General features: G+C 67.0%; 118 protein-coding genes and 2 pseudogenes (2 of these 120 cut by a window edge). 59 read left to right on the top strand and 61 right to left on the bottom strand.

The features are described 5' to 3' along the window. From ileS to BSG17_RS12620, 3 genes are all read left to right on the top strand, one after another. Positions 1–1,231, top strand: partial view of an isoleucine--tRNA ligase gene (gene ileS, locus BSG17_RS12630; protein WP_089824590.1) — the final stretch only. The gene continues 1,907 nt to the left of window position 1, outside the view; only the last 1,231 of its 3,138 coding nucleotides appear in the window; its start codon lies off the left edge, out of view; the stop codon is at positions 1,229–1,231. A 261-nt stretch (positions 1,232–1,492) separates the two neighbouring features. After that, the gene (locus BSG17_RS12625) at positions 1,493–2,713 is read left to right on the top strand and encodes an FAD-dependent oxidoreductase (RefSeq protein ID WP_089824588.1); all 1,221 of its coding nucleotides are present in this window, start codon (positions 1,493–1,495) and stop codon (positions 2,711–2,713) included. 64 nt (positions 2,714–2,777) lie between these two features. Continuing rightward, positions 2,778–3,170, top strand: a complete 393-nt coding sequence (locus BSG17_RS12620) for a DUF2267 domain-containing protein (RefSeq protein WP_089824586.1) — start codon at positions 2,778–2,780, stop codon at positions 3,168–3,170. Positions 3,171–3,199: 29 nt separating this feature from the next. Here BSG17_RS12620 and BSG17_RS12615 read toward each other — a convergent pair whose 3' ends face one another. The 3 genes from BSG17_RS12615 to glpA are packed head-to-tail and all read right to left on the bottom strand — an operon-like array spanning position 3,200 to position 7,492. Beyond that, positions 3,200–4,477, bottom strand: coding sequence for an anaerobic glycerol-3-phosphate dehydrogenase subunit C (locus BSG17_RS12615; RefSeq protein ID WP_089824584.1), 1,278 nt, complete (start codon positions 4,475–4,477; stop codon positions 3,200–3,202). Further along, entirely contained in the window at positions 4,474–5,739 is a 1,266-nt protein-coding gene (gene glpB / locus BSG17_RS12610) for a glycerol-3-phosphate dehydrogenase subunit GlpB (RefSeq protein WP_089824581.1), read from the bottom strand. Before glpB ends, BSG17_RS12615 begins: the two co-directional genes overlap by 4 nt. Continuing rightward, positions 5,726–7,492: an anaerobic glycerol-3-phosphate dehydrogenase subunit GlpA gene (glpA, locus tag BSG17_RS12605; protein ID WP_089824579.1), complete on the bottom strand. Its 1,767-nt coding sequence runs from the start codon at positions 7,490–7,492 to the stop codon at positions 5,726–5,728. Before glpA ends, glpB begins: the two co-directional genes overlap by 14 nt. Before the next feature lie 302 nt (positions 7,493–7,794). Between glpA and glpK the strand changes: the two genes are divergently transcribed. From glpK to BSG17_RS27025, 5 genes are all read left to right on the top strand, one after another. Next, positions 7,795–9,333 carry a glycerol kinase GlpK gene (gene glpK, locus BSG17_RS12600; protein WP_089824577.1) on the top strand — a complete coding sequence of 513 codons (1,539 nt, stop codon included), beginning with the start codon at positions 7,795–7,797 and terminating at the stop codon, positions 9,331–9,333. Between the two features lie 2 nt (positions 9,334–9,335). Continuing rightward, the gene (locus tag BSG17_RS12595) at positions 9,336–10,427 is read left to right on the top strand and encodes a DUF7973 family transport facilitator (RefSeq protein ID WP_089824576.1); all 1,092 of its coding nucleotides are present in this window, start codon (positions 9,336–9,338) and stop codon (positions 10,425–10,427) included. Positions 10,428–10,543: 116 nt separating this feature from the next. Beyond that, on the top strand, positions 10,544–11,713 hold the full coding sequence (locus BSG17_RS12590) for a Cdc6/Cdc18 family protein (RefSeq protein ID WP_089824574.1): 1,170 nt from the start codon (positions 10,544–10,546) through the stop codon (positions 11,711–11,713). Between the two features lie 57 nt (positions 11,714–11,770). After that, a complete protein-coding gene (gene ptsH1 / locus BSG17_RS12585) occupies positions 11,771–12,043 on the top strand; it encodes a phosphocarrier protein HPr (RefSeq protein WP_089824572.1) in 273 nt (90 codons plus the stop codon). Between the two features lie 63 nt (positions 12,044–12,106). Beyond that, entirely contained in the window at positions 12,107–12,277 is a 171-nt protein-coding gene (locus tag BSG17_RS27025; protein ID WP_170864795.1) for a hypothetical protein, read from the top strand. A gap of 59 nt (positions 12,278–12,336) precedes the next feature. Here BSG17_RS27025 and dhaM read toward each other — a convergent pair whose 3' ends face one another. From dhaM to dhaK, 3 genes are read right to left on the bottom strand one after another with little or no spacing between them, the layout of a single operon-like run. After that, complete coding sequence (gene dhaM / locus BSG17_RS12580) at positions 12,337–12,726, bottom strand: dihydroxyacetone kinase phosphoryl donor subunit DhaM (RefSeq protein WP_089824570.1); 390 nt, start codon at positions 12,724–12,726, stop codon at positions 12,337–12,339. Beyond that, the gene (dhaL, locus tag BSG17_RS12575; RefSeq protein WP_089824568.1) at positions 12,726–13,424 is read right to left on the bottom strand and encodes a dihydroxyacetone kinase subunit DhaL; all 699 of its coding nucleotides are present in this window, start codon (positions 13,422–13,424) and stop codon (positions 12,726–12,728) included. The genes dhaM and dhaL overlap by 1 nt, the downstream gene beginning before the upstream one ends. 57 nt (positions 13,425–13,481) lie before the next feature. Continuing rightward, complete coding sequence (gene dhaK / locus BSG17_RS12570) at positions 13,482–14,477, bottom strand: dihydroxyacetone kinase subunit DhaK (RefSeq protein ID WP_089824566.1); 996 nt, start codon at positions 14,475–14,477, stop codon at positions 13,482–13,484. A gap of 145 nt (positions 14,478–14,622) precedes the next feature. On the opposite strand from dhaK, the gene BSG17_RS12565 reads away from it, so the two are divergent. Then, on the top strand, positions 14,623–15,294 hold the full coding sequence (locus BSG17_RS12565) for a phosphoglycolate phosphatase (RefSeq protein WP_089824723.1): 672 nt from the start codon (positions 14,623–14,625) through the stop codon (positions 15,292–15,294). A gap of 13 nt (positions 15,295–15,307) precedes the next feature. Here BSG17_RS12565 and BSG17_RS12560 read toward each other — a convergent pair whose 3' ends face one another. The 4 genes from BSG17_RS12560 to BSG17_RS12545 form a co-directional block, all read right to left on the bottom strand. Further along, on the bottom strand, positions 15,308–15,850 hold the full coding sequence (locus BSG17_RS12560) for a hypothetical protein (protein WP_089824564.1): 543 nt from the start codon (positions 15,848–15,850) through the stop codon (positions 15,308–15,310). Positions 15,851–15,890: 40 nt separating this feature from the next. Beyond that, complete coding sequence (gene cutA / locus BSG17_RS12555; protein ID WP_089824563.1) at positions 15,891–16,196, bottom strand: divalent-cation tolerance protein CutA; 306 nt, start codon at positions 16,194–16,196, stop codon at positions 15,891–15,893. Between the two features lie 194 nt (positions 16,197–16,390). Then, the gene (locus BSG17_RS12550; RefSeq protein WP_089824561.1) at positions 16,391–16,597 is read right to left on the bottom strand and encodes an HEWD family protein; all 207 of its coding nucleotides are present in this window, start codon (positions 16,595–16,597) and stop codon (positions 16,391–16,393) included. Positions 16,598–16,647: 50 nt separating this feature from the next. Further along, positions 16,648–17,154 carry a GNAT family N-acetyltransferase gene (locus tag BSG17_RS12545; RefSeq protein ID WP_089824559.1) on the bottom strand — a complete coding sequence of 169 codons (507 nt, stop codon included), beginning with the start codon at positions 17,152–17,154 and terminating at the stop codon, positions 16,648–16,650. A 150-nt stretch (positions 17,155–17,304) separates the two neighbouring features. Between BSG17_RS12545 and BSG17_RS12540 the strand changes: the two genes are divergently transcribed. Continuing rightward, positions 17,305–17,865 (top strand): class I SAM-dependent methyltransferase, encoded by a 561-nt coding sequence (locus BSG17_RS12540; protein ID WP_089824557.1) that lies wholly within the window; start codon positions 17,305–17,307, stop codon positions 17,863–17,865. Positions 17,866–18,017: 152 nt separating this feature from the next. After that, the gene (locus BSG17_RS26000) at positions 18,018–18,173 is read left to right on the top strand and encodes a rubrerythrin-like domain-containing protein (RefSeq protein WP_139246601.1); all 156 of its coding nucleotides are present in this window, start codon (positions 18,018–18,020) and stop codon (positions 18,171–18,173) included. 35 nt (positions 18,174–18,208) lie between these two features. Here the strand turns inward: BSG17_RS26000 and BSG17_RS12535 are convergent, their stop codons facing one another. From BSG17_RS12535 to BSG17_RS12505, 7 genes are all read right to left on the bottom strand, one after another. Continuing rightward, positions 18,209–19,177, bottom strand: a complete 969-nt coding sequence (locus BSG17_RS12535; RefSeq protein WP_089824555.1) for a DUF368 domain-containing protein — start codon at positions 19,175–19,177, stop codon at positions 18,209–18,211. Then, positions 19,177–22,389 carry an oligosaccharyl transferase, archaeosortase A system-associated gene (locus tag BSG17_RS12530; RefSeq protein WP_089824553.1) on the bottom strand — a complete coding sequence of 1,071 codons (3,213 nt, stop codon included), beginning with the start codon at positions 22,387–22,389 and terminating at the stop codon, positions 19,177–19,179. Before BSG17_RS12530 ends, BSG17_RS12535 begins: the two co-directional genes overlap by 1 nt. Positions 22,390–22,512: 123 nt before the next feature. Next, positions 22,513–23,433 carry a glycosyltransferase family 2 protein gene (locus BSG17_RS12525; RefSeq protein ID WP_089824551.1) on the bottom strand — a complete coding sequence of 307 codons (921 nt, stop codon included), beginning with the start codon at positions 23,431–23,433 and terminating at the stop codon, positions 22,513–22,515. A 109-nt stretch (positions 23,434–23,542) separates the two neighbouring features. After that, the gene (locus BSG17_RS12520) at positions 23,543–24,220 is read right to left on the bottom strand and encodes a hypothetical protein (protein ID WP_089824549.1); all 678 of its coding nucleotides are present in this window, start codon (positions 24,218–24,220) and stop codon (positions 23,543–23,545) included. Positions 24,221–24,297: 77 nt separating this feature from the next. Next, a complete protein-coding gene (locus tag BSG17_RS12515; protein ID WP_089824547.1) occupies positions 24,298–25,794 on the bottom strand; it encodes a sulfatase in 1,497 nt (498 codons plus the stop codon). A 1-nt stretch (position 25,795) separates the two neighbouring features. Next, positions 25,796–26,782, bottom strand: coding sequence for a hypothetical protein (locus BSG17_RS12510; protein WP_089824546.1), 987 nt, complete (start codon positions 26,780–26,782; stop codon positions 25,796–25,798). 54 nt (positions 26,783–26,836) lie between these two features. Beyond that, positions 26,837–28,216, bottom strand: coding sequence for an arylsulfotransferase family protein (locus tag BSG17_RS12505; protein WP_089824544.1), 1,380 nt, complete (start codon positions 28,214–28,216; stop codon positions 26,837–26,839). A 156-nt stretch (positions 28,217–28,372) separates the two neighbouring features. Here BSG17_RS12505 and BSG17_RS12500 point away from each other — a divergent pair, with 156 nt between their 5' ends. Next, the gene (locus BSG17_RS12500; RefSeq protein ID WP_089824542.1) at positions 28,373–29,278 is read left to right on the top strand and encodes an alkaline phosphatase family protein; all 906 of its coding nucleotides are present in this window, start codon (positions 28,373–28,375) and stop codon (positions 29,276–29,278) included. Between the two features lie 9 nt (positions 29,279–29,287). Here BSG17_RS12500 and BSG17_RS12495 read toward each other — a convergent pair whose 3' ends face one another. Further along, complete coding sequence (locus tag BSG17_RS12495; protein ID WP_089824540.1) at positions 29,288–30,136, bottom strand: SDR family oxidoreductase; 849 nt, start codon at positions 30,134–30,136, stop codon at positions 29,288–29,290. Between the two features lie 87 nt (positions 30,137–30,223). Continuing rightward, positions 30,224–31,243 carry a phosphatase PAP2 family protein gene (locus BSG17_RS12490; protein ID WP_089824535.1) on the bottom strand — a complete coding sequence of 340 codons (1,020 nt, stop codon included), beginning with the start codon at positions 31,241–31,243 and terminating at the stop codon, positions 30,224–30,226. A 137-nt stretch (positions 31,244–31,380) separates the two neighbouring features. Between BSG17_RS12490 and BSG17_RS12485 the strand changes: the two genes are divergently transcribed. Both BSG17_RS12485 and BSG17_RS12480 read left to right on the top strand, forming a co-directional pair. Then, positions 31,381–32,814, top strand: a complete 1,434-nt coding sequence (locus BSG17_RS12485; RefSeq protein WP_089824534.1) for a sulfatase-like hydrolase/transferase — start codon at positions 31,381–31,383, stop codon at positions 32,812–32,814. Between the two features lie 3 nt (positions 32,815–32,817). After that, positions 32,818–34,263 carry a lipopolysaccharide biosynthesis protein gene (locus tag BSG17_RS12480; RefSeq protein WP_089824532.1) on the top strand — a complete coding sequence of 482 codons (1,446 nt, stop codon included), beginning with the start codon at positions 32,818–32,820 and terminating at the stop codon, positions 34,261–34,263. A gap of 13 nt (positions 34,264–34,276) precedes the next feature. On the opposite strand, the gene BSG17_RS12475 is transcribed toward BSG17_RS12480, so the two are convergent. Beyond that, entirely contained in the window at positions 34,277–35,374 is a 1,098-nt protein-coding gene (locus tag BSG17_RS12475; RefSeq protein ID WP_089824529.1) for a glycosyltransferase family 4 protein, read from the bottom strand. Next, positions 35,371–36,513 carry a glycosyltransferase gene (locus BSG17_RS12470; RefSeq protein ID WP_089824527.1) on the bottom strand — a complete coding sequence of 381 codons (1,143 nt, stop codon included), beginning with the start codon at positions 36,511–36,513 and terminating at the stop codon, positions 35,371–35,373. The genes BSG17_RS12475 and BSG17_RS12470 overlap by 4 nt, the downstream gene beginning before the upstream one ends. A 93-nt stretch (positions 36,514–36,606) precedes the next feature. Here BSG17_RS12470 and aglJ point away from each other — a divergent pair, with 93 nt between their 5' ends. Further along, a complete protein-coding gene (gene aglJ / locus BSG17_RS12465; protein ID WP_170864794.1) occupies positions 36,607–37,608 on the top strand; it encodes an S-layer glycoprotein N-glycosyltransferase AglJ in 1,002 nt (333 codons plus the stop codon). Here the strand turns inward: aglJ and BSG17_RS12460 are convergent. Next, entirely contained in the window at positions 37,605–37,934 is a 330-nt protein-coding gene (locus BSG17_RS12460) for a DUF5789 family protein (RefSeq protein WP_089824525.1), read from the bottom strand. The two genes, aglJ and BSG17_RS12460, sit on opposite strands and share 4 nt — an antisense overlap. An 86-nt stretch (positions 37,935–38,020) precedes the next feature. Here BSG17_RS12460 and BSG17_RS12455 point away from each other — a divergent pair, with 86 nt between their 5' ends. Then, positions 38,021–38,230 (top strand): ribbon-helix-helix domain-containing protein, encoded by a 210-nt coding sequence (locus BSG17_RS12455; RefSeq protein WP_009365655.1) that lies wholly within the window; start codon positions 38,021–38,023, stop codon positions 38,228–38,230. Positions 38,231–38,258: 28 nt separating this feature from the next. Here the strand turns inward: BSG17_RS12455 and BSG17_RS12450 are convergent. Beyond that, positions 38,259–38,669: pseudogene (locus BSG17_RS12450) on the bottom strand (hypothetical protein); the annotation flags it as partial. Positions 38,670–38,866: 197 nt separating this feature from the next. On the opposite strand from BSG17_RS12450, the gene BSG17_RS28260 reads away from it, so the two are divergent. Beyond that, complete coding sequence (locus BSG17_RS28260; protein ID WP_280141172.1) at positions 38,867–39,001, top strand: DUF7503 family protein; 135 nt, start codon at positions 38,867–38,869, stop codon at positions 38,999–39,001. A 2-nt stretch (positions 39,002–39,003) separates the two neighbouring features. Here BSG17_RS28260 and BSG17_RS12445 read toward each other — a convergent pair whose 3' ends face one another. Both BSG17_RS12445 and BSG17_RS12440 read right to left on the bottom strand, forming a co-directional pair. After that, positions 39,004–41,070, bottom strand: coding sequence for a hypothetical protein (locus tag BSG17_RS12445; RefSeq protein WP_089824520.1), 2,067 nt, complete (start codon positions 41,068–41,070; stop codon positions 39,004–39,006). Positions 41,071–41,166: 96 nt separating this feature from the next. Continuing rightward, positions 41,167–41,856 carry a hypothetical protein gene (locus BSG17_RS12440; RefSeq protein ID WP_170864793.1) on the bottom strand — a complete coding sequence of 230 codons (690 nt, stop codon included), beginning with the start codon at positions 41,854–41,856 and terminating at the stop codon, positions 41,167–41,169. Positions 41,857–41,985: 129 nt separating this feature from the next. On the opposite strand from BSG17_RS12440, the gene BSG17_RS12435 reads away from it, so the two are divergent. Next, positions 41,986–42,732 (top strand): VOC family protein, encoded by a 747-nt coding sequence (locus BSG17_RS12435; protein ID WP_089824518.1) that lies wholly within the window; start codon positions 41,986–41,988, stop codon positions 42,730–42,732. 34 nt (positions 42,733–42,766) lie between these two features. After that, positions 42,767–43,246 (top strand): cupin domain-containing protein, encoded by a 480-nt coding sequence (locus tag BSG17_RS12430; protein ID WP_089824516.1) that lies wholly within the window; start codon positions 42,767–42,769, stop codon positions 43,244–43,246. On the opposite strand, the gene BSG17_RS12425 is transcribed toward BSG17_RS12430, so the two are convergent. After that, positions 43,243–43,545: a DUF5779 family protein gene (locus BSG17_RS12425; RefSeq protein WP_089824514.1), complete on the bottom strand. Its 303-nt coding sequence runs from the start codon at positions 43,543–43,545 to the stop codon at positions 43,243–43,245. The two genes, BSG17_RS12430 and BSG17_RS12425, sit on opposite strands and share 4 nt — an antisense overlap. Positions 43,546–43,937: 392 nt before the next feature. Here BSG17_RS12425 and BSG17_RS12420 point away from each other — a divergent pair, with 392 nt between their 5' ends. The 10 genes from BSG17_RS12420 to BSG17_RS27020 all read left to right on the top strand — a co-directional run bounded on the left by BSG17_RS12420 (position 43,938) and on the right by BSG17_RS27020 (position 52,858). Continuing rightward, positions 43,938–45,098 (top strand): LeuA family protein, encoded by a 1,161-nt coding sequence (locus BSG17_RS12420; RefSeq protein ID WP_089824511.1) that lies wholly within the window; start codon positions 43,938–43,940, stop codon positions 45,096–45,098. A gap of 311 nt (positions 45,099–45,409) precedes the next feature. Next, complete coding sequence (gene ilvB / locus BSG17_RS12415) at positions 45,410–47,167, top strand: biosynthetic-type acetolactate synthase large subunit (protein ID WP_089824509.1); 1,758 nt, start codon at positions 45,410–45,412, stop codon at positions 47,165–47,167. Beyond that, entirely contained in the window at positions 47,164–47,832 is a 669-nt protein-coding gene (ilvN, locus tag BSG17_RS12410) for an acetolactate synthase small subunit (protein ID WP_089824507.1), read from the top strand. Before ilvB ends, ilvN begins: the two co-directional genes overlap by 4 nt. Further along, positions 47,825–48,874: a ketol-acid reductoisomerase gene (ilvC, locus tag BSG17_RS12405; protein WP_089824506.1), complete on the top strand. Its 1,050-nt coding sequence runs from the start codon at positions 47,825–47,827 to the stop codon at positions 48,872–48,874. Before ilvN ends, ilvC begins: the two co-directional genes overlap by 8 nt. Then, positions 48,867–49,109, top strand: coding sequence for a DUF7989 family protein (locus BSG17_RS12400; RefSeq protein WP_089824504.1), 243 nt, complete (start codon positions 48,867–48,869; stop codon positions 49,107–49,109). Before ilvC ends, BSG17_RS12400 begins: the two co-directional genes overlap by 8 nt. Next, on the top strand, positions 49,102–50,523 hold the full coding sequence (gene leuC, locus BSG17_RS12395) for a 3-isopropylmalate dehydratase large subunit (protein ID WP_089824502.1): 1,422 nt from the start codon (positions 49,102–49,104) through the stop codon (positions 50,521–50,523). Before BSG17_RS12400 ends, leuC begins: the two co-directional genes overlap by 8 nt. Continuing rightward, on the top strand, positions 50,520–51,140 hold the full coding sequence (leuD, locus tag BSG17_RS12390; RefSeq protein WP_089824500.1) for a 3-isopropylmalate dehydratase small subunit: 621 nt from the start codon (positions 50,520–50,522) through the stop codon (positions 51,138–51,140). The genes leuC and leuD overlap by 4 nt, the downstream gene beginning before the upstream one ends. Beyond that, entirely contained in the window at positions 51,133–52,104 is a 972-nt protein-coding gene (gene leuB / locus BSG17_RS12385) for a 3-isopropylmalate dehydrogenase (RefSeq protein ID WP_089824498.1), read from the top strand. The genes leuD and leuB overlap by 8 nt, the downstream gene beginning before the upstream one ends. A 211-nt stretch (positions 52,105–52,315) precedes the next feature. Then, positions 52,316–52,597, top strand: coding sequence for an HPr family phosphocarrier protein (locus tag BSG17_RS12380; protein ID WP_089824497.1), 282 nt, complete (start codon positions 52,316–52,318; stop codon positions 52,595–52,597). Positions 52,598–52,708: 111 nt separating this feature from the next. Beyond that, a complete protein-coding gene (locus BSG17_RS27020; protein WP_170864792.1) occupies positions 52,709–52,858 on the top strand; it encodes a DUF7557 family protein in 150 nt (49 codons plus the stop codon). A gap of 22 nt (positions 52,859–52,880) precedes the next feature. Here the strand turns inward: BSG17_RS27020 and BSG17_RS12375 are convergent, their stop codons facing one another. Together BSG17_RS12375 and BSG17_RS12370 are read right to left on the bottom strand one after the other, a co-directional pair. Continuing rightward, positions 52,881–53,351 carry a DUF5799 family protein gene (locus tag BSG17_RS12375; protein ID WP_089824495.1) on the bottom strand — a complete coding sequence of 157 codons (471 nt, stop codon included), beginning with the start codon at positions 53,349–53,351 and terminating at the stop codon, positions 52,881–52,883. Between the two features lie 160 nt (positions 53,352–53,511). Further along, positions 53,512–54,000 carry a YciE/YciF ferroxidase family protein gene (locus BSG17_RS12370; protein ID WP_089824493.1) on the bottom strand — a complete coding sequence of 163 codons (489 nt, stop codon included), beginning with the start codon at positions 53,998–54,000 and terminating at the stop codon, positions 53,512–53,514. A 122-nt stretch (positions 54,001–54,122) separates the two neighbouring features. On the opposite strand from BSG17_RS12370, the gene BSG17_RS12365 reads away from it, so the two are divergent. Beyond that, the gene (locus BSG17_RS12365; RefSeq protein ID WP_089824491.1) at positions 54,123–54,452 is read left to right on the top strand and encodes a 2Fe-2S iron-sulfur cluster-binding protein; all 330 of its coding nucleotides are present in this window, start codon (positions 54,123–54,125) and stop codon (positions 54,450–54,452) included. A gap of 84 nt (positions 54,453–54,536) precedes the next feature. Here the strand turns inward: BSG17_RS12365 and BSG17_RS12360 are convergent, their stop codons facing one another. Both BSG17_RS12360 and BSG17_RS12355 read right to left on the bottom strand, forming a co-directional pair. After that, complete coding sequence (locus BSG17_RS12360; protein ID WP_244531522.1) at positions 54,537–55,379, bottom strand: AAC(3) family N-acetyltransferase; 843 nt, start codon at positions 55,377–55,379, stop codon at positions 54,537–54,539. Positions 55,380–55,473: 94 nt separating this feature from the next. Then, positions 55,474–56,604 (bottom strand): MBL fold metallo-hydrolase, encoded by a 1,131-nt coding sequence (locus tag BSG17_RS12355; protein WP_089824714.1) that lies wholly within the window; start codon positions 56,602–56,604, stop codon positions 55,474–55,476. A 162-nt stretch (positions 56,605–56,766) separates the two neighbouring features. Between BSG17_RS12355 and BSG17_RS12350 the strand changes: the two genes are divergently transcribed. The 3 genes from BSG17_RS12350 (at position 56,767) to BSG17_RS12340 (ending at position 58,471) form a co-directional block, all read left to right on the top strand. Further along, on the top strand, positions 56,767–57,402 hold the full coding sequence (locus tag BSG17_RS12350; RefSeq protein WP_089824488.1) for a ferritin family protein: 636 nt from the start codon (positions 56,767–56,769) through the stop codon (positions 57,400–57,402). Positions 57,403–57,519: 117 nt separating this feature from the next. Then, positions 57,520–58,038, top strand: coding sequence for an MOSC domain-containing protein (locus tag BSG17_RS12345; protein ID WP_089824485.1), 519 nt, complete (start codon positions 57,520–57,522; stop codon positions 58,036–58,038). A gap of 184 nt (positions 58,039–58,222) precedes the next feature. Beyond that, on the top strand, positions 58,223–58,471 hold the full coding sequence (locus tag BSG17_RS12340; RefSeq protein WP_139246600.1) for a hypothetical protein: 249 nt from the start codon (positions 58,223–58,225) through the stop codon (positions 58,469–58,471). A gap of 12 nt (positions 58,472–58,483) precedes the next feature. Here the strand turns inward: BSG17_RS12340 and BSG17_RS12335 are convergent, their stop codons facing one another. The 3 genes from BSG17_RS12335 to BSG17_RS12325 form a co-directional block, all read right to left on the bottom strand. Further along, on the bottom strand, positions 58,484–59,440 hold the full coding sequence (locus BSG17_RS12335) for an acetamidase/formamidase family protein (protein ID WP_089824481.1): 957 nt from the start codon (positions 59,438–59,440) through the stop codon (positions 58,484–58,486). A gap of 202 nt (positions 59,441–59,642) precedes the next feature. Next, positions 59,643–60,884, bottom strand: a complete 1,242-nt coding sequence (locus BSG17_RS12330; protein ID WP_089824479.1) for a mandelate racemase/muconate lactonizing enzyme family protein — start codon at positions 60,882–60,884, stop codon at positions 59,643–59,645. 68 nt (positions 60,885–60,952) lie between these two features. Then, a complete protein-coding gene (locus tag BSG17_RS12325; protein WP_089824477.1) occupies positions 60,953–61,312 on the bottom strand; it encodes a DUF5658 family protein in 360 nt (119 codons plus the stop codon). Here BSG17_RS12325 and BSG17_RS25995 point away from each other — a divergent pair. Then, positions 61,306–62,100, top strand: a complete 795-nt coding sequence (locus BSG17_RS25995) for a hypothetical protein (RefSeq protein WP_139246599.1) — start codon at positions 61,306–61,308, stop codon at positions 62,098–62,100. The genes BSG17_RS12325 and BSG17_RS25995 overlap by 7 nt on opposite strands. A 9-nt stretch (positions 62,101–62,109) precedes the next feature. Here BSG17_RS25995 and BSG17_RS12315 read toward each other — a convergent pair whose 3' ends face one another. The 5 genes from BSG17_RS12315 to BSG17_RS12295 form a co-directional block, all read right to left on the bottom strand. After that, the gene (locus BSG17_RS12315; RefSeq protein WP_089824473.1) at positions 62,110–62,595 is read right to left on the bottom strand and encodes a luciferase domain-containing protein; all 486 of its coding nucleotides are present in this window, start codon (positions 62,593–62,595) and stop codon (positions 62,110–62,112) included. Positions 62,596–62,708: 113 nt separating this feature from the next. Further along, positions 62,709–63,035, bottom strand: a complete 327-nt coding sequence (locus tag BSG17_RS12310; protein WP_139246598.1) for a DUF5305 family protein — start codon at positions 63,033–63,035, stop codon at positions 62,709–62,711. 107 nt (positions 63,036–63,142) lie between these two features. Further along, the gene (locus BSG17_RS12305) at positions 63,143–64,399 is read right to left on the bottom strand and encodes an HAD family hydrolase (RefSeq protein WP_089824469.1); all 1,257 of its coding nucleotides are present in this window, start codon (positions 64,397–64,399) and stop codon (positions 63,143–63,145) included. A 57-nt stretch (positions 64,400–64,456) separates the two neighbouring features. After that, complete coding sequence (locus BSG17_RS12300) at positions 64,457–65,569, bottom strand: o-succinylbenzoate synthase (protein ID WP_089824467.1); 1,113 nt, start codon at positions 65,567–65,569, stop codon at positions 64,457–64,459. Next, on the bottom strand, positions 65,570–66,505 hold the full coding sequence (locus BSG17_RS12295; protein ID WP_089824465.1) for a 1,4-dihydroxy-2-naphthoate polyprenyltransferase: 936 nt from the start codon (positions 66,503–66,505) through the stop codon (positions 65,570–65,572). 151 nt (positions 66,506–66,656) lie between these two features. Between BSG17_RS12295 and BSG17_RS12290 the strand changes: the two genes are divergently transcribed. Continuing rightward, positions 66,657–66,860 (top strand): DUF4177 domain-containing protein, encoded by a 204-nt coding sequence (locus BSG17_RS12290; protein ID WP_089824463.1) that lies wholly within the window; start codon positions 66,657–66,659, stop codon positions 66,858–66,860. 144 nt (positions 66,861–67,004) lie between these two features. Here the strand turns inward: BSG17_RS12290 and BSG17_RS12285 are convergent, their stop codons facing one another. From BSG17_RS12285 to BSG17_RS12265, 5 genes are all read right to left on the bottom strand, one after another. Further along, complete coding sequence (locus BSG17_RS12285) at positions 67,005–67,919, bottom strand: 1,4-dihydroxy-2-naphthoyl-CoA synthase (RefSeq protein WP_089824462.1); 915 nt, start codon at positions 67,917–67,919, stop codon at positions 67,005–67,007. Between the two features lie 100 nt (positions 67,920–68,019). Further along, positions 68,020–68,502, bottom strand: coding sequence for a DUF8215 family protein (locus BSG17_RS12280; RefSeq protein WP_089824460.1), 483 nt, complete (start codon positions 68,500–68,502; stop codon positions 68,020–68,022). Positions 68,503–68,550: 48 nt separating this feature from the next. Next, the gene (locus tag BSG17_RS12275) at positions 68,551–69,045 is read right to left on the bottom strand and encodes a hypothetical protein (RefSeq protein WP_089824458.1); all 495 of its coding nucleotides are present in this window, start codon (positions 69,043–69,045) and stop codon (positions 68,551–68,553) included. A 57-nt stretch (positions 69,046–69,102) separates the two neighbouring features. Beyond that, positions 69,103–70,860, bottom strand: coding sequence for a 2-succinyl-5-enolpyruvyl-6-hydroxy-3-cyclohexene-1-carboxylic-acid synthase (gene menD / locus BSG17_RS12270; RefSeq protein WP_089824712.1), 1,758 nt, complete (start codon positions 70,858–70,860; stop codon positions 69,103–69,105). A gap of 123 nt (positions 70,861–70,983) precedes the next feature. Next, positions 70,984–71,937 carry an NAD(P)H-binding protein gene (locus tag BSG17_RS12265; protein WP_089824455.1) on the bottom strand — a complete coding sequence of 318 codons (954 nt, stop codon included), beginning with the start codon at positions 71,935–71,937 and terminating at the stop codon, positions 70,984–70,986. Between the two features lie 112 nt (positions 71,938–72,049). Here BSG17_RS12265 and mce point away from each other — a divergent pair, with 112 nt between their 5' ends. Next, positions 72,050–72,433 carry a methylmalonyl-CoA epimerase gene (gene mce, locus BSG17_RS12260; RefSeq protein WP_089824453.1) on the top strand — a complete coding sequence of 128 codons (384 nt, stop codon included), beginning with the start codon at positions 72,050–72,052 and terminating at the stop codon, positions 72,431–72,433. A gap of 34 nt (positions 72,434–72,467) precedes the next feature. Here mce and BSG17_RS12255 read toward each other — a convergent pair whose 3' ends face one another. After that, entirely contained in the window at positions 72,468–73,853 is a 1,386-nt protein-coding gene (locus BSG17_RS12255; RefSeq protein WP_089824451.1) for an aryl-sulfate sulfotransferase, read from the bottom strand. 102 nt (positions 73,854–73,955) lie between these two features. Here BSG17_RS12255 and menE point away from each other — a divergent pair, with 102 nt between their 5' ends. From menE to BSG17_RS12230, 5 genes are all read left to right on the top strand, one after another. Continuing rightward, positions 73,956–75,656 (top strand): o-succinylbenzoate--CoA ligase, encoded by a 1,701-nt coding sequence (gene menE, locus BSG17_RS12250; RefSeq protein ID WP_089824449.1) that lies wholly within the window; start codon positions 73,956–73,958, stop codon positions 75,654–75,656. A gap of 34 nt (positions 75,657–75,690) precedes the next feature. Next, complete coding sequence (locus BSG17_RS12245; protein WP_089824447.1) at positions 75,691–77,373, top strand: long-chain fatty acid--CoA ligase; 1,683 nt, start codon at positions 75,691–75,693, stop codon at positions 77,371–77,373. Between the two features lie 253 nt (positions 77,374–77,626). Continuing rightward, on the top strand, positions 77,627–78,532 hold the full coding sequence (locus BSG17_RS12240; protein WP_089824444.1) for a hypothetical protein: 906 nt from the start codon (positions 77,627–77,629) through the stop codon (positions 78,530–78,532). 106 nt (positions 78,533–78,638) lie between these two features. Continuing rightward, positions 78,639–79,787, top strand: a complete 1,149-nt coding sequence (locus BSG17_RS12235; RefSeq protein WP_089824442.1) for an acyl-CoA dehydrogenase family protein — start codon at positions 78,639–78,641, stop codon at positions 79,785–79,787. Between the two features lie 118 nt (positions 79,788–79,905). Then, positions 79,906–80,721 carry an SDR family NAD(P)-dependent oxidoreductase gene (locus BSG17_RS12230; protein ID WP_089824440.1) on the top strand — a complete coding sequence of 272 codons (816 nt, stop codon included), beginning with the start codon at positions 79,906–79,908 and terminating at the stop codon, positions 80,719–80,721. Between the two features lie 67 nt (positions 80,722–80,788). Here BSG17_RS12230 and BSG17_RS12225 read toward each other — a convergent pair whose 3' ends face one another. Beyond that, positions 80,789–81,151, bottom strand: coding sequence for a hypothetical protein (locus BSG17_RS12225; RefSeq protein ID WP_211609123.1), 363 nt, complete (start codon positions 81,149–81,151; stop codon positions 80,789–80,791). Positions 81,152–81,240: 89 nt separating this feature from the next. On the opposite strand from BSG17_RS12225, the gene BSG17_RS12220 reads away from it, so the two are divergent. The 3 genes from BSG17_RS12220 (at position 81,241) to BSG17_RS12210 (ending at position 84,248) form a co-directional block, all read left to right on the top strand. Further along, positions 81,241–82,041: an N-acyl homoserine lactonase family protein gene (locus BSG17_RS12220; RefSeq protein ID WP_089824436.1), complete on the top strand. Its 801-nt coding sequence runs from the start codon at positions 81,241–81,243 to the stop codon at positions 82,039–82,041. Positions 82,042–82,198: 157 nt separating this feature from the next. Further along, positions 82,199–82,429, top strand: coding sequence for a UPF0058 family protein (locus BSG17_RS12215; RefSeq protein WP_089824434.1), 231 nt, complete (start codon positions 82,199–82,201; stop codon positions 82,427–82,429). Positions 82,430–82,505: 76 nt separating this feature from the next. Continuing rightward, positions 82,506–84,248: a DNA mismatch repair protein gene (locus tag BSG17_RS12210; RefSeq protein WP_089824432.1), complete on the top strand. Its 1,743-nt coding sequence runs from the start codon at positions 82,506–82,508 to the stop codon at positions 84,246–84,248. A gap of 37 nt (positions 84,249–84,285) precedes the next feature. Here the strand turns inward: BSG17_RS12210 and BSG17_RS12205 are convergent, their stop codons facing one another. Beyond that, entirely contained in the window at positions 84,286–84,498 is a 213-nt protein-coding gene (locus BSG17_RS12205; protein WP_089824430.1) for a DUF7511 domain-containing protein, read from the bottom strand. A 151-nt stretch (positions 84,499–84,649) separates the two neighbouring features. On the opposite strand from BSG17_RS12205, the gene BSG17_RS12200 reads away from it, so the two are divergent. Further along, a complete protein-coding gene (locus BSG17_RS12200; RefSeq protein WP_089824427.1) occupies positions 84,650–84,835 on the top strand; it encodes a DUF7576 family protein in 186 nt (61 codons plus the stop codon). Between the two features lie 131 nt (positions 84,836–84,966). Continuing rightward, positions 84,967–86,004, top strand: a complete 1,038-nt coding sequence (locus tag BSG17_RS12195; RefSeq protein ID WP_089824425.1) for a calcium/sodium antiporter — start codon at positions 84,967–84,969, stop codon at positions 86,002–86,004. A gap of 21 nt (positions 86,005–86,025) precedes the next feature. Here the strand turns inward: BSG17_RS12195 and BSG17_RS28600 are convergent. The 6 genes and pseudogenes from BSG17_RS28600 to BSG17_RS12170 form a co-directional block, all read right to left on the bottom strand. After that, positions 86,026–86,145: pseudogene (locus BSG17_RS28600) on the bottom strand (sulfurtransferase); the annotation flags it as partial. A 13-nt stretch (positions 86,146–86,158) separates the two neighbouring features. After that, positions 86,159–88,531: an ATP-dependent DNA helicase gene (locus tag BSG17_RS12190; protein WP_089824422.1), complete on the bottom strand. Its 2,373-nt coding sequence runs from the start codon at positions 88,529–88,531 to the stop codon at positions 86,159–86,161. Between the two features lie 75 nt (positions 88,532–88,606). Continuing rightward, positions 88,607–89,017: a hypothetical protein gene (locus BSG17_RS12185; protein ID WP_089824710.1), complete on the bottom strand. Its 411-nt coding sequence runs from the start codon at positions 89,015–89,017 to the stop codon at positions 88,607–88,609. A 101-nt stretch (positions 89,018–89,118) separates the two neighbouring features. After that, positions 89,119–90,561, bottom strand: coding sequence for a S8 family serine peptidase (locus tag BSG17_RS12180; protein ID WP_089824420.1), 1,443 nt, complete (start codon positions 90,559–90,561; stop codon positions 89,119–89,121). Next, entirely contained in the window at positions 90,562–91,164 is a 603-nt protein-coding gene (locus tag BSG17_RS12175; RefSeq protein WP_089824418.1) for an ArsR/SmtB family transcription factor, read from the bottom strand. Between the two features lie 83 nt (positions 91,165–91,247). Further along, positions 91,248–92,438, bottom strand: coding sequence for an MFS transporter (locus BSG17_RS12170; protein ID WP_089824416.1), 1,191 nt, complete (start codon positions 92,436–92,438; stop codon positions 91,248–91,250). 136 nt (positions 92,439–92,574) lie between these two features. Between BSG17_RS12170 and BSG17_RS12165 the strand changes: the two genes are divergently transcribed. Then, the gene (locus BSG17_RS12165) at positions 92,575–94,020 is read left to right on the top strand and encodes an NAD(P)H-hydrate dehydratase (protein WP_089824414.1); all 1,446 of its coding nucleotides are present in this window, start codon (positions 92,575–92,577) and stop codon (positions 94,018–94,020) included. Next, positions 94,013–94,528 (top strand): cyclic pyranopterin monophosphate synthase MoaC, encoded by a 516-nt coding sequence (gene moaC, locus BSG17_RS12160; RefSeq protein WP_089824412.1) that lies wholly within the window; start codon positions 94,013–94,015, stop codon positions 94,526–94,528. The genes BSG17_RS12165 and moaC overlap by 8 nt, the downstream gene beginning before the upstream one ends. 6 nt (positions 94,529–94,534) lie before the next feature. On the opposite strand, the gene hflX is transcribed toward moaC, so the two are convergent. Beyond that, entirely contained in the window at positions 94,535–95,836 is a 1,302-nt protein-coding gene (gene hflX, locus BSG17_RS12155; RefSeq protein ID WP_089824410.1) for a GTPase HflX, read from the bottom strand. 4 nt (positions 95,837–95,840) lie between these two features. Continuing rightward, entirely contained in the window at positions 95,841–96,206 is a 366-nt protein-coding gene (locus BSG17_RS12150) for a DUF2209 family protein (protein WP_089824408.1), read from the bottom strand. Between the two features lie 227 nt (positions 96,207–96,433). Here BSG17_RS12150 and BSG17_RS12145 point away from each other — a divergent pair, with 227 nt between their 5' ends. Then, the gene (locus tag BSG17_RS12145; protein ID WP_089824406.1) at positions 96,434–96,769 is read left to right on the top strand and encodes an FUN14 domain-containing protein; all 336 of its coding nucleotides are present in this window, start codon (positions 96,434–96,436) and stop codon (positions 96,767–96,769) included. Between the two features lie 34 nt (positions 96,770–96,803). On the opposite strand, the gene BSG17_RS12140 is transcribed toward BSG17_RS12145, so the two are convergent. After that, positions 96,804–97,442: a helix-turn-helix domain-containing protein gene (locus BSG17_RS12140; protein ID WP_089824404.1), complete on the bottom strand. Its 639-nt coding sequence runs from the start codon at positions 97,440–97,442 to the stop codon at positions 96,804–96,806. A 242-nt stretch (positions 97,443–97,684) separates the two neighbouring features. On the opposite strand from BSG17_RS12140, the gene eif1A reads away from it, so the two are divergent. Continuing rightward, positions 97,685–97,969: a translation initiation factor eIF-1A gene (gene eif1A, locus BSG17_RS12135; protein WP_083850995.1), complete on the top strand. Its 285-nt coding sequence runs from the start codon at positions 97,685–97,687 to the stop codon at positions 97,967–97,969. Positions 97,970–98,129: 160 nt separating this feature from the next. Here the strand turns inward: eif1A and BSG17_RS12130 are convergent, their stop codons facing one another. Together BSG17_RS12130 and BSG17_RS12125 are read right to left on the bottom strand one after the other, a co-directional pair. Next, entirely contained in the window at positions 98,130–98,855 is a 726-nt protein-coding gene (locus BSG17_RS12130; protein ID WP_089824402.1) for a ribosome assembly factor SBDS, read from the bottom strand. A 74-nt stretch (positions 98,856–98,929) separates the two neighbouring features. Then, the gene (locus tag BSG17_RS12125; RefSeq protein ID WP_089824400.1) at positions 98,930–100,084 is read right to left on the bottom strand and encodes an acyl-CoA dehydrogenase family protein; all 1,155 of its coding nucleotides are present in this window, start codon (positions 100,082–100,084) and stop codon (positions 98,930–98,932) included. A 138-nt stretch (positions 100,085–100,222) separates the two neighbouring features. Here BSG17_RS12125 and BSG17_RS12120 point away from each other — a divergent pair, with 138 nt between their 5' ends. Together BSG17_RS12120 and BSG17_RS27015 are read left to right on the top strand one after the other, a co-directional pair. Beyond that, complete coding sequence (locus BSG17_RS12120) at positions 100,223–100,540, top strand: NifU family protein (RefSeq protein WP_089824398.1); 318 nt, start codon at positions 100,223–100,225, stop codon at positions 100,538–100,540. A 100-nt stretch (positions 100,541–100,640) separates the two neighbouring features. Next, positions 100,641–100,781, top strand: coding sequence for a hypothetical protein (locus BSG17_RS27015; RefSeq protein ID WP_170864791.1), 141 nt, complete (start codon positions 100,641–100,643; stop codon positions 100,779–100,781). 96 nt (positions 100,782–100,877) lie between these two features. Here the strand turns inward: BSG17_RS27015 and trxA are convergent, their stop codons facing one another. Beyond that, on the bottom strand, positions 100,878–101,213 hold the full coding sequence (gene trxA, locus BSG17_RS12115) for a thioredoxin (protein ID WP_089824396.1): 336 nt from the start codon (positions 101,211–101,213) through the stop codon (positions 100,878–100,880). A gap of 128 nt (positions 101,214–101,341) precedes the next feature. Then, a complete protein-coding gene (locus BSG17_RS12110; RefSeq protein WP_089824394.1) occupies positions 101,342–102,007 on the bottom strand; it encodes a 2,5-diamino-6-(ribosylamino)-4(3H)-pyrimidinone 5'-phosphate reductase in 666 nt (221 codons plus the stop codon). A gap of 212 nt (positions 102,008–102,219) precedes the next feature. Between BSG17_RS12110 and BSG17_RS12105 the strand changes: the two genes are divergently transcribed. Next, complete coding sequence (locus BSG17_RS12105; protein WP_089824392.1) at positions 102,220–103,275, top strand: glycosyltransferase family 4 protein; 1,056 nt, start codon at positions 102,220–102,222, stop codon at positions 103,273–103,275. A gap of 28 nt (positions 103,276–103,303) precedes the next feature. Here the strand turns inward: BSG17_RS12105 and BSG17_RS12100 are convergent, their stop codons facing one another. After that, the gene (locus tag BSG17_RS12100) at positions 103,304–103,645 is read right to left on the bottom strand and encodes a DUF7510 family protein (RefSeq protein WP_089824391.1); all 342 of its coding nucleotides are present in this window, start codon (positions 103,643–103,645) and stop codon (positions 103,304–103,306) included. A gap of 157 nt (positions 103,646–103,802) precedes the next feature. Here BSG17_RS12100 and BSG17_RS12095 point away from each other — a divergent pair, with 157 nt between their 5' ends. The 4 genes from BSG17_RS12095 to BSG17_RS12080 all read left to right on the top strand — a co-directional run bounded on the left by BSG17_RS12095 (position 103,803) and on the right by BSG17_RS12080 (position 109,024). Next, complete coding sequence (locus BSG17_RS12095) at positions 103,803–105,077, top strand: LVIVD repeat-containing protein (RefSeq protein WP_089824389.1); 1,275 nt, start codon at positions 103,803–103,805, stop codon at positions 105,075–105,077. Positions 105,078–105,185: 108 nt separating this feature from the next. Next, entirely contained in the window at positions 105,186–106,472 is a 1,287-nt protein-coding gene (locus BSG17_RS12090) for a Single-stranded DNA binding protein (RefSeq protein WP_089824388.1), read from the top strand. Next, positions 106,469–108,247: a hypothetical protein gene (locus BSG17_RS12085; RefSeq protein ID WP_089824385.1), complete on the top strand. Its 1,779-nt coding sequence runs from the start codon at positions 106,469–106,471 to the stop codon at positions 108,245–108,247. The genes BSG17_RS12090 and BSG17_RS12085 overlap by 4 nt, the downstream gene beginning before the upstream one ends. Before the next feature lie 12 nt (positions 108,248–108,259). Then, on the top strand, positions 108,260–109,024 hold the full coding sequence (locus tag BSG17_RS12080; protein WP_089824383.1) for a metallophosphoesterase: 765 nt from the start codon (positions 108,260–108,262) through the stop codon (positions 109,022–109,024). Positions 109,025–109,058: 34 nt separating this feature from the next. Here the strand turns inward: BSG17_RS12080 and BSG17_RS12075 are convergent, their stop codons facing one another. Then, positions 109,059–109,364, bottom strand: coding sequence for a hypothetical protein (locus BSG17_RS12075; protein WP_089824381.1), 306 nt, complete (start codon positions 109,362–109,364; stop codon positions 109,059–109,061). A 139-nt stretch (positions 109,365–109,503) separates the two neighbouring features. On the opposite strand from BSG17_RS12075, the gene BSG17_RS28255 reads away from it, so the two are divergent. Then, positions 109,504–109,635 (top strand): hypothetical protein, encoded by a 132-nt coding sequence (locus tag BSG17_RS28255; protein ID WP_280141171.1) that lies wholly within the window; start codon positions 109,504–109,506, stop codon positions 109,633–109,635. Positions 109,636–109,714: 79 nt separating this feature from the next. Next, a protein-coding gene (locus tag BSG17_RS12070) for a DEAD/DEAH box helicase (RefSeq protein WP_089824379.1) crosses the window boundary here: on the top strand, positions 109,715–110,896 show its beginning. Its footprint extends 1,659 nt past the window's final position; only the first 1,182 of its 2,841 coding nucleotides appear in the window; it begins with the start codon at positions 109,715–109,717; its stop codon lies off the right edge, out of view.

Genomic DNA, 110,896 nt, shown 5'->3' with positions numbered 1-110,896 from the left:
CGTCGACCTCTCGTTCGAGTGGGAGGGGCTCGCCGACATGCAGTCGGGGCTCAACATCTTCTGGAACGTCTTCCGCTTCCCGCTGCCGTACATGCGACTCGACGGCTACGAGCCGGCGGAGGCAGACCTCGACGACGGAGAGCTCACCGTCGTCGACGAGTGGGTGCTCTCGCGACTCCAGAGCGTCAAAAGCGAGATGGCAGACGCGTGGGACGACTACGAGATCCACGAGGCGCTCAACACGCTGCTCGACTTCGTGACCCAGGACGTCTCGCGTTTCTACGTGAAGGCGATCCGCGAGCGGATGTGGGAGGAGGAGGACTCCGCCTCGAAGCGCGGCGCGTACGCCACGCTGTCGACGGTGCTCCTCGAGTCCGTCAAACTCATCGCGCCGTTCACGCCGTATCTCGCCGAGGAGATGTACCAGCATCTCGACGGGGGGGAGACGACGGTCCACATGCTCGACTACCCCGAGGTCGACGCCGACTTCCACGACCCGGAGCTGGAGACGAACATGGCCGTCCTCCGGAAGGTCGAGGAGGCGGCCGCCAACGCCCGCCAACAGGGCGGTCGCAAGCTTCGCTGGCCCGTCACGCGCGTCGTCGTCGAGAGCGACGACGAGGCGGTGGCCGACGCGATGCGGTCGCTGGAGGAGCTCTTCCTCGACCGCGTCAACTCGCGGTCGCTCGACGTGGTCGAGCAGTTCGACGAACTCGTCGAGCACGCCGAGCCGAAGATGAGCGTCATCGGGCCGGAGTTCGGCGGCCAAGCGCAGCAGATCATGCAGGCCGTCGAGGGGAAGACCCGCGCCGAGGTCGAGGCCGGAATCGACGTCGACGGTGAGACGGTCGAACTCACCGACGAGATGGTCGAGTACCACGCCGAACCGCCGGAGGGCATCTCCGGTGCCGACTTCGAAGGTGGGAGCGTCTACGTCGACACGACGCTGACCGAGGAGATCGAAGCCGAGGGGTACGCCCGCGACATCGTCCGGCGCGTCCAGGAGATGCGCAAGCAACTCGACCTCGACGTCGAGGAGACCATCCGAACGCGGCTCGACGTCGCCGACGAGCGCGTCGCCGGCTTCGTCGACCGGCACCGGGAGTTCATCGCCGAGGAGACGCGGACCGACGAGTTCGTCGCCGGCGACGAAGCGGTGTTCGACCTCGTCGAGGAGTGGGACGTCGAGGGCGTCGAGGTGACCATCGGCGTCGCCCGGACCGACGAGTAGCCGTCGCTGACGACGCTATTTTTTGCGGACAGCCGACACTGGTCTCGGTAGCGCGAGCAGCGACTTCACGGAGCGGCGTGTCGGACTCTCGCGGACGCTCCGTGGCGACGCTCACAGCACGAGCAGTGGTGGCCGCCGCTTCCGTCAAAAGGCTCTGGACGGACGATATCTCGATAGGCCTCTACGCACTTGACACACGCGCTGTCGGAAGCCTCCACCGTGACCACGAAAGTTAGGTCCGTGTGGTTCACTGTCGTACCTATGGAGACCACAGTGCTGGTCGTCGGCGGCGGCGCGACCGGCGTCGGCGTCGCCCGCGACCTCGCGATGCGCGGGGTGGACGTCACGCTCGTCGAACGCGGCGGCCTCTCGTCGGGGACGTCCGGACGTTCTCATGGACTGTTGCACAGCGGCGCCCGCTACGCCGAGGCCGACGCGCTCGGCGCACAGGAGTGTATCCGCGAGAACGAGATCATCCGCGACATCGCTGGCGACGCCGTCCGCGACACCGGCGGCCTGTTCGTCTCGCTCGAGGACGACGACCCGGCGTACTTCGAGGAGAAACTGTCGGCGTGCCACGAACACGGCATCCCCGCCGAGGAGATCTCGGTCGCGGCGGCCCGCGAGCGGGTTCCGGACCTCGCCGCCGACGTCGACCGCGTGATGTCCGTCCCCGACGGCGTCATCTACCCGTCGCGACTCGTCGCTGCGAACGCCGCGAGCGCCGAGGAGCACGGCGCGGACGTGTTCACCCACGCGCCGCTCGAGGACCTCCACGTCGAGGACGGCGAGATCGTCGCCGCCGACGTCGGCGGGAGCGTCGACGACACCGTCGAAGCCGACTACGTCGTCAACGCGACGGGCGCGTGGGCCGGCGGGTGTGCCGCGCTCGCCGGCGTCGACGTCGAGATGCGTCCGAACAAGGGCGTGATGGTCGCCGTCGACTACGAAGGGTTAGGACCGGTGCTCAACCGCTGCCGCGACCCGGCCGACGGCGACATCGTCATCCCGCACGACCGGCAGGTCGTGTTGGGGACGACGAGCGTCGACGTCGACGACCCCGACGAGTACGACGAGGAGGCCTGGGAAGTCGAGAAGATGTTCGAGGAGTGTGGACGGATGCTCCCGCCGGTCGCGGATCTCGACGTGTCGCGTACCTACTGGGGCGTCCGGCCGCTCTACGGGCCGGACGAGGATTCCAGAGACGGGTCCCGTGGTATCTCTCGGGGGTTCTTCCTGCTCGACCACGCCGAGGACGGCGTCGACAACTTCGCCAGCGTCGTCGGCGGCAAACTCACCACCTATCGAATGATGGCGGCGGCGACGGCCGACCACGTCTGTGACGTCCTCGGCGTCGACGCCGAGTGCCGCACGGCCGACTCGACGCTCCCCGGTGCGGACGACCCGTCGGTTCTGAACCAGTTGGTCGAGCGGTACGACGCCCGGTCGCCCGCAGACGAGGACGTCGTCGACGCGGCGTAACCGCGGTGTCGTTCCAACTGGCCAGAACGCACACAAGCGAGACGCGAGTAGCCTCGCGGCACCCATGAAGCACGATACCTTCATCGGTAACGTCCAGGATCGTGGAGACTACGCGTCCCGAGGCGAGGCCGTGAGTGCGACACGAGCCGTGTTGACGACGTTCGGTGAGCGGATCACCGAAGACGAGGCGGAGAACTTCGCCTCCCAGCTGCCCCCCGAGATCGACCGGCATCTCACGGAGGCGACCCACGCCCAGCAGTTCGACGCCGAGGAGTTCCGCGAGCGAGTCGCCGACGCGGGCGAGTTCGGCGCTGTCTCCGACGACTCCGAGAACGCGACGCACGCCGTCGTGAGCGTGCTCGTGGAGACGGTCGGGACGGAGGAGTTCCAGAACGTCGTCTCGCAGTTGCCCAAAGGAGAGAAGTACGGCGACCTCCTGACGACGCCGGCGCAGTGACGTTCGACGCGAAAACGTAGCGCAGTCTCTCAGACGATCGCTTCTTCGAGCAGCTGTAACGGGTGTTTGATCTCGTAGCCCGTCCCGTGGTTCATCTGCATCGAGCAGGTCGGACACTCGGTCATGCCGACGTCGCCCTCGGCGTGGTGCATGTGGTCGAACATCTCCTCGCCGATGGCCATCGACGTCTCGTACTTCTCCTCTTTCCAGCCGTAGGTTCCTGAAATCCCGGAGCAGGAGTCGCCGACGTCCTCGATGGTGACGCCGTCGAGCTCCCGAAAGAGTTCGACCGCCTGTCGGTCGAGCCCCTGGTTCCGAGCGTGACACGGCGCGTGGTAGGCAAACGACTGATCGGACACCGTCGCGTCGGCGACGGCTCCACGGAGATCCTCGTGGATGCGGAGATACTCGACGGCCTCGTAGGTGTGATTCGAGACGTCCTCGATGCCGTCGATGTCGAACAGTTCGGGGTACTCCTGTCGAAGCGACATCGAACACGACGTACAGGAGGCGACGATGTCGTACCCCTCGGGGATGAGCCCCTTGAAGTTCTCGGCGTTGATGCCCGCCGCGCGCTTCGCGTCGTCGAGCATCCCGTTTGCGAACATCGGCGTCCCCGAACAGCGTTGTTTGGGGACGACGACCTCGTAGCCGAACGACTCGAAGACGCGGACCATCGCCTTCCCCACCTCGGGAGTGTTGTAGTTGGAGTAACAGCCGTGGAAGTAGGCGACGCGTTTCTCCTCAGAGCGCACCTGCGGGCCGCCGCGTTCCTCCCACCACTCGCGGAACGTCTGCTCGGCGAACTCCGGGAACTCGCGTTCGCCGGTGATGCCGAGTAGCTTCTCGTTGACCGTCTGGACGAGCGAGTTGCCCATCACCGCGTTCGTGAGTCGGGGCACCTTGCTGCCGAGCATCGCGAGCGTGTTGTAGTTCGCGAGGATCCGATTTCGAAGATACTCCCGCGACAGTTTGTCCATCTGTTCGTCGACGTACTCGCCGCGGGCCGTGTTGTGCATCTGCGACAGCGGCACCGACGACGGGCAGGCGTCGTCACACCGCATGCAGTTCGAACACGACATGATGGAGTCGTCGACCGCCTCGTCCTCCTTGCGCTTCAGTCGCCACTGCTCCGGCCCCTGGAACTTCGGCCCCGGGAAGCCGTCGTCGACCTCCGCGACCGGACACGCCGTATCGCAGGTCGTACACTTGTAGCAGTTGTCTGCACCCGGCCGGAGGTCCATCTCCTCCGTCTCCGGGAACACCTGTACCGGCTCGAACTCGCTTGGGTTCTCTGCGTCACTCATTGACTGGCCTCCGTTCCGGCGTTCCGCCCGGCCACGAGCCCCGTGGCGAGCGAGATGCCGCTACCGCTCTTCTCCGCCGCGAAGTCCGCGCCGCCGACGACGCCGCCCGCGGCCCGGAGGTTCTCGAACTCGACGTCGTCGTCCGACCCCGTCGGCCGGAGTTCCTCGTCCGGTACGACACCGAACCTCGCGAACGCGTGGTCGCCGAACGCGTCGGCGTCGGACCACTCGTAACGGTCTCCGGGGTGAGGGACGTGACAGTCGAAGATCGGCTCCTCGACGCGCTCTCGCGAGGAGTCGATCCCTTTCCCCACGAGACCGCCCGTCGCGAGGACGAACTGCCCGGCGTGGTACGGCACCCGCTGGCCCTTCCGGTCGACGAAGACGGCCTCGATTCGGTCGCCCGTCTCGTCGGTCTCGAAGTCCACGACCGGGTTGCCCGACGAGATGCGGACGCCCGCCTCGTCGAGCGCCGCGAAGAACCGGTCTTCCAGTCGGAGTCCCGCGAGACTCGGCGGCCCCATCGGCACCTCGAACACGTCGACGCCGAGTGTGGCCGAGAGGTCGGCGCGGACTTCCTCGCCGTGTTCGTCACCGAGCAGCGCGGGGAACCCGACGCGTTCGGCTCCGTCGAGGTGGGGTTCGACCGCGTCGGCGAGTCGCCGTCGCGCCCGGTTCTCGTCGGCGTCGAGCGCCTTCGCGAACCGCGTCACCTTCGCGTCCGCCCGGAGTTCGACCGGGAACTCGAGGGTGACGCCGCGAACCGAGAAGGGAACGCCAGCCGCGGCCATGTGGTCGGCCGCCAGCGGCGCGTCGAGGTCCGTCAGCGACTCGAAGCCGACCAACAGCGCGTCCCGACCGTCGCTGGCGAGCCCGTTCGCGGCCGACTTCGGGTAGCGTGCCGTCGGTTTCACCGTCCCGCCGTGGGTCGGGAGGAGCGCGTTTGCGTCGGTGTGGCCGCCAAGATAGCTGTCGCCGGCGACCTCGTCGAACAGGCCGAACGCCTCGCGGATCGCCTCTTCGCCGACGACGCTGTAAGGGTGAGCCTCGGGGAGTGAAGCTAGCGCGTCGTAGGGGTTCGAGATGGGGCCCTCTCCGTCCGGCGTGTAGCCGAGGATGTCGATCAGCCCACTGGCGAAGCGCATCGTGGACTTCTTGTAGGTGACGAGGCGGACCGACGCCCCCGTCTCGGCCGCGGCGAGAGCGGTCGTCGCGCCGGCGAGTCCGCCGCCGACGACGAGCACGTCCTCACTGATCGGCACGGCTTCCCCCCTCGTCGCGGTCGGTCGGGACCGACCCGCCGTCGGCCGCCGCCCGGTCGCCGACGGTTTCGGCGCCCGTGTCGTCGACGCCCGAGTCGAACGCACCGAAGTCGACGTCGCCCTCCAGTTCGGCGGGGTCGCCGTCTTGGTTCATCGTCGTCGCGTGCAGCGCGTACTTCAGCATCGCCTGCGACAACTGCGTCCCCCACAGCGCGTGGCGTTCGCCTTTCCAGCGTTCCTGGTAGAGTTCGTGGTACGCTTCGCGGGCGACGGCCTCGTCGTACTCGGGGGCGAGTTCGTTCGCCATCCGCTGACAGCAGAACGCCCCCTGACAGTTGCCCATGGAGGCGCGGGTGCGGATGCGGACCGCGTTGAGGTCCGACCCCGACCCCTCGATGCCGTCTTGAATCTCTGCGCGCGTGACGGCCTCGCACTCGCAGACGACGGGGTTCGGACCGTCGGTCTTCAGCACCTCGTCCGTCCGCGACCCGAGTCGCTGGGCGCTCCGACGACCGATGGGCGACCGCAGACCGAACTCCTCCATGTAGTCGCGGAGGACGGTGAAGTCCTCGCTGCCCGGCAGCGGGACGTCGGCGGTGCGACATTCGGCGTCGACGCCGAGTTTCTCGCAGACGTGGTCGGAGATCTGTTCGCCCATCATCCGGTAAGTGGTGAGCTTCCCGCCGACGATGCTGGTCATCCCCGGCAGGTCGTCGCGCTCGGCGTGGTCGAGCAGGAAGAACTCGCGGGTGATGTCAGTGGGGTCTTCCGTCCCGGTGCCCGGTGGTTCGTAGAGCGGGCGGACACCCCAAAAGGAGCGGATCGTCCGTGCGTCCGCGAGCATCGGGACGAGTTCGGAGAGCGTGTCGATCATCAGATCGACCTCCCACCCCTCCTCGGGGTAGTCCTCGGGGTCTTCGACCTCCTCGTCGGTCGTCCCGAGAATACAGGTCGTCTCGTGGGGGACGATGATGTCGGCGTCGCCCTTCGGCCGACAGCGGTTGACGACGGTGTCGACCTGTCGGGTGTTCATGATGGTCATCACGCCCTTCGAGGGGCGGACCTCGACGTCGACGCCCGCCATGTCGCCGAGTTGCCCGGCCCACGCGCCCGTCGCGTTGACGACGTAGTCGGCGTACAGCTTCTCGGTCGACCCCGGCGTCCTGTGCGTGCGTTTGCCCGGTCCGGAGTCGTGTTTCACTTCGACGCCGACGACCTCGCCGTCCTCGACGAGTACGTCGATCACCTCGGCGTGCGTCTCGATGCGTGCGCCGTGTTGTTCGGCGCTGGCGGCGTTGGCGACGCAGAGCCGGAACGGGTCGACCGCGCCGTCCGGCACACGGATCGCCCGCTTGACGTCTTTCGCGAGGTAGGGTTCCATCTCGCGGGCCTCCTCGGCCGAGAGCACCTCCGCGGGGATGCCGCACTCGCGACAGCCCTCCAGTTTCTGCTGGAAGTAGTCGTCGGAGTCCTCCGGCCGCTGGACGAACAGCCCCCCGGTCATCTCGACGCAGTGGCTGGCGATCTCCCGCAGCACTCGGTTCTCTTCGATACACTCCTTCGCGCTGGCTTGGTCGGAGACGGCGTAACGTCCACCGCTGTGAAGGAGTCCGTGCATGCGCCCGGTCGTTCCGTGCGTCAGGTTCCCCTTCTCGACGAGCGTGACGTCGACCCCGCGCATCGCGAGGTCACGGGCGATACCGCAGCCCGTGGAACCGCCGCCGACGACGAGCACTGACGGTGTCTCTGTCATCGGTCGTGTGGAACTCGGTCCGCGGACACTTTACTTTACCCCCTTCCGGGGTTCACAAGTAAACAATCCGCTTCGACGGGTATGCAAAATAGTAAATACTCTTATATTTCTTGCTATCCGTCCGGTTTGCCCCCGAATCCGGCGGTGTTCTCTCCGTCGACCGTGTTAATCTCACCCGCTGTATTTTTATACTGGGGTAAGTTTTATAATGATACTCCATTTTGTTTACGTGTGGTTCGCAATCACGGATAAAGAATGTCGACCGTCCGTGGCTGCACCATCTCTGGGAGTGGTTAGACTCTATGGCAGAACAATACGTCGGCGCGATTGATCAGGGTACAACCGGTACGCGATTCATGGTGTTCGACCACAGCGGTCAGGTGGTCGCGAACGCGTACGAGAAGCACGAACAGATCTATCCGGAACCGGGGTGGGTCGAACACGACGCGCTCGAGATCTGGCGCAAGACGAAGTTGGTCATCGAGGAGGCGCTCTCGAACGCCGACCTCGGCCCCGACCAACTGGCCGCAATCGGTATCACCAACCAACGCGAGACGACGGTGCTGTGGGACGCCGAGACGGGCAAACCGATCCACAACGCCATCGTCTGGCAGGACCGCCGGACGACCGACCGTGTCGAGACGCTTCGCGACGAGGACAAAGTCGAGATGATCCGCGGGAAGACCGGTCTCGAGGCCGACGCGTACTTCTCGGCGACGAAGGCCGAGTGGCTCCTCGACAACTCCGATCCGATCAAACTCCAGCGCTCGCGGCCCGAAGACATCCGTGACCGCGCCGCCGAAGGTGAGATCCTCTTCGGTACGATGGACACGTGGCTCATCTACAAACTGACGGGCAACCACATCACGGACGTCACCAACGCCTCGCGGACGATGCTGTACAACATCCACGAGAACGACTGGGACGACGAACTCCTCGACGAGTTCGACGTTCACCGCGAGATGCTCCCCGAGGTACGTCCCTCGAGCGACGACGACACCTACGGATCGACGAGCGCGAGCGGGTTCCTCAACGCGGAGGTCCCCGTCGCGGGCGCACTCGGCGACCAGCAGGCCGCGCTGTTCGGTCAGACCTGCTTCGACGAGGGCGACGCGAAGAACACCTACGGGACGGGGTCGTTCTTCCTGATGAACACGGGTGAGGAGGCCGTCGACTCCGAGCACGGACTGCTCACGACGATCGGCTTCCAGCGCTCGGGCGAACCCGTCCAGTACGCGCTGGAGGGGTCGATCTTCGTCACGGGCGCGGCCATCCAGTGGCTCGAGGACGTCGACCTCATCGACAACCCCGGCCAGACCGAGGAGCTCGCCCGGAGCGTCGACTCGACGGACGACGTCTACCTCGTGCCGGCGTTCACCGGACTCGGTGCGCCGCACTGGGACCAGCGCGCGCGCGGCACCATCGTCGGGATGACCCGCGGCACGCGGAAAGAACACATCGTCCGGGCGACCCTCGAGTCCATCGCGTTCCAGACGCGGGACGTCGCCGAGGCGATGGAGGCCGACTCCGGCATCGAGATGCAGAGTCTCCGCGTCGACGGTGGTGCGGTCAAGAACAACTTCCTCTGTCAGCTGCAGTCGAACATCATCGACTCGGATATCGTCCGACCGCAGGTCGACGAGACGACCGCACTCGGGTCGGCCTACGCCGCCGGCCTCGCCGTCGGCTACTGGGAGACGCTGGACGAACTCCGCGACAACTGGCAGGTCGACCGCGAGTTCACCCCCGACGACGACGCGACCGGCGTCGACGAACGGTACGGCCGCTGGACCGAGGCAGTCGAGCGGTCGAAAGACTGGGCGCGTGACAGTGGTGAGTAACGATGGCGCTTCCAGCAACCGAAGTCATCGTCATCAACGTCATCGCAGCGTTCGCAGGTGGAGCGTTCGGTGCGGCGCTCGGCGCGCTCCCGGCGTTCATCTTCACCGGGTTCATGGTGATCGCCGGTGAGTCGGCGAACTTAGTCAGTCGAGCGATCGGAGACGCCGGCGCAGCCGACGTCGCGATCCTCGGCTCGATCACCGGCTCCATCGGCTTCGGTGCCGTCTTCGGCCCACACATCAGCTTCGCCGGCGGTGCGGCGGCGGCCGCCTACGCCGCGAAGAAGGGCTACATGGACACCGGCTTCGACTACCACGAAGCGAAGAACATCACGCACGCACTGGGGACCAGACCGGACGTCCTCGCCGTCGGTGGTGCGTTCGGTATCCTCGGTTACTTCATCACGCTCACCTCGGGAACGCTGCTGGCTGCACCGTGGGACCCCATCGCGATGGGTGTCGTCCTCTCGGCGTTCGCCCACCGTCTGGCCTTCGGCTACGACATCATCGGTGACGCCAGAAAGGGACTCATGAACATGAAACCCTTCGAAGCAGAGGAGCGACGCGTCATGGGTGAGGCTGCCACCAACGGTGGTGAGACCGCCACCGACGGCGGTGAGACTGCCCGGTTCCTCGTCGAACCGTGGCTGCCTCACCAGTACAAGTGGCCCAACGTGACGATGATCGGCTTCGTCGTCGGCATCCTCGGTGGGTTCATCGCGCTTACCACCGGCAGCCCGTTCCTCGCGTTCGGTATCAGCGCGGCGACGCTGCTGTTCCTGAACCTCGGCGTCGCGAACATCCCGGTCACCCATCACATGTCGCTGCCGGCGAGTACGGCCGCACTGGCCGTCGTCGGCGGGAGCGCTCCCGAGTCGCTCGCGGCCGCAGGTGTCGCACCCCTGCTCGTCGGCGGTGTGTTCGGTATCGTCGGTGCACTCGCGGGTGAGGTCGTCCAGCGCATCTTCTACGCGCACGCGGACACCCACCTCGACCCGCCGGCGTTCGCCATCGTCATCGCGACGTTCATCATCGCGCTCCTGACGTTCGCGGGCGTGTTCTCGACGGCGGTGTGGATCCCGATGCCGTTCTGAGTCGCCTCCCCTTTCGGGGACGTTCGGACCGCGTCGGGTGTGGAGAGAGCCGACAGACGACTGACGACAGTCACCGTTATAGACCGACTGTCGAGAGAGTGACCCAACGACGACCGATGAACCTACGTGAGCGCATTGCGCGTCGACAACGGACGGAGCACGAGCCGCGGCTGGTCCACGACTACGACGCCGTGAACCCCGTCGTCCACCCGGACGAACCGACCGGCCGCGGGCCGGTGCTCGAGCAGTTGCTCGACCACATCGAACCCGTCTTCGAGGGCGTGCTCCCGCCGAACTTCTACGTCTGGGGACCGAAGGGGACCGGGAAGTCCGCCGTCGTCACCGCCCTGTTCTCTCACCTCGACGAACTGTCCGGCCGTCCGAAGTCGGTCATCCTCACCACGACGCGGGCGGAACCGCCGCGCCCGACGGAGTTCGTCTACCTCGACGCGCGCGACGCGTCGAGCGACTTTGCGCTCTCGCACGCCGTCCTCGACGCACTTGTCGAGGAGTCGGTTCCGAAACACGGCGTCGGCACCGCAGAGATCCGGACGCGACTCCAGCGCGAACTGGGGAACGCCGACCGTCGGGTGCTGGTCGCGGTCGACCACCTCGACGAACCCGAGACACACTCGTTCGGGGCGATCGCGGAGCTGTTCTCGCCCGTCGACGACGCGCTCTCGATCGTCGGCGTCGGCCGGAGACGCCCCGCCGAGATCGACACCGACGTCGCCGCCGTCCGGTTCCCGCCGTACCGTCACCACGCGCTCGTCGACATCCTGACCAGTCGGGTCTCGAACGGGCTCGCTCGGCACGCGCTGACCCACGAGCAGGTCCGCGAGGTCGCCGAGTGGGCCGACGGCGACGCCCACGACGCCCTCGCCGCACTGTTCGGTGCTGCCGACCAGGCGATGGTCGCCGGTCACAACAGCGTTCTGACCGCGGATCTCGACGCCGGGATGGACGCGGTCCCCCGGCCGTGTGTCTCGCTCGGTCGCGTCCTCGCGCTGCCGACGAACCGCCAGCGAGTGCTCCGCCGACTGCTCGAGCTGAACGTCGACGAACGCAGTTCGGTGCAGGCCGCGAGTGAACAGATCTCGCGGACGGTCGATCTCTCGGCGGCGACGGTCAAGCGCATCCTCTACGAACTCGCCGAGAGCGGCATCACCCGACGGGTCACCGTCGAGGAGGCCGAAGGGAAAGGTCGTCCGCCGAGTCGGCTCGAACCCCGGTTCCCGACGGCCGTGTTCGAGCGCCTGTTCTCACTGAACGGCGGCCGCGAGTGAGGCGTGCTCTCTCGCCGCGACCGGACGAGTGAAGTCGGCGTCTCTCCTTCCTCTCGCATGGAACGGATCGTCACCGTCGTCCCGGAGGCGGGCCTCCACGCCCGTCCGGCCGCGAAGTTCGTCGAGACCGCAGGCGAGTTCGACGCCGACGTCACCATCGCTCCCGCGGACGGGAGCCGGGACCCCGTCAACGCCGGCAGCATGCTCGCCGTCACGGCGCTCGGCGTCCCCTCGGGGACCGAAGTACGGTTGATCGCCGAGGGCGACGACGCCGAGGCCGCGCTCGGCGCGCTCGAAGAAGTGCTCTCGACGCCCGAAGACGGCGAGTAGTCACCCACGGAATACTTTTCGTCTCGCCGTCTGAACCCCGTCGCATGCGACTCGCCCTCCACCTTGCGGTCGTCGCGCTCGTCGTCCTCGCCGGCTGCGGCGGCTCGAACGGTCCCGGCCCAGCTCAGCCAACCGCCGCGGACGATGCGCGTCGACGGCGTCGGCGAGACGACCGTCCCGCGGCCCGAGTGGGTCGACGAGGCACTGGCGGAGACGGCGGACCGCCCTCGCTGACCGCTCGTCGACCCTGACCACCGACTCCTCTCGACGCTCACCTCGCTCGACTCCCACACTCAGTTCAGCTTTCGGTAGTCCCGTGCGTCCTCGGCCGCCTCGACGACGGAGTCCAGCGTCGCCTTCGACCCGGCGGCGGTGACGGCGGCGTTCAGCGTCCCCTCCAGGATCGGCGCGTCGGCGATGCGGACGTCGTCAGTGTCGAGCATCTCGATGGCCAGTTCGGCGTTCATCACGGCGCTGCCGAGATCGACGAGCACGACCGCTCCGTCGTCGTCTCTGGCCCGTTCGATCGCCTCGTTGATCCGCTGGGTGCTCGTGCCGATCCCGCCGTCGTCGTCGCCACCGGCGGGGACGATCTCGGCCTCCGCGCTGCCCATCTCGGCGGCCACCTCGCAGATCCCCTCGGCCGCCTTCGCGCTGTGGGAGACGACCACGAGTCCGACCATCAGTCGTCCCCTCGCTCGACCGACTCGGGGGCCGTGGCGTCGACGTCGGTGTCGCCCTCCAGATACTCGCCCGCGACGTCCAAGAGCTCCTCCATGATGAACAGCGTGCTCGTCGCGCCGGGGTCCTGATGGCCGACGGAACGCCAGTCGAGGTAGGAGGCGCGGCCCTTCCGCGCCTTCAGCGGGACGGTGAAGCGGACGCCGCGTTCGGCGGCGTCGACGGCCTTCGCCAGCGCGGTCAGCGGCGGGAGGTCGTCCTGCTCGATCGACTTCTTGTAGGTGTGGACGGCGGGCGTGAGCGCGTCGACCATCGTCTTCGCGCCGACCTCGGCGTTGCCGCGGTCCTGAACCTTCTCCAAGTACGCCTCGGCGAAGGCGACGCTGGACTCGGCGGTGATACCTCCCTCGAGCTCCTGGCTCGCGAACATGATCGAGCCGCCGTAGAGCGGTCCCGAGGCTCCGCCGACCTCCGCGATGAGCGTCGTCCCGACGGTCTTGACAATCTCGTCGATCTCGCCGTCCATCTCCCCGGCCTTCTCGGCGACCTTCCCGAACCCGCGGCTCATGTTCGATCCGTGGTCGGCGTCGCCGATGGCCGAGTCGAGGTCGGTGAGGTACTTCTTCTCGTCGGACAGACGCCCGGCGACGGCGTCGACGGCGGCCAGCACTGCCTCTCGCTGTGTGTCCTCGTCTACCATAGAGTACAGGTGACGCGACAACTGAAAGCGTTTGTGCCGCGGTCGACGCTCGACGCGTCAGCGCTTCAGTGCTGGCGTGTTCGCCGAGGCGTCGAGCAATTCCTTCAGCTCGTCGTCGACGGCACAGACGGTGACCGAACAGCCCATCATGTCCAGCGAGGTCATGTAGTCGCCGACCCACGCGTCGTGGACCTGCAGGTCGTGGTCGTCCATCAGCTCCTGCAGGCGTCTGTTGACGACGAACAGCTCCATCATCGGCGTCCCGCCCATCCCGTTGACGATGGTGACGACCTCCTGGCCGGCGTCGAGATCGAGATCGTCGAGCACTTTCCCGGTTAGGTGGTCGGTGATCTCGTCGGCGCTCATCATGTCGGCCCGCTCGGTGCCGGGTTCGCCGTGGATGCCGATACCGAGTTCGAGTTCGTCCTCGCCGAGGTCGAACGTCGGTTCGCCCTTCTCCGGAGTGACACAGGAGGTGAGCGCCATCCCCATCGTACCGACGTTGTCGACGACCTTCTCGGCGACGCGCGCGACCTCCGACAGCTCCGCACCTTCGGCCGCCTTGGCGCCAGCCACCTTGTGGACGAGGATGGTCCCGCAGACGCCGCGACGACCCGACGTGTACAGCGAGTCCTCGACGGCGACGTCGTCGTTGACGACGACCTGTTCGACTTCTACGTCCTCCATCGCGGCCATCTCGCCGGCCGTCTCGAAGTTCATCACGTCGCCCTCGTAGTTCTTGACGACACAGAGGACGCCCTCGCCGGCGTCGCAGGCCTGCACCATCTCGTTCAACTGGTCTGCCGTCGGCGAGGTGAACACCTCCCCCGCCGCCGCACCGTCGAGCATCCCGTCGCCAATGTAGCCGGCGTGTGTCGGTTCGTGGCCGCTACCGCCGCCGGAGACGACGCCCACTTTCCCGTCGACCGGTGCGTCCGCCCGGACGAGTACCTCGTTCCCGTCGAGTCGACGTAGACGCTCCGGATACGCCGCGACCATCCCGTCGAGCATCTCGTCGACCACGTCCGCCGGGTCGTTGATGAGTTTCTTCATGGTTCACTGTGACACTCGGTGTGATACCGCAAAAACGTTTGTAGCGAAACGTATCAGATCACCGGTAGACGCCGACCCCCACCTCGCGGATCGACCACGCGACCGTGGCCGGCCGATTTACGTGCTCCGCCGCGAACGGTCGACCATGACACCGCCGCTCGCGCTGGACATCGACGGGACGCTCACCACGCCGCAGGGAACGATCGACCCCCGCGCGTTCGACGTGTTACCGGCGTGGGACGCCCCCGTCGTCCTCGCCACCGGGAAGTCGTTTCCGTACCCGGTGACGCTCTGTCACTTCCTGGGAGTCCCGGAGACCGTCGTCGCCGAGAACGGCGGCGTCGTCCTCGCCGACCAGCAGGTCTCGTTCACCGGCGACCGCGAGCGGGCGGCCGCCGTCGCCGAGGAATTCGAGGCCCGCGGCGGCGACCTCGGGTGGGGAGCGGCCGACACGATCAACCGCTGGCGGGAGACCGAGATCGCCATCCACGTCGACAGCGACGAGGAACTGCTCCGCGAAGTCGCCCTCGAGTACGACATGGAGGTCGTCGACACCGGCTACGCCTACCACGTCAAGTCGCCCGGCGTCGAGAAAGGCGCGGGACTGCAGGAGGTCGCGGACATCCTCGGTCTCGACGCCGCCGACTTCGTCGCCGTCGGCGACAGCGAGAACGACGTCTCTACCTTCCACGTCGTCGACGAGTCCTACGCCGTCGCCAACGCCGACGACAGGGCACGGGCCGCCGCCGACGTCGTCCTCGAGGAGGGGTATATGGACGGAACGCTGTCGGTGCTGCACGAGATCGCCGACAGATAACTCCCGCTGCCGCTCAGCGCCGCTCGGTCGTCGCCATCGCCGTCGCCGTCGACGGCGGCGCTCGCCCGCCACCGGGGACGGTCCACACGCCCAGCGTCTCCCCGCTGTCGGCGTCGACGACGACGGTCGTCGGCGGATCGGCCCGCTTCGTCACTTTCCAGACGTACGCCGGCCGATCGGCCGCGGCGACGTCGATCCGCTCGTTGGCCGGGGTTCTCGACGGGTCGTCGACGACGATACCGGGGACGACGTCGCCGTCGGGGGCGACTGCGCTGACGGTGCCGTTCGGGTCGGCGCGATACCACGTCCCGTCGGCGTCGACGTAGAACAGACCGAACTCGTACGTCTCGGGGTCTTCGCCGCGCTCGGCGAGCCTATTCTGGACGTCCGAACGAGACAGCAGACGCACGTCGTCCGCTCCGCCCGCACTCGTCGTCGGCGACTCGACGGCGTGCGCCACGCTTGCCTCGCCCGTTTCCGGCTCTCCACCGCTCGGGACGCCGGTCAGACAGCCGGACAGAAACAACAGCGTGACGAACACTGCGGTCGGACGCATAGCGGTCCTACGCGCTACACCGGCAAGTAGCTTCGACCGGCTACTCGCCGACCGCCTCGTCGCGCCACGTCGCGAACGGTTCGTGGACGTCGCGCTCTTCGAACCGCTCGACGCAGGGGACGTCGTAGGGGTGGAGTTCGACGACGCGCCGCTTCAGGTCGTCGTACCGCTCGTCGGTCGTCTTCGCGAGCAACAGCGTCTCCTCGTCGTCGTGGATCTCTCCCTCCCAGCGATAGACCGACTCGCAGGCGACCCGGTTGACGCACGCGGCGAGTCGTTCCTCGACCAGCGTCCGTGCGATGCGCTCTGCCTCGTCCGGCGGTGCGGTGACGTACGCGGTGACCATGTCCGTCGCTCGCGCCGAGCGCGGTTGGCCGTTTCGGCGGTCTGGAGCGTTCGTCCCTGAATATATGGATAGCTATTTGGATATCTGTCTAGAGATAGCACGCACGACGTACCGGTCTGTGTTCGTCGCTCGGCTGGACGGTCAGCGAGAAGAGGAGGGTCGTCGGCGCACCCGACCGGAGCGGGACCCCGCGTTCAGGCGTCGGCCTCTCCGTTCTCGCCGGTCAGTTCGAACGGGAGGAACGCGCCGTCGATGTCCCACTCGTGGATACAGTGGGTGCTACCGGTGGCACGCTCGCCGTCGACTTCGGCGACGCGCCAACTGTCGTCCGTCCAAACCTCCTGTCGACCGCACCGTTCGCAGGTTCGCTCGGTCGGTTTGCGGATTCGTACGTCGGTCATACTCGTGTGGGTGCACCCGAGGGATTTAACGGTGACTCCACCGGCCGATTTCAGTCGACCGGGAACCGCTCGAGCGGAGCGCGGAGGATCAGCTCCTCGTGGTCGTTCCCTTCGAACTCCTCGGTCCGGCGACCGACCACCTCGAAGCCGTGTGACTCGTAGAACGCCCGCCCGACTGCGTTGTTCGCGAAGACGAGCACCGAGAGGTACTCGTGGTCGGGATCCGTCTCGAGTTCGGCGACCGCGCGGTTCAGCAACGCCGTCCCGACGCCGGTCCCCCAGTACGCCTCCCGGGCGTAGATGCGGGTGAGCGTCGGCCGAGTACCGTCGCCGGCCACGACGGCGTGCGCGAAGGCGACGAGTTCGTCGTCGTCGACGGCGACGACGAACGCCCCCTCGTTGATCTGTTCGCGGAGGTCGGCCGGGTCGTACCAGGCGTCGACCGTCTCGTCGACGGCGACTGTCGAGAGGAACTCGCCGTAGGCGGCGTGCCACGACTCGCGGGCGACGGCGGCGACGGCCTCGGCGTCGGCCGGGCGGGCGGGACGGAGATGCATAGCCGACCGTCGCCCGCGACGGACAAAACGATGGTGTCGTCGCGTCGGAGCGTGTCGGTCCAGCATCGAAGTGTGTCGGAACGTGCCGGAACCTCCGGTCGAACGTACCGAGAGGTGGACGCTTTTGTCTCGTGGGACCCAAGCGACCCTATGGGGTTTCACACGTTCGACGTCGACCGCGCCGCCGACCTCGAAGACCCGAGTCGCTACCGTTTCTGTTCCCGCGAGGAACTGCTCTCCCTCTTGGCTCTCGACTCCTCGACGGTCGTCGCCGACCTGGGGAGCGGGACGGGGTTCTATACCGACGACGTGGCTCCCTACGTCGACACCTGCTACGCGGTCGACGTCCAGTCGGAGATGCACGACCTGTACCGCGAGAAGGGGCTTCCGGAGAACGTCGAGACGGTGACGGCGAACGTCGACGACCTTCCGCTCGACGACGGAGCGCTCGACGCCGCCTTCTCGACGATGACCTACCACGAGTACGCCAGCGACGAGTCACTCGCCGAACTCCACCGCGTGCTCCGCCCCGGCGGCCGACTCGTGACGGTCGACTGGAGCGCCGACGGCGAGGGCGAAGACGGCCCGCCCCGCGCGGAGCGGTTCTCGCTCGGCGACGCCGTCTCGACGCTCGGCGACGCCGGGTTCACGGTCACGCACGCCGAGACGCGTCGCGAGACGTTCGTCTGCGTCGCTCGGCGGAGCGAGTGACAGAACGGTCGACTCGACGGCCGACCGACTCTAAGATTTAGACGCACGTTCAAAACTGTAGGCAGTCACGCCACTATCGGGTCTTATGTGCTAGTATCTCTGTAAGGTGTTCCAGCCGAACGCTTATCAGACCCGACTCGTCAAATTTCACCATGGTACTACACAACACGGCGCTCGACCCGTACACTCCGGAGCGGCGGTACTACGAGTGTCGGTCGTGCGGTCACCGAACCACGAGTCCGACTCACGTGGCGACCTGTCCGGAGTGCGACGGGGAAGTCCACAACATCGGCGTCGCCCGCGAGTGACGTCGAGAGAGAAGAAGTCGTCCGTCGCGTCGTCGTCAGTAGTTGATGTCGGCGGCAGTGTAGCGGTCGACGGCGAGGACGAACACGGCGCCGACGACGGCCGTGACGAGGAAGGCGCCGACGAGTTCGGTCGTCCACACGCCGTAGTCGACCGTCTCGCCGGTCCCGAGCTGTCGCGTCGCCTCGCCGACCGGCGCGCGGAGCGCGCCGAGGATGAGGCTGACGAGGAACGCGAGCGTCGCCTCGCGATAGTGTTCGAGCGCCCAGTTGACGGCGTGGGCGATGGTGAACAGGCCGACGAGCGCGCCGCCGACGAACGCGACGACGACGGTGCCGTCGGCGACGAGCGACGACGCCGACGCCTGACCGAGCGCGACGTCGAGCAGGCCGTCGGTGAACTCCTTGAGCGTCGTCACCATGAACTCGTACTTCCCGAGGATGAGGAGCAGTAGCGACCCCGAGATGCCCGGGAGGATCATCGCGCTCACGGCGACCGCGCCAGCGAGAACGACGAAGACGAGGCTGTCGTCCAACGCCGCCGAGGCCGACCCCGAGACGACGAAGGCGGCGACGAACCCGGCGACGGCCGCGGCGACGCGTCCCGGCGTGTCGAGTTCGACCTCGGTGTAGAGGACGATCGCCGACGCGAGGATGAGGCCGAAGAAGAACCCGAAGGTGAGGACGGGGATCTCTTCGATGGCCCACTCGAGGAGACGCGTCACCGCGACGACGGCCGACGCGATACCCGCTCCGAGGACGAGCAGGAACACGCCGTCCATCTCCATGAACGCGTCGTAGGCCTCGCGCTGGTGGCCCGGCCGGAGGCCGCCGAGGATGGTCAGGATGCGGTCGACGTCGATGCCGGTGACCGCACCGATGAGTCGCTCGTAGATACCCGTGATGAGGGCGATGGTGCCACCGGAGACACCGGGGACGGCGTCGGCAGAGCCCATACAGAGCCCCTTGAGGTAGACGGACAGCCACGAGCGGAGGTCGGTTGTCATCACTGGTGGATGGTGGCCGCAGGTTCGGCGATGGCTGTGGTGTCGGCACCGACGGCCGCCGGTGCTGACAGCGATTCGGTCGACTCGTTCGTCGTGTCGTCGGTCACGGTAGTGTTCTCTTCGCCGGTGGTGGTGGTGGCGTTGTCGGTTGCGGTTTCGTTGTCGGTTGCAGTTTCGTTGTCGGCCGTTGTCTCGCCGGCGCTCTGGTTACCGAACTCCTGAGAGTCGAGTTCGACCTGCGTCGGCGAGTCGTCCTCGCCGATCACCTGTCCCTCCGAGACGTCGGCCGACCCGCGGTAGGCGACGACGGAGCCGTCGTCTTCGGCGGTCAGCCCGGTGCTGAAGGTGTAGGAGCCGTTCGCGCGGACGCTGACGTTGGTGTGGCCGTTCTCGGGGCCGTACTCGTCGTACCCCGTCGTGGAGTACGGCAGCGTCATCTCGAACTCGCCGTTCTCGTCGGTCTGCGCTCGCTGGGTGTAGACGAACGTGGAGTCCTGTGACGGGACCTGCATCTCGACGCTGGCGGTCACCGTCGCGTTGGCGGGTGCGCCGCTTCCCTCGACGGTGGCTCCGTCGACGCGCTCGAACGTCTTCACCCACGCGGGGCTGGACCCCTGCTGGGTGCGAGCGCTGGAGTCGCTGGCCTTCACCAGGCGGTAGTGTTCGAGCGCCGGCACGCGCTCGGAGGGGATGTTACCGACCCCACCGATCTGTGCGGTCCCCTCCTCTGCGACGAAGTCACGGGCGGCGCTCATGTTGTCGAACTGCTTGAGGGCGCTCTCGTTGCCCGAGGGGAACGTCCGGATGTTGAACGACTCGCCGGTGTTCGGGTTCGTCACCGTCTGCATCTCGTAGTCGAGGACGACCGGCTGGGGGGTCACGGAACTCCCGTGGTACTGGTACAGCCGGACCATCATGCTCTCGTAGTAGCGCTGTTGGTTGACGGTCGCGGCCGGCCGGAACCCCTGCTGTCGGTCGCCTTGGTACAGCGAGTAGTAGAAGTCCTGCTGGCTCACGTTGTCGGCGTCGTAGAAGACGATGGGTGCGCCGAACTTCTGTCCCGGCGTCGCCATCTGGTAGTCGACCATCACGTAGCGGGTCTGGTTCCCCTCGTCGACGTGCTGGTCGTCCAGCCCGCCGAGGACGCTCTGTGCGTCGCTCTCGCTCGGTGCGAGCAGGAAGTTGGCGGCGGTCGTCGCCCCCTGCTGGAACGGGTTGGCGGTCGGGACGCGTTCACCTTGGACCGTGATCCAGTGACCGTAGTCCCACCAAGACATGACGCCGTAGGCACCTTCCGGGTAGTCGTGGTTGCCTTGGCCCTCCTCGTAGCTCCCGTAGTAGTCCATCTCCGCTTCGTTTCCTGCGCCGCCGTAGTTGCCCTCGGCGGGCGTCTCGTTTTGCATCCACGCGAGGCTGTCGTCCCACTGCGTGATGGAACCGGGGTTGTGGCGCTCGGAACGTTCCCACGCGGCACCGCTCGCGGCACCGAGACCGGCCAGCGGCGCGAAGATGAGGAGGGCGATGACGGCGAGGATCATCACTTGCCAGCCGCCGATGGCCGACCGGTCGGTCGTCACGGACCGCAGGTCGAGCAGGCCGACGGCCTCCGCGACGAGGTAGCCGGTCAGGACAGCGACGACGATGGCGAGATAGTAGTTGAAGCGGATCTGCGTGAACGCCGCGGCGGTGATGAACGCCGCCCAGACGACGACGAACAGCTGTTCGGCGTCGTAGCGCGTCAACAGCGTCGCTCCGACGATGAGCCCGACGACGACGACCAGCCCAAGCAGTTGCGACGTCACCGGGATGTTGGCGAACGTGCCGTCGAGCGGTTCGGCGAGGGCGCGGAGGATGCCCGGCGCGAGGAAGACGAGCGAGACGACGGCGAGACTGACGCCGACGTAGGCGTACTCGCGCGTCTCTCCCTTCCGGAGCAGCGGTCGGACGAGGATAGAGCCGGCGGCGACGACGGCGACGAACAGCGTCAGTCCGTACTCGCCGATGATCTGCTGGGCCGGCGACGAGTTCCCGAGCAGTTGCGGGTCGAGGAACGGGCGGGCCTCCGCGATGGTCCGCGTCTGCGCGCCGGCGTTGAATCCGACGGTCCGCAGGAGGTTCGTCCGGATCGTACCGAACGCGTCGGGCGCGACGACGGCGAGGGCGCCGAGGCCGACGAGGATGAGACCGAAGACCGCGACGGGGAAGGTCCGGAGGTCGACGTCACGCCGTTCCCACTGGCGGGCGAGGAACGCGACGAAGACGCTGCCGGCGGCGACGGCGAAGGCGAGCCCCGGCTGGATGAGCGAGAAGCGCGTCGCCGTGAAGCCGATCGTGTCGACCTGCAGGAGCATCAGCAGTCCGGTGACGGTCATCGAGACCGCGCCCGCGAAGGCGACGGGCTCGGGACTGCCGCCGTTGACGGTGTCGCTCACCTGCTTGAGGACGACGAACCCGCCGACGACGCCGACGAGAAGCACACCCGGCGGCCACACCCACATGTAGAGAGCCGTGGCGACGCCGGCGAGGACGCCCCAGAGCAGCGGCGTTCGAAGCCCGTCGAGATCGCGGTCGGCGACGAGTTCCCAGACGGGCTTCTCGCGCTCTGCGACGCCGAAGGCGACGAGGAGGGCGAAGACGGCGAACGCCTGGAACAGCGGTTCGACCCCGTTGTGGTCGGCGACGCCGACGAGCGTCCGCTGGAGGAACGTTCCGGGGAGGAGCATCAGGACGACCGCTCCGACGACACCGGCGAACCGCCCGCCGAGTCGCTTGCCGACGAGGTAGACCGGAATCGCGGTCAGCGCGCCGAAGACGGCCGGTGCGACGAGCAGGGTCTGTGCGACTAGTTGCTCACTGGGGCTGCCGAGTCCGAGAATCAGCGCGACCGTCGCGACGATCTGGTCGTACAGCGTCCCGAACTGGCCGGTGCTCGTCCCGAACGGGAAGTAGGTCCACGGGTCGAACGGGATGGTGCTCGGCCAGTTCCGGACGGTGTACTGCACTTCGCGGAGGTGATACCAGGCGTCGTTCCCCGAGAAGAGCACCTCGCCGTCGACGATGAACTTCCCATAGGGGATCAGACGCACGTACAACATGACCGCCACCACGGCGAGGAGGGCGGGGACGTGATACTTCTCTCGAAGAACGTCGACGAACGACCCGTCCGTGCTCAGGACGGAGCGTTCGTCGGCACTCTCGCTACGCTCACTCATTGGGCGGACAGACTCGAAAAAACTCCATAAGCCTTGTGAAACCGTGCTGGGGCCGATTTCGGGCGTCTGACGTTCTCTGGCCCATCTCTGGCCTCGTTGCGGACGGCGTTCTCGCGGGAAGAACTACCCGTCGGCCCGAGGGGGCTCGTCGAGACAGAACAACTGCCGACCGCGTGCCGAGAGGGCCTCGCGGTCGACCGACACCTCGTACTCGGCTTCCAACTCCGAGAGCGACTTTCGCGCCTCGGCGACGAGGCGTTCGAGCGTCCCGCGTCGTTCCAGTCCGGGCGGCGTCTCGAACCGCGGGAGCTCCCGCGCGGCGTAGTAGGCCAGCGGGTAGGTCACGAGGTCGTAGAGGCTCTTGGCGACTCGCCCGAGCGGGCCGCGCCGCTCCTCGAGGATGTAGTAGCGCGGGTGGCTCACGCTCCAGCGCAGACACGACAGAAAGTCGATGCCGACCTGTGCGTCGGCGACCTTCCCGCTCCAGTCGCGGCGGAGGCGGTCCGAGAGCGACTTCTCGTAGCCGATCTGTTCGCGGATCTGTGCGTGCTCGAGCCACAGCATGGCGTCGGCGGCGAACAGCCGTCGCCACAGGTCCCGGTCCTCGGAGCTGGCGAGGTTGCGGTAGGGGAGCTCCAGATACAGCGACTTCGGGGCCATGTTGATACCAGTCCCCGAGAGGAGAAACTCGCGGTCGACGCCCGCCTCGAGGTCGTGGTAGATAGAGACGAAGTCCTCGACGACGGGTTCGTAGACGTCGTCGACGTCCAACTGCGTGAGGACGTACTCGCCGTCGCACTCCTCGATGGAGCGCTGACGGTCGGCACCGAGGCGACGATCGGGGTCGGGGTCGAGCGCGACGACGCGAACGCGGTCGTCCTCGGCCTCGAGTTCGCGGAGTCGCTCGACGGTGCCGTCGGTCGACCCGCCGTCGACGACGACGAACTCGAAGTCGTCGCCCACCTGCTCGAGCATACTCCGGAGGGAAGGCCGGACCGTCTCGGCCATGTTGTAACTACAGACGGCGACGCTGTACCGCGGCATTACTCGTCGTGAGTCGTGGCGGCCTGATAAACGGGACGGAACCGGGGCGAAACGGACGGTGCGAGACGGACCGAGTCGGTCCGGGTCGAGTCGCCGCCCTCGAACGTGTCTACCGCTCGTGGTCGCCGCCCTTGAACGTCCGCTGGCCCGTCGTCGTCAGGTCGTGTGACTGCCGCGTCACCCGCTCGCTGGCCAGCCGTCGCAGCTGTCCCGGGACGTTCGCGAACGCCCCCAGGACGGCGAGGACGACGACGGCGGCCAGCCCCGGAAGGAGGAGTTCGCCCGTGACCGCGGCCAGGACGCCGACGCCGAACGCGAGCACGCCCGCGACGGTCCCCAGTACCGCGAGCGTGGCCAGCAGCGCCTTCCGGACGTTCGCCCGCTCGTTGTATCGGATCCAGTCGGCGTAGCCGTCGACGAGCCAGACGAGGAACGCTCGCTCCGAGCGGTTGGGGGCGTCCTCCAGCCCCGCCGGTCCGGCACCGACCTGTCGACCGGCGGTCGTGTACGTCAACCCGGCCGTCGCTGCGGAGAGGACGAACAGCGCGACGCTCGTCCCGACAGCCGGGTTGACGAACGCCGCCGTCGTCGTGAGGTCGTCCGTCGCCGCCACCGACAGCGCCGAGAGCAGGACGCCGACGAGCGCGACGTTCAACCGGAACACCGACAGCGCCTTCGCGTCGATGTCGTCGAGCGTCGACAGCTGGCCGTCGAGCGTCTCTCGTGCCTCCTCTCGCGCAGCTCGCAGGGCCTCGATGTCGGGCTCGCCGGACGTACTCTCCGACATGTCTCTCCGTTCGCACGTCGTTCGTTTAGTCCCGTCGCCCGAGACAAACAACGGCGGTCGACGCTGTCGTCGCCCGTTCACTCGGCGTACCCGAGATCCCGCAACCGTTGGCGCGTCGCGTCGTCGACGTCGTCGACGTCGGTTCCGGTCTCGCGAACCCCGGCGTCCGAGAACCCGTCGAACACCCTTTCGACCCGACCGCTGTCGTCCCGTCCGCGCACGTACGAGGCGTGCGCTTCGACCACGCGAACGTCGACGGCCTCGTCCGCCCAGTCGGCGTACTTCAGCACCGCGCCGTCGACGTCGTCGTTCGCGTCGTCCTCGAACACCGCCCGCATCTCGCCGCGGAACTGCCAGAGGTCGTCGGCGTCGCAGTACTCCCGTGCGAGCTTCGTGTTCGGTTCGGTCAACCCCGCAGACGACGCCACCACCGGCCCCTCGGCGAACCCGCTTTCCGCCCGCTCGTCGTCGCCGTCCAGCACCGCACGGACGACGGCTGGGAAGTTGGTCAACGAAGCCGGAGCCGACACCCGCTCGCCCGTCTCCTGCCCCGGACGCTTCACCACGAGCGGGACGTGTAGCTGCGACTCGTGGACCCCCTCGACGTGTCCCACCAGCTTCGTCCCCTTCAGTCGAGACAGTTCACCGAACGCCTCGCCGTGGTCCGACGTGACCACGAGCAGCGTGTCGTCCAACTCGTCGCGCTGCTTCAACGTCTCGACGATGCGTCGCAGTTGCGCGTCCATCTGGTGGATCGCGCCGTCGTAGAGCGCCTCGAACGCCCGGCACTGCCACCATGGCGCGTCGCCGCCGTGGAACGACCAGACGTGCTTCCCGAGGTCGGCCTGGAGCTTTCTCAACCGTTCGCCGCCCCACAGGTCGTGCTCCGGTGCGGGTTCGTAGGGGGCGTGGCCGTCCATGAGGTTGATGCAGGCCGCCCACGATCCCTCACGGTCGCCGTGCCAGTCGACGAACCGGTCGACGTAGGCGCTCGCCGGAGCCGACGCCACCAGCCAGTCGGGGACGAGCTCCGGGTGGTCCCACGCGAGTTTCGTCCCCACCCCGTTGAGCAGCGACTTGATCGGGTGGTCGTCGTCGAGACAGCGCTTGAGATACGCCACGTACTGACCCTGTCCCTCGGCGGCCGTGAACTCCGTCGGGTTCGCCGCCTCCGGGAAGAGGACGTTCTGTGCGCCGGAGACCGTCTCGAACCCGGCGTCCAGCCCGACGTCCATGACGGTGAGCCACGGATTCTCCGAGAAGACGGCCGTCTCGTAGCCGTCGCTCCGCAGCTCCTCGAAGATCGTGTTGCCGGCCGCCAGCCGGTGCGTCGGCTCCGTCACCCCGTGTTCGGCGACGTGGAGCCCGGTGAAGACGCTCGTGTGACTCGGGAGGCTCCACGACCCCGGCGACCGCGCCTGGTCGTACCGCGTCGCCGAGGTCGCGAACTCGTCGAGGAACGGCGTCGTCTCGTTGGCGTGGCCGTGCAGCGAGGTGTTGCCGGCGCGGACGCTGTCGAGGACGACGAGCAGGACGTTCGGTCGCGTCTGGCGACGTGAGTCGTTCCGGCTCATCTCAGACGTAGCCGAGGTCGGCGAGTCGGTCTTCGAGGTCGTCGGCGTCCGAGTCGGTGACGGAACGCGTCTCGCCGGCCCGGACCGTCCGGCGCTCGCCGACGTCTCTCACGGCCCACGGCACCTCGACGAGTTCGCGGTTTCTGACCCCCTTCGGGTGGCCGTACACCCGAAGCGGGAGCGGGAACGTCCGCTCGCCGAGCATGTTGCCGTGGTCGCTGGTGACGACGACGCGACCCTCGACGTCAGCCAGCAGGTCGTCGACGGCGTCGAGCGCGAGCGACAGGTTGTCGCCGTAGGCCCGCCAGAGATCGTCTCTCGACACGTGACCCATCCAGAGGGCGTCCCACGGCGTGTAGGGACGCTTCCGGTCGGTCGGGTGGTCCGGTTCGATGCCGTCGCTCTCGTCGCCGTGCGTCTCGCCCTCGATCTGCCACCCGGCGAACGAAAGTTCGTGCTCGCCGACGAAGGGGTGGTGTGGCTGCATGAAGTGGACGATCACGCGCTTGTCGGGGTACTCCTCGTGGGCGCGCTTGGCCGCCTCGACGACGGCCTCCGGCGGGACAGTTTTGCGTTCGTCGTCGAACTCGTCGATCCAGCACTCGACGAGTCTGTGGAAGGCGTCGCCCGCTTCCCGCGAGACGTAGGGGTTCGAGGTGACGTACACCGTGTCGCCGAAGTCGCCGCCGGCGAAGTTCTGTCGCACCCACTCGCGGGTGGTGCTGCCGCGACTGGTGACGGTCCGGTAGTCGTCGTAGTCGGCTAGTCGCGCTCGCTCGGCGAACAAGTCCGCCCGGCAGGCGTCGAGGAGGACGAGCGTGTCCCAGTCTTCGTCCATGACGCTGACCGACCCCTTCCGGGTCGGGTAGACGTTCGTGTGGAACGGGCCGACGAGGAACTCGAAGACGCGCTCTCGCCACCAGAACGGGTCGTCGTAGCTCTCGCGCAGGCCGTCGAGGACGTAGGAGGCGGTGTCTGTCAGACCCATCGAGACCCTCTCATTGTTCTACAGGCCACGACGGGAGGATAAAAGCCTTCTATCTCAGCGCTTCCGACGCCGGAGCGGCGATCGAAGCTCCCACGCCGACCACCGGAACTCGGCGACCGCCCAGACGAACGCGATGGCTCCCATCCCGACGACGGTCAGCACGTCGCGGAAGCCGACCCACGCGGGCATGACGAAGACGACGCCGTTGACGAGGAGACTCGGAACGAGTCCCTGGATGAGGTTCCACAGCTGTCGCGAGAGGTTGGCGTGGCGCTGCTCGTCCTCGTCTGTGGACTCGACCGCGCCCGTGTCGCCGCGAGAGTCGAGACCGAGCCGCTGGGCGCTCTCGCCGCCTCCGCTCTCGTCGGGCGTGCTCAACCGCTCGGCCTCGTAGGGGGTGTCGACGGCGACGCTCCAGACGACGTCGCCCGCGCGGTCGACCTCGACGACGCGGTTCCCGTTGGAGTCCGTGACGAGCGTGTGGCCGTTCGGCAGGCGGTCGGCGTCACGGGGCCACTGGAGTTCGCTGTCGGCCCACGCCCACGACGTGTTCCACTCTCCGTCCGAGCGCTGGTACTCGAGGACCCGGCCGTTCTCCGAGTCGGCGACGAGGACGGCGGGACCACCCTGCGTCTCGGGGATGTAGTCGGGGTTGTGTTGTTCGTAGAGCACCGAGTGGTCGTCCTCGCTGCCGAGCGTCCAGTTCTCCTGCAGTCCCCGTTCGGGGTGGACGAAGGCGACCTGATCCTGGTTGCGGAGACCGACCATGATTCGGCCGTCGTCCAACCGTTCGACGTCGTTCATGTGGGTCCAGTCGTCGGGGTAGAAGCCGCCGCCCTGAATCGGGTAGTCGGCCTGTGCGTCCCACGCGAGGTCCTGCATCCCAGTGGTGGTGTTGACGACGAAGACGCGGTCCTCGGCGATGTCGGCGACGAGCAGTCGATGAGGGCCGAGACGGTCGACGTCGTGCCAGTCTTTGTGCGTCACTCGCTCGTAGACGTGACTCGTCTCACCTGTCGAGACGTTCACGCGGACGACGGCGTTGAGAATGCACTCCTCGCGGTTGGCCTCGATGGGACACTGGTCGTTCGGCAGGTTCCGCGAGGCGACGTACTCGACGGTTCGGTCGGTTCCGGGGACCGGGTCGACGTCGAAGAACTTCCGGAAGGAACTGTTGTAGTAGGCGACGGTGCCGTTCGGGTTGAACGCGACCAGTTCCGCCTGGCTCCCGGGGCGCGAGGAGGTTGTGACGACGGTCATCCCCTCGCGTTCGGCGGCGACCTGTGTCCGCTCGTCGGCCGGTAACGTCGCCTGCCGGGCGAGTTCGGCCTCGCCGCCCCGTGCGGTCGAGGTGAGATAACCGTTGAGCAGGAACCCTGAGGAGACGACGAGGAGAGCCAAGAAGACGAGTCGGTACGTGCGTCTGGAGGGCATCGTCCTGCAAGTTCTGCTACCGACAATTGTAGGTTGTGATTGATATTCTGTCTGTCGGAACGAGCGTTCCCCTCCAGAGGGCTGGTCGCAGCGACGGACTCGGGTCGGCGAGGACGAGCGAACGATATAACACCGCAGGCGGGCGAATCCCGAGCAATGACCGACACCATCGCGGTCCTCGCGCTCGACGCGGCCGACGTGCGTCTCGCCCGCGAGTGGGACTGTGCGAACCTCCTGCTCGACGACCACGCGAAGTTGGAGAGCTACGCTCACACGCTCGAGTTCCCGCGGACGATGGAGGTCTGGCCCACCGTCGCCACCGGCCTCGGTCCCGACGACCACGGCGTCGTCGGCGACGCCAACGAGTGGGAGCATCCGGCGCTCCGCGCCGCGAGCAAGCTGACGCAGTATCTCCCGCGCGAGGTACGTTCGACGCTGGGCCGACCGTTCCAACGCGCCGGGCAGGAACGCTCGATGGCGCAGACCGACGCGAGTCACCTCTTCGAGTCGGGTGTCGTCCGCTACTGGCCGGGGATCACCCCTGCCGACCACGTCCGCGAGGCGTGGCGACTGATGGCGATGGCCAGCGGCGGCGATATCACCGAGGAGCGACTCCGACGCGAACTGGTCGGCTTCGCGGGCGAGGAACTCGGCTGGCTGGCCGTCGCCAGCGAGTGGGACGTCCCCGTCGCCGGCGTCCACTCCCACGTCGTCGACATCATGGGCCACACCTACGCCGAGCGCGAGAAGCGTCTGCGCGAGACGTACGAGTGGATCGACAGGGAAGTCGGGTTCCTCCGCGAGCGCGTCGACCGACTGGTCGTCCTCTCGGACCACGGGATGCAGGTCGGCTGGCTCGACGACGAGAACCCAGGAACCCACAGTTTCGAGGCGCTCGTCGCCGCCGAGGGCGTCGACGGTCCCCTCCCGGAGTCGGTGTACGACGTCCGCGAGTGGCTCGAGGCGCAGTTCGACGACACGGGCGCGACCGACGCCGACGACACCGCCGCCTCCTCCGACACACCGGTCCAGCACCTGAGAGACCTCGGCTACATGGAGTAACCGCCCCTCTCACCGGCCGCCGGGCAGACGTTCGGCCACTCGTGCCACGCCGCCCGCGACCGACCAGAGCCGGTCTCGAACCGACGCCGGGAGTCGCCCGAACGCCGCGAACAGTCGTCCCTGCCAGCCGACCGGATATCGCCAGTTCGGCGCGTCGTCCGTCGCGGCCTCGTGGACGCAGTCTGCGACCGCCTCGGGCGTGCTGCCGGTTCGCGTCAGTAACGGCAGCCAGAAGCCGAGCATCCGGTAGAGGTCGTCGTACTCGCGACCGATCTCGCGACACGCGTCGACCGTCGTCATCGCCGTCTCCATGAACCCGGTCCGGGTGACGCCGGGTTCGACGAGGACGGCGTCGATGTTGTGAGGGCGAAGCTCGATACGGAGCGCGTCCATCAGCCCCGCGGCGGCGTACTTGCTGGCGGTGTACGCGCCCATCCCCGGCAGCGGCCAGTAGGCGACGACGCTGCCGACGGTGATCACTCTCCCTGTCTCCTGTTCGCGCATCACCGGGAGCACCGCTCGGACGAGTCGGTGGACGCCGGCGACGTTGACGTTCAGTCCCGCCTCGACGTCTTTCGGTGGCACGTGTTCGAGCGCCCCCGTCACGCCGACGCCGGCGTTGTTGACGAGGCAGTCGATCTGTCCCGCCTCCGCGACGACGTCGGCGACGACGCGCTCCGCCCGTCCGGGGGCGGTGACGTCGAGTTCGTACGTCCGACAGCCGAGGTCGGTCAGCGGGGCCATCGCGTCGCTGTCGAGTCCGGTCGCGTAGACGGTCCAGCCGGCGCGTGCGAACCGCTCGGCCGTCGCGTAGCCGATACCGGAGTCACAGCCGGTGACGAGGACGACCTGTTGCATCGTCTGCCCGTCTCACGGGGCAGATGTTAAACACCGGTGAGAAGCGGACACCGACGACTTCGGATCGCCGGAGCTCGCGCCTGACGTTCAAGCGGTCGTCGAACCCCGAAGTCGACCGACGAGCGTCGGCGCTGCGATCGTCGTCGCGGCCGCGAGTGCGGTCCCGACGACCGTCACGACGAGCGGCGGTTCCGTCACGTAGATCCCGATCCAGAGCGCGGCGATGGGGACGCCGGCGACCACCGTGCCGCGGAAGTCGAGCGTGAGAGACGGGCGCGCGACGTACCACGCAGCCCCCGCCCCGAGCGAGGCACCGAGCCACTGACCCGCTTTCCAGAGTTCACCGGCCGGCGAGGTCGCACTCGCGACCACCGCCAGGAGGCCGACTCCGATCCCGAGGGCGAACACACGGGACGGCTCTCTGGTGCCGACGGCAGCGGCGACGGCGAAGAGACTCAACCCCGCGAGGACACCGGCGACGACGTCGACGAGGAAGTGGACGCCGAGGACGACGCGGGACGCCGTGACGGACGCGACGACGACGGCTCCCACGGCCCACCGGCTGGCTCGCGACCCGACGTTCAGTGTGTACGCCAACGCCGCGACGACGGCCGTCGTCCCGATTGCGTGCCCGCTCGGGAACGCGTACCCGGTGCCGGTCGTGATACTCCTGAACACGCCACCGAAGCCACCGGGGAGCCACTCCGGGACGGTGGCAGTGCTCGCACCGGGGGGACGTGGAGCGACGAAGAAGTTCTTGAGCAGGTCCGTCAGCGAGAACGCACTGAACGTCACGCCGAGGACGAACGCGCCGCCGCGAAGCCCCTCCACGAGCGAGCGGTCGACACCGGCGAGGTAGACGAGCGTGGCGGCCAACAGGAGGAACCACGGATCTCCGAACTGTGTGACCCCCCCGGCGACCGTCAGCACGCTCCCGAGTTGTACCGAGACCGCCCGGAACAGACCGAGGCCACGCTGCGGGACCGCGACGTCGAACAGCATCACCAGCGCGACGAGGAGGACGAACGCGGTGGTCGCGAGTCCCGTGACCGCTTTCCAATGCTGTTGTATCGGATCGTCAGACCCGGATAGTTCGCGTCCTGACATTTCTGGAGTTCTCTTGTCGGCCGACGTCTACGGCCGTCTCCCCCTTGAGGCGTGTGGCGGGCGACGCTGTCCGCCGAACGTCGACGCCGACCCGCGGTCCAAGCGATTTATACGCCCGACTGCCGACCCTCCGCGTAATGCGTAACGTCGTCCTCATCTGTCTCGATACGGTCCGCAAGGACTTCTTCGACGAGTACGCCCCCCGCCTCCAGGCGCGTGCCGACGTCTCCTTCGAGCAGTGCCGCGCCGCGAGTTCGTGGTCCATCCCGAGTCACGCCAGCATGATGACCGGGGAACTCCCCCACCAGCACGGCGTCCACGACCACAACCGCGACTTCTCCGGCATCGCCAAGGAAGACACGTTCCTCGCGCGGTTGCCGGACCACTTCGCCACCGGCGTCTCCGCGAACGTCTACGCCTCGTCTGGCTTTGGTTTCGACCGCATGTTCGACGACTTCTGCGACGTCTCGCCGGATCGGCGGTTCCCCGAGGGGATTCACGTCGGGCGGTTTGGCTACGAACACAAAGGTGAGGGCGCAAGGAAGTTCGTCTCGTTCGCGAAGGCCTGTCTCGAACACGACCACCCGCTGAAGAGCCTCGCCAACGGCGCGGCCGTCGAACTCGACAAGGCGCTCGCGAAACTCCCGGTCCCCAAGCTGCTCGACGAGGGCGCGAGCATCATCGCCCGCGAGGGAGTCAAGACCGTCTCCACGAGTCCCGAACCGCTCTTCCTGTTCACGAACTTCATGGACGCCCACGCGCCGCTGCGACACGTCCGAGGCTACGACCGCTCGCTGCACAACGCCTCGAACACGTGGTCCTCCGGCGACTACGACAAGTGGGACCTGAACCTCAACGGCAAGGAGGGGCTGGAGCGAAACATGGCCGACGTCCAGACCCACCGTGGGCTCTACGCCGCAGCCATCGACTATCTCGACAGGAAGGTCGTCCAGTTCGTCGACGACGTGCAGGCCGCCACCGACGAGGAGACGACGTTCGTGATCACCGCCGACCACGGCGAGAACCTCGGTTACGAGGCCGAAGACTACCTGTTCGGCCACGACTCCAGTCTCTCGGAGGGGCTCCAACACGTCCCGATGTATCTCGTCAACCCGCCCGAAGACTGCGACTACGACGCCGAGGAACACGGCTACTTCTCGCAGCTCCGCCTCGGCGAACTGATCGTCGGCCTCGCCGACGGGGAGACGCCGGACGTGTTCGACGAGCAGATACCAGCCGAGTTGATCGGTAGCAGCATCGCTAGCCCGCCGGAGAACCCCGAGTACTGGAACCGGATGCTCCGCTGCGTCTACGGCGTCGACGACCCCGAAGAGAAGATCGAGTGGGATTCGCTGGGCGACAGCGACCGCTACGAACTCGACCACGACCGGCCGTGCTGGCAACAGCGTGTCGAGGAGGGCGTCCCCTACGCCGACCTCGACGCGACGTTCTTCGACGAGGAGATCGCCGCGTACAAGCGCCGGGCGGAGCGGGGTGAGGAAGCCGAAGGGAAAGGTCCGGACATCGACGAGGCTACGCAGGACCGACTGCAGGACCTCGGCTACCTCTGAGCGATGAAGGAGACCCAGTCGCTGAGCATCGGTCGAGAGACGCTGCTGTCGGTCGGGTCGAAGGCGATCATGGCGGCTGTCGGCTTCGGCGGCTTCCTCCTCTTCGCCAACTGGCTCGGGCCGGAGGTGTGGGGCGACTACAAGACCGTCGTCGCCGCGGCGTTCGTCCTCGTCCAGATCCCTGCGGGCGTCGGCCTCGCGCTCCGCAAGCGCGTCAGCGAGGTCGACTCAGACCCCTCGGGGTATCTCGGCGTCGGGCTACTCGTCCACCTCGGGTTCACTGCGCTCGTCGTCGCCGGGTTCGTCCTCCTGCGGCCGTTCGCCGCCGACTACTTCGGAACGCTCGAACTCGCCGCCGGCGTCGTCGCCATCGGCGTCACTCTCGGCCTGTTCGACATCACCAACCGCTTCTACGCCGGTATCGGCTACCCCGCCAGAGCCTCGTGGGTCGACGGCGCGCGGAGCGTCCTCACCTTTCTGTTCCAACTCGGGTTCGTCCTCCTGAACCTGAGCGCGTTCGGGCTCACGATCGGCCTCGCGTCGGCGACGCTGCTGACGGGCGTCTTCTCCGCCGTTCTCGCGAAGGTGACGCCGTCGATGCCGACCGTCCGCTCGGCGAAGCGCGTCTACGGCTTCGCTCGGTTCAGCGTCCCCAACTCCCTCTTGAAGAACCTCTACGATAGCGCCGACGTGCTCATCGTCCAGTGGGTCGCCGGCAGCACCGCCGTCGGCTTCTACAGCGCCGGCGCGCAGTTGGCGATGCCCGCGGCGATGTTCGCCGGGAGCATCCGCGACGCCCTGACGGTCAAATCGAGCGGGCTGAGTTCCGTCGGCGAAGGCGTCCGTGCGGACCTCGCGAACTCCGTCTCCTACGCGGGGCTGATCGCCGTCCCACTCTTCTTCGGCTCGCTCGCGATGCCGACCGAGATCGTCGTCACGCTGCTCTCGGGGTCGTTCAGAGGGGCCGCGCCGGCGCTCGTCGGCCTGACGCTCTACCAGCTGTTCAACGTCTATCGGCTCCCGTTCGAGGCGACGCTCGAGGGGACCGATCGACCGGCGGTCGTCTTCCGCGTCAACGTCGGGACGGTGCTCGTCCACCTCCCGCTGGCGATCGTCCTCGGTCTCGAGTACCAACTGGTCGGCGTCATCGCCTCGACCGTCGTCGCCGAGGCGCTCCGTCTCGTCGCCTACCAGTACGTCGCCCGCACCGACTACGGCGGCGTCGTCGTCACCCGTCCCATCGCCGACCAGCTCGCGGCGGGGGTACTGATGTGTCTGGTCGTCTTCGGCGTCGAACGCACGCTGCTCCCGGTCACGGGGTGGCCGCTGCTCCTCGTCGACGTCGGCCTCGGGGCGGCGGTCTACTTCCTCACGCTGCTCGCCGTCAGTCCGCACTTCCGCGAGACGCTCCGACACACGTTGCCGATGCTGGAACCGGTCGAGTCCTGACGGTCTCGGAGCTCTACTGCGATGCGACCACCGACTCGTACACCCCTTCCGTCTCCGCGACCACGTCCTCCCACGTCGGCAGCGGCTCGCTCGGTGCGTCGAGCAGGACGGCCGCTTCGACGGCGTCGGCGACGGTCCGGGGGTTCGTCTGGTCTCCGTCGGCGATGCTGACGACGTCCGCTCGCTCGACCCAGTCGACGAGCGCACCGGCCTCGCGGACGACGCAGGGCGTGCCCGCGGCCAGCGCCTCGGCGACGGTCATCCCGTACGCCTCGAACCCCGACAGCGTGACGAACGCGGACGCACCGGCGTACAGTCCCGGCAGGTCGGCGTCGGCGACGTAGCCGAGGAACTCGACCCGGTCGGCGACGCCGGCCTCGCGGGCGACACGCCGTAGCTCGTCCGCGTCGGGACCGCTTCCGGCGACGACGAGGTCGTAGTCGGGGAGTTCCGTGAGTGTGCGAATCGCGTGCTGGACGCCCTTGTACGTCTCCAGTCGACCGACCGAGAGGAGGTACGGTCGTTCACTGTCGGCCGGGGTCGCGTCGGCGAACCGCTCGACGTCGAGACCGTTCGGGATCACCCGGGCGTCGACGCCGAAATCGCGTCGTAACGCCCGTCGCTCCCAGTCGCTGACCGCGACGACGGCGTCGGCCCGACGCAGTGCCCACCCGCCGAGCGGTCGGTAGAGCGAGAGCAGTCGGTCGCGGCGGTCCGAGGCGCTCGCCCCGTGGTAGTGGGGCGTCGCGACGAGCGGGCGGTCGCCGTCGCCGCGTCGTCGGTTCGTCCCGAGTTCGTCGCCGACGGCGGCGAACAGCAGCGGCAGCGAGTGGTAGTTGTGCGCGTGGACGACGTCGGCGTCACTGTCCCGGACCGACCGGACGACGCCGGGCGCGACGTGGAACGCGCCGCCGGGGGCGACGCCGCGGTGGCGCACGACGCGGACGCCGTTCCGTCGTTGGCGACGCGGGGCGTCCGCGGACCGGGCGTCGGCGGTGAGGACGGTCACCTCGTGGCCGCGGGCGACGAGGCGCTCGGCGAGTTCGGCGACGTGCGTCTCGACGCCACCGGTGTGGGGCGGATACCGCGTCGTGACCTGGAGGACCCTCATTCGAAGGCTTCCCGCGACTCGCGGTCGATCTCCCAGACGCCGCTGCCCTCGCCGCGGAGCAGTTTCACGCTCGCGACGAGCAGCGACACCTGCGAGTCGACGACGGCGTAGAGCGGTTGGAGCGGGCCGAGCCCGTCGCGCTGGCCGAGGTAGCCGAAGCCGAGGACGGCCAGCGGGACGAGCAGTCCGAACGGGCCGACGAGCGAGACGGCCGCCGCCGTGACGAGGAGCACGTCGAGGACGAACAGCCACGGCGAGACGATCATAAACCACCAGTTGAACGGGAGGACGACGCGACCGTACGGGCCGTACCGCCCGAGCATGTCGCGGTGCTGGACGAGCAGTTTCAGCAGCCCCATCGCCCGGCGGTCTTTCCGCTGGCGACGTTTCCGGAACTCCGAGACGCCGGACTCGGTGAACTGCAGCGCCGGGTCCATGACGACGCGACACCCGCCGCGGCGGATACGGAGTGCGACCTCGGTGTCGTCGGCCAGCGACTCCGGGTCGATGGGGACGAACGCCTCGCGGCGGAAGGCGAAACAGGGGCCGTGGAAGATGAACGTCGAGTCGAGATGTGACTCGAGACTCTGGAGTTTCGCGAGTATCCCCCGGTAGTCAGCTTCGACCTCGCTGTCGCCGAGCACCTCGGTCTGTTGGCCCGTGACGGCACCGACGTCGGCGTCAGCGAGGTTAGCGACGGCCTCCCGGAGCACGTCGGGCGCGAGCGCGGAGTCGGCGTCGGTGCGGAAGACGACGTCGCCGGTCGCCTGCTGGAAGGCGTCGTTCAACGCCGGCGCGACGCCGCGGCGTTCGTCGTCGTGGAGAACTGTGAGCGAGGGACCGTCGCGGTCGGCGAGGTACGACCGGACGACGCCGGCGGTGCCGTCGTCGCTCGCGTCCGCGAGGACGAGTTCGAGCTTCGAGGCGGGGTAGTCGAGCGCGAGGAGGTCGTCGAGTTTCCGTTCGACGATGGCCGCCTCGTTGTACGTCGGGAGGACGATGCTGACGGTCGGTTCGCAGGCGCGTTTCGTCGCCGGCGAACCGGAGGGACGAACCAGAGCGTAGAGGGCGACGTACCCCAGATACGGCAGCGCCGTCACGCCGACGGACAGTACCGCGACGGCGACGAGTGCGTTCATGCGGGTGAGTGTATTACACCGGGCGATAAAGGCCGTGGAATGTTTCACGCGGTTCAGAAGCCCTTTTACCGTCGCCGCGTCCAGTTGCCGCCAATGGACCCCGTCGAGACAGTGGTCGCGGCCGAAGCGACGAGCATCTCTCCCAACGAGGTGTGCGTCCTCGTCCCCACCTACGACGAGGCCGAGACGATCGGCGGCGTCGTCGCCGGCTTCCGCCGCGAGGGGTTCTCGAACGTTCTCGTCGTCGACGGCGGATCGACGGACGGGACGCGCGACATCGCCCGTGACCACGGCGCACACGTCGTCGTCCAGTCGGGGGAGGGGAAAGGACAGGCGGTCCGCGAGGCGATGGCCCACGTCGATCTCGAGTACGTGTTGATGGTCGACGGCGACGGGACGTACCGACCGGAGGACGCCACCCGGATGCTCGAACCGCTGGCGGAGGGGTACGAACACGTCATCGGCGACCGCTTCGCGGACATGGAGACGGGCGCGATGACGCGGCTGAACAAGGTCGGCAACGGCTTCACCAATCGGGCGTTCTCGCTCATCCACGGCGACGACTACGGCGACATCCTGAGCGGCTACCGGGCGTTCACCCGTGAGTCGTTCGAGCGACTGAACCTCACCGCAGACGGGTTCGGCATCGAGACGCAGATGGCCGTCGAGTGCGCGAAACACGACGTCCGGACGGCGGTCGTCCCCATCACCTACCGTCCCCGACCCGACGGGTCGGACACGAACCTCCACCCCATCCGGGACGGCGGCATCATCTTTCTGGAACTCTACCGCCGAGCGAAGACGAACAACCCGCTCTTCTACTTCGGGAGCGTCGGCCTCGCGTCGACGCTCGTCGGACTCGTACTGGCGGGCTACGTCGGCTACGAGTGGTTCGTCCGCGTGCCGCGCGTCTCACACGAGGTGCTCGCCGTCGTCTCGGCCGCCGCGGTGCTGTTCGGCGTCCAGCTGTTGATGTTCGGCGTGCTCTCGGATATGATACTCAGTCTTCACCGCGAACAGGTCGACCGACTCGAGAAAATCGAAGCGCGACAGCCGGCCGAGAGAAGTGGGACGTTCTCCGACGACGAGCGTTAGAACGGGAGCATCCCGCGGAGTCGACCGACCACGCTCGTCGAAGTCGTCGTGCGGTGCTCCTCGAACACCGGATGGAGCTGATTGAGGAGCTCCGTCTCCGTGTCGAACCGGTCGTTCGGGAGTTCGTCAAGCGCCTTCGCGAGATCGAGGGTGTTGCCGGAAGCGTCACACGGGACGGCAGTGTCGTCGACGGCCCGAACTATCTCCTCACGTGTCGCAGGGAACGTGAGCTGCGTCTCGTCGAGGCGTGCGTTCACGGCGGCGATACCGAACTCGATCGTGTCGGGGGCTGAGTCGTCCCCTCCTTGTGGCGGCCTGACTCCCATCGCTCCCGGGTATGAACTCGACCGACAAAAACCCCCTGTGACCGCCGGAAGCAGGACTTATCCCGCACGACACCTTCCGGCCGACTATGACCGAGTACACCACGGTCTCGATCCCGAAGGAGCTCGCCGAACGCGTCGAAGACACGATCGAGGGGACGAGCTTCTCCAGCACGAGCGATCTCGTCCGCTTTCTCCTCCGGAGCATCGTCATCCAGCATCAGCGGTCCGGTCGGCTCACCGAAGCGGAGTTCGAGGAGATCGCAGACCAGCTGACCGACCTCGGCTACCTGGAGTAACCGAGCAGGAGCGTCGCCGAGACGACTCCTACGCCAACGACTCTTGTGGCGGTTCGACGTCGAGGACGACGAGCTCCAGCTGTCGTCCCGAACGGTCGAAGGCGGCGTAGGACCGCTCGTCCCACGGCGGCACCGCCACGAGCACCACGGCCGCGAGATGGTCTCGCTGGGTGACTTCGAGTCGACCCTGCGGGTGAGTGACGAATCGCGCCCGGCCGCGACCCGCCGGCGTGCCGATGTCCATCCCGAACACCGCGGAGACGGGCCACCCCGCCTCGGGGAGGACGAAGTGCGTCAGCACTGGCGTCTCGGGGTCGAGTCCGAGGTCGGTGTCGAACTTCTCGGCCGGCGTCGACGAGAGCGTGACGTCCAACTCCTTCGGCTCTGCGTCCTCAGCGAGGTCGAGGAGCACGTCGAGCAGACCGCGTGTCACGTAAACCACACCACAGCTACGGGACTCTCCCGCATAACCCCGTCGGCGATTCTGCGGATCTTACCTCGCCTGAACCCCCCGTAAGCGCTTCTTACTTAGGTGGAACCCCTGTGTCTCCCGACCTGGTCGAGTATAATTCTACTTTATACTGTCAGAAAAGTGTAGGAAATTTTATAGTATCGGGGTGCATCGTACCAGTTGTAATGTCCGACGCAATGCTCAAAGCGTACCTGGCGGAGAACCCACGAATGATCGGCGCGCTGTTCACGATGATGCTGCTGCTGTCGCAGGCAGGGAACGCAGCAGCAGGCCATCTTGCGTCTTGCAGCGGCCCGTGAACTTAGACTTCCAAAAGGTCTAGATCATCTGACCAAACGAACTGACCATCAACGAGAACTGGCGCACTGCCCATCTCGAGAAATTCGCTTAATTCTGCGGTAGACATCTCGAATGTGTCGAGCTCGCCAGATGCAATGTAACTCGTATCGACGTCGCTGATACCGAGGTTAGTGATACTTCCCATCTGCCAGTTACCTGCGGGATAGCTATGAACAGCGACTTCAAATCCACAGTCGAGCCGTTCAATATCAAAATGGGCTGGCGTCCCTCCATCTGCTTGAACCACATCGACGTTCCCGTCGCCGACGACGATGTACTGCCCGCCGACGATCGACTGTTGCTTAGCGAGATTGAGTGCACCTCGCAGCGGGAACCCCTGGTTCAATAGCCGGACCATCGTCTTGCCGACGCGCACCGCGCCGCTGTTGATGACGTCGGTGAGCGTGACGACGCCGCCGATGGCACCGCGTTCGATGAGCGCCATCCCCTGGTCGTAGGAGCGGCAGGCGTTCAGGAGGAACGCGTCGACGCCGACGGTGTCGAGGTCGTCGACGTCGAGTTTCCCGTCGGTGCAGTCGAACCCCTCGTCGTCGATGTGACCGATGTAGTGCAGGAAGTCCATCTCCGTCTCCAGCACTGCCTGGAGGGCGACCGTCGAGAGGTTCCGGTAGATGGTGACGTCGAACGGGAGATCCTCGCGCGAACCGTACACCTCCTCGGCGAGGTTCCCCTCCTCGCCCATCGCGTCGTCGTTGCAGACGACGGTGATGTCGATGTCGCCGTCGGAGGCGGTGCGGTCGAGGCGGTTGCGGAACGCCTGCACCGACGCCTTGCTCGCGCCGACCGGCGCGTCCTCGCCGGCCCACGCCTGTTCGAGCGAGTCGGTCTGCTCGGGTTGGACGAGCGCCGGTGCGCCGGTGCCGCCGTCCGTCGCACTTCGGGTGAAGTCGTCGCGCGTGAAGTCGTCGATGGCAGCCATCTGCGCCTCCGAGGGCGACACCGACTGCCCCTGCGGCAGGCGGACGACCGCCAGGTCGTTGACGAGGAACGGGAGCAGTTCGGCGTTCTCGGGCGTCGGGTCGACGTGCGTCGTCAGCTTCCACTCGGGGACGTGGTCCTCGACGACGGCGTAGGGGACGTCGAGGTACGCCTCCAGCTGCTCCGCCAGCGAGCGGTCGTAGAGGTCGGCGAAATCGAGCGCGACGAACTCCTCGACTGCGGCCCGCTCGTGGAGATCGACCTTGTAGTAGCCCTCCGTCCGCGTCACACAGTCGAAGAAGAACGTCTGTTTCAGGACACGCTCGACCTCCTGCTCGTAACCGCGCGGCGAGTCCAGCGGATGTTCGAACCCGCTGTCCGTGACGATCCGTGGGGTCGGACCGACCTCGACAGTCGCACCGAGATAGTACGCCAGCGGTGCCACCGGATAGAGGTAGCGGCGCGTCGGCGGAATCTCGATACGGACGCCGGTGTCGGGCGACGACAGTTCGTCGGGGACGTCGAGTTCGTCGCCGAGTTCGATCGTCGGCGGATGTCCCCGGAGCGTCGGATAGGAGCGCTCGCAGGTCGTCGTCTTCAGCGCCGACGACAGCGCCGAGACGGCGGCCATCTGATCACGGGGGTCCGCCGTCGTCGTGATCGTCGCCTCGGGGCGCTTGTGGTGGGATCGCGCGCCGACGAGCACCTCCGCGTCGTCGTCGAAGCGCAGTTCCATCCGGTCGGCCATCGACTCGACGGTCAACGGTCCATCCGTGTAGACGTAGAGCTTGATCGGCGCGCAGAGTTCGACGCTGTACTCGCCGACCGGGAAGTCGTGGCTGTCGAAGTGATCGACCTCCGCGAGCATCTCGCCGTCGCCCGTGCGGACGTAGGTGGCGACGACGCTCGGGAGTGTGAGCGACGTCGTCTCGACGCCGACCGCCTCGTCGACGGGGAACCAGAACCGGTCGGTGTCGACCGCGACCGGGTTCAGTTCCGTCTCCGTCTCGAGCACGAACTGGCGGCGTTCGACGGCGTCGGACACCGCGAGTCCCGTGTCGGTCTCTCGTGTCGCGATGGAGACTGTCACCGTTCCGCACCTCCGTCGCGTCCGGCGTCGACCGACACAGTGTTCATATGACCAACTGTTTCCACTCGCTTCACAAAAATGTTCCGACGAATGAAACTATCCCGAAATGAACGTTCGGAGCGTCTTACCGTACAGCGCGGGCGTTCGCCGGCGTGCACCGTCGAGTGCGTCCCGGAGCGCCGACGTCGCGTCTTCGGTCACACCCTCGCCGTGTCCGACGAGGATGCGCTCCGGTGAGAGTCGTCCCAGCTGGCGCTCCGGCGGAAACAGTCGGAGCATGGGGTGGACGCCGAGACGCTCGCCTGGCGCGAGGAAGTAGTCCGCCGTCCCGACCGACTCGGGGACGACGAGCGTCCCACTCTCCTCGTGGTAGAGCCCGACCTCCTGCCACGGCGGGACCACCGAGTCACGGACGGTAAGGGCTTGATAGCCGGTGTCGGCGAGTTCACGGCCGAACCGCTCGACCGGTGCCTCAATCTCGGAGGCGACGTCCGCCATCCAGTCGGGGACGTACACCGAGACGTCGTGACGGTTCGCGACGTCGGCCGCGTCGCGCTTGTGCCGGTCGAGCATCACGACGACGCCGGCGACGTCGCCGAACTCCGCGAGCAGGTCGTCGACCCCGTCGGCGTCGACCGGGTCGACCACCCACACACTACCGTCGTCAGCGACGAACGCGTGACTCGCCCGCTGCATCTCCTCGTCGGGGTAGGCGATCCAGCCGACGCCGTCCTCCCAGCGGTCGATCTCGCGCAGTTCGCTCTGACCCGAGCCTTTCATCGGCATGACCGTTCGTAGGGGCGGAGTTCGCTTAAAAGGCGGTCTCCCGGTGTATCCCTCCGGGTCTAGGGCGCTCACCGACGGTTACGTCGACGCCACACACGGGCTTTACGTCGGCCGCCCCGTACCCCCACTATGCTCACTGCGCTCGACCGGCTCGGGCTCGAGGTCAAGTATCTCGACCGAGCGCGCGCGTTCTACGAGGACCGACTCGGACTCGACCCCGTCGACGTCTCGGAAACGGCCGTCACGTACACCGTCGGAGAGACGAGCCTCGTGCTCCGTCGACCGTCGGGCGTCCCGCGTGGCGGTCTCCACACGCACTTCGCGTTCACCACGCCCGCCGACGAGTACGACGACTGGCTGGCCGACTTCGCGGATCTCGACCCGGAGGAGTACACGTTCGGCACCTACCGATCGCTGTACGTCGACGATCCCGACGACCACTGCGTCGAGATCGGCGGTATCGACGACGCCGACGGCGGCAACGCGGACGCGAACGGGACCGAGGGTGCGAACGGAGTCGACGGGTCCGGTCTCACCGGTATCTTCGAGGTCGTCCTCGAGGTCGAAGAACTCGCACGCGCGGAGGCGTTCTATCTCGCACTCGGCTTCGACGTCGTCGACCGTGGCGACGAACGGCGGCGGGTTCGACTCCGCGGCCCGTTCGACCTCGAACTGTGGGAGCCGCAGTTGGGACTCGCGGACGCACGCGGGGGCGTCCACCTCGACCTCGAACTCGCCGTCGCCGACCCGGATGTGGCCGTCGAGGCGGTCGACGAGTGGGTTTCGGACCCCGTCGTCGTCGACAGCGACGACGGCGTCCGTCGCCTCCGCGTCCGAGACCCGGACTGTCACCTCCTCACGTTCACCGGGAGGTGAGCCGTTTTCCCGCTCGCGCGTGAACGGTCCCCCCATGACCGGCTACCGAAAGGTCACCGTCGACGACCTGCCGAACACACCCAACCCGACCCGCGAGAAGCGGGAGGTCGACGAAGCCGTCGGCGCGGCGGCGTTCGGCTTCAACGTCTTCCGTGCCGACCCTGGGGAGCGACTCCCGTGGGGATACCACAGCCACCCGGAACAAGAGGAGTTGTTCTACGTCGTCGCCGGTGAACTCGCGGTCGAGACACCGGAGAGAGAGTACCACGTCGAGGCGGGCGAGGCGTTCTTCGTCCCACCGGACCACCCGAACTGCGCTCGTGCCGTCGGCGACGAGTCGATCGAAGTGATCGCCGTCGGAGCGCCGAAAGACAGCGACGAGGCGACTATCGCGGAGGAGTGTCCCGTCTGTGGCGGCGTGACTGATCGGACGTACGAGACCGAGACGGACGGCGACACGACGTACGTGCTGCGGTGTGCTCGGTGCGGTGCGGAGACAGACCGGTTCGACTAGTTCGACCCGCCCGCGAGACGGTCGGTGTCGATGTCGACGTTCTCGGGTGCGACGACCAGGAACTTCCGGAAGTGCATCAGTTCTCCACCCATGTCTTTCACCTCACGCGCGAAGCCCGCGGCGAGCGTGTTCAGGTCGCCCTCGATGGCGAGCACGAGCACGTTCCCCTGCTCGACGCTCTGAATCCATACGCTGGGTTCGGTGCTCCCGTCGAGGACGCCCAAGACGACGTCGCCCTGTATCTCGTCCTCGTCGAGCTCTCCCTCTGCGCCCCGCAGGTCGAGGTCGAAGTCGCTCATACCGTCTCCCTTGTATGGGGGTGGCAAAAGCGTTCGGTCACCGCCCGCGACCGTCCCGGAAGTCCACGCTCGTCCAGTCGACGGCGCGCGCGAGACTACCGGAAGTTAATTCAAATATTTTGAGTTGAAAATATACTATTCAACGATTGTTTCTCGGTGACTCAGCATCCAAGTGATATTATTAGATATAAGGTGTTCACAAGAGACAGTAGTCGATTAAGTCGTGCGGTTCTTCGAGTCACCCGTGGTGTCAACTGGCATACCCACCGGGGTGCGGACTGTCTGAGGGACAAGCTTATATACCGCTACTGCCGTGACATCGAGTACAATGTCCAACGACAACATGGACACGTCGGACACCAGTCCGGCGGGTCGAGTTCTTCCAGGGCACACTGGAACACACTTCTGAGATAGAGGAAGTACGTATTTTCGACACGACGCTCCGCGACGGCGAGCAGTCGCCACGCACCTCGTTCAGCTACGAGGAGAAGCGTGACATCGCCGCCGTACTGGACGAGATGGGTACCCACGTCATCGAGGCCGGGTTCCCCGTCAACTCCGACGCGGAGTTCGAAGCCGTCAGTGACATCGCAGCGTCGACTGACGTGACTACCTGCGGGCTGGCCCGCGTCGTCGACAAGGACGTGGAGGCCGCACTCGACTCGGGTGTGGACCTCGTCCACGTCTTCGTCTCGACGAGCGACGTCCAGCTGCAGGATTCGATGCACGCGAGCCGCGAAGAGGCGGTCGAACGCGCCGTCGCCTCCGTCGAACGCGTCAAAGAGGCCGGCGTCGACGCGATGTTCTCGCCGATGGACGCCACCCGGACCGAGGAGTCGTTCCTCGTCGACATCGTCGAAGCCGTCGACGACGCCGGCGTCGACTGGATCAACATCCCGGACACCTGCGGCGTCTGCACGCCGACTCGGATGGCCACGCTGGTCCGGAAGGTTCGCGAGCACACGGACGCCCAGATCGACGTTCACGCCCACGACGACTTCGGCCTCGCCAGCGCCAACGCGATGGCAGGCTTCGAGGCCGGTGCGCACCAGGCACAGGTCTCGGTCAACGGCATCGGCGAACGCGCCGGCAACGCCGCCTACGAGGAGGTCGTCATGGCCGCAGAATCGCTCTACGGCGTCGAGACTGGCGTCGACACCACGCGCATCACCGAACTGGCTCGCCTCGTCGAGTCGGCTTCGGACATCCCCATCCCCGCCAACAAACCGGTCGTCGGTCGCAACGCCTTCTCCCACGAGAGCGGCATCCACGCCGCGGGCGTGCTGGAGAACACCGACACCTTCGAGCCGGGCGTCATGACGCCGGAGATGGTCGGAGCGACCCGCGAGTTCGTGCTGGGCAAGCACACCGGCACCCACTCGGTCCGCAAGCGACTCGAGGACGCCGGCTTCGAGCCGACCGACGACGAGGTCCGCGCGGTCACCCGCCGCGTGAAGGACTACGGCGCCGAGAAGCAGCGCGTCACCATGTCCGAGCTCAAACGGTTCGCCCGCGAAGAGGGCGTCACGCAGACGGAGGAGGTCCGGGCGTAGGATGTCCCGGTCGCCGTCCGCTTCACCGGTCGACGAGCGGATAGCGAACGCGCCGGACAGTTCGCGCAACCGTTGCGCCTCGCGAAAAGGTTATCACAGTCCGGCCGAATCGACCGAATACGATGACGCAGTCAGCCACGGCACGTGGGTCCGCCGCCACCGCCAGCGCTGCTGTCGTTCGGTCGCTCATTATTGTAGGGGCCGCCTAGCCCCTCACACCACCTCTTCTGACCCGGCGTTTGCATCGTCTCTAGACACCAAGCCACGCGCACAATGAACCAAACACAGAGCCATCGACACGGTGGTACCCAATGAGCGAACCCGAACCTGCGACACAGACCGACACTGACGCGGAGACAGCAGAGGAATCGACCGAGAGACAAGTCACCAACGGCGCCCAGTCCGCCGTCCGCGCCCTCGAGAACGTGGGCGTCGAGACGGTGTTCGGCGTCCAGGGTGGGGCCATCATGCCCGTCTACGACGCGCTCTACGACTCGTCGATCCAGCACGTGACGATGGCTCACGAACAGGGCGCCGCCCACGCAGCCGACGCCTACGGCGTCGTCAAGGGCGACCCTGGCGTCTGCTTCGCGACGTCCGGTCCGGGCGCGACCAACCTCGTCACCGGCATCGCCGACGCCAACATGGACTCGGACGCGATGGTCGCGCTGACGGGACAGGTTCCCTCGGCGATGGTCGGCTCGGACGCCTTCCAGGAGACGGACACGACGGGCGTCACGATGCCGATCACGAAACACAACTACTTCGCGAGCGACTCCGACACGGTCGGCGACACCGTCGGCGAGGCGTTCGCGCTCGCCGGCACGGGTCGACCGGGGCCGACGCTGGTCGACCTCCCGAAGGACACCACGCTGGGCGAGACGGACCGCGAACCCGGTCCGGCGAAGACGCCCGAGACGCACGCCCACCAGACCGAAGCCGACTCCGAGGCCGTCGAGGAGGCGGCCCGCGCCATCGAACGGGCAGAGAAGCCGCTGCTTCTCTTCGGTGGCGGCGTCATCAAGGCTAACGCGACGGAGACGGCCCGCGCGTTCGCCATCGACAACGGCATCCCCGTCGCCGAGACGATGCCCGCCATCGGGACGATGCCGGACGACCACGAGCTCTGTCTGGAGTGGGCCGGCATGCACGGCACCGGCTACGCCAACATGGCGGTCACCCACACGGATCTCTTGATCGCTGTCGGCTGTCGATTCGACGACCGCCTGACCGGCGGCGTCGACAGCTTCGCCCCCGAGGCGGAGGTCGTCCACGTGGACATCGACCCCGCGGAGATCTCCAAGAACGTCTACGCGGACTACCCGCTCGTCGGCGACGCCGGCACCGTCCTCGACCAGCTGACCGAGGAACTGGACCGCGCGCCCGACGCACGCGAGTGGCGCGCGCAGTGCCAGACCTGGAAAGACGAGTACCCGATGGACTACGCCGCCCCCGACGACGAACCGCTCAAACCGCAGTTCGTCGTCGAGGCACTGGACGAGGCGACCTCCGACCGCGCCATCGTCACCACCGGCGTCGGGCAACACCAGATGTGGGCCGCCCAGTACTGGCGGTTCGAGCAGCCACGGACGTGGGTCTCCTCGCACGGTCTCGGGACGATGGGGTACGGACTGCCGGCGGCCATCGGCGCTCGCCTCGCCGCCGACGACGATCAGGAGATCGTCTGCGTCGACGGCGATGGTTCGTTCCTGATGACGATCCAGGAGCTCTCCGTGGCCGTCCGCGAGAACCTCGACATCACCGTCGCCGTCCTGAACAACGAGTACATCGGGATGGTCCGGCAGTGGCAGGACGCCTTCTTCGAGGGTCGGCGGATGGCCGCCGGCTACGACTGGTGTCCCGAGTTCGACAAACTGGCCGAGGCGTTCGGCGCCCGCGGCTGGGCGGTCGAGGAGTACGACGACGTCGCACCCGCGATCGAGGAAGCGCTCGCCTACGACGGCCCATCGGTCATCGACTTCCACATCGATCCGGCGGCGAACGTCTACCCGATGGTGCCCTCGGGCGGTGCAAACGGCAAGTTCGCTCTCTCGGAGGACCAGCTATGACGCAGGACACACAGCAGGGGCTGCAGGGTCCCGCTCCCGACGACCGACCGCACCCTACGGGACGACGGAACGCCCACGGGGAACGCATCGACCCCGAAGTCGAGGCCGAACAGCAGCCGCGAACCGCGGTCATCTCCGCGCTCGTGGAACACGAACCGGGCGTGCTCTCGCGCGTGTCGGGGCTGTTCAGCCGCCGGCAGTTCAACATCGAGAGCCTGACGGTCGGCCCGACGACGGTCGACGGCCACGCGCGTATCACACTTGTGGTCGAGGAGACCGACGCCGGCATCGACCAGGCGAAGAAGCAGTTGAAGAAGCTCAAACCCGCCATCGCGGTGGGCGAGCTGGGGACCGACGCCGTCCGGGCGGAACTCGTCCTCCTGAAAGTCAGAGGCGAGGAACCGGACAAGGTCCACGCCATCACCCAGATGTACGAGGGACAGACCCTCGACGCCGGACCCAGAACGATCACGGTCCAGATCACCGGCGACCAGCAGAAGATCGACGACGCGGTCGACGCGTTCCGGCAGTTCGGCATCATCGAGATCGCCCGAACCGGTCAGACCGCGCTCGCCCGCGGCGACACACCGACGACGCCGGGCGAGTCGCCCGCGGAGTCCGCAACAGCGACAGACGACAATCAGACACTCAACTACGATGACTGACGAATTCACTACCGAAGTCTACTACGACGACGACGCAGACGCAGCGCACATCACGGACAAGACGGTTGCCGTACTCGGCTACGGAAGTCAGGGCCACGCCCACGCCCAGAACCTCCACGAGAGCGGCGTCGACGTCGTCGTCGGCCTCCGCGAGGACTCCTCCTCGTGGGAGCAGGCCGAAGACGACGGCCTCCGCGTGGCGACGCCGGACGACGCGGCCGCCGAGGCCGACGTCGTGAGCGTCCTCGTCCCCGACACGGTCCAGCCGGCCGTCTTCGAGGCCATCGAGGACGAACTGGAAGCGGGTAACACGCTCCAGTTCGCCCACGGGTTCAACATCCACTACAACCAGATCGAGCCGCCGGAGGACGTCGACGTGACGATGATCGCTCCGAAGACGCCGGGGCACATCCTCCGCCGCAACTACGTCGAGAACTCGGGGACGCCCGCGCTGCTCGCCGTCTACCAGGACACGACCGGCGAGGCGAAAGACGAAGCACTCGCATACGCGAAGGCGCTCGGTTGCACCCGCGCGGGCGTCGTCGAGACGTCGTTCCGCGAGGAGACCGAGACCGACCTGTTCGGCGAACAGGCCGTCCTCTGTGGCGGCATCGCCGAACTCATCAAACAGGGGTACGAGACGCTCGTCGACGCCGGCTACAGCGAGGAGATGGCGTACTTCGAGTGTCTCAACGAGATGAAGCTCATCGTCGACCTGATGTACGAGGGCGGCATCGGCGCGATGTGGCACTCCGTCTCCGACACCGCGGAGTACGGTGGGCTGACGCGCGGTCCGCGCATCGTCGACGAGCACGCCCGCGAGAACATGGAAGAAGTGCTCGAAGAGGTTCAGAACGGCACCTTCGCTCGCCAGTGGATTGTCGAGAACCAGGCGGGTCGCCCGCAGTACAACCAGCTCCACGAGGCCGAGCGCAACCACGAGATCGAGGAGGTCGGCGCGCGCCTCCGTAACCTGTTCGCGTGGGCCGACGAAGAGGAAGAAGAGACGGACGAGAAAGCCGAGGTGACAGCAGATGACTGACGACAACGACCGACAGCCGATGAAGGCGGTGAGCCACACCAACCCGGAGACGGGCGAAACGTTCGGCTACGTCTACCGACGCGGCCCCGCCGTCGCCGACGGCGGACGTTCGGACGACACGGCCGCAAAGAGCACGAAGATGAAGGACATCGACCACACCCCGCCGCACGGCGAGAGTGCGAACGAGGTGTGGACCCGCGGCGTATCGGCCGGGGAGGACGACGTAGATGAGTGAGGGAACGCTCTACGACAAGGTGTGGGACGAACACACCGTGACGGAGCTGCCGACGGGGCAGACCCAGCTGTTCGTCGGTCTCCACCTCATCCACGAGGTGACGAGTCCGCAGGCGTTCGGGATGCTCCGGGAGCGCGACATGGAGGTCGCCTACCCCGAGCTCACGCACGCGACGGTCGACCACATCGTTCCCACGGCGGACCAGTCCCGCCCCTACGGCGACGACGCCGCCGAAGAGATGATGGCCGAGTTGGAGGAGAACGTCCGCGAGGCGGGGATCAACTTCTCGGACCCGACGACCGGAGATCAGGGAATCGTCCACGTCATCGGGCCAGAGCAGGGGATCACCCAACCCGGCAAGACCATCGTCTGCGGCGACAGCCACACCTCGACGCACGGGGCGTTCGGTGCCCTCGCGTTCGGTATCGGGACGAGCCAGATCCGCGACGTGCTCGCCACCGGCTGTATCGCCTTCGAGAAGCAGAAAGTCAGAAAGATCGAGGTCACCGGTGAACTCGGTGACGGCGTGGAGGCGAAAGACGTCATCCTCGAGATCATCCGCCGCTTAGGAACTGATGGCGGCGTCGGCTACGTCTACGAGTACGCCGGCGAAGCCATCGAGAACCTCGATATGGAAGGTCGCATGAGCATCTGCAACATGTCCATCGAGGGCGGCGCTCGCGCGGGCTACATCAACCCCGACGAGACCACCTACGAGTGGCTCGCAGAGACCGACGAATTCGAAGACGACCCCGAGAAGTTCGAGAAGCTCAAGCCGTACTGGGAGTCCATCCGCTCGGACGAGGACGCCGAGTACGACGACGTCGTCACCATCGACGGCGACGAGTTGGAGCCGGTCGTCACCTGGGGGACCACGCCCGGACAGGGCGTCGGCATCACCCAGCCCATCCCGGCCCCCGAGGACCTGCCCGAGGACAAGCAGGACACCGCCCGGCGTGCACAGAAACATATGCGCGTCACGCCCGGCGAGACGATGGAAGGCTACGACGTCGACGTCGCCTTCCTCGGCTCCTGTACCAACGCCCGACTCGCCGACCTGCGGCGTGCGGCCCGTCTCGTGAAGGGCCGACAGGTCGACGAGGACGTCCGCGCGATGGTCGTTCCCGGCAGCCAGCGCGTCCAGAAGCAGGCCGAAGAAGAAGGACTGAAGGACATCTTCGAGGAAGCCGGCTTCACGTGGCGCAACGCCGGCTGTTCGATGTGTCTCGGCATGAACGAGGACCAACTGGAGGGCGACGAGGCCTGTGCGTCCTCGTCGAACCGGAACTTCGTCGGTCGACAGGGATCGAAGGACGGCCGCACCGTCTTGATGAACCCGCGGATGGTCGCCGCGGCGGCCATCGAAGGCCACGTCACAGACGTGCGCGACCTGAAGGAGGTGAACTTAGCGTGAGTGGAACCGACGAGATCCCCGAAGTCACTCACGTCTCCGGTACTGGTGTGCCCATCCGGGGCAACGACATCGACACCGACCAGATCATCCCGGCGCGGTTCATGAAGGTCGTCACCTTCGACGGGCTCGGTCAGTTCGCGTTCTTCGACCAGCGGTTCGACGACGACGACGAGCAGAAGGACCACCCGATGAACGAGGAGCACTTCCAGGACGCTTCCGTGATGGTCGTCAACGGCAACTTCGGCTGTGGTTCCTCCCGGGAGCACGCCCCGCAGGCGCTGATGCGCTGGGGGATCGACGCGCTCGTCGGCGAGTCGTTCGCCGAGATCTTCGCCGGTAACTGCCTCGCACTCGGGATTCCGACGGTCACGGCAGACCAAGAGACGATCACCGAACTGCAGGCGTGGGTCGAGGAGAACCCCGACGGCGAGATCGACGTCGACGTCGAAGCCGAGACGGTCGCCTACGGCGACCGGACGGTCGACGTCACGGTCGACGACGCCCAACGGCGGGCGCTCGTCGACGGCGTCTGGGACACCACCGCACTGATGAAGTCGAACGCGGGTGCCGTCCGCGAGAAAGCCGAGTCACTACCCTACGTGAGTCTCGATGACTGAGGAGATCGTCGTCATCCCCGGCGACGGCATCGGGCAGGAGGTCGTCCCGGCGGCCCAGAAAGTACTCGACGCCGTCGGCGACTTCGAGTACGTCGAGGCCGACGCGGGCGACGCCGTGAAGGAGGAGACGGGCGAGGCGCTCCCGCAGGAGACCTACGACCTCGTCGCGAACGCGGACGCGACCCTCTTCGGGGCTGCAGGCGAGACGGCGGCGGACGTCATCCTCCCGCTCCGAGAGGCCGTCGACTCGTTCGTCAACGTCCGTCCTGCGAAGGCGTACCCCGGCGTCGACGCGCTCCGCCCGGAGACGGATCTCGTCTTCCTCCGGGAGAACACTGAGGGCGTCTACTCGGGTCACGAGGACCGCCTCTCGGAGGACCTCTCGACGCTGACGCGCGTGGTAACCACCTCCGCCTCCGAGCGACTCGCGGAGTTCGCCTGCGACTACGTGGACGACAGTTCGTTCCAGATCGCACACAAGGCGAACGTGATGCGCGAGACCGACGGTCGGTTCCGCGACGCGGTCGTCTCGGTGGCAGAGGAGAACGGCGTCGAGACCGAGGAGGTGCTGATGGACGCCTTCGCGACCAAGGTCTGTCTGAACCCGACGCAGTTCGACGTCGTCGTCTGCCCGAACCTCGCGGGCGATGTACTCTCGGACCTCGCCGCCGGACTCGTCGGCGGGCTCGGACTGCTCCCCTCGGCCAACCTCGGTCCGGAACGTGGTCTGTTCGAACCGGTCCACGGCACCGCACCCGACATCGCGGGCGAGGGCGTCGCCAACCCGTCGGCGACGATCCTCTCGGCGGCGATGCTGCTCGACCATCTCGGCTACGACGAGGAGGCCGAGGCCGTCCGGTCGGCGGTCGAAGGCGTCCTCGAAGAGGGGCCGCGGACGGCGGACCTCGGCGGCGACGCGTCGACCGAGGACGTGACCGAGGCCGTCGTCTCGCGACTGAACTGACTGGCGGTGTCGCCTGGTCGGTCACGGTGCATCTCCGACGAGTACGCCATCGACGCGGCGTCGGTCGACCCGGTCTGAGACGGGACTCGGTCGACCAGACAACTTACGTAGCCTGGTTGCGAGAGTATATGACACACATGATTCGCGACATCGGTCGAGCACACGGTCGTCTCCACCGCCGACGGCAGATCACAACCGCGGAGGCGAGTCGATGAGGGAGCGTGTCGTCACGGTCTCGACGGAGGCCGGTCTCCACGCCCGCCCCGCGGACGTCTTCGTCGAGACCGTCGAGCGGTTCGACTCGGAGATACGCATTTCCCGGGCGAACTCGGATGACATCGTCGCCGCGGGGAGCATGATCGGGATCACCAGTCTCGGCGTCCGCGACGGCGAACAGGTCCGACTCATCGCGGAGGGAGACGACGCCGAGGCCGCACTCGACGCACTCGAGGAGGTGCTGACGACGCCGGAGGCGGAACTCGAAGAGGCGTGAGCGAGCGGCCGCGGGGACTGTCCCGCAGTCCGACGGCCCCGGTCTCGAATGGACGGACGGGTTTCATCTTTTTGGCGTGAGGTTAAGGCGACGGCAGGCGAAAGGAGGAGTATGCCCCAGATCCACCTCGACGAGGAGACGGTCGCACGACTCGACAGCCTCCGACAGGACGACGAGGACTACGACGAGATCGTCAACGAACTCATCAACATCTACGAGGCCAACGAGATGACGCTGTTCCACTCGGGCGACGAGATCTGACAGTCGGATCTCGACGGCCGAGTCACTCCTGGTAGGCAATTCGGACCTGGTTCCACTTCCCGTTCGACTCCAGATGCTGTTGGAGCGCGTCGGCGTACTCCTGTGTGAGTCGCTCGGCTGCCTCCAGTCGTTCGGCGTCGCCGCCGCTGCCACCACCGCCGCCGAGTCCGAACGCACGCTTTATCGACCCGAACAGTCCACCACTGCCGGTGGCTCCGCTACCGCCACCGCCGCTCGGCTCCTTCGGTGCACCGCCCATCGCTCCCATCTGCGAGCGGATGTTCTCGAGCTCGGGCATGATCTGCGGAAGCTTCTCGGTGTCGGCGACGATCCGTGCCCGTTCTTCGTCTTCGGCGTTCTCTATCTCGAACTCCGTCGCCGTCATGATGAGCCCCCACTCCTGTCCGGAGAACTGCGAGGCCTGTACGCGGTCGTTGAACTCTCGGTCGACCGTCATCCGGTCGCCGACGATGCTGTCGGTCCAGTCAGCCATGCGCACACCTTCGGTGAGTAGGTGTATCAGGGTTTTGTTGCCCCGTGACTACGACGGCACGGCGTCGGAGAGAAACAGTCGTTCGACGGACAGCCCCCGAGTCGACCGTCGGCGGGTCGACTCCGTGACGCGTGCGGTCGAACTGAACTGGACTGAGTGTCTACTGACCGACTGCTTGCTGGTCGAACTGCTCGCTGGCCTCGGTGACCTCGTCGAGCGCTGCCTCCTCTTCGCGGAGCGTCTCCTCCAGCAGGTCGGCGGCCTCGTCGTGGCCGAGTTTGCCGGCCAGCGAGGTGAGGTTGCCGTAGGCGGCGATCTCGTAGTGTTCGGTCTTCTGTCCGACCGCGCCGTTGTATCGGTCGAGGATGTCGCCGTCGTTGTCCTCGGCGAACGCCTCGTGTTCCTCGATGAGCGCCTTCACCACGCGGTCCTCGCGCGTCTGGGCTTCCTCACCGATCTCGTCGAACACTTGCTCTAGGCGGTCGACGTGCGTCCGAGTCTCCTCGCGGTGCTCCGAGAACCCCTCGCTCAGCGTCTCGTCGCTCGTCTGGTCGGCGAGCGTCTCCAGTGCGTCGACGAGCTGTTTCTCGGCGTAGTACATCTCCTGCAGTCCTTCAATCAAGAGCTGTTGTGTCGAGTCGGTGGTCATGGTTCGTGTCCACCTGTTCGTTTGCCCGGACATCGTATGAGCGGCCTGGCTGTATTATCAGGCCAGTCGGCGGTGACCGGGAGGGATAAAGAGTTTTGCCGAGGTCCTCCGTAGCCCGGGGTATGACCGAGTACACCGTCGAGTTCGTCGGCACGGGCGAGACCATCCAGGTGTCGGACAAACAGACGATCCTGAAAGCCTGCATCGAGGAAGGCATCGCACAGGAGTACTCCTGCCGCGTCGGGATGTGTCTCGCCTGCTCCGCGGAGATCGTCGAGGGCGAGGTCGTCCAACCCGCCGCCCGCGGGTTCACCGACGAGGAGCGCGAGCACTACGCGCTCACCTGCATGGCCCGGCCGCAGTCCGATCTGAAACTCGACCGCGGGAAGTACCCCCCGAGCATCGAGAACGACGTCGAAGCCACTGCCGACTCCGCCGCCGCCGACGACTGAGTGCGACGCGAGAGGGCCGCCTCGTCGGCTCTCGACGCGCTGTCTACGTTGCAGTTTCCGAGAGCGACGGTCCCCCGAGGCGGTTCACTGCCGGTTCTCCGCCATCCACTCGACACCGAAGTCGACGAGCGACCGCTGGTCGACCAGCTTTGCGGTCGCGGTGCCGACCTCGCCTTCGACCAGCCCTACCGCTGCCTCGAACGCCTCGCCGATCTCGGGGAAGTCCTCCGAGTCGATTTCGAGGTCTTCGTACGTCAGCCAGCGTCGCTCGCCATCGACGAGGGCCGGAGCGCCCTTCGTCCGGTACTCTTTCGCGTACTCCGCGCGGTACTCGGCGAGGTGGAGCGAGGTGTTCGTCTCGTGGCCGGTGCCGAGCATGAGGACCTGCGCGTCGAGGTCGTACAGCCGCCCGAGCGGGGAGTTCTCACCCAGGGAATCGTCGATGGGATGGTCCTCGATCACGTCGGCGGCTGTCGGTCCCTGCGCTGCGAAGGAGTAAGTCGGATGATTGGAGCGCCTCGTCTCCGGGTAGTCACGGAAGCACTCCGGAATCGCACCCATCGCCCACGTCGGCGTGATCTCGGACCGGTACGGAGTCATCGTCTCTCTCAGGGTCTCGACCCATCCGTCGGGAACCGGTGGGTTCTCCCACTCGTCCGGGTCCGAACACTGCGGAGTGTGCGTCGGAGTCACGAGCGTCCCCTCCTCACCGACGGCCTCGAGCAACGCGTCGGTGGCAGCGGGAGCACCGCCGCTGACCCACCCCAACGAGGAGAGCGAGGAGTGAACGAGGAGAGTCTCGCCGCGCTCGACGCCGAGTCCGCGGAGATCGGCGACGAGAGAGTCTGTCGTCACCGGTTCGTCGACCATCTCCATGAGTCGACGGTGCCCCTCGCGCTCGTCGCCGTCGTTCGGGTCGTCGGTCATACCTGCGCTTCAGCGGGCGGTGGTTTCAGTGTCCCGGGAGTATGTGTGTGACCCACGTGATTCAGACGAGCGGCAGTCGCCTACGGCTCCCGTCTCAGTTCGCTGCCCCCGCGACGGCGCAGTTGTTCGGACCGAGTTCGAGTTCGAACGCCTCCTCCTCGTCGGCTTCATGTCGACCGAGGTTCGTCTCGACGATGGTCTCGTAGTTCGCGGGTTGCGGGGGCATGTGGGAGACGGAGAACTCGACGAACTCGTCTTCGTCCATCGACAGCGCGGCGAGTCGCTCGCGGAGGTCCGCCAGCGTCGCGACGTACGCGCCGTGCTCGTCGGGCGTCGTCGCGTCGCCGAAATGTCCCGGAGCGACGCGCGTCGTCGGGGGGAGCGCGAAGAATCGGTCGTGAACCGTTCGGTAGAGCGTCCGCGCCATCTCCTCGGCCCCCGCCTCTCCGACTTCGAGGTCCGGTCGGGCGACCCCGTCGAGGAACACCGTGTCGCCGCAGAAGAGCAGGTCGCCGAGGCGGAGCGACGTCGCCTCCGTCGTGTGGCCGGGCGTCGCCAACGCGGTCAGTTCGACGTCGCCGACGGCGACGGACTCGCCGTCGTCGAGGAGGCGAGCGTCGAAGGCGAGTCCTCGGTCTCGGGAGCCCGATGGCAACACGACGTCACACCCGGTCTCGCGGGCGACGTCGCGGACGCCGGAGACGTGGTCGGCGTGGACGTGTGTGTCGACGGCGGCGACGAGTTCGGCGCCCCGCTCGCGTGCGTCCGCGACGAACCGGTCGGCGAAGGCGCGAAGTGGATCGACGACGACCGCCTCGCCGTCGCCGACGACGAGGTAGGCGAGACAGCCGCTGGAGGGACGCTGGTACTGGAGGACCGTCGCCTCGTCGTGCGGCAGTTCGACGGTCTCGTAGACGCGCGCCCACCCATCCATCCCCTCTTCGAGGTTCATCGCCTCGACGCCCGCGTCGAGCAGCGTCTCGGCGACGAAGGCGCTCGCCTTCCCCTCGCCGCAGACGACGAGGATCGGCTCGGCGAGGTCGGCGACGAGGTCGGCGGCGGTCCCCTTCACTTTCGCGGCCATGAACTTCGCGTAGGGAATCTGCGTCGCCTCGACGTGCTCGCCGTCGACGTGCCACGCCTCGAACTCCTCGCGGTCGCGGACGTCGAGCACGGCGAGGGGGTCGCCCTCTCGGAGCCGTCGACGGAGGACCGTCGGCGACAGCGACGGAACCTGCCTGTCGGAGTCGGGAGCGTCGGTCATGGAACGTCTACGCGTTCGACGAGTAAAAACCCGAGTCGCGGCCGGTCGCGGCGTCCCGCAGGCGATCCCGCGCTCCGACGCTCCCGCGGGAACGTTGAAATCCGTCGCGACCGTTCTTCCCGTATGGACGCAGACAGTTTCCTCGACTCGCTGGAGCAGTCGAAGGCGACACAGCTCTCCCGACTTGGGTCGAACAACCTCCTCGTCGCGCTGACCGACGCCGAACTGGAGACGCCGGTGGTGCTCAGGGTCGCCGCCGACAGCGAGAACGCCGCGCGCAACACGTTCCACGAGTGGGCCGACAGCGAGCGCGACGTCGACGCTCGCGAGGCGTTCGAGCGCGTCGCCGCACAGGAGGACGACCACTACGACCGTGTCGTCGCCGAACTCGACGACCCCGAGTTCGATCCCGCCGACGGCGGCGCGATGCACACCTACCTCCGCGGCCGCGGGGACACGGTCGAACGCCTCGCCGCCGGTCTCGTCGGCCGCGGACTGGTCAGCGTCCGCTCGCACACCCAGATTGTCAGCTTCTTCGTCAACGAAGCCGACGAGACGCGCGCCAACCTGTTTCGCGACCTCAAACGGGAGACGCAGGAGGAGATCGACCTCGGACTGGCGCTGTTGGACGAACTGTGTGAGACCGACGACGACTGGGACCGCGCACAGATGGTCGCCGAGTACGTGATCCAACTCGCCTACGACGACTACGCCGACTCGCTGCGTGGGATGGGACTCGATCCGAAGCCGGTCTGCTAGCCCACCCCCTTTATATTGGACAGCGAGGCGAATACCCCGACCCACCGTGGACGGGCCAGCAACCGCACGACGCCGTCTGTACCAACTCCTTTCCCGCTTCCACTGCTATTGGAGGCTATGCCACGGACAGGACGCGTCGAGACCGTCTTCGTCGCACCCGAGGGGTCGGCCCCGATGGAGGAGTTGGAGTCGGTGGAGGCCGTCGAGGGCGGACTCGCTGGCGACCGCTACCAGACCGGAGAGGGCTACTACTCGCCGTTCGACGTCTGCGAGGTGACGCTCGTGGCGGCCGAGGCGATCGAGGAGATCCGCGAGGAGTTCGACATCGACCTGACCGACGGGCGGCACCGCCGCAACGTCGTCACTCGCGGCGTCGACCTCTACGACCTGCTGGAGACGACGTTCCGCGTCGGCGACGCGACGTTCAGAGGGACGCGTCCACGACCGCCCTGTGCACACGTCGAGGAGGTGGCCGACGAGGAAAGGGTGATGCGGGCGCTGAAAGACCGACGCGGCGGCATCTGTGCGGACGTCGTGACTGGGGGAGCGGTACGCGTCGGTGACGAGATCGAGGTCGTCGAGGAAGCGCCACGGGACGTCGGCCGGTCTATCGCCGAGCGGTTGCGCGAGGAGTGAGGAAGCGTTTTCGCGTCGGACCGAGTCAATTCGACGATTCCCTCCCGCGACGCCACGCCGTTCCGTGTGTTCGACCTGTGGTTCGTGCTCACGATGGTTCTCGCCCCGGGGGGGAATCTCCGCTCTCTCCCGACTCCTCGACAGCAGTGACGCGGTTCTCGCGAACGCGGTGCTGTCGCTTCTGGTGACGTACGCGCTGCTCGCCGTCGAACCCGACCTCAACTCCAGCACGGTCTTTCGTCTCGGCGTGTTCGTCTTCTGTGGCCTCCTCCTCGGACGAGCAGTAGGCTGGTACGTCGGCTTCCCGTGGGAACACGTCGGCGTCTCGGTCGTCTCGTGGGTCGTCGCCGTCGCCGTCGGTCTCTGGTGGTTCGACCACAGAGGCGCACAGTGGGTCGCACGCGAGAGAGAACGAGGAGAGCAGACGGCGTGACGTGGCCCCCGACTACGGGAAGATGCTCTCCGGCAGGTAGGCGGTGACCGTCCAGTTGGGCGCGTCGACGACCTCGCTGATCTTCAGGTCGACCGCCGCCGAACAGAGGATGTACGCCTCGCCGCGGGTCAGGTCGCGTTCGGATTCGAGGTGGTCGATCATGTGGCGGACGGCCTTCTTCGTCGCCTCCATCAGGTCGTCGGCGATGCCGGTCGTCGCATACATCGGTTCGTCCCGTCCAGTGGGGGTGAACGGTCCCGTCGTCTCCAGTTGTGGCTGCTCGATCTCCATGTCTTTCCGCACGTCGAAGCGGGCGGTGACGAACATGGGGGCCTCGACCCCGGTGACGCAGACCTCGCCGTCGCCCTGCGCGGCGTGGCAGTCGGCCGTCGAGAACAGCGCGCCCTCGGTCTCGACCGGGAGGTAGACCGTCGACTCCTTCGTCATGTGTTTGACGTCCATGTTGCCGCCGGTGTCTCTCGGCGGGAGGGTGTCGTGTTCGCCGTCTTCGCCGGGTGCGACGCCGATGATGCCGGGGAACATATCCAGCGGCACCTCGATACCGTCGACGAAGTGGCCGACGTCGTCGTCGAGATCCCAGATGTGGAGGCCGGCCTCCTCGAAGTCCTCCGGGAGGAGACCGAGACCCATGTCTCCGGGCATATATCCCGTAAAGCCCCAGCCCTTGTGCTCGAAGTCGAGCAGCTCGACGGCGAGGACGTCGCCCGGTTCGGCACCCTCGACGGCGACGGGGCCGGTCAACGGGTGAACCGGGTCGAAACTCGCGTTCGCGAGGTCCTCGGCCGTCGAGTCGGGACCGACCTGTCCGTCGAGCGCGTCGCGACACTCGAAGCGGACGACCTCGCCGGGTTCGACCGTCACGAGCGGGTCGAGGCTGTTGTCCCAGACGTGGTGGACGTTCTCGTCGTCGTCGCCGAGTTCGTAGTCGACGGTGTACTCCTGTGACATGCGATAGCAACCCACGACGTGCCAAAATAAAAAATCGAAGGTGGCGGAAGTCTGCGCTCCGATACGAGGGGATCGAAGAGAAACTCGCCGGTTCGACGTCGGCTTACGCCTCGTCGAACGGCGCAGCACTCCGTGCTGCGGGCGTGAGGAAGTTACGTTCGTCGAACAATGCTGAGCAAAGCTCAGCAAGTTTGACGTCGGCTTACGCCTCGTCAAACAACGTCTCGCCGTCGACCATGTTCTCTTCGAGGACGTCCATATCGACGGTCACACCGAGGCCGGGCTTCTCCGGCACCTCGATGTAACCGTCCTCGATGACGTCCTCCTCGACCAGGTCCTCCCACCAGCCGAGCTGGTAGCTGTGGTACTCGACGGCCAGCGAGTTCGGGATGGCCGTCCCGACGTGGGCGCTCGCCATCGTCGCGACCGGCGAGGCGACGTTGTGCATGGCGACAGGAACGTAGTAAGTGTCGGCCATGTCGGCGATCTTCCGCGTCTCGCGCATCCCGCCGACCTTCGGCATGTCGGGCGCGATAATGTCGACCGCCTGCTCTTCGAGGAGACGACGGTGACCGTGTTTGCGGTAGACGTTCTCACCGGCGGCGATCGGTGTGGTGGGTACCGACTGGGTGACCTCGCGCTGGACGTCGTGGTTCTCCGGCGGGACGGGGTCCTCGAGCCACCAGACGTCGTAGTCGGCGATGGCGGCGGAGAGTCGCTTCGCGCTGCCGCCGGAGAACGTCCAGTGGCAGTCGAAGGCGACGTCGGCCTTGTCCTTCACGCGCTCGGTGACGGCCTCGACGATCTCGGCCTTGTGGCGGATCTCGGAGTCTCGGAGGTGGCGGTTCGCGCGGTCCTTCTCGTGGCCCGAGGGGACGTCGAGGTCGAACTTCAGGGCGTCGTAACCGAGTTCGTCGACGACGCGCTCGGCCTCGTCGGCGCAGGCCTGCGGGTCGGCCTCGTCTGCAGTGTGACAGTCACAGTAGACGCGCACCTTGTCGCGGTACTTCCCACCGAGCAGCTGGTAGGCGGGGACGTCGAGGATCTTCCCCGCGGTGTCGTGCAGCGCGACCTCGATACCCGAGATGGCGGTGACGGTGACGCCCTGCAGCGAGCCCTCGCCGGACATCTTCTGGACGAGATGCTCGAACAGGCGGTCGATGTCCAGCGGGTTCTCGCCGATCAGGAACGGCTTCATCCGCTCGATGAGCTCCGGGACGCCGGCTCCCCAGTAGGCCTCGCCGGTGCCGACGACACCGGCGTCGGTGTAGATCCGGACGAGCGTCCACGGGAAGTTCCCGTCGACCATCGTCGTCTGAACGTCTGTGATCTCGACGTCGCGACCGCCGCTGCGCTTCGCGGCGACGCCCATCGTCTCCGACGAGAGTTCTCGCATCGTATACTCCGCGTTCGGATCGTGGAGCTCTGCGTAGTTGCGGCTCATATGCGCTAATTTACTCGACGCAAAGTAAAACTTTGGAGACGGGCGAGTCGGGCGTTGCCGCCCGAAGCTCACCCCAGCAAGAGTCGGAGGTTGTACACGGTGAAGAACGCCCCGACGAACGTTAACAGTACCGGCGGGAGATAGTACAGCAGTCGGTCGGCGTCGTCCGCACCGAGGAGGCTGACGCCGATGCAGACGAAGAAGGCGACGAGCTTCAGTCCGACGAGTCCCGCCTGTCCGTAGACGTCGACGACGGACGCCAACAACGCGTTGCCCTCCGCGACGCGCGTACCGAACTGGATGATGGCGATAGTGGTGACGACGTCGCCGACGCCGTAGGTCGCGGTTGCGGCGAACCACAGTCGGGTGAACTCGCGTTCTTCGAACGGCGTCTCCGCCAGAGTGAGAGAGACTCCTCGCGTTGGCACAGACGAAACAGGGGCTGCTCGCGCTGCTCGTCGCGTCGACCGTCCTCCTCGGGGCCGGATTCGGATTTCTCGCTCCGACGGACGACGGACCGTCGACAGAGAGAGTAGCGTCGCCGCCGTCGACCGATGGTACGGGAACGGCAGACAACCCCCGGACCGACAGTGTCGGAGACGACGAGTCGGAGGGGACGCCCGCCGGGGAGTCGACTCCGGTCTCGACTCCGACGCCGACCGACTCTCGAACCGACGGTGGAGCGAACGATGCCGACGACCAATCGGCCGCCAACAGCGGCGGTAACCGCGGCAACCGTGGGAGCGACGGTCGGACGCTAGATCTTCGGCTCGGCCTGCAGAGCGGGCAGACGATCCTCGGCGTCGAGAACGCCGTCCCCGGTCAGACAGGCGAGAGTGTCGTCTCCGTTCGCAACGCCGGATCACTGGACGGTCGACTGGCCGCGTCGGTCAGCGTGGTCGACCAAGCGGAGAACGGCTTGACGGACCCCGAGCGACGCGTCGACGCCAGTCCCGACCGGGGTGAACTCGGCGAGTGGCTCGAACTCCGCGTGTCGGTTCCCGACGACGACGAGGGTCGGACGTACCTCCTCGGGAGTGCGGACGACTACGTCGCCCCGGCGGACGTCGGCGACGGCTCGGAGACGACCGTCTCGCTGTCGAGTCGCGAGCACCGCGAGCTGCTCGTCGAGTGGTGTCTCCCCGCCGGGGCAGGCAACGAGATACAGAGCGACAGCGTCCGGTTGGAGTTCGAGTTCTCTCTCGTTCAACGGTAGCGACGGAAGTCAGACGGTTTCGCTTTCGACGACATCGACGCTCCGCGTCGGATGCTCTGCCGCTGGCGTTCGCTCCCGTGTCAACGCCCACAGACTCGTCGACAGTCCGAGTCGCGCGAACTCGTCGTCGACGTCGACTGCGGACGTCGCGGCGTGCTCGTCGGAGTCGGAACACTCGCTCAGCCGACACAGATACGCGAACCGAAGCAGCCAGAGGGCGTCGGCGACGTCCTCGCCGGTACGGACCCGTACGGAGACCCACGACGAACGGGGGTCGGTGCGGTGGCGGTCGGCGCGTCCCTCGGTCAACAGTTGATCGCGGATCGCAGGGCTGAACGCGAGGTCGACGACGCCGACCTCGTGGACGACACCGAGCGTCGAACCCGCGACTCGCAGTTCGACACTGTCCTCGGAGTTGATCGTCTGGACATCCGGCCAGTCATCGACTCGGCGAACGATGTACTCGGGGAACTCTGCGACCTTCGCACTGAACATCTTCCTTCTGTCCTCCCTCTCCGTTCGTAGAGGATACGCGCGTGAACACGATAATCGTGTCGTATGCTACCTCGGATCACGACCGTCGGACGCTCACGCTCGGGTCGGTCCGATCAGTCGTCGCCTGGGTCGGCCTGCTCCGCCGTCGATCCGCCGTTCGTCGACCCGCTCGTCACGTCTCCCGTCGACGCCGGACGCTCGTCCGCTCGGACGCCGCCTGGAACGCTCGGCGGTTCGTAGGTGACCAGGCACTCGTCGGTGACGACGAAAAAGGAGTCTCCGGCCGGCGACTCGACGACTCCGGTGTTGGCGTCGATCGCGAAGTCGACGAGATCGGAGAGCGACTCGGCCTCCGCACGCGGACGATCGAGTGTCTCCGGCGGGTTCGAGGCGACCGTCACCCGAGACGTGGTCCCGAGCACGGGCTGTTCCCTCGGCATCGAGTCCGAATAGAGACCAGCAGCGACGACGACTGAGTAAGACGTCCAACGACTCCGTTGTATCCCTCTCCTTGGGCGTCGCGGAGATCCGTCCGTTGTCTCGACGCTCAGCCGAGTTTCGCGAGCAGGTTGAGCACGTAGATCGTCCGGAGCATCTCGGCGGACTTCCCGCGGTCGAAGACGAGTTCGTCGGTGTCCATCACGTGGTCGAGCACGTCCCGTGAGGCGTGGTCCGGAGCGGCGGCGATGCCGTAGTCGTGTTCGGCGGCCCACTCCATCACCCGCAGGTCGGACTTGCTGTCGCCCATAACCACGACGAACGGGTCCTCGACGTCGAGAACGTCAAGTGCGGCCTCGACGCCGGCGACCTTGTTGAGTTCGAGCGACCCGATCTCGGCCGCGTCGGCGTGGTAGTAGGCGACGTCGATGCGGTCGAACAGTGCGCGGACCTCGTGTGGGACGTCCGCGACGTCGGCTTCGGCGACCTCACCCTCCGACTCGAGCACCTCGCGGATCTCCGGGTCGGCGTCGGCGTAGTACGCCCGCACCCACTCCCGAGCGTCGTCGACGGCGACGTCGCCGTTGGCGGTTTCGACGTCGGCGATCGCCTCCGCGAGGAGGTCGATGAGGTAGACGAGTCCCTCGTCGATGACCGTCTCGGCCTTCGAGGAGCCGATGTCGAAGTTGGGCTTGAGCGTGATGTTGAACTCGTTGCCCTGGAGGTGAACCCCTCGTCGCAGGTCGTCTGAAGCGTCGGATAACACTCGCGAGCGGATCTCGTCGAACACGTCGCGGATCTCGACGTCCAGCCCCTCGTAGAGCAACTGCTTGGTCTGCGAGCCGTGTCCGGGCGTAAACACGCCCGTCCCGGCCTCGTAGACGATGCTCACGTCGCCGGAATGAACCAGTTCGTTGCCGAGCCCCTGGATGGCGAACCCCTTGACGTTCTCCAGCGTCTGCCCGGTACAGATGACGATGGGGACGCCGCGTTCGTGGAACTCGGTGAGCACGTGCAGCGTCTCTCGGGGGATCTCGTTGTCGGTGCTCCCGGCTGACCGGAGAGTCTCGTCAACGTCGAGGACGAGCGCGTTGACCGCGCAGCCGTACTTCGAGTAGAGGTCCTGTGCCCTGAACGCCTGTTCGCGGTTGGCTCGCGCGGCTACCTCGGCGAAGGTGCCGCCCGTCGCGAACCCCTCTCGGATCTCGTCTTTCCGTTCTTCCAGCTCGTCGCTCGCGTCCTGCCAGTGTTCGAGTGCGACCCGCGAGTCGACCGGCGGGAACACGTCGACGAAGTCCTGATACTCCCGGAGTGTCTGGGTGTCGAACTCGTCGTACAGTCGGTAGAGAAGGTCGTACCGCTCCATAGCCGAGAAGGACGGTGCGTCGGGATAAACCCGACGGGGAGCGCAATTTGTGGCGACTCACTCCCGTCGGAGCAGCGAGTCGAACGCGTCGCCCGCGAGTCCGGGCCCCTGCGGAACCGAGACGGAGCCGTCGACGACGGGGCAGGGGTCGTCCGCGAGGTCGTCGGCGAGCAGGTCGGCCGTCGCTAGCCCACACGCAGGGACGTCCGGCACTGCGGCGGCGACGTGAACCGCGGCGGTACGGGCGACGACGGCGTCGACGGTCGTAGTGACGACGGGGGTGACGCCCTGCGACCGGAGGTGTCGGGCGAGCTCGACCGTCGCCCGCGGCCCGCCCTGGGCCATCGGTTTGAGGACGATTACGTCGGCGTAGTCGGCGATGGGACGGGGCCACTCGCTCTCGCTCGCCCCGTTGATCGACTCGTCGAGGGCGACGTCGACGCCGCGGCCGCGGAGGTCGGCGTGGCCCGCGAGATCGTCGGCCGCGAGCGGCTGTTCGACGTACGCGAAGTCGAGCGTCGCCAGCACGTCGACGACTCGGTCGGCCTCCTCGCGCGTCCACGCCCCGTTCGCGTCGGCCCGGAGCGTCACCTCGTCGCCGACGGCCTCGCGGACGGCGCGGAGTCGGTCGAGGTCGGCGTCGACGTCGCGCGCGCCGACCTTCAGTTTGAGACAGTCGAAGCCGTCGGTGACCGCGGCTTCGGCGGCCGTGACGGTCTCCTCGACCGACCCGTCACCGACGGTCCCGTTGACGGGGACGATCTCGGCCGGGTCGTCCGTTGCGGCCGGAGTCGCGAGGTACTCGGCCAGCGGGACGTCGGCCGCCCGTGCCGCCGCGTCGGTCGCCGCGAGCGTGACGCCGTGGCGGGCGGCCGGGCCGAGACCGTCGAGCAGGCCGCCGCTGTCGCCCGTGTGGTCTTCGTCCCCGTCACCGCCTTCGTCTCTATCCTCCTCCTCGGACAGCGCTCGGAGCGATGCGGCACAGTCGTCGTAGGACTCGGTCCACGGTGTGAGCGGCGCAGCCTCGCCGACGCCACGGACACGGCTGCCGTCGGCGCGCTCGCGTTCGACGCCGACGAGCAGGCCGCGACGCTCGGTGATCTCGCCCTTCGCGGTTCCGAGCGGTGTCCGGAGGTCGAGTGCGAACTCCCGGAGGTCGAGTGCGTCCATTCAGACCCCCATCCCGACGGCGAACAGCAGCGCGTGGAGCGCGAGCAGTTGGCCGGTCTGTTCGAGTGCGGGGTTGAGCGCCTCGCCGTCGGTCCGGGTGGCGACCGTCTTCGCGACCTTCGCCGCGAGCGGCAGCGACATGAACGGGAGGAGCACCGTCCAGTCGAACTGGTCGCTCACCCAGAAGTACAGCGGGACGGCGTAGGCGAGCGCGAGCAGACCCACGTATTGGACGCGACTGAACGTGTATCCGAAGCGCACCGCGAGCGTGCGCTTGCCGGTCTTGGTGTCCTCCTCCTTGTCGCGGACGTTGTTGACGACGAGGATGTTCGTGGAGAGCGCGGCGACGGGGAGACTGGCGACGACCGCGACGAGCGGGAGCGTCTCCGGCGGGACGCCGACCGGGAACGGGTCGGCGAGCACCGAGGCGGCCTGCACGTAGTAGGTTCCGGCGACGGCGACGACGCCGAAGAAGACGAAGACGAACAGGTCGCCGAGACCGTGGTAGCCCAGCGGGTACGGGCCACCGGTGTAGGCGATGCCGCTGGCGACGGACAGTAGCCCGATCACGAGGATGGGGACGCCGCCGACGTAGACCAAGTAACTCCCCACGACGATGGCCGCGAGGAAGGTGAGATACATCGCCTGCTTCACCTCGCTCGCCTCGATGAGCCCCGAGGAGGTGACGCGGGTGAACCCCTGTCGATCCTCGGTGTCGGCTCCCTGTACGGCGTCGTAGTAGTCGTTCGCGAAGTTCGTGCCGACCTGGATCAGCGCCGCGCCGACGAACGCCGCCAGTGCCGGCAGGAAGGCGAACACGTCGTCGTGCAGCGCGAGACCGACGCCGACGACGACGGGTGCGGCGGCCGCCGGCAACGTCTGCGGCCGGGCGGCCATCACCCACGCCTTCGTCCGGGAGATCTCCTGCGTACTCATTACACGACAGTCAGGGCGGCGTCGCTGTGAAGGTTCGGTTATCTGCCGGGGCCGACTGTCGCTCGTTCGTCGCGTCTACCCTGAACCCGTTCCATTCCGATTCGTCCCGTTCCCCGGAAGATACTCGCGTCGCCGGTTCGACCACTCGCGTATGCCACAGTGGGAGTACAAGATCGTCAGTCTGGAGCGTGGCGGACTGTTCGGTGCCAGCGAAGGCGTGTCCGAGGAACTACTGAATCGACTCGGCGAGGACGACTGGGAGTTGGCGGCGTCGCTCACGGGATCGGAGACGGGACTCGGCGGCCGACCCAAGAGTCGGACGAGCGCGCTCGTGTTCAAGCGGCCGAAGGAGTGAGTGGGTTGCGGTAGCCCTCCAGCACGCTGTACCGCGCCGAGTGCAACGAGGTGCGGGGCGGTCTTTTTGCTCGAGCTTTTTCAAGGAGTGGTGCCCGCAGCGCACCGAAGGTGCGCGAGGACACCCGACGTAGAAAAAGGTCGTTTAGTAGTGCCAGGGGAACTTGTCGAACTCTGGCTCTCGCTTCTCCATGAAGGCGTCTCGACCCTCCTGAGCCTCCTCGGTCATGTATCCTAATCTCGTCGCCTCGCCGGCGAACACCTGCTGGCCGACCATCCCGTCGTCGATAGCGTTGAAGGAGTACTTGAGCATCCGCATCGCCATCGGCGACTTCGAGGTCATCTCGTCGGCCCACTCCAGGGCGACCTCCTCCAACTCCTCGTGCGGAATCGCCTCGTTGGCCATCCCCATGTCGACTGCTTCCTCTGCAGAGTAGGTCTTCCCCCGGAAGAAGATCTCCCGGGCCTTCTTCTGGCCGACCTGCCGGGCGAGGTAGGCAGAGCCGAACCCGCCGTCGAAGGAGGCGACGTCCGGGTCGGTCTGGAGGAACTTCGCGTGCTCCTCGGAGGCGAGCGTCAGGTCGCAGACGACGTGCAGCGAGTGGCCGCCGCCGACGGCCCACCCGGGGACGACGGCGACGACGGGTTTCGGCATGAACCGAATCAGGCGCTGGACTTCGAGGATGTGGAGACGCCCCGCTTTGGCCTCGCGGACCGCGGGGTCGTCGTCTTCGCTCGCCTCGTCGTCGTCGCGGTACTCGTAGCCCGACCCGCCACGGACGGACTGGTCGCCGCCGGAACAGAACGCCCAGCCGTCGTCTTTCGGGGACGGGCCGTTGCCGGTGAGGAGCACGCAGCCGACGTTCGCCTGCTTGCGGGCGTGGTCCAGCGCCGTGTAGAGTTCGTCGACCGTCCCCGGGCGGAAGGCGTTGCGCACCTCCGGGCGATCGAAGGCGATGCGAACGGCCGCGGTGTCGACCGCTCGGTGGTAGGTGACGTCGTCGAAGTCGAACGCCTCGACCGCCTCCCAGCGGTCGGGGTCGAAGAGGTCCGAAACCATGCTCGAAGGCGGGGTCGGAGCGCGCAAAAAGATTCCCGTCGGCCGGTTCCGCAACCCCGCCGTCGGCGGCGACGGTGCGAGAGGCCTCGGAGACGGACACTCACCCGTGTCGGACGTGCCCCAGCGCACGCGCGAGGTAGGGGAAGCCGACGACGGCGACGACGCCGACGAGGGCGGCGATGAGACTCGGGCCGAGGATGGGCTGTTCGACCCACGAGAAGCCGACGATCGGGTCGGCGAACAGCAGTCCGCCGAGCGCCAGTCCGGCCGCGAGTGCGACGTTGTAGACGACGAGTCGGACGAGGACGAGAAGTGGCGTCATCCCCGGCCACGGAAGACCGAGCGGGCGGTGACGCTGGATAGCGACGCCCAAGACCAGCGAGCAGAGTGCAGCGAGCAGGATGAACGTCACCTCGACGTCGCCGGTGAGAAACACCACGCCGAGTATCGGAATCGTGAATACGAGCACCTCGGCGGTCGCGTCGAACACGTCTTGGAGCCACTTGCTGAAGCTGCTTTCTTCCTTGCGCGGCCGGAGCTGTCGCTGTTCGGTCGAGAGGTCCGTCCCGCGGTTCGGCGGCATGGTCTCTCGTTGTCTCCTCTGGCACATAAACGCTCGTCGTTCGCCGTGTCACTCGTTCAGCAGCGGCCCGGTCGGACTCGTCAGCCACGCCGTCACGTAGAGCAGGAACACAGCGATGAACCCGAGGAGAATCTGTCCGGCGACGACGAGCGCATACACTAGAATGAGCACGGAGAGTACGACGACGACGATGGTTCGTGTTCGGCCGAGCGAGGCAGGATAGCCGTAGCGTGTGAGTATCGAGTGACCGTAGGCAACTGCGAAGATTGCGACGACGGCCAACAGACCGAGCAGTATCTGCCCGGCGACGAGAAACGAGTACGCGAGTACGACGACCGACAGTCCAGACGTCAGTGCGAGTCGTCGATTTCCCAGCGGTGGGATGGCGTCGGACTCACGGGCGTACGCGACGAGCCACGACACCAGAAAGACGAGCGTCGCGGCAACGACCCCGAGCAGTATCTGTCCGGCGACGACGACGGCGTACGCGAGGACGAGCGTTATCACCGTGCCGGTGGCGACTTTCCAGGCAGTGGAGGGCATCGTCGGGAGCGTCGGCGTGGCCCGCCAAAACTGTTCGCAACCCGACCGTTCGACTCGTTACTCGGTCAGCGCGTCGACGACCTGCTCCTGCAGCGACTCCCGCACGCGGTGGCTCGCCTCGGCGTCGCTCGTCACCTCGACGACGTGCGTCCCTTCGCTGGCGACGGCCTCGGCGTAGGTGTCGCGGAACCCTTCGACGTCGACGCGGGCGAACGCCATCCCGAAGAGGTCGCCCGTCGGTTCGAACTCCAGCCCGTGTGGCGTCTTGAACTGCCCCGTGAACGGCGGGTCGTAGTCCTCGATGGGGAGCATGTGGAAGATGCCGCCGCCGTCGTTGTTGACGACGACGATGGTGGCGTCCACGTCGCATCGACCGACCGCCAGGAGTCCAGAGAGGTCGTGGTAGTACGCGATGTCGCCCGTGACGAGCGTCAGGTCGTCCGTCGTCGCGCTCCCGGCGCCGAGCGCCGTCGAGGTGATGCCGTCGATGCCGCTGGCCCCGCGATTACCGAGAACAGTCAGATTCCGCGCGGCGGGGCGGGCGAAGCGGTCCACGTCGCGGACGGGCATACTGTTCGAGACGAAGACGGTGGAGGGTTCGGGGGCGACGGCGGCGACGTCTGCGAGCACACGACCCTCGAACGACTCGCCGTTCTCGACCGCGTCGTCGACGGCGTTCCAATGAGCTTCCTCGGCGGCCTGCCAGCGTTCGGTCCACGAAGCGTCCTTCGGGGCGCGGACGATCCGCGAGAGCGTCCCGGCGAGTCGCGAGGGGTCGGCGACGACGAGGTCGGTGGCGGCGTACTCGGCTTCCCGCCACTCGCCGGCGGGGTCGACGACCAACTGGCGGGCGTCGCTGCGGGCGAGATACTTTCGGAGCGGCTTGGAGGTCGGCGACGCCCCGAACCGGAACACGACCTCCGGGTCGGGCCACTCGTCGGTCACGCGCTCGTCGAGGTAGGCGTCGTAGCCGCCGAGCACCGTCGTCACGCGGTTGTGACCGCCGAAACGGAGTCCCGAGAGCGGGTCGGCGACGACGGGGAACCCCGTCGCGTGGGCGAGCGCCGTGATCGCCTCGTGGTCGACGCCGGGTGCGTCCGCGGGACCAGCGACGATCAGACCGCGTTCGACTTCGAGTTCCTCGGCGAGCCGTCGGAGACGGTCGTCGTCGAGTTCGGGGACGCCGCTCGTCGTCTTCACGTACTCGCGGTCGTCCTCCCGCCCGAGGACGGCCTCCGTGTCGAGGTCTGCCGGGACGTCGCCGGCGACGGGCGTCGGTTCCAGCGGTTTTCGGAACGGGAAGTTGAGATGCACCGGCCCCGAGGGCGTGCCCGTCGCCTCCGAGAGCGCCCGGTCGGCGGTGGTCCGGAGCATCCGCAGTTTCCGCTCCGTCGCCTCCGGTTCGGGCATATCCTTGTACCATCGGACGGCGTCGCCGTAGAGCTTCTCCTGGTCGATGGTCTGGTTGGCACCCGAGTCGCGGAGTTCCGGTGGTCGGTCGGCCGTCAGGAGCAGTAGCGGGACACGCGACTGGAACGCCTCGACGACGGCGGGGTGGAAGTTCGCCGCGGCCGTCCCCGAGGTACAGACCAGCGGCGTCACTTTCCCCGTCCGACGGGCGCGGCCGAGCGCGAAGAAGGCCGACGCTCGCTCGTCGAGATGCGAGAAGACGTGGACGTCGTCGTGTTCGTCGAACGCCGTCGTCAGCGGCGTCGACCGACTCCCGGGCGTGATACAGACGGCCGAGACGCCCGCCGTCGCCAGTTCGTCGACGAAGGTGCGAGCCCACAGGACGTTGCGGTTCGGCGCACTCATTGGTGGCCGGTTGGGAACGCGCGGTGAATACTCCTGCGGGTTCGACTCGCGAGCGACGTCAGGTGCGACGCGGTCGATCGACGTCCGACGTGACACCGTCACCCGCCAGCCGACGCGCTCGGTTCAGTCGCCGCTCTCGGAGCGGTCGAGACGCGCGAGTTTCTCGACTGCGCGTTCGGCGTCGTCCTCCGGGTTCGTCTCGTCGCCGAGCGCCCGCTCGATGGCCGTGTCGTACGGCGTCAACTCGATCGGGATCGCCGTTCGGACCGCGTCGTCGTCGGCGACGACTTCGTTCTTCAGCCCCTTGATGAGCGGGTAGGCGACCGAGTTCGGGACGTCGGTGACGAGACCGACCCAGTAGGCGGAGAGTTGCGGCGTCAACACCGGGACGGGGACGATAACCGCACTGCGCCCGGCGACGTCGGCGGTCTTGCCGAGGAGGTCGCCGTAGGTAAGCACCGCCTCGCCGCCGACGTCGTACGTCGTTCCGGCCGTCTCGGGCGTCTCCAGTGTCCCGACGAGATACGCGACGACGTCGGCGACGGCGATCGGCTGACAGTCGACGCGGACCCACTGCGGCGTCACCATCACCGGGAGGCGTGTCGCCAACTGCTCGACGATGTCGAAACTGGTGTTGCCGCTCCCGATGACGACCGCCGCCCGGAGCGTCGTCAGGTCGAACGACCCCTCCGAGAGTATCCGTTCGACCTCCCGCCGCGACTCGAGGTGATCCGAGAGGTCGACGCGGTCCTCGCCGAGTCCGCTGAGATACAGCACGCGATCGACGCCAGCCTCGCTCGCCGCGTGCTCGAAGTGGCGTGCGCCGCGGCGGTCCTGTTCGGCGAAGTCCTCGCTGGCGTCCATCGAGTGGATGAGGTAGTAGGCGGCGTCGACGTCCGAGAGTGCGTGCTCGAAGCTCCCCGCCTCGAGGACGTCGCCCTCGTAGACCTCGTCGGCCGCGCCGTCGTAGGAGTCGGCGTCGCGAGTCAACACGACGACCTCGTGACCGCGGTCGACGAGCGTCGGAACGAGACGACTCCCCACGAACCCGGTCGCACCGGTGACGAGCACACGCATCCTCGGGAAACAGGGTCCGTTCACGCAACTAGTTGATGGCCATCGTCGTCTCCGCGCACCGCCCCCGCTCGTATGTGTCACGTTTATACGTCCCACGCACCTCGTCCCGGTCATGCAGTTCGACCACGCCGGCGTCGCCACCGACGACGCCGCCGCACTCGCCGACCTGTTCGACGACCTGTTCGACGCACCCGTCGTCCACGAGGAGGAGTTCGACGGGATGACCGTCGTCTTCCTCGAACTCGACGGCGGCTACTTCGAGTTGCTCGAACCGCACGACGAGGGTGCCATCGCGACGTACCTCGACCGCAACGGCCCCGGTCTCCACCACGTCGCCCTCGCGACCGACGACATCGAGGCCGCACTCGACACCGCTCGCGACCTCGGCGTCGACCTCGTCGACGAGGAGCCCCGATCGGGCGCGTGGGGCCACGACGTCGCCTTCTTGCATCCGAAGTCGACCGGCGGCGTGCTCGTCGAGTTCGTCCAGCACTGACTGCCGGTTTCGAGCGTCGGGCCGTGAAGGGCGCTCACTCCTCCCGTCGAATCCGAAGCGGCCTGTGGATGCTCACCGACCACGGCAGCCAGTAGAGTTCGAGAAGGGCCCAGACGCCGAGAGTGCCGAGCAGTCCGAACAGCACCAGCGCCTCGGTGAACCCCATCCACGACGGGAGGACGAACCCGAGACCGAGGATGATCTCACCGGGGACGACGGCGTAGGCGATCGAGCGAAGCGAGAGACCACCACCGTTCTGGTCGGCCTCGTGTGACTGGAGGTCGGCGCTCGTCGCGCTCGGCCCACCGGTCGACTCGTCGCCTGTTCCGAGGCGTTCGGCCTCGTAGGGAAGGTTGACATCCAGCGTCCAGACGACCTCGCCCGACTCGTCGACCTCGACGACGCGGTCGCCGTTGGAGTCGGTGATCAGCGTGTGGCCGTCGGGGAGTCGGTCGCCGTCGCGCGGCCACTGGAGGACGGCGTCGCCGTACTGCCAGGACTGCTCCCACTCGCCGTCGACGCGCTGGTACTCGACGACCCGGTTGTTGTGCGAGTCGGCGACGACGACGGCGGGGCCGCCACGGGACTCTGGAATGTAGTCGGGGTTGTGCTGCTCGTAGAGGATACTGTAGTTGTCTTCCTCGCCGAGCGTCCAGTTCCGCTGGACGCCTTCGTCGGGGTCGACGAAGACCACTCTGTCCTGGTTGCGGAGACTGAGCATCAGTCGACCGTCGTCGAGCACCTCGACGTCGTTGATGTGCGTCCAGTCGGTCGGATACTCGCCGCCGGAACCGGTGGGAAAGTCGCTCTGAGCGTCCCACTGCCACTCGACGATGCCTGTCGTCGTGTCGACGACGAACGCCCGGTCCTCGGCGATGTCGGCGACGACGAGGCTGTCCTCTCCGTATCGATCGACGTCGTGCCAGCGGATAGACGGCTCGTTGCGGACGAGGTAGCTGTACACCTCGGTGGTCTCGCCGGTCGAGACGTTCGTCTCCAGCACGCGGTTCCGATAACAGCTCGTCGCAGCCTCGCACTCCTCGGCCGAGAGGTACTCCGCGGCGACGTACAGCACGGTCGACTCGGTCCCCTCGACGGGGTCGACGTCCCAGTAGCTCTGGTACGTGTCGTCGTAGTAGGCGACGGAGCCGTCGGCGGCGACGGCGACGAGTTCGCCTGGGCTGTCGCCGACGAACGCGTGGTGCCACCCCTGCCGGCCGAGTCCCTGTGTAGCGACCACGGTCGTGCCGTTCGCGGGTTCGGCGACCGGTTGGCCGCTCTCGACGCGCTCGGGGAACGTCGGTGGTGCCGTGACGTACGAGACGGCGAGGACGCCGACGGCGACGACGACCAGGAGCGCGAACGCGATGCGGAGAGGGCGGCGGGAGTCGAGGAGGGAACGAAGCCGGCGAGGTGGCATCTGTCGGTTGCTGGGCGAGGCGCGTGAAAGAAGCTACCGATGCGGCGACCGTGGGCTCTCGCGATGCAAAGAGAGTAGTTCCCCCGGCGAGAGTTCCGACCGATGAACGACTGGCTCTCCCACCGCGTGCGGGCCACGCCCGACGCGACGGCACTCGTCTCGGCCGAGACGGGCGACCGCTGGGACTACGCCGACCTCGACGCCGACGTCGCGAGCCTCGCGGCGCGACTGGCCGGTCTCGGAGTCGAAGCCGACGACCACGTCGGGATGCTGCTGTCGACCCGCGTCGAGGCGGTCAGCCTCGTCCACGCGGCGATGCGACTCGGCGCGACGCTCGTCCCACTCAACACCCGGCTGACGCCCGGCGAACTCGCCGAGCAGATGGAGACCGCCGACCTGACGACCGTCGTCTGCGGCGAGTCGACCGAACGACTCGCCGTCGAGGCGGTCGAGGCGGTCGCGGCGGCCGTCGGCGGCGACGACGACGACGTCTCCGAGGCTGACACTACCGTCGCCGACGAGTCGACCCACTCGATCCCGCTCGTCTCGCTCGACGACCCCCAGTGGGAGCGCGTCGCGTCGCTCGACGGGGCGAACCCCGGCGACGTCTCGCCCGCCGAGTGGGCCGACGACGACACGCTCGTCCTGCTTTTCACCTCGGGGACGACCGGCGACCCGAAGGCGGTCGTACTCACCTACGGCAACGTCTTCTCCAGCGCCGTCGCCTCGGCGTTCCACCTCGGCGTGCTCCCCGACGACCGCTGGCTCGTCCCGCTCTCGCTCTACCACATGGGCGGGCTGGCACCGCTCTACCGGTCGACGCTGTACGGGACGACGGTCGTCCTCCGCGGCGAGTTCGACCCCGGTGCGACCGCCGACGACATCAGTACGTACGACGTGACGGGCGTCTCGCTGGTGCCGACGATGCTCAAGCGGATGCTCGACAGTCGCGGGACGCTCTCGGACTCGCTTCGGTTCGTGCTCCTGGGCGGCGCACCCGCCTCCGAGGAACTCGTCACTCGTTGCCGTGACTACCACGTCCCGGTCTGTCCGACCTACGGGATGACCGAGACCGCCTCGCAGATCGCGACCGCCCGACCCGAGGAGGCCGTCGACCGTCTCGGCAGCGTCGGCCGTCCGCTCTTCGGGACGGACGTCGCCGTCGTCGACGAACTCGGCGATCCGGTCGAGACGGGTGAGCTCGGCGAGTTCGTCGTCTCGGGGCCGACCGTCTCGCCGGGCTACTACGACGACCCCGAGGCGACGGCCGCGGCGTTCGGCGAGCGCGGCCTCCACACCGGCGACGTGGGGTATCGCGACGAGGACGGCTGGCTGTACGTGCTCAACCGGAAGGACGACCGCATCATCACCGGCGGCGAGAACGTCGACCCCGGCGAGGTCGTCGACGCCCTGCGCGAACATCCCGCCGTCGAGGAGGCGGCGGTCGTCGGGCTCCCCGACGAGGAGTGGGGCGAGCGGGTGGCCGCGCTGGTCGTCACCTCGGACGCCGAGGTGACCGCCGACGAGGTCGAAGCCCACTGCCGGGAGCGACTCGCCGGCTACAAACTCCCGCGGCTGGTACGGTTCGCCGACGAACTCCCGCGAACCGCTTCGGGGACAGTCGAACGAAGCGTCGTCCGCGACCTGCTCGCAGCGCCCGACCGGGTCGACGTCGCAGACGCCGAAGCGGAGGCGACAAACGAGACCGACGCGACGGGCGACGCCGACGCGACGAGCGACCGCGACATCGACCCGGCGTCGAACGCGAGCGACGAATCGGGTGGCGACAGCGGATCGCAGTAGGAAAAATCATTACAGACGCGTTGCTTGTGTGGGTATGGCAGGCACGACAGACCAGACACTGCGGCCGCTTCTGTGGCGAGCGAGTCGACTCTTTCCCGACCGAGAGATCGTCTCGCGGACACACGAAGGCGTACAGCGATACACCTACGCGGAGTACGAACGACGCGTCGGTAAACTCGCCGACGCGCTCGCCGCCGCCGGCGTCTCGGAGGGCGACCGCGTCGCGACGTTCTCGTGGAACCACCACTGGCACTTCGAGACCTACTTCGCGGTGCCGAACATGGGCGCACAGCTGCACACGATCAACCCCCTACTCCCGGCACACCACATCCAGTACATCGTCGAGAACGCGAGCGACTCGGTGATCTTCGTCGATCCGTCGCTGCTCGAGAAACTGGAGGCCGCCGTCGCCGCCGAGGGTGGCGAGGAGGCGTTCGCCTCCGTCGACCAGTTCGTCGTCGTCGGCAGTTCGGTTCCCGACACGTCGCTGTCGCCGGTGACCGACTTCGAGTCGTTCGTCGACGGTCGGGAGGCGGACTACGACTGGCCCGAGGTCGACGAGGAGCAACCCGCGGGGATGTGTTACACCTCGGGGACGACGGGGAAACCGAAGGGCGTCGAGTACACCCAGCAGATGCTCTGGGCGCACACGATGGCGTCGCTGCCGCAGTCGGGACTCGACATCGGCGCGGACGACGTGGTGATGCCCGTCGTCCCGATGTTCCACGTCAACGCGTGGGGGATGCCGTTCTCGGCGACAGCAGCAGGAGCAAAACACGTCTACCCGGGGCCGGCCCCGAGTTCCGAGGACCTCGCGAAGCTCATCGAGGAGGAAGGCGTGACGCTCACCGCCGGCGTCCCAACCGTCTGGCTGGGGCTGCTCGACTATCTCGACGAGCACGACGCGGACCTCTCGTCGCTGGAGCGCATCGTCATCGGCGGCAGCGCGGCACCCCAGTCGGTCATCCGACGGTTCGACGAGGAGTACGACGTCGACGTCCTCCACGCGTGGGGGATGAGCGAGATGTCGCCGATCGGCACCGTCTCGCATCTCAAACCCGGCATGGAGGAGTTGAGCAAGGAAGAACAGTACGAAAAGCGGGCCAAACAGGGGCTGTTCGTCCCCGGTCTCGAGTACAAGGTGATCGGCGACGACGGCGAGGAGGTGCCGCAGAACGGCGAGGACTTCGGCGAGCTGTGGGTCCGCGGACCGTGGGTCGTCACGGAGTACTTCAAGCGTCCCGACGCCAACGAGGAAGACTTCGAGGACGCCCCGGGCGGGAAGTGGCTGAAGACCGGTGACGTCGTCACCATCGACCCCGACGGCTACATGGAACTGGTCGACCGCGCGAAGGACGTCATCAAGAGCGGCGGCGAGTGGATCTCCTCGGTCGAACTGGAGAACGCGCTGATGGCCCACGACGACGTCGCGGAGGCGACGGTCATCGGCGTCCCCCACGAACGCTGGCAGGAGCGGCCCGTCGCCTGCGTGGTGCCGAAGGAAGGCGTCGACGACGAGGGGTTGAGGGCCGACCTGCAGGAACTCGTCGCCGAGAAGTTCCCGAAGTGGTGGACGCCCGACGAGGTCGTGTTCATCGACGAGGTGCCGAAGACGGCAACTGGAAAGTTCGACAAGAAGGTGCTGCGCGACCAGTACGACGACGAGTCGCTGGTCGAGGGGAAGACGCCGGACGAAGCTGCACCGGGACAGGACTAGATCGGGTCTCTGGGGAGACACCGTGTCTCCTCACGAAGCGACGGACTGGTCGATAAGTGCCGGTTACTCGGGTTTTTACTCACTCTGTGGATTGTCTGGCGGCAATTGTTGAATGCCGTCCATCTCTTGTGGTGGAGTGTGTTCGACCCCGGCGAACGCCGAACCAGACCAAGTCGGACGCACTGCGCGATGTGGTGCGCTGGTCCGGTATAGTGTCGATGCCAGGTTCACGAACACAAGGGGATCTGATCGAATGCAATTCACTCGACGAAAGGCACTCTCGCTGATTGGCGGAACCGCAGTCGCTGGTGGCACCGGGTTCGCGACGCTCTCGGGCTCGGCTGCCGCACAGATGACCAGTACGCTCGACGCCGGAAACCCTGGAACCGTGACGACAGACGACGGGAACGTTACCGAGGTGTTCGTCAACCCGCGCGTCTACACGAAGTGGGAAGGGTTCGACGAGAAACCCGAAAAGGTCCGCTACATCCTCGAAGCGGGTATCGAAGGCCAGGGATTCAAACCAGTCTACCGTGAGACACCGTGGCTGTTCTCGGAGCGCGACGAGAACGGCAGTCCTATCCCCGAGTACGGAACGTCTGACCGCTACCCCGACACTGGCCGTGTTCCGCTCGCGACGAAAAACTCGGCGTTCTACGACATCAACGGTAACGGCGACTTCGTCGATCCGAACGACGGGTCGAAGCAGGTGCCACCGAAAGTCGTGCTCTACAAGGAAGGAATGGACGATTACTACGACGAGGCATCGGCCTACCCCGACGAAGCTCACTGGACGGGCGCGAGTCTCGGTTCGGACGCTGGGGGCTACGCCAACGGCAACTACGGCGTTGTCGGTGACACGACGGCACTCGACGCCGCGACGGACGGGAACTCGAAGTCGACGACCGTTCACCTGCGCCTGACGACGGTGCTGCTCAAAGAGCAGCCAACTTCAGACGGTGGGTACGAAAGCGTCTCGCTTATGCAGGACGAGTACCCGGCCTACAGCGGCGACGCCGGATATACGTACCAGCGCCTCCGCAACATCGCACCCGACAACCCCGGCGTGAGTGTCAGTACGACGTCGTTCGACGTCACCGCCGAGAACGAGGGTGCGGAGTCCGGGACGCACGGTGACGCGAACCCGGGCGTGAAGTAACGACACTCGACGACTCCGGCAGTTTCACAGCTTGGAACAATAAACTCGTTTTCCTGGACACAGAATTTCACTTGGTATTAAATCGTGTGGGTTCTACCCACGTTGCATGGACCTTCTCGACGACAGCGTCGTCCCCGAACACGCCCGTGACGTCAAACAGCAAGCCCGCGAGTTCGCGGCCGAGCACATCGAACCGAACGCAGAGGAGTACTACCGAACGGGCGAGTACCCGTGGGAGATCCTCGAGGCCGGGATGGACGCCGGACTCGTCGCCCAAGACATCAGCGAGGAGTACGGCGGGAAGGGGTACGACCTCGAACAGATCCTCGCCATCGCCGAGGAGTTCTACAAGGCCGACGCCGGCATCGCGCTGACCCTCCAGCTCGCGAGTTTCGGCTGTGAGATCGTCGAACAGTACGGGTCGGAGGAACAGAAGGAGGAGTACCTCCGCCCCGTCGCCGAGAACGAGCAGATCTCCGGTCTCGCCGTGTCGGAACCCGAGACGGGGTCGGACCTCGCCGGGATGACCACGACCGCCGAGAAGACCGACGAAGGGTGGGTGCTCAACGGCGAGAAGTACTGGATCGGCAACGGGGTCGAGGCCGACTGGGTCACCGTCTACGCGAAGACCGGCGACAAGGAGGACCGCTACTCCAACTACTCGATGTTCATCGTCGAGACCGACACCGAGGGATACGAGGCCGAACACATCCCCGAGAAGATGGGGATGCGCGCCTCCAAACAGGCTCACATCGTCTTCGACGACTGTGCCGTCCCGGAGGAGAACCTCATCGGGAGCGAGGGCGGCGGCTTCTACATGCTCGCGGACTTCTTCAACCACGGTCGCGTCGTCGTCGGCGGCCACGGCCTCGGCATGGCCGCCGCCGCCATCGAGGAGGCGTGGGCGTTCGTCCACGACCGCAGCGCCTTCGGTCGCGACGTCTCTGAGTTCCAGGCGGTCCAACACGACCTCGCCGACATGCTCATCGAGTTCGAGTCCGCCCGGGCGCTCAACTGGCGGGCCGCCGAGAAGGTCGCAGGCCACGACAACGCCGGCTACTGGGCGGCGCTCTGTAAGACCAAATCGACCGAGACGGCCGTCCAGTGTGCCGAACGCGGGATGCAACTCCACGGCGGCCGCTCGAACCTGACGGACCGCCGCATCGCCCGCGTCTACCGCGACGTGCGTATCCCAGTCATCTACGAGGGGACCAACGCGGTCCAGCGCAACCTCATCTACCGCCAGCGACAGTAGACGGCGGTAGACGACGACACCGACGCTTCTCTCGACCGTCGAAACTCCGTTCCGAAAGACTGTCCTGATCGACACGACGAACGACTATGTCGTATGTTGGCGTCTCTCAGTGGGAGCTATGGTAGCCGAACACTCACTCGAGGGAGCAGTTTCGATCGTGACCGGTGCGGGCGGACAGATCGGCGAGGGGATCGCAGTCGAACTCGCCGCCGCGGGGAGTGACGTCGTCGTCGCCGACGTCGACGTCCTCGACACGGAGTACAACCAGCAGTCCTCGCGCGAGGTGAGCGGGGCGACGCGGGCACGGGAGGTCGTCGACAGGATCGAGGCAGAGGGACGCCGCGGTCACGTCGCCGAGTGCGACGTGACGAAGGCCGACCAGGTGCAGGCGCTCGTCGACGAGACGGTCGAAGAGTTCGGGAAACTGGACATCCTCGTCAACAACGCGGGCATCATCACGGTCGACCCGGTCGAAGACATGAAAGAGGCCGAGTGGGACTCGGTGATGGACGTGAACGTGAAGGGCGTGTTCCTCTGCTCGCAGGCGGCGATCCCGCATCTCAAAGAGTCCGAGGGGACGATCGTCAACACCGCCTCCATCGCCGGCACCATCGGCGCGGCCGGACTGGGCCACTACTGCGCCTCGAAGCACGCCGTACTCGGGCTCACCAAGTCGCTCTCGCTGGAACTGGCCCCCGACGACGTGACGGTGAACGCCATCTGCCCCGGTATCGTCGACACGCCGATGTGGAACAAGGTGCTCACGCCGACGCTGGAGGAGGACTACGCCGACACCATCGAGCGGGTCATCCCGCTCGGTCGCGACCAGACGCCCGAGGATATGGGTCGCCTCGCCGTCTTCTACGCGCAGAACCGCAACGTCACGGGGCAGGCGCTCGCCGTCGACGGCGGCATCCTCCAGAACGTCATCTGAGCGGCGGTGACCGTTTTTCCGTCACCGCCTGACGTCGTCGCTTTTCCTCGCTGCGACTGCCGACGGTTCAGCGACCCGGGTCGCCGACGAGCACGTGATAGCTCTCCAGCGTGTCGAGCATCATCTCCGCGCCGTCGGTTCCTTTCTCGGTCTCGCCGTAGTCCATCCACGCCGTCCCGTTGACGCCGTGGGTGTAGCTGTACATCCGGAAGTTCGTCGACGTCTCGAGGATGAGCTCGATGACGGCGTCGTTGGGGTCGTTCTTCGTGAGGACCGTCTCTCGCGTATCTTCGTCGTGATCCATCACCCACACCGCGACGACGTCCTCGTCGAGGAGGTCTCGGGCTTCGTCCGTGGTCAGAGGGCTGTCCGGCCACCCCTCGGCCGGGCGCGGTTCGTCCATGCTCGGCGCGGATTCGTCCGTGCTCACACGCGACCGAACGCGCGGGTGACGTTTTTGTGTTTGGGCCAGTCTCTCAACGAACGAACAGTTAACCTCGTCCCGTCCGAACCGGGGTTATGTCCGACATCTCGGTCACGCTCGTCGACCGCGGCCGCGTCCACGCCGACAGGAACTACGTCGTCGACGGCTACGCGATGGCCGACGCCGAGAACCCCAACCCCGACCACGAGATCGTCGAGTTCGTCGTCTGGAACGCCGTCGTCGACCACCCCGAGGCGACGATCCTCTGGGACACCGGGTCGCACCCCGACGCGGGCGACGGGTACTGGCCAAAACCGCTCTACGACGCCTTCGAACACGTCGACGCCGGCGAACACCGCCTCGAGGACGACCTGAACGACGTCGGCTACTCGCTCGACGACGTCGACGCCGTCGTGACGAGCCATCTCCACCTCGACCACGCCGGCGGTCTCAGACAGTTCGCGGGGACCGACGTCCCGGTCTACGTTCACGAGGACGAACTCAAGTTCGCCTATTACAGCGCCAAGACGACCGAGGGCTCGATCGCCTACCTCGCGAGCGACTTCGACCACGACCTGAACTGGGAGGTCGTCCACCGCCACCGCCGGACGCTCGTCGACGGGGTCGAACTCCTCCACCTGCCGGGACACACGCCCGGCGTGCTCGGCGCGAAGGTCGATCTGCCGGACGACGAGACGCTGCTCGTCGCCGGCGACGAGTGTTACGTCGACGCCAACTACGCCGAGGAGGTGCCGCTCGGCCCGGGTCTCCTCTGGAGCGAACGCGACTGGTTCGAGAGCCTCCAGACGCTGAAGGAGCTGGAACGCCGCCACGACGCCGCCGTCCTCTACGGCCACGACCGCGAGCGGTTCGAGTCGCTCGTCGGCCGGTGGTAGACCGGTGATCTGCGCCCCGCTCGACCGTTCTTCCGTTCGACCTATTCCCCATCCGACCGCCAGTCGGAGATTCTCTCACACTCTCAGAGAGAGTAAACTCCTTCTCAAGAGGGGGTACCGTGCCACTTAGGCCATCTGAGCACGTACGTGCATCACAGTGAAGAAGAACGAACTGATCCACCTCCACACGCTCCTCGTGCAGGTCGCCGAGGAGTACGCCGAGAGTGGAGTCGCGACGCCGGCGGATCTCGAACCGTACGCCGCCCTCGGAGTGACACCGATGGCGCTGCGCGAGTCTCGAGACCGTCACGAAGAGGCCGTCCGACTCCTCGCACGAATCCTCGCCGACTGCTCGGAGCGGGCGACCGAGACCGTCCCCGTCCGATAGCGACGACTCTTGTCGGCCGACCCATTGCGACGAGCGACAGGTAACCACTAAGCCCGGGGCGACGTCAGAGACGGGTATGCGACTGGAGGACTACTGGGGAGTCGGGCCGAAGACGAGCGAACGCCTCCGCCAGACGCTCGGCACCGAGGCGGCCCTCGAAGCAATCGAGTCGGCCGACATCCGCGCGCTGGCCGACGCGGGGGTCTCTCGTGGACGAGCGACCCGCATCCTCCGGCGAGCGAACGGGGACGCGGGGATGGCGACGCTCGGTACGTCCGATGCCCGCAGCGTCTACGACGAACTGCTGTCGCTCGCCGGCGAGTACGCCGTCACCGACCACGCCGCAGACCGGATCCGCGTGTTGACGCCGTTGACCGACCGCGCGGCCGTCGAGTCGCGACTCGACGAAGTGCTCGACGCGACGGCGGCGTGGAAGGAGTTGGACGAAGACGACCGCGAGACGGTGCTCGACGCGTTCGCCCGCTACGACGAGCGTGGGGGGACCGAACGCGCCGCCGTCGAGGCCGCACTCGCCCTCCGAGAGGCGGGGCTGAGCGGCGGCGCGTTCGCCGCCCTCGACGACGTCGACCCCGACGCGCTCCGGGAGGCGGCGGGTGCGCTCGGCTACGTCGAGGACGGCCGCGTCGTCGACGGTGCCGACGACGAGCTCGACCGACTGCGCGCGAAACACGAGGAGGCGGAGACGCTCAGCAACAGCGCCTTCGACGTCCTCGACACCGTCCGCGACTCGGGCGTCCGAAGCCTCGACGACTTCGAGAACGGCGTCGCCGAGTACGTCGCCCGCGAAACGGAGCTCACTCGTGGCGAGGTTCGGAGCGCCGCTGCCGACGACCCGGTGGACGCGGCGGACTTCGTGAGCACGACGCTGCGGGCGTTGGCGGCGGACCTCGACGAGCGGGTCGAACGCCGGGAAGCGACGGTGCGTGCCGACCTCGCGGAGGCGGTCGAGACGGCCCGCGGGGACGTCGACGCCGCCGTCGCAGCCGTCGACGACATCGCCTTCTCCCTCTCGCTTGCGCGGTTTGCGGTCGCCCACGACCTCCGACGGCCGACGCTCGTCGACGACGGACTCGCGGTCGTCGACGCTCGGAACCTGCTGCTGGAGGGCGAGGTCCAACCCGTCACCTACGGCGTCGGCGAGCACGGTGTGAGGGGAGTCGCGAACGCCCCGCCGTCGGGTGACCGCGTCTCCGTCCTCACGGGGGCGAACTCCGGCGGGAAGACGACGCTGCTGGAGACGCTGTGCCAGGTGACGCTGTTGACCGCGATGGGGCTGCCCGTCCCCGCGTCGTCGGCGGAGGTAGGGCGGTTCGACACCGTCGTCTTCCACCGCCGGCACGCCAGTTTCAACGCCGGCGTGCTGGAGTCGACGCTGAAGTCCATCGTCCCGCCACTGACCGACGAGGGGCGGGCGCTGATGCTCGTCGACGAGTTCGAGGCGATCACGGAACCGGGGCGGGCCGCAGACCTGCTCAACGGGTTGGTCCAACTGACGGTCGACCGCGGCGCGCTCGGGGTGTACGTCACCCACCTCGCCGACGAACTCAGCCCGCTGCCGTCGGAGGCGCGCATCGACGGCATCTTCGCCGAGGGATTGACGCAGGAGCTCGCGCTCCGGGTCGACTACCAGCCGCGGTTCGGCACGGTCGGCAAGTCGACGCCGGAGTTCATCGTCTCCCGTCTCGTCGCCAACGCGGGCGACCGGTCGGTCCGACGGGGGTTCGAGGCGCTGGCGGCCGCCGTCGGCGAGGAGGCGGTCCAACAGACGCTGTCGGACGTCGGACAGTCGACGGACTGACCGTCGACGCGACAGACGCTGGCGGACGGACTCCGACCTACCGGGCGTCCGCGAGGTCGACGAAACAGTCGACGTTCGCCGTGAGCCACGTGGCGGTCCGCTCGTAACAACCGAGACGACGGGGATAGATGGTACACTCGTCGGGGCCGTCCTCGTAGCTGACGACGACGCTGTGGAGGTCGAACTCCCGTCCGGTCCGCGTCTCCGTCCGACGACCCGCCCGAGTGAACTCCGTGTCGGCTCCTGACATAGCTAACTCGGTATAGAGATTCGGCCGTCACTACATAATCGCTACTAAGAGCACTCTATAGCCGAACGTAGCGAGACCTACCTGTCGCTACCGACCGAAAACTGCCGTCGAAGTCGGATTCAAGTGCGATGGGAACCCAGAGTACCGAAGCATGGTTGACCCCACGTCAGAGCTCGGTGAGGACGTCGACGAGAGCACGGCCCCGGAGTGTGCCACCTGTGGGACGAAGATCGTCCAGTCGCCGACACATCGCGTCGTCACCGAGGTCGAAGACGACCGCATCCGACACCACCACTTCTGTAGCGACGACTGCCGAAACGCCTGGAACGCCGACTGAACGGTTGGTCACTCTCGCCGGATTCGCTCGCCGCCCGGACCGTGTGGGGTGTTCTCGTTTCACACACTCGCGTTGTTGGTTGTGATACTCGACACGCCGGATTTATGGCCTCCTGTCGACTACCGACGGTAATGTTCCGCTACGGTGGTCTCCCAACCGATCTCGTCTCCGCCGACGCGACGTCGTTACTCCAGTCCGGCGTCGCGACGTCGGCGACCGACGTACTGCTCTCGACGCACTCGCTTTACTTGCTCGCAGGGATCGTACTGCTCTATCTCGGTGCGGAACTGCTCGTCGACGGCGCGGCTCGACTCGCGCTCGGGTTCGGGCTCAGAGCCGCCATCGTCGGCATCACCGTCGTCGCCTTCGCGACGACCACGCCCGAACTGTTCGTCGCCATCCTCTCGGGTATCGACCACTCGTCGAGTCTCGGACTCGGCGCTATCGTCGGATCGAACATCGCCAACATCGGTCTCGTCCTCGGCATCGCCGCCCTCATCCGACCGCTCTCGGTCGACGACGCCGTGTTCAAAGAGCACGTCCCCTTCATGGTCGCTGCTGCCGTGGTGCTCGTCGGACTGGGTCTCGACGGACGACTCGGGCGGTTCGACGGCGGCGTCTTTCTCCTCCTCTTGGCGGCGTTTACCGCCTACCTGTTCCATCGGATGCGCCAGTCCGAGGGTCCCGTCGAGTCCGACGAGGTCGACCTCGACGAAGAGGTCGACCCCCGACTCGCGGACGCGCTGCGACTCGCCGGTGGTCTCCTCCTCCTCCTCCTCGGGTCGCGGTGGCTCATCCAAGGCGGACAGGGGGCGCTCGTCGAACTCGGTTTCGGCCCCCGGTTCGTCGGTCTGACCGTCCTCGCCTTCGGGACGTCGCTCCCGGAACTCGCCGCCTCGGTCGTCAGTGCGATACGCGGCGAGTCCGAGTTCAGCATCGGCAACGTCGTCGGATCGAACATCTACAACATCCTCGCCGTACTGGGCGCCCTCGCCCTGATGGTGCCACTGAAGGTTCCGGTCGACACGATCACGTTCGACTTCCCGGTGCTCATCGGTTTCACCTTCGGGGTCATCGCACTCATGCTCCGCAACCGGGACGTCACCCGCGTCGACGGCGGCATCCTGGTCGGGAGCTATCTCGTCTTCTTCTACTTCCTGCTTCCCTGACGGTTCTGTCGCCGAGACCGTTCAGTCATCGTTCTCCTCGTTCTCCTCGTCCTCCTCGCCGACCGCGATGGGCGACCGGATGAGGTTCCCCCACTCGGTCCACGACCCGTCGTAGTTGCGGACGTCCTCGTACCCGGCAAGTCCGGCGCGCGGGTCAGCGGTCGTCCCAGAACTGATCGAGGGCGAACGACAGCATGTCCGTACTGACGGCGGTGAACTCCTCGCGCTCCTGGGCGGGGAGGTACTCGCGGACGCTGTTCCACGAGTCGCGGGCGTAGCGGGCGTCGACGAACACGCGGACGCCCACTTCGTCGGCCCCCCGGATGACCCGACCGATCGCCTGCCGCGCCTTCCGGACAGCCGGCACTGTCAGCGCCGTCTCGAACCCGCTTCGGGACGCTGCCCCGCCCTGCGAACCACTACCCGCGTCGCTCGCGGGCACCGATCCGAACTCCCGGTCGTACGCCGTCTTGACGGCTCTCGTCCGTGGACTCGACGTGTTGATGATGGGGACGCCGCAGACGACGGCAGCCGCGAGACGGTCGCCGCGGTAGTCGACACCCTCCGTGAGCGTTCCTCGGAGGCTGGTCACGAGCACCTTGTCGTCGCCGCCGAAGAACTCCGTCTTCAGCGACTCGGTGACGACGTCGTCGCTCGACTCGTCGACGAGCACGGGTTTGTCGAGTCGGTCGCGGAGGACGCCCGCGATCCACTCAGCCTCGCTGTAGCTCGGCATCCCGACGAGGACGTTTCCAGAACGACGGGCCACCTCACAGACCGCGTCGGCGTACACCTGCCGCGTCGCGTTCTCCTCGCCCGGCGACCCTCGGTTGCCGTAGGTGAACTTCGGCGCGTCGACGGCGAAACTCGCACGGTTCTCCGGAGGGAACCCCAGTCCGAACGTCCGCTCGACGACCGGCCGTCCCTCCTCCTCCAGATAGTCGAGGCCGGAGACGCGACGGAACACGTCGAGCGGTTCGAGCGTCGCGCTCATCAACACGCCACCTCCGAACTCGGCCAACTGGCTGCCGATGGCGTCGCTCGGCACGCAATTGTGGAGTGCGAGACGCGCGTTGTAGGCCCGTCGCCACGAGTCGGGGGGCTGTGTCTCGTCCCACGTCCGCTCCAACTCGATCTCGCGGAAGTATCGCTCGTGGTCCTGCCGGTACCACTCGCCGAGGACGCGGCCGACGCCGGGTGTAGCGCGTTTCTTGTCCTCCTCCTCGGCGGAGTTCAGCACCCGTGCGACGACGGAGCCGAGTATCTCGGCACGCGCCCAGACGCCGCCGTCGTACCCCGCATCCTGTGCCCACTCGGTTATCTCGTCGGTCGCGGGTTCCTCGGGGTCTCGAAGCGGGAGTTCGTGGTCCTCCAGTCGCGTCAGGTCGGCCCGCCAGTCGGGTTGGACGCGGTCGAGCTGTGCTTTCACTCGGCGGTCCAGTTCCTCGCGCAGGTCGTCGAGGAACTGCCGGAGCTCCTTCAGTTCGGCGAGCGTGACGTCCGACTCCTCGAGTTCCGCGCGAACGAGATCGGCGTCGGCCGTCGACGTCGCGCTCTCGTCGTCGAACTCGAGGGGCTGGATGACGCGTGTCAGTTCGGACTCGGCGTCACGGAGACTCACGTCGCCGACAGCGTCGCTGACGAGGTCGCGGACCCGCGGTTCCAGCATGTGCGCCTCGTCGCAGACGAGGAACGTCGAGTCGTCGAGAAGCGCACCGGTGAACGTCGACGCCGTCGTCGGGTCGAACGCGTGGTAGTAGTTGCCGACGACGACTTCGACGTGAGGGAGAACCGCCCCCATCATCGAATGCGGACAGGTTCCGAACCCCGCCGACAGCGACACGAGGTCGTCGGGTTCGAGCAGCCCCCGGTCGGCGAAGTCGAACGGCACCGCCTCGACGGGGTCGCCGTCCTCCGGCAGGTCGTCGAGGAACTGCGCGTAGAAGGGGCAGAACTCCGTGTCGCCGTACTCGGGGGTCTCTGGAAGGTAGGGCGTCGGATCGCCCGCAGTCTCGAGGTAGTCCGGGCCGCCCGCCCCCGAGTCGGCGAGGCCGGTCTGGGCCTGTCGCGCCTGCGAGACGAGCGACGCCGCGGTGGTGTCGCCGCCGTCGCCGACGAGGTTTCGCGTCCGCTCGCGGAGTCCCTCACAGCGGTCGTAGACGTTCGTCTCGTCGACACCGGCGACGCGCTCGCGACTGTAGGGACAGACGTCGGCCTTGCCGACGAGCGTCAACCCGGAGACGGGTCGCCAGTCGTCGGGGAGGTTCTCGTTTATCGTCCGGAGGTCGTCCTCGAACTGTCGCAGTTGCTGTTTGACGCTCGTGAGGACGACCACTCGCTCGTAGTCGGAGTCGGGATCGCGTACGCGGTCGATGCCCGCGGTGAGCGCGAGCATGGTCTTGCCAGTGCCGCAGGCGCCTTCGAGCACCGTGAACCCGCCGCGTGATGCGGTCTCGATGGTGGTCTCGATCCCCTCTGCCTGCTCCGGATACGGCTCCGCGTGGCCGAACACCGACTTCCAGGTCACGACGTTTCCTCGCTCGTAGCCATGGTTAGCTGTATCGGAGCGTGGTCGCGGCTTCACACAAAAACTCTGGTTCGGTCACAGGAGGCTCGCTCCGTGGACGACGACCGAGAGGTTGTTCGCGAAGACGAACAGGCCGACGGCGAGCAACGACCCGAGCCAGAGTTCGATTCCGAACGCGAAGTAGCGAGCGTGCGGGTCGGGTGTCCGCCGGAGCATCCGTACCACCCCGGCGAAAGACACGCTGACGAGTACCACCACCGCCACGTGGACGCCGACGAGCACTGGCAGCTCCTGCCGAAGGAGCCACGCCATCAGCGGGTTGCTCTCCGCGCCGACGCCGACGACCGCGGCCGCAGCGATCGAGGTCAGGAGATCGACCGTCACGAGCAAGAACAGCGAGACGGCCAGCCAACTCCAGTACTCCTCGATGCGCCGTTCGCGGCGGGTCGACGGGTGACGCTGCCACCAACGGTGTCGTCCGCGCACGTCAGATCCCACCCGACTCTGGCCGTCTCATCTACTAACTCCGACAGTCGCCACCGTGATGAACGTCGGGGTGAACCGGGTGAACGTCGGGGCGGGTCGGGTCACGACCCGTGGCCGACACGAGCAGTGACGTTCTCCGACGAGGCGGCTTCGACCGCCGCGAGCGCGTCGATCTGACGGCCGTGCTCCGTCTCGCGTGCGGTCGCCTCGAGCAGCTGTTCGACCTGTTTCGGAGAGAGTTCGCCGTCGCGTGACTTCACGAGTGCGGCCGACCCCGCGACGTACGGAGCCGCCGCAGACGTGCCGTAGAACGTTCCGGCGGCCGTCGTCTCGACGCCGTCGGGAGCCGTGACGTCGGGCAGCGTGCCGGTCCGGTCCTGTGAGCTGTACGCTCGAACGTGACCGCTCTTCGCGTCGAGCGCACCGACGGTGATGACGCGCTCGCTCGTCGCCGGCGCGACCATGCTGCCCGCCGCCGTCGTATACGTCAGCGAGTGGTGTGAAGAGAACAGACGGAGCTGTGTCTCGTCGGCCGCGTCCTCGTGGGTGTAGACGCCGACGTAGTAGACTCCCTTCGGGACGACGGCGTCGACCGTCTCGACGGACGAGGCGTTCTCGCCGTCCTGTCGCGTCGTTGACTTCGCGACGACCGGATCCTCGCCGGGCGTCTTCCGGTAGAGATAGAGGTCGTAGTCCGCCGAACTGTTCCAGTAGAGATTCAGCGAGACGCGCCCGCTCGTCACGTCGCCGCCGGCGAGGGCGTTCGACTCGGAGTCGGGCGCGAACGAGACCCACTCCTCGCCGTCGGCGACGCCGGCCCAGTGACGGTTGGCGTAGTTGCCCGCCGACGTCACGAAGACAACGCCCCGGTCGGACGCGCGCTCGGCGGCCGCCGAGATGCGGTTCATCTCGCCGGTCGTCGGCGCGAAGTAGCTTCCCGAGTCGACGATGACGTCGACGTCCTGCTCGACCAGCCAGTCGACGGCGTCGGCGTACGACCGCGGGGTGGGACTGTCGCCGACGCCGGCGAGATAGAGCGCCGCGTCCGGGGTGGTCCGGGTGACCACCTCGGCGACGGCTGTGTCGTGTGCGGTCTGCGTGGTACGACGTCCCTCGTCGGCGCGGTAGTGGCCGGCGACGCGGTCGGCGATGGCGGCGTTGTCGGCGTCGAACGCGCTGCCGACGACGCCTACTTTCACGTCTTCACCGGTGATCCCCCGTCTGTGCAGTTCGTCGGCACGGATCGCACGCACGCCGTCGGTGCCGCGACTGCCCTCGCTGTGGAGCCCGGCGATCGACTCTCGGGGGTCGTCGACGGTGGTCCGCGCCTCGATCGACGCCTGTATCGCGCCGCGTTGCATGACAAGGAGGTCGTCGTACTGAGAGGGACCGCCGAGGGTGGCGTCGCCCGGCATCGACGACTGCGTGAGCGCGGGGGCTGCGAAGGTCGACGCGAACAGGAGTGCGAGTACCACGTGGACGGCGACTCGTCGCGGGCGCTGGCTCACACCCGCCCACCCCTGGTTCGCCTCGCCGTCATCCACTCACCTCCGTCGATGATCCCAGACGGCGACCACGGCGAGGACGAGCAACCCGCCGAGGAGGAACGCCGCACCGGGCGGCAGCAGTCCGAGGAGCGGTCCGGTCGCGCCGCCGACGCTGTCGCCGACGCGAGGGGCGGTCCCCGGGCCGCCGACGTCGACGACGCTCGTCCCGAAGGCGAACTGGACGAGGAGACTCGCAACTCCGAGCACCGCCACCGTCCCGAGCAACCGTCGCAACGAGTCCAGGAACGTCGATCGGTCGTCTTCCCGCCCGACGCAGACGACGAGCGAATCGTCGGTCGGCGCGTAGACGTTCATCTCCCGCCCTTTCACCGAGTATCGCGTGTCGGTGACCTGTATCAACCCGGCGTCCTGCAGGTTCGTCAGGTGGTGTCGGATGTTCTGGAGCGAGGTGTCGACCGTCTCGGAGAGTTCCGAGGCCGTCGCGGGAGCCTCGTGAAGCGCGGTGAGAATGGAGCGGGCTGTCTCCGAGGAGAGCGAACTGATGAGTTGGTCCGACTCCTCGTCGTCGAGCCAGAGCACGCGGAGGTCACCGTCCCGCTTCTGAGACGGCTGCGTGTCAGACGGTAGCAGCCCTGACATATCCCTTCATTATACGGCGACGAAGTAAACCCTTCGGAATCCGTTAACACACGTCGAAACAGAGAGTACGGACGACAGATCGGTTAGGAGACGCTCGCGTCGGTCGGTTCTGCTGCGGGTCGTGGGAACGCGTCGAGGACGTACAGTGCCGTGAGACCGAGGAGAACGGCGGTGAGGCCGCCCGCAGCGGCGAGGAAGACGACGTCGAACCCGAGACCGACCTCCCGGAGATAGCCGAGCGTCCCGCTTCCGCCCGCCTCGAGGAGGAGCGCGGTCCCGCTGAAGACGGCGTAGGCGGCCGCCCGGTTGTCGGCCGGCAGCACGCCCAGGACGTAGGTGTCGAGCGCCGGAAAGAGGCTGTGGACGACGTAACCGATCGCCGCCGTGACCGCGAACAGCGCCGCCCGCGAGGAGACGAGCGTCAGCGCGACGAGACAGACGACGAACGCGAGGTGGATCGCGAGGACGTAGGGGACGTTCGGCAGGCGGTCGGCGAGTCGGCCGCTCAACCAGAACGCGGGGACGCCGGCCGCGAAGACGACCGTCAGCATCGTCCCGGCCGTCGTCGGCGACAGCCCTTTCACCGTCGTCATGTACTCGACGTAGAAGTTGAACAGTCCCTGCCAGACGAAACCGAGCGCGGCGACCATCACCACGCCGAGCAGGATGGTGCGCCAGTGTGTCAGCGCCGCCAGGAAGTCGCGGTCGGCGTCGGCGTTCTCGGGCACCGTGTCGCCGTCGGCGACGACGGCGAGCGCGAGCGTCACGACGGCCGCCGCGGCCGTCAGCAGCCAGAACACCGCCCGCCACGTCGCCTGCGAGAGCAGCCAGACGGCGACCGTCGGCACGACGACCGCCGCGAGCTGGCTCGCCATCCCGTGGATGCCGACGACCCGGCCGACCGACTCCGGGTAGAGTTCGCCGAGCAGCGGGACCGCCGAGACGAAGTACGCCCCCGAGGCGAGACCGATGCAGAACGCTCCCAGTTGGAGCGTCAGGAGCGACGTCGCCGACGCGGTGAACGCGGCGGCCGCCGTCAGAAGCACGCCAGTTCCGAGGACGACCCGGTGTCGCGGCACGCGCGTCAGGAGCACACCGACGGGGATGCGCGGCAGCGCCGACCCCCACCAGACGAGCGAGATGACGAGGCCGACGGCGGCCGACCCGATACCGAACTCCGTCCGGAGCGGTTCGACGAGCGGCGCGAAGGCGACTCTGCCGAAGTTGACGAGGAAGACGAACCCGCAGAGCGTCCCGAACAGTCGGCTAGTCACTGGTTTCGCTTCGTCGAGCGGGTGGTCAAACGTTGCGACTCGACTGCTCGTGTGCCCGGTGACAGCAACCCACACACGGACGGCAGTCACTCGGTTACCCAGAGAGATTAACACTCGTCCGAGCGAACCCCGGCACATGATAACCGCCGAACGCATGGCCGTCGTCGACCGCAACGCGGCGGCGCTGGGCGTCCCCCAGAAGCAACTGATGGAGTCGAGCGGGAACGCCGTCGCCCGCGTGGTCCGCGAGACCGCAGACCCCGGCGCGACGGTCGCCGTCGTCGCCGGTCGCGGCAACAACGGCGGCGACGCCTTCGTCGCCGCCCGCTTCCTGAAGGAGTACGACGTGACGGTCCACCTCCTCGGCCGCCCCGAGACGATTACGACCGACGTCGCCCGCGAGAACTGGGAGGCACTCGAAGCGGCCGAGGCCGACATCACCGTCGTCCGCGACTCCCGGGACCTCGACCTCGGCGAACCGGACGTCGTCGTCGACGCGATGCTCGGCACCGGCATCACCGGATCGCTCCGGGAACCGGAGGCGTCGGCCGCTCGTGCGGTCAACGAGGTCGACGCGACGGTCGTCGCCGTCGACGTCCCCTCCGGCGTCGACGCGGACACCGGCGAGGCCGCCGAGGGGGCCGTCGAGGCCGACCGCGTCGTCACCTTCCACGACACGAAGCCGGGGTTGACCGATCTCGACGCCGAGGTCACCGTCGCCGACATCGGCATCCCCGCGGCCGCAGAGCGGTTCGTCGGCCCCGGCGACCGCCGGATCCTCGCGGGCGTCGGCGGCGACACCAAAGGCGAGAACGGGCGGGTGTTCGTCGTCGGCGGCGGTCCCTACACCGGTGCGCCGGCGCTGAGCGCGCAGGCCGCGCTCCGAGCGGGCGCGGACCTCTCGTTCGTCGCCTGTCCCGACAGCATCTTCGACGTGCTCGCGGGCTACGCGGAGGACCTCATCGTCCAACCGTACGACGGCGACCATCTGACGCCCGACCAGATCGACGACCTCGTGGACACGGCCGAGAGCCACGACGACGTGGTCGTCCTCGGACCGGGTCTCGGGACGCACGACGAGACGATGGAGGCGGCCCGTCAGTTCCTCGCTCGGTTCGAGGGGCCGGTCGTCGTCGACGCCGACGCACTCTCGGTCGTCCCCGAGGTGGAGACCGACGCGACGCTCGTCTGTACGCCCAACAGTCACGAACTCGCCGAGATGGGGGGGCCGGACGTCGACGACCTCCGCGAGCACGCCGACGAGATCGAGTCGTTCGCCGCCGAGCTCGGACACGTCGTCCTCGCGAAGGGGAAGTACGACGTCGTCAGCGACGGCGAGACGACGCGCGTCTGTCGGGCCGGCACGCGCGGGATGACCGTCGGCGGGACGGGTGACGTGCTCGCGGGCATCACCGCGGCACTTCTCGCCTCCCACGACCCGTTCGACGCCGCGTGCCTCGCCCCCTTCGCCAACGGGACGGCCGCCGAACTGCTCGACGACCGCCACAGCGGACTGCTGGCGTCGGACATCCTGGACGAACTGCCGCGGGCGCTCTGGGGCGAGGGTGAGGACGATGAGTGACCCGAGCGACGACCCGAGTGGGACGGAGGAGTTGACTCACACCGACGCCGAGGGGAACGTCCAGATGGTCGACGTGGGCGCGAAACCCGACACCGCTCGCCGGGCGATCGCCCGCGGCATGATCCACCTCCAGCCGTCGACGGTCGAGGCTATCCAGGCCGACGAGATCGGGAAGGGCGACGTGCTCGCCACCGCCCGGATCGGCGCGATCCAGGCGGTCAAACACACGTGGGAGACGATCCCGATGTGTCACCAGATCCCCATCACGAACGTCGACACGACTTTCGACGTGCGCGAGGACCACGTCGTGCTCGACGTCGCCGTCGAGACGACCGGCAAGACCGGCTGTGAGATGGAGGCGCTGGAGGGCGTGACGACCGGTCTCAACGTCGTCTGGGATATGGTGAAGGCCGCAGAGAAAGACGAGGAGGGACAGTACCCCGGGACGCGTATCACGGACGTCGAGGTCGTCTCGAAGGAGAAGCGAGCGGTCGACGAGGCGGAGTAGCGCAGCTTAGTTCGTCGCTACCGACAGGTCGGCGGCTTTCGACCGTGCCTTCTCGACGATCTCCGGGCGAGCCTTGAAGTCGATGAGGACGTTCTCGTCGGTGTACTCCTCCTCGTCGACGTGGCCGTGGTCGTGGATCCACGAGACGACGCTCATCGTCTCGTCGGTCATCGGCAGCATCAGTCGTTCCTCGTGCCACGCGGGCAACTCGGCTTCGATGCGGCGACACAGTTCGTCGACGTTCTCGCCGGTGAGTCCCGAGACGGCGACGGGGCTGGGCGCGAGCGCCGTCAGCGCCTGCATCTTCTCCTCCAGCTTCTCGTCGTCGACCTTGTCGATCTTGTTCAGCACCGTCACGATAGGTGCCTCGTTGCGCTCGTACAGCGTGTCGTGGCAGGTGACGAGCTTCTCGCGGATCTCCTGGACCGACTCGCTGGCGTCGACGACGAGCAAGACGAGGTCCGCACGGTAGACCGAGTCCAGCGTCGACTGGAACGACTCGACCAGCCAGTGGGGCAGATCGGAGATGAACCCGACCGTGTCGGTCAGGAGCACGTTCCGCATCCCCGTGTCCGCCCGGCGGGTGGTCGTCCCGAGCGTCGTGAAGAGCATATCCTCCGACTCGGCGGTCGTGTCGAGGTCCGGATGGAGCTCCTCGTTCTCGTCGACGTCGAGGTCCGCGGCGAGGCGACGCATCAGCGTCGACTTCCCCGCGTTGGTGTAACCCGCCAGCGCGACGAGGTCGAAACCGGACTCGCGGCGTTCGGCGCGGCGCGTCTCCTCCTTGTCGGCGATGGCGTCCAGCTCCTGCTTGATGTTGGAGATCTGTGCCTTGATGTCGCGCTCACGGCTCTCGTCGTACTCGCCGAGCCCCATGAACCCGGGTCGCTCGTCGCGCTTGGCGAGACTCGCCTTCGCGGCGGCTCGCGGCAGTTCGTAGCGTAGCTCCGCGAGTTCGACCTGGAGCTGCGCCTTCCGGGTCTGAGCACGCTGACCGAAGATGTCGAGGATGAGCGTGAACCGGTCGACCACCTCGGCCCTCTCGGGGAGCTTCTGTCCGATGTTGTACGTCTGATATGGGCCGAGGCGGTTGTCGACGACGACGGTGGTCGCACCAGTCTCTCTGACCAGCGCGGCAAGTTCGTCGACTTTCCCCTTCCCGAATCCGTAGGCGGCGTCCTCCTCGCGGGTCTGCGTGAGCGATCCGACGACGTCGTAGCCCGCGGCGTTGGCGAGGTCGGTGATCTCTTCGAGGTCGGCTGTTCCGGCGTCGACGCGCTTTGCGACGACTGCTTTCGTCCCTGTCATGGTGTTATAGTAGTAACTTTCGGGCGGCGTACGCGGCGTGGTGTGCGGCCTGCACGGTTTCGCGTTCCGCTATGCTCTCGATGTACTTGAACGCTGGTTGGAACTCCAGACCGACGCGTTCTGTCGGCTCTTCGTAGAACTCACCGTGCTCGGCGACGACGGGGCCGTCGGGGGCCGTCGGGAGTTCCGCGACGGCGTCGGCGACGACCGCCAGCGTCGCGTCCAGCGTCGGCTGGGCGCGGCTGGTGGCGAACCCCATCCCTTCGATGCTGCGGATACGTGTCGAGTCGACGACGGCGTGGACGGCGGCGGCGACCATCAGATACTCGCCGGCCTCCTCGTGGCGGCCGCTGATGTCGACGCCCACCACCTCAGGGGTGGGGGCACCCCACCTCGCGTTCGTCTGTCCGTTCCATACTCGCGCGTAGGTCACCGTCACTCTTGAAGCTTCCCGGCGACCGTTCGGGAGTACGACCGCTCTCGACAGCTGAGTGTCTCTCCTCTTTTATTTTACTTCTTACAGACCTGTTTCTCCTTCGAACAGCTATCGCCCGACTCAGCACAAAGGTCTTAACAGAGAGTGACAGATACGTGACTATGATACAAGCGGACCTCCCCATCGCGATCGACTTCCGACAGCTCGGCGTCGAGGCGGGGTCGGGGGCGATCGTCGGCGGCATCGTCGGTTTCGCCGCTAAAAAGGTAGCCAAGGTGATCGCCGTCCTCGTTGGCCTCGAACTCGCGCTGTTCAAGTTCCTCGAGTCGCGCGAGATCCTCAGCGTCGACTGGGAGAAGCTCACCTCGGGGCTCCTGAAGACGAGCGAGAGCGCCGCCACTGGCGCGCCGCCGGACTGGGTGATGACGATCCTCTCGACGCTGTCGATCTCCGGCGGGTTCGCCGCCGGCTTCCTCCTGGGGTTCAAGAAAGGATAGCTCACGGATAGCTCGTCGTGGATTCGGCGTCCGATCAGTCCTGAGCGGGGAGTCCGGCCCGCTCGAGGCTCGTACTGATTCCCCGACGGAGCCGTTCGGAGAGCGCCTGTTGGGAGACGTCGAGCTCCGCTCCGGTCGTCCCCCGCGGGATCTCGAAGTAGCCCCGCTCGTGCGAGAGTGCGAGCGCTTGCCGTTGGGAGTCGGTGAGGTCGGACGCCGCCGTCTCGGCCGACGTGGTCTCCTCGTAGAGCGCGTCGAGCGTGAACGTTCTATCTCGCTTTCGGAACCAGTCGGCGAACGCTCTGACCGCCTCGTGGTCGGGGAACCGGATCCGCATCCACACCTGATCGGCAGTGACGACGCCGTCGACGAACGTCCCGTCGAGGTCAGTGATCAGCGTCGTGAACGACTCACACTCGCCTCGCGCCGTGTAGTTCACACGGTACAGACGGCGCGTCTCCTCGACGGTGAGCGTCCGGACGTCGGCGACGGTGGGGTCCTCGTCGAGGCCTCGCTCGAACGCGTCGAACTCGCCGCCGTTGGCCCAGAACAGGAGCTTGATCGGCCCGTCTCGGACCATCCGGTCGTCGACGTGCTCGACGCGCATTGTGGGCGCGGCGCGCAACGCATCCTTCAGTATCGAACAGTCGGTGGTGAACTCGGCAGTGTACATCACGGTCGGAAGCGACAGTGCAGTCGATGTGCACTGACGGCCCCGGATATTACACTCCGATATCGCCGATTGATAACGGTTGTTCGAACCGTGATATCAACACTCACGAGTGGGCCACGACCCTCGTCCCTGCTCTCAGCCGGCATTTCGGGTCTCGACACGCCAGTCGACCGTCCGGCCCGCGTGTTACACGGTACCTCTCGTCTCCAATGATTTAACCGTCTCCGTCTCCCATATAACCTGTGAGTGAAGAATCAGGGCGTCGGAACCTTCGGATGCCCAACAGTGACGAGATGTTCGCCGTCGTGACCGAGATGCTCGGTGGAAACCACGTTCGCCTCCGCTGCCAGGACGGGAAGGAGCGACTTGGCCGGATCCCCGGTCGTATGAAGTACCGGACCTGGATCAACGAGGACGACGTCGTCCTCATCGAACCGTGGGACTGGCAGGACGAGAAGGCCAACATCGAGTGGCGCTACACGGGGCAGGACGCAGACCAGCTCCGCCGCGAAGGCCACATCCAGTAGACCGCGTCTCGACCGGCACACTCCACGTCACTGCTGGCTGATTCGTTCGAACCGACACAGAACTGTCTTCCGCACGCTTCTATCGTGAGTCGCTGGCTACTCCAGCACTGCCGAGAGTGGGATCTTCGGCCGAGCGAGGTGACGGCACCGGACGTTGCGGCTACCGAACGTTGAGGTCGTCTTTGTCCTTGACGACGCGGGTCTCCGCCTCGCCGCTGGTCAGGTCGTTGACGAGGTCGTAGAAGTCGTTCTGCATCCCTGCGGGGAACGTCAGCACGCCGACCCACGAGCCGTCGTTCTGCCACTCCTCGCGTTCGAGGTCGCCGAACTTTCGGACGCGAGCCTGCGCGCTCCCGGCGTACTCCGCGGGGAGGTTGACCGCGATGGTGACCTCGGCGAAGCGGATGGGGATCACCGGGCGGAGCGCGTCGAGCGCGTCGTCGACCTGCGTCTCGACCGGCTCCATCGGGTCGATCCTGAACCCCGCCTCCTCCAGTGCGCGCTCGATACGCTCCGGTGGGTGGGGCGCGTCGTCCATCTGCGGGTTCACCGCGTTGCGCGTGATGCGCGTGATGAGCTGTTTGCGCTTCTGCTCTTGCATCTCGCGGCGCTGTTCGGCGGTGATCTGGATCTCCCCGCGTTTGACGACTTCGGGGATGATCTCCATCGGGTCCGTCGTCCCGAACACCTTCTCCAGGTCGCTCTCGGCGGGGCGGTCCCCGCGAGAGGCGTCCTCGAAGACGTCCTCGGCGGCGATGACCTCTTCCAGTTCGCCCTCGAACTCGTCGCGTTTCATCGCCAGCGCCGCGTCGGGGTCGATGAGCACCTCGAACCGGGCACCGTGCGATTCGAGTCGTGCCGTCACGGCTTCGTCGAGTGAAATCATACGACGGGATACCACCTCCGACGTTAAAAGCTCTCCCCGACGCTGACACGAATCGGTCGACGCTCCCTTCGTGCTCAGAACCCCTTCCCGAGCAGCTCGCGGGCGACGATGTTCTTCTGGATCTCCGAGGTTCCCTCGTAGATCTGCGTGATCTTCGCGTCGCGGTAGAGCCGCTCGACGTCGTAGTCGTCGACGTAGCCGGACCCGCCGTAGATCTGGACGGCCTCGTCGGCCGCGTCGGTGGCGACCCGCGAGGCGAACTCCTTGGCCATCGACGCGAGGGCGGTCAGCTGTCCCTCGTCGTTGTCGACGCTCCACGCCGACTTGTAGGTCAGCTGTCTGGCCGCCTCCGTCCGGATGTGCACGTCGGCGAGCTTGTGCTGTATCGCCTGGAACTCGCCGATGGAGCGCCCGAACTGCTCTCGCTCCTGTGCGTAGTCGAGGGCGCGTTCGCAGGCCCCCTTGGCGATGCCGACGCCCTGCGCTGCGACGGCGGTGCGGGTCTCGTCGAAGAACTGCATCAGTTGGAGAAACCCCATCCCTTCGGTGCCCACGAGGTTCTCCTCGGGGACGCGCACACCGTCGAATCGGAGCTCGGCCGTGTCGCTCGCGCGGATGCCGAGCTTCCCGGTTATCTTGTCGGCCTCGAACCCGTCGCGGTCGGCTTCGACGACGATCTGTGAGAACCCCGAGTAGCGGTCGTCGGCGTCGGGGTCGGTCTGACACATCACGACGAAGTAGTCGCCGACGCTCCCGTTAGTGATCCACATCTTGTTGCCGTCTATCACCCACTCGTCGCCGTCTCTCTCGGCACGCGTCGAGACAGCGGTCACGTCGGAGCCAGCCAGCGGTTCGCTGATGGCTGCGCCCATCACCGCCTCGCCTTCGGTGATCGGCGGGAGATACCGCTCTTTCTGCTCGTCGGTGCCGAACTCGACGATGGCCTCCGCACCGAATCCAGCGCTCGTGATACACAGTCCGATCCCTGGGTCGACCGCGAACAGCTCCTCGGTGACGAGCGCGTTCTCCAACGACGAGTAGCCGACACCACCGTACTCGACCGGGAAGTGTGCCCCCGTCAGCCCCATCTCGGCAGCCTTCTCGACGATCTCGTACGGGTACTTCTCCGCTCGGTCGTACTCGCTCGCGACGGGCGCGATCTCGTTCTCGGCGAACCGCCGGACCTCCTCTTGGATGGCGCGATGCTCCTCGGAGAGTGCGTAATCCATGACAGACAATAACAGACAATCTCGGTATAGCTGTTTTGACACTCGAAACAACGCACTGGCCGTGGTTTCGACGGAGACCGGTCGTCCGTCGATCGAGGGACGCGAAACGCTATATCGCCCTCCCGCCTCTCTCGGGTGATGAGCACGACGTCCCCCGGGGAGAGTCTCGAAGCACGGATCGAGCGGTTCGTGATGCGGAACTTCCCACAGATTCAGCTGCACGGCGGCGACGCCGGTGTCGACGCCGTCGACGAGGAGACGGGCGAGGTGTGGATCTCGCTGACCGGCGCCTGTTCGGGCTGTGGCATCTCGCCGATGACGATCCAGGCGCTGAAGCGTCGGATGCTCGCCGAGTTCGACGAACTCAGCGAGGTCCACGCCGGGACGGGGATGTGGGCACACGACCGCGGCGACGGCGGTAGCGACGACGAGACGTTCTCCGACGTCCCGTTCTGACGACCCCTCGATACGGGTGTAGACGGTGTTTTGGTGGGTGCTAAACGCCGATAAGGCAGAGATTACTTAACCTCGCCGTCGCCGTTGGTCCGGGCGAGTCATGGCCACCACAGTCTACCACGTCGTCTGCCGCGACTGCAACGTCGAGTCGCTCGTCGACACCGAGACCGCCGCCGAACAACTCGTCGACAGCCACGTCACCGAGTCGGATCACACGGTCGAGTTCGACCGAGTCGACTGAACGGCCGTCGACGATTCGCGTCGCTACTCTCCAGTCGCCGTCGCTCTCGACACTCCGCGTCCGAAGAATCGGTGACCGACGGGGAGCGTCGACCGGCTAGCCGAGCTGTTCGACGACGTCGACGAGATCGGCTTTGTCTTGGACGCCGACGACCGTCTTCGCCTCCTCGCCGTTCGCGAAGAACTTCAGCGTCGGCACCGAGCGGATCCCCTGCGACTGGGCGAACTCCTGTAGCTCCTCGATGTCGACCTTGGCGACGACGGCGTCGGTCTCGGCGGCGATCTCCTCGAGCGTCGGCTCGAGCATCTTACACGGGCCACACCAGTCGGCGTAGAAGTCGACGAGGACGACGTCGTTCTCGTCGACGAGTCGTTCGAGGTGGGCTTCGTCTTCGACGTGAATCGGCGTTCCGGTCGCCTCGGTTTCGCTCATGCCCCCATCTACTGATGGGACGGGCTTAACTATTGAGCAGGTATGTCGGCGGTGTGCACGACCGCCTCCGAGCGGTTCGTGGACGGCGGCGACCGACTCGGGTGGTATCGAAACCGAGAGACACCGACTCACACCGCGTAGTGGAGGACGACGCCGTCGTCAAGTCGCTCGACGTCGGTCAACTCCAGCCGCGGGAACTCGTCGACGTCGACGAACCCCTCGCCGTCGGCCAGCGTCGGCGCGTCCCGACCGCCAATGACGAGCGACCCGACGTACAGGGAGAGTTCGTCGACGAGTCCCGCCTCGAACAGCGAGAAGACGATCTCGCCGCCGCCCTCGACCATGACCCGCTCGACGTCGTGGCTCTCGAGCGCCTCGAACCCGGCCGCGAGGTCGACGCGTTCGTCGCCCGCCCGGAGGACGACGCCTCCCGTCGCCTCGAGCGCCTCGACTCGGTCGTCGGGGGCGATGTCTGCGACGAGGAGGTAGGTCGTCGCCTCGTCGTCGAGGATCCGCGCGTCGGTCGGCGTCCGGGCGCGCGAGTCGGCGACGACGCGGGCCGGGTTGCCGGGACGGCCGTTCCGGAGTCGCTGGACGCGGCGGTCCTCGACGTCCAGCGTGAGGTGGGGATCGTCGGCGAGGACGGTGCCGACGCCGACCATCACTGCGTCGGCCGCCGCCCGGAGGCGGTCCATCCGGTCGAAGTCCTCCGGACCGCTGATCTCGATCTGCTCGCGCCGCCGCGAGGAGAGCTTCCCGTCGACGCTCGTCGCGGCGTTGACGACGACGTGCATAGATGGGTGGTCGCGCGGGGGGAGAAAACGGTTTTCGGTGCTTCGACACGAGTTCAGACCTGCGGACGACGTCTCACACGTCTCGGGTCCCGGCTCCGTGGTCGCGGGACGCAGCGACCGTCCGCCGTCGGCTCACTGGCGGCGAATCCCGTACCGAGGCGGGCTTTTAAATAATCCCGCAGGCAACGTAGGGCAACATGGTTCGAGTGTTGATGCTCGGGTGGGGATACCCGCCGAACGTGACGGGCGGGTTGGACACCCACGTCGGCGAAGTGTTCGATCGGATGGAAGCGCGCGACGACGTCGACGCGCAGTTGATTCTCCCCACGGAGTACGCGCCGGAGGGTCGCGAGAACATCGAGGGGGTCGCCACGGGCGACGGCGACATCATCACTCGCATCGGCCGGCTGAGCAAGCGGTTCGCCGAGAAGGCCGCCGAGGACGACTTCGACGTCGTCCACACCCACGACTGGTTCGGCTACGGTCCGGGGTCGCGAGCACAGCAGAGCGACGAGGATGTCAAGTGGATCACGTCGTTCCACTCGCTCTCCTCGGATCGGAACGTCGACCCGCCCCAGCGGGAGGTCGAGACCGAACAGCGCGTGACTAACCGCTCGGACTTCCTCATCTCCGTCAGCCATCTGCTGGCGGACAAACTGAAGCGCGAGTACGGCGGCGACTCCCACGTCGTCCACAACGGGTTCACCGAACCGGAGTTCGGCGGCCGCGACATGAAAGCGGAGTTGGGAATCGACGGCGAGATGTTGTTCTTCGTCGGGCGACACACCGACCAGAAGGGGATCTCGCATCTCATCTACGCGATGAAGAAGCTCCGGAACCCCGACGTGACGCTCGTCGTCGGCGGGAAGGGTCATTTGACCGAACAGTTGAAGAAGTTCGTCGAACTGCTCGGCGTCGAAGATCAAGTCGAGTTCGTCGGCTACATCCCCGAGGAGCAGCTCGGCGACTACTACGCCTCCGCGGACGTGTTCGTCTCGCCATCGCTGTCGGAACCGTTCGGCATCACCGTCACCGAGGCGCTCGCGGCGGGGACGCACGTCGTCTCGACGCCCGCCGGCGTCATCGAGTGTCTGCCGGAGGACTGTGTCGTCGAGGTCGAGATCGACTCCGAGTCGATCGCCGGCGGCATCGAGAAGGGGCTCGAACGCGCCCGCAAGGGACCGCCGGAGTACGAACCGCGCACCTGGAACGAAGTGGTCGACGAGACGATCGACGTCTACGAGAAGGTCGCCGCGGGCGACTACTAAGCGGGTCGGACTGACTGACTCGGGCGGTCTACCGATAGACGCAGTACTCGGTCACTTTCTCGCTGTGGACGATGCGGAACCCGTCGCTCGTCTTCGTGACGCCAGGCCCGCGTCGGATCGACTGGTACGGACTGTCGTCGGGGACCGACTGGTAGGGGCTGTCGTCCGGCACGGACTGATACGGACTGTCGCTCCGCGCCGACTGGTACGGACTGTCCAGGTCGGCGTCGACGTCGAACCCCTCTGGCGGCAGGTAGATCCGCTCGCCGCTTTCCGAGCGGACGACGACGGCCGCCTCCTGCGTTCCCGTGATCGTTATCTCCGTCTTCCCGTCGGCCACGCGCATCGAACAGTCGAACTCCTCGGGCATGCCCGGGAGTGGACGCGCGGGGCACTTAGCAGTTCGTACCGGTGCAACGAGAACGACCCGTCTGTCGGAACGACAGTATTGACTCAGCGAGAGTCCCCAAGATTTGACATTACAGGAAAATTTTAATACTGGAGCGGTTCGGAATCTAGTTGGAGATATGACATCAATAGACAGACGGACTGCGCTCAAAGCGTTCGGTAGCTCGCTGGTAGCATCGGGACTGGCTGGGAGTGTCAACGCCCACGGCGAGGAGGGTGGAGACGGTACGGCGGCGAACGAGGGTCGACTGCGACTGTTCAGCGACGTCGCAGTCGACGGTGCGCTCGAAGCGGTCACGCAGGGAAACTACGTCTACGTCGCGACCGGGAGTGGTCTCGCAGTCGTCGACTGGCGCAACCCTGCCCGCCCAGAGGTCGTCGCTCGACTCGACGCGAGCGACCCTGACGAGGGAGAAGTCGGCGGCATTCTCGACGTCAAGGTCGACGGAGACCTTGCGAGTCTCGCGAGCAACGAGGGCTCCGGCGTCACGCTCGTCGACGTGAGCGACCCCACGACTCCCGAGGAACTGGGGTTCTACGACGCTGGTCACGGCATCCACAACAACTTCCTCGACGGAGAGTACGCCTATCTCACCGTCAACGAGTCGAGTGACTACCCCTTCAGCGAGGCGCGGACCGAGGTCGTCGACGTGAGCGATCCGACGGCCCCGGTCAAAGTCGGCGAGTATCGACTCAGAGACCACTTTTCGGGTTACGCGACGAGTGGGACGAGTCCCTGTCACGACGTCTACGTCCAAGACGACCGCCTCTATCAGGCCTTCTGGGACGCGGGGACGGTCGTCGCCGACGTCTCCGATCCGAGCGACCCTCAGACAGTGTCGCAGTTCGGCGCAGCACCGAAGGGCGACGAGGAATTCTCTGGGTCGTTCCCGCTCGAACGGTACCTCACTTCCCCCGGAAACGCCCACTACGTCCAGCCGTCTCCGGAGGGTCGGTACGTCTACGTCGGTGCGGAGACGTTCCCGGGTGAGTACGTCGAGGACCCGGACCACCACGACTACGGCGGTATCAAGGTGTTCGACGTCTCCGACCCCGACGACCCGTTCGAACTCACGCGCATCGCACCACCGAACCTCGACGTCTTCCGAACCTCCCACAACTTCGACGTCACCGAGAACCGCCTGCACACGTCGTGGTACGACGGCGGTGTCGCAGTCTTCGACGTCACCGACCCCGCGACCCCGGAGCGAGTCGGCCACTACGCGGCGGAAGGGTCGTCGTTCTGGACGGCGGTACAGGCCCGTGGGTTCACCGTCGGCAGCGACATCGGTGGCGGACTCGTCTTCCTCCACGCCGACAGGGGCAGTAGACGACCACCCGCGTTCGAGGGCGACGCTCGACCGACGGGACCGGAGGTCGACCTCTCGCCGTGAGACGGTCGTGGTCGACCTCTCGCCGTGAGACGGTCGTGGTCGACCCCGCGCGTCGTACCGCCTGCTGTGAGCGATACTTTTTATCCCACGAGGCCGAAGCCGTTTCCGATGCAGTTAGACGACCATGCCGAGGAGCTCGCCTCCGCTCTCGGCGTTGACAAAGAGGAGGTCAAGAGCGATCTGGAGAACCTCGTACAGTACAGCGTCCCGCTGGACGAGGCCAAGCAGAGTATCCGACGAAAACACGGTGGTGGCAGCGGCGGCGGGTCCTCCCCGTCGACGAAGGACGTCGCCGACGTGACGCCCGAGGACGGCAGCGTCAACGTGACGGCGACGGTGCTCACCGTCGGCACCCGCACGATCAGGTATCAGGGCGACGACATCACCATCCGCGAGGGCGAACTCGCCGACGAGACGGGGAAGCTCTCGTACACCTCGTGGCAGGACTTCGGCTTCGAGGCCGGCGACTCCGTCACCGTCGGCAACGCCAACGTCCGCGAGTGGGACGGCAACCCCGAACTGAACCTCAACGACAGCACGACCGTCGCGATGGCCGACGAGTCTGTCGCGGTCGACTACCCCGTCGGCGGCGACGCCGACCTCATCGACCTCGAACCCGGCGACCGCGGCCGCAACGTCGAGGTGCAGGTGCTGGAGGTCGAAGAGCGGACCATCGACGGCCGCGACGGGGAGACGGAGATCCTCTCGGGCGTCCTCAGCGACGAGAGCGCACGACTCCCCTTCACCGACTGGAACCCACACGAGGAGCTCTCGGAGGGTGCGAGCCTCCGGATCGAGGACGTCTACATCCGCGAGTTCCGCGGCGTCCCCTCGATCAACCTCTCGGAGTTCACGACGGTCACCGAACTTCCGACGCCGGTCGAAGTCAAGGAGTCCGCACCGCGACTCGACATCCGCGAGGCCGTCGACACCGGCGGGATGTTCGACGTGGAAGTCGTCGGCAACCTGATCGCCGTCCGCGACGGCTCCGGGCTCATCGAACGCTGTCCGGAGTGTGCGCGCGTCATCCAGAACGGTCAGTGTCGGAGCCACGGCGCGGTCGAGGGCGAAGACGACCTGCGCGTGAAAGGGATTCTCGACGACGGCAGCGACACCGTCACGGTCGTCCTCGACGCCGAGCTCACCGAGGAGATCTACGGCGGCGACGTCGCCGACGCGAAGGAGGCCGCACGCGAGGCGATGGACAAGGAGGTCGTCGCCGACGACATCCGCGAAGAGATCGTCGGCCGCGAGTTCCGCGTCCGCGGCAACCTCTCGGTCGACGAGTACGGCGCAAACCTCGACGCCGACGAGTTCGTCGAGTCCGACGACGACCCCGCAGAGCGCGCCCGCGAACTGCTTGCGGTCGTCTCGACAGAGGAGGTGGGCGCATGAGTTCGACAGATTCCAACGACAACGGTCCGGGCCGACGCGAGGTCGCCCACCGCCTGTTCGCCGCGGAGTTCGACGACGCCTCGCTGTCGTACTCCGAGAGCGACGAGGAACGCGCCCCGAACTACGTCGTCACGCCGACCGGCGCGCGCGTCAACCGCCTGTTCGCGGTGGGCGTGCTCACCGAGAAGGAGGACGTCAACGAGGACGTTCTCAGAGGTCGTATCGCCGACCCGACGGGCGCGTTCGTCACCTACGCCGGCCAGTACCAACCGGACGAGATGGCGTATCTCGACCGGACGACGCCGCCGGCGTTCCTCGCGCTGACGGGGAAGGCCCGGACGTTCGAACCGGAGGACTCGAACCGCGTGTACACCTCCGTCCGCCCGGAGAGCCTCAACGACGTCGACGCCGACACCCGCGACCGCTGGGTCGTCACGACGGCGGAGGCGACGCTCGAACGCGTCGCCGTCTTCGCCGAGGCGCTCGACTCCGACGCCCGCGGCGACGCGCTCGCGGCCGAACTCGAAGCCCGCGGCGTCGCCCCGTCGCTGGCGTCGGGCATCCCGCTGGCGATCGACCACTACGGCACCACGCGCGCCTACCTCGAAGCCGTTCGGCGACTTGCCGTCGACGCGCTGGAGGTCGTCGCGGGCGACCGCGACGAGGTCCGTTCGCTCGACGTCGCGCCCGGCGAGGGCGGCGACGCGACGCTCGGCCCGCTGCCGGCCGTCGATCTCGCGGACGCACCCGAGCGGGAGACACCCCCAGAGATCGACGTCGACGCCGACGCCAACGCCGAGGAGTCACCGGTCGCCGCGACGAGCGACTCGACGGCGTCGACGGAGACGCTCGTCGACGACGCCGCCGAGGCGGAGTCCGACGTCGCCGCGGAACCGGCCGAGGCGGTCGAGGTCGGCGACGCCGGGACGGAGACCGTCGACGGCGAGGCCGCAGACGACGCCGCGACCGGAACCGAGGACGCGACGGACCCGACGGAGGCCGTCGCCGAACCGAGCGACGCGACCGCCTCGACCGACAGCGTCGTCGACGAGACGAGCGGCGCCGCGGAACCGGCAGAGGCCGCCGCCCCGACCGACGACGTCGGAGACACGACGGACGACGCCGTGAGCGAAGAGAGCGTCGAGACGACCGAGAGCGTCGATTCAGCCGACGACACCGGACTCGGCGACTTCGACGACGGAGTCGAAGAGACGGCGGACAGCGGTCTCGGCGACTTCGACGCCACCGACGGCGACGACGCCACCGATGGCGACGACCCCGCGACGGCCGACGAGGAGTCCTCGGACGGGATGTACGAGCTCCCCGAAGAGGAGCGACAGGAGGTCGAAGCGGAGTTCGGCACCGAGTTCTCCACCGGAAGCGAGGTTAACGACCCCGGCGAGGCCGACATCGACGTCCCGGACGCCGACGACCTGCAGGCGGAGATCGACGAGGAGGCAGCCAACGACTCGGCGAACGCTCCCGAGGCGGACGTCGAAGACGTCTCCGACTCGACGGACGGCAGCGTGAGCGAGGAGACCGACGCAACGGAGTCGGAGACCGACGCGTCCGCCGCGGACGTCGACCTCGAAGCCGCCGCCGTCGAGGCGATGGACGAACTCGACGACGGCGACGGGGCGGACCACGACGCCGTCGTCGCGGCGGTCGTCGAGCAGTACGGTGCCGACCCCGGCGACGTCGAGAACGCTATCCAAGACGCGCTGATGGGCGGGCAGTGTTACGAACCCGACGAGGGGCAGCTGAAGGCAATCTGAGTCGATGACCCGATGACCGCGGTCGAACCGCTTCCCGGCGAACCCGCCGCAGTCGCCGACTTCGGCGGCGAGCGTGCGCTCGTCGTCGCCGACGTCCACTGCGGCATCGAGACGGCGCTGCGCTACGAGCGCGGCGTCGAACTCGCGAGCAACGCCGACAGCCGCCGCGAGCGCCTGCTGTCGCTCCTCGACCGCAGTCGCGCGGACCGCCTCGTCGTCCTCGGCGACCTGGGCCACCGCATCGGCGACCCGCGCGGCGACGAACGCGAGGAGTTGGAGACGCTCGTCGATGCGGTCACCGCCCGCGTCCCGTTGACGCTCGCGAAGGGGAACCACGACGGCGGCGTCGCCGCGGCGTTCGGCGACCGCGTCGAGGTGACTCCCGGCGACGGCGCACGCTTCGGCGACGTCGGCGTCCTCCACGGTCACACGTGGCCGAGCGAGGCCGTGCTGTCGGCCGAGACGGTCTGCGTCGGCCACGAGCATCCGGCAGTGAAACTCACCGACTCGGTCGGTGGTAGCCGCGTCGAACAGGCGTGGCTCCGCGGGTCGCTCGACAGCGCGGCGTTCGCCGAGGGGCTCGGCGTCGACGTCTCGGAGCTCGAGTGGAACGACCCGGAGCTCGTCGTCTTCCCGGCGTTCAACGACCGCTCGGGCGGGACGTGGGTGAACGTCGAGGGGCAGGGGTTCCTCGCGCCGTTCCTGCCCGAAGCGCTCGTCGACGGCGAGGCGTATCTCCTCGACGGGACGCGACTCGGCGACTACCGACGGGTGTAGTCGGTCGACAGTTCGGGACGGGACGACCGCGGTCTCACACGGACGCCGACGTGTCCGGTCGCACCGAGACGCCACCCACGTTCCCGAGGCTCTCCCACTCGACGGCGTCGGCCTCGGTGTCGCACCGTCGGACCCGAACCGGACTCCAGCGCGACCCACCGTGTTCGGCCGAGAGTTCGTAGCGGACCCCGGAGTGTCGCGGCCGGAGTTCGAGTCGGAGGCGCTCGTCCGGGACGTAGTCGATCGCGGTCGCTCGGCCCTCGATCTCGGTGTCGTCGGTGAGCAGAACCCGGACGTGGTCGAAGACGTCCAGTTCGCCGAGTGTGGTGACTTTACTCATACGTAGAGCATGGTCCGCGACGAGTATCAACCCGTGTTCTGTCCGACCGGGTGGTCTGTCTCGGCTAACCGTGGGCGCGTCGGCACTATCCCTCAGGCGGCCACAACCCATTCCTGTCGTGGCGGCGAATCGGCGGGTGATGAAAGCATCTACCATCGTCATGTTGATCGGCGCCGCGCTCACCGTCTTCGGACTCCCGATCCCCGGACTGTCGGTGCTCGGTCTCATCATCTTCATCCTCGGTGCGGTGGCGCGGTTCCTCGACTTCTGAACGTCGTTCCCGGTCGGCGACGACGGCCACACCGACCGCGAACGGTGCGCTTAATCGCGCCCGCCCACTAACCAGACCAATGTCGGACTCGCAGGTCGGCGACGACGCCGACGCGTTCACGCATCTCGGTCCGTCCGTCCGGTCGGCGCTCTCCGAACGGGGGTTCTCTACACCGACCGAGCCACAGCGCCGGGCGATCCCGCCGCTCGCCGCCGGGACCGACGCGCTCGTCATCGCCCCCACCGGGACGGGGAAGACGGAGACCGCGATGTTGCCGGTGTTCGACTCGATAGCGGAGGCCGACGACCGCTTCGGCATCTCCGCGCTCTACATCACGCCGCTGCGGGCGCTCAACCGCGACATGCGCGAACGCCTCGACTGGTGGGGCGACTACCTCGATCTCGACGTCGACGTCCGCCACGGCGACACCACGCAGTACCAGCGCGGGAAACAGGCGGACGACCCGCCGGACGTCCTCGTCACGACCCCCGAGACGCTGCAGGCGATGCTGACGGGCAAGAAGTTGCGACGGGCGCTGTCGGACGTCCACCACGTCGTCGTCGACGAGGTCCACGAACTCGCCTCCTCGAAGCGCGGCGCACAGTTGACCGTCGCCTTCGAACGACTCGGCCAACTCGCGGGCGACTACCAGCGCGTCGGCCTCTCGGCGACCGTCGGAGCCCCCGAGGAGGTCGGGAGATTTCTCACCGGCGGCCGCCCGTTCGACGTCGTCGAGGTCGACGTCGACAACCGCGTCGACTTCACCGTCACGCACCCCGAGATCACCGACGAGGACGAACGACTCGCCGGGAAGTTGGCGACCGACGCCGAGATAGCCAGCCACGTCCGGACCATCCGCGACGTCGTCGAGGAACACACCTCGACGCTCGTCTTCGTCAACACCCGCCAGACCGCCGAGGCGCTGGGGTCGCGGTTCAAGAAGCTCGACACGCCCGTCGGCGTCCACCACGGGTCGCTGTCGAAGGAGGCCCGCATCGAGGTCGAAGACGCGTTCAAGTCGGGCGCGCTCGACGGACTCGTCTGTACGTCGTCGATGGAGCTCGGCATCGACGTGGGGCGGGTCGACCACGTCGTCCAGTACGGCAGCCCGCGGGAGGTCGCCCGCCTGCTCCAGCGCGTCGGCCGTGCAGGTCACCGGATGGGCGTCGTCAGCGAGGGGACGGTCGTCACCAGCGACGCCGACGACACGTTCGAGGCGCTGGCCATCGCCCGCCGCGCCGAGGCCGGCGAGGTCGAACCG

This window comes from Halogranum amylolyticum (assembly GCF_900110465.1).
In the GTDB taxonomy this organism is placed as follows: domain Archaea; phylum Halobacteriota; class Halobacteria; order Halobacteriales; family Haloferacaceae; genus Halogranum; species Halogranum amylolyticum.
This window is presented reverse-complemented; position numbering and strand designations above follow the sequence as displayed.

Coding starts and splice junctions, on each gene's coding strand:
- BSG17_RS12625 (WP_089824588.1), top strand. CDS start 1,493: ATGGAGACCACAGTGCTGGTCGTCGGCGGCGGCGCGACCGGCGTCGGC.
- BSG17_RS12620 (WP_089824586.1), top strand. CDS start 2,778: ATGAAGCACGATACCTTCATCGGTAACGTCCAGGATCGTGGAGACTAC.
- BSG17_RS12615 (WP_089824584.1), bottom strand. CDS start 4,477: ATGAGTGACGCAGAGAACCCAAGCGAGTTCGAGCCGGTACAGGTGTTC.
- glpA (WP_089824579.1), bottom strand. CDS start 7,492: ATGACAGAGACACCGTCAGTGCTCGTCGTCGGCGGCGGTTCCACGGGC.
- glpK (WP_089824577.1), top strand. CDS start 7,795: ATGGCAGAACAATACGTCGGCGCGATTGATCAGGGTACAACCGGTACG.
- BSG17_RS12595 (WP_089824576.1), top strand. CDS start 9,336: ATGGCGCTTCCAGCAACCGAAGTCATCGTCATCAACGTCATCGCAGCG.
- BSG17_RS12590 (WP_089824574.1), top strand. CDS start 10,544: ATGAACCTACGTGAGCGCATTGCGCGTCGACAACGGACGGAGCACGAG.
- ptsH1 (WP_089824572.1), top strand. CDS start 11,771: ATGGAACGGATCGTCACCGTCGTCCCGGAGGCGGGCCTCCACGCCCGT.
- dhaM (WP_089824570.1), bottom strand. CDS start 12,726: ATGGTCGGACTCGTGGTCGTCTCCCACAGCGCGAAGGCGGCCGAGGGG.
- dhaL (WP_089824568.1), bottom strand. CDS start 13,424: ATGGTAGACGAGGACACACAGCGAGAGGCAGTGCTGGCCGCCGTCGAC.
- dhaK (WP_089824566.1), bottom strand. CDS start 14,477: ATGAAGAAACTCATCAACGACCCGGCGGACGTGGTCGACGAGATGCTC.
- BSG17_RS12565 (WP_089824723.1), top strand. CDS start 14,623: ATGACACCGCCGCTCGCGCTGGACATCGACGGGACGCTCACCACGCCG.
- BSG17_RS12560 (WP_089824564.1), bottom strand. CDS start 15,850: ATGCGTCCGACCGCAGTGTTCGTCACGCTGTTGTTTCTGTCCGGCTGT.
- cutA (WP_089824563.1), bottom strand. CDS start 16,196: ATGGTCACCGCGTACGTCACCGCACCGCCGGACGAGGCAGAGCGCATC.
- BSG17_RS12550 (WP_089824561.1), bottom strand. CDS start 16,597: ATGACCGACGTACGAATCCGCAAACCGACCGAGCGAACCTGCGAACGG.
- BSG17_RS12545 (WP_089824559.1), bottom strand. CDS start 17,154: ATGCATCTCCGTCCCGCCCGCCCGGCCGACGCCGAGGCCGTCGCCGCC.
- BSG17_RS12540 (WP_089824557.1), top strand. CDS start 17,305: ATGGGGTTTCACACGTTCGACGTCGACCGCGCCGCCGACCTCGAAGAC.
- BSG17_RS26000 (WP_139246601.1), top strand. CDS start 18,018: ATGGTACTACACAACACGGCGCTCGACCCGTACACTCCGGAGCGGCGG.
- BSG17_RS12535 (WP_089824555.1), bottom strand. CDS start 19,177: ATGACAACCGACCTCCGCTCGTGGCTGTCCGTCTACCTCAAGGGGCTC.
- BSG17_RS12530 (WP_089824553.1), bottom strand. CDS start 22,389: ATGAGTGAGCGTAGCGAGAGTGCCGACGAACGCTCCGTCCTGAGCACG.
- BSG17_RS12525 (WP_089824551.1), bottom strand. CDS start 23,433: ATGCCGCGGTACAGCGTCGCCGTCTGTAGTTACAACATGGCCGAGACG.
- BSG17_RS12520 (WP_089824549.1), bottom strand. CDS start 24,220: ATGTCGGAGAGTACGTCCGGCGAGCCCGACATCGAGGCCCTGCGAGCT.
- BSG17_RS12515 (WP_089824547.1), bottom strand. CDS start 25,794: ATGAGCCGGAACGACTCACGTCGCCAGACGCGACCGAACGTCCTGCTC.
- BSG17_RS12510 (WP_089824546.1), bottom strand. CDS start 26,782: ATGGGTCTGACAGACACCGCCTCCTACGTCCTCGACGGCCTGCGCGAG.
- BSG17_RS12505 (WP_089824544.1), bottom strand. CDS start 28,216: ATGCCCTCCAGACGCACGTACCGACTCGTCTTCTTGGCTCTCCTCGTC.
- BSG17_RS12500 (WP_089824542.1), top strand. CDS start 28,373: ATGACCGACACCATCGCGGTCCTCGCGCTCGACGCGGCCGACGTGCGT.
- BSG17_RS12495 (WP_089824540.1), bottom strand. CDS start 30,136: ATGCAACAGGTCGTCCTCGTCACCGGCTGTGACTCCGGTATCGGCTAC.
- BSG17_RS12490 (WP_089824535.1), bottom strand. CDS start 31,243: ATGTCAGGACGCGAACTATCCGGGTCTGACGATCCGATACAACAGCAT.
- BSG17_RS12485 (WP_089824534.1), top strand. CDS start 31,381: ATGCGTAACGTCGTCCTCATCTGTCTCGATACGGTCCGCAAGGACTTC.
- BSG17_RS12480 (WP_089824532.1), top strand. CDS start 32,818: ATGAAGGAGACCCAGTCGCTGAGCATCGGTCGAGAGACGCTGCTGTCG.
- BSG17_RS12475 (WP_089824529.1), bottom strand. CDS start 35,374: ATGAGGGTCCTCCAGGTCACGACGCGGTATCCGCCCCACACCGGTGGC.
- BSG17_RS12470 (WP_089824527.1), bottom strand. CDS start 36,513: ATGAACGCACTCGTCGCCGTCGCGGTACTGTCCGTCGGCGTGACGGCG.
- aglJ (WP_170864794.1), top strand. CDS start 36,607: ATGGACCCCGTCGAGACAGTGGTCGCGGCCGAAGCGACGAGCATCTCT.
- BSG17_RS12460 (WP_089824525.1), bottom strand. CDS start 37,934: ATGGGAGTCAGGCCGCCACAAGGAGGGGACGACTCAGCCCCCGACACG.
- BSG17_RS12455 (WP_009365655.1), top strand. CDS start 38,021: ATGACCGAGTACACCACGGTCTCGATCCCGAAGGAGCTCGCCGAACGC.
- BSG17_RS28260 (WP_280141172.1), top strand. CDS start 38,867: ATGTCCGACGCAATGCTCAAAGCGTACCTGGCGGAGAACCCACGAATG.
- BSG17_RS12440 (WP_170864793.1), bottom strand. CDS start 41,856: ATGCCGATGAAAGGCTCGGGTCAGAGCGAACTGCGCGAGATCGACCGC.
- BSG17_RS12435 (WP_089824518.1), top strand. CDS start 41,986: ATGCTCACTGCGCTCGACCGGCTCGGGCTCGAGGTCAAGTATCTCGAC.
- BSG17_RS12430 (WP_089824516.1), top strand. CDS start 42,767: ATGACCGGCTACCGAAAGGTCACCGTCGACGACCTGCCGAACACACCC.
- BSG17_RS12425 (WP_089824514.1), bottom strand. CDS start 43,545: ATGAGCGACTTCGACCTCGACCTGCGGGGCGCAGAGGGAGAGCTCGAC.
- ilvB (WP_089824509.1), top strand. CDS start 45,410: ATGAGCGAACCCGAACCTGCGACACAGACCGACACTGACGCGGAGACA.
- ilvN (WP_089824507.1), top strand. CDS start 47,164: ATGACGCAGGACACACAGCAGGGGCTGCAGGGTCCCGCTCCCGACGAC.
- ilvC (WP_089824506.1), top strand. CDS start 47,825: ATGACTGACGAATTCACTACCGAAGTCTACTACGACGACGACGCAGAC.
- BSG17_RS12400 (WP_089824504.1), top strand. CDS start 48,867: ATGACTGACGACAACGACCGACAGCCGATGAAGGCGGTGAGCCACACC.
- leuC (WP_089824502.1), top strand. CDS start 49,102: ATGAGTGAGGGAACGCTCTACGACAAGGTGTGGGACGAACACACCGTG.
- leuB (WP_089824498.1), top strand. CDS start 51,133: ATGACTGAGGAGATCGTCGTCATCCCCGGCGACGGCATCGGGCAGGAG.
- BSG17_RS12380 (WP_089824497.1), top strand. CDS start 52,316: ATGAGGGAGCGTGTCGTCACGGTCTCGACGGAGGCCGGTCTCCACGCC.
- BSG17_RS27020 (WP_170864792.1), top strand. CDS start 52,709: ATGCCCCAGATCCACCTCGACGAGGAGACGGTCGCACGACTCGACAGC.
- BSG17_RS12375 (WP_089824495.1), bottom strand. CDS start 53,351: ATGGCTGACTGGACCGACAGCATCGTCGGCGACCGGATGACGGTCGAC.
- BSG17_RS12370 (WP_089824493.1), bottom strand. CDS start 54,000: ATGACCACCGACTCGACACAACAGCTCTTGATTGAAGGACTGCAGGAG.
- BSG17_RS12365 (WP_089824491.1), top strand. CDS start 54,123: ATGACCGAGTACACCGTCGAGTTCGTCGGCACGGGCGAGACCATCCAG.
- BSG17_RS12360 (WP_244531522.1), bottom strand. CDS start 55,379: ATGACCGACGACCCGAACGACGGCGACGAGCGCGAGGGGCACCGTCGA.
- BSG17_RS12350 (WP_089824488.1), top strand. CDS start 56,767: ATGGACGCAGACAGTTTCCTCGACTCGCTGGAGCAGTCGAAGGCGACA.
- BSG17_RS12345 (WP_089824485.1), top strand. CDS start 57,520: ATGCCACGGACAGGACGCGTCGAGACCGTCTTCGTCGCACCCGAGGGG.
- BSG17_RS12335 (WP_089824481.1), bottom strand. CDS start 59,440: ATGTCACAGGAGTACACCGTCGACTACGAACTCGGCGACGACGACGAG.
- BSG17_RS12330 (WP_089824479.1), bottom strand. CDS start 60,884: ATGAGCCGCAACTACGCAGAGCTCCACGATCCGAACGCGGAGTATACG.
- BSG17_RS12315 (WP_089824473.1), bottom strand. CDS start 62,595: ATGTTCAGTGCGAAGGTCGCAGAGTTCCCCGAGTACATCGTTCGCCGA.
- BSG17_RS12310 (WP_139246598.1), bottom strand. CDS start 63,035: ATGCCGAGGGAACAGCCCGTGCTCGGGACCACGTCTCGGGTGACGGTC.
- BSG17_RS12305 (WP_089824469.1), bottom strand. CDS start 64,399: ATGGAGCGGTACGACCTTCTCTACCGACTGTACGACGAGTTCGACACC.
- BSG17_RS12300 (WP_089824467.1), bottom strand. CDS start 65,569: ATGGACGCACTCGACCTCCGGGAGTTCGCACTCGACCTCCGGACACCG.
- BSG17_RS12295 (WP_089824465.1), bottom strand. CDS start 66,505: ATGAGTACGCAGGAGATCTCCCGGACGAAGGCGTGGGTGATGGCCGCC.
- BSG17_RS12290 (WP_089824463.1), top strand. CDS start 66,657: ATGCCACAGTGGGAGTACAAGATCGTCAGTCTGGAGCGTGGCGGACTG.
- BSG17_RS12285 (WP_089824462.1), bottom strand. CDS start 67,919: ATGGTTTCGGACCTCTTCGACCCCGACCGCTGGGAGGCGGTCGAGGCG.
- BSG17_RS12280 (WP_089824460.1), bottom strand. CDS start 68,502: ATGCCGCCGAACCGCGGGACGGACCTCTCGACCGAACAGCGACAGCTC.
- BSG17_RS12275 (WP_089824458.1), bottom strand. CDS start 69,045: ATGCCCTCCACTGCCTGGAAAGTCGCCACCGGCACGGTGATAACGCTC.
- menD (WP_089824712.1), bottom strand. CDS start 70,860: ATGAGTGCGCCGAACCGCAACGTCCTGTGGGCTCGCACCTTCGTCGAC.
- BSG17_RS12265 (WP_089824455.1), bottom strand. CDS start 71,937: ATGCGTGTGCTCGTCACCGGTGCGACCGGGTTCGTGGGGAGTCGTCTC.
- mce (WP_089824453.1), top strand. CDS start 72,050: ATGCAGTTCGACCACGCCGGCGTCGCCACCGACGACGCCGCCGCACTC.
- BSG17_RS12255 (WP_089824451.1), bottom strand. CDS start 73,853: ATGCCACCTCGCCGGCTTCGTTCCCTCCTCGACTCCCGCCGCCCTCTC.
- menE (WP_089824449.1), top strand. CDS start 73,956: ATGAACGACTGGCTCTCCCACCGCGTGCGGGCCACGCCCGACGCGACG.
- BSG17_RS12245 (WP_089824447.1), top strand. CDS start 75,691: ATGGCAGGCACGACAGACCAGACACTGCGGCCGCTTCTGTGGCGAGCG.
- BSG17_RS12240 (WP_089824444.1), top strand. CDS start 77,627: ATGCAATTCACTCGACGAAAGGCACTCTCGCTGATTGGCGGAACCGCA.
- BSG17_RS12235 (WP_089824442.1), top strand. CDS start 78,639: ATGGACCTTCTCGACGACAGCGTCGTCCCCGAACACGCCCGTGACGTC.
- BSG17_RS12230 (WP_089824440.1), top strand. CDS start 79,906: ATGGTAGCCGAACACTCACTCGAGGGAGCAGTTTCGATCGTGACCGGT.
- BSG17_RS12220 (WP_089824436.1), top strand. CDS start 81,241: ATGTCCGACATCTCGGTCACGCTCGTCGACCGCGGCCGCGTCCACGCC.
- BSG17_RS12210 (WP_089824432.1), top strand. CDS start 82,506: ATGCGACTGGAGGACTACTGGGGAGTCGGGCCGAAGACGAGCGAACGC.
- BSG17_RS12205 (WP_089824430.1), bottom strand. CDS start 84,498: ATGTCAGGAGCCGACACGGAGTTCACTCGGGCGGGTCGTCGGACGGAG.
- BSG17_RS12200 (WP_089824427.1), top strand. CDS start 84,650: ATGGTTGACCCCACGTCAGAGCTCGGTGAGGACGTCGACGAGAGCACG.
- BSG17_RS12195 (WP_089824425.1), top strand. CDS start 84,967: ATGTTCCGCTACGGTGGTCTCCCAACCGATCTCGTCTCCGCCGACGCG.
- BSG17_RS12175 (WP_089824418.1), bottom strand. CDS start 91,164: ATGTCAGGGCTGCTACCGTCTGACACGCAGCCGTCTCAGAAGCGGGAC.
- BSG17_RS12165 (WP_089824414.1), top strand. CDS start 92,575: ATGATAACCGCCGAACGCATGGCCGTCGTCGACCGCAACGCGGCGGCG.
- moaC (WP_089824412.1), top strand. CDS start 94,013: ATGAGTGACCCGAGCGACGACCCGAGTGGGACGGAGGAGTTGACTCAC.
- hflX (WP_089824410.1), bottom strand. CDS start 95,836: ATGACAGGGACGAAAGCAGTCGTCGCAAAGCGCGTCGACGCCGGAACA.
- BSG17_RS12145 (WP_089824406.1), top strand. CDS start 96,434: ATGATACAAGCGGACCTCCCCATCGCGATCGACTTCCGACAGCTCGGC.
- BSG17_RS12140 (WP_089824404.1), bottom strand. CDS start 97,442: ATGTACACTGCCGAGTTCACCACCGACTGTTCGATACTGAAGGATGCG.
- BSG17_RS12130 (WP_089824402.1), bottom strand. CDS start 98,855: ATGATTTCACTCGACGAAGCCGTGACGGCACGACTCGAATCGCACGGT.
- BSG17_RS12125 (WP_089824400.1), bottom strand. CDS start 100,084: ATGGATTACGCACTCTCCGAGGAGCATCGCGCCATCCAAGAGGAGGTC.
- BSG17_RS12120 (WP_089824398.1), top strand. CDS start 100,223: ATGAGCACGACGTCCCCCGGGGAGAGTCTCGAAGCACGGATCGAGCGG.
- BSG17_RS27015 (WP_170864791.1), top strand. CDS start 100,641: ATGGCCACCACAGTCTACCACGTCGTCTGCCGCGACTGCAACGTCGAG.
- trxA (WP_089824396.1), bottom strand. CDS start 101,213: ATGAGCGAAACCGAGGCGACCGGAACGCCGATTCACGTCGAAGACGAA.
- BSG17_RS12110 (WP_089824394.1), bottom strand. CDS start 102,007: ATGCACGTCGTCGTCAACGCCGCGACGAGCGTCGACGGGAAGCTCTCC.
- BSG17_RS12105 (WP_089824392.1), top strand. CDS start 102,220: ATGCTCGGGTGGGGATACCCGCCGAACGTGACGGGCGGGTTGGACACC.
- BSG17_RS12100 (WP_089824391.1), bottom strand. CDS start 103,645: ATGCCCGAGGAGTTCGACTGTTCGATGCGCGTGGCCGACGGGAAGACG.
- BSG17_RS12095 (WP_089824389.1), top strand. CDS start 103,803: ATGACATCAATAGACAGACGGACTGCGCTCAAAGCGTTCGGTAGCTCG.
- BSG17_RS12090 (WP_089824388.1), top strand. CDS start 105,186: ATGCAGTTAGACGACCATGCCGAGGAGCTCGCCTCCGCTCTCGGCGTT.
- BSG17_RS12085 (WP_089824385.1), top strand. CDS start 106,469: ATGAGTTCGACAGATTCCAACGACAACGGTCCGGGCCGACGCGAGGTC.
- BSG17_RS12080 (WP_089824383.1), top strand. CDS start 108,260: ATGACCGCGGTCGAACCGCTTCCCGGCGAACCCGCCGCAGTCGCCGAC.
- BSG17_RS12075 (WP_089824381.1), bottom strand. CDS start 109,364: ATGAGTAAAGTCACCACACTCGGCGAACTGGACGTCTTCGACCACGTC.
- BSG17_RS28255 (WP_280141171.1), top strand. CDS start 109,504: ATGAAAGCATCTACCATCGTCATGTTGATCGGCGCCGCGCTCACCGTC.